Consider the following 113875-nt stretch of genomic DNA (forward strand, 5'->3'; position numbering starts at 1 on the left):
CATCATCGCCTCCCAGCTGGCCTGGCCGGCGCTGAACTTCGATCTGCCCTGGACCAGCTTCGGCCGCCTGCGGCCGCTGCACACCTCTGCGGTGATCTTCGCCTTCGGCGGCAATGTGCTGATCGGCACCTCGTTCTACGTGGTGCAGAAGTCCTGCCGCGTGCGGCTTGCCGGCGATCTCGCGCCCTGGTTCGTCGTGATCGGCTACAACTATTTCATCCTCGTCGCCGGCACCGGCTATCTGCTCGGCGTCACCCAGTCCAAGGAATATGCCGAGCCGGAATGGTATGCCGATCTCTGGCTCACCATCGTCTGGGTCGTGTACCTGCTCGTCTTCCTTGCCACCATCATCAAGCGCAAGGAGCCGCACATCTTCGTCGCGAACTGGTTCTATCTCGCCTTCATCGTGACGATCGCGGTCCTGCATCTCGGCAACAACCCGGCGCTGCCCGTCTCGGTATTCGGCTCGAAGTCCTACATCGCCTGGGGCGGCATCCAGGACGCCATGTTCCAGTGGTGGTACGGCCACAACGCGGTCGGCTTCTTCCTGACCGCCGGCTTCCTCGCCATCATGTACTACTTCATCCCGAAGCGCGCCGAGCGGCCGATCTATTCCTACCGGCTGTCGATCATCCATTTCTGGGCGCTGATCTTCCTCTACATCTGGGCAGGTCCACACCATCTGCACTACACGGCGCTGCCGGACTGGACTCAGACGCTCGGCATGACCTTCTCGATCATGCTGTGGATGCCCTCCTGGGGCGGCATGATCAACGGCCTGATGACGCTGTCGGGCGCCTGGGACAAGCTGCGCACCGATCCCGTGCTGCGCATGCTGGTCGTCTCCGTCGCCTTCTACGGCATGTCGACCTTCGAAGGCCCGATGATGTCGATCAAGGTGGTCAACTCGCTCAGCCACTATACCGACTGGACCATCGGCCACGTGCATTCCGGCGCGCTCGGCTGGGTCGGCTTCGTCTCCTTCGGCGCGCTGTACTGCCTGGTGCCGTGGGTCTGGAATCGAAAGGGGCTGTACAGCCTGAAGCTCGTCAACTGGCACTTCTGGGTCGCGACCCTCGGCATCGTCCTCTACATCTCGGCGATGTGGGTGTCCGGCATTCTCCAGGGCCTGATGTGGCGCGCGTACACCTCGCTCGGCTTCCTCGAATATTCCTTCATCGAGTCCGTCGAGGCGATGCATCCCTTCTACATCATCCGCGCCGCCGGCGGCGGCCTGTTCCTGATCGGCGCGCTGATCATGGCCTACAATCTCTGGATGACCGTCCGCGTCGGCGAGCAGGAAGTCCAGATGCCCGTCGCTCTTCAGCCGGCGGAATGAGGAGCACGAGCAATGTCGTTCTGGACACGCCACCAAATCTTCGAAAAGAACTCGATCGTCCTGATCGTCGGCATCCTGCTGGTGATCGCGATCGGCGGTCTCGTCGAGATCACCCCGCTGTTCTACCTCAAGAGCACGATCGAGAAGGTCGACGGGGTCAGGCCCTACACGCCGCTGGAGCTCGTGGGCCGCAACGTCTACGTCCGCGAGGGCTGCTATCTCTGCCACTCGCAGATGGTCCGCCCCCTGCGCGACGAGGTCGAACGCTACGGCCACTTCTCGCTCGCAGCCGAGAGCATGTACGATCACCCGTTCCAGTGGGGCTCCAAGCGCACCGGTCCCGATCTTGCCCGCGTCGGAGCGAAATATTCCGACGACTGGCACGTCACCCATTTGACCAACCCGCGTGCCATTGTGCCGCAATCGGTGATGCCCGGTTATCCTTTCCTCAGCAAGACCGAGATCGATCCGGATGCGGTCGCCGGCGACATGCGCGCGCTCAAGGCCGTCGGGGTCCCCTATAGCGACGAGCAGATCGCCAATGCCGCCGCCGACCTGAAGGCCCAGGCCGATCCGGACAATGCCGGCAGCGATGCCTTCAGCAAGCGCTACGCCAAGGCGGTGGTGCGCAACTTCGACGGCAAGACCGGTACGCCGACCGAGATGGACGCGCTGGTCGCGTATTTGCAGATGCTCGGCACGCTGGTCGACTTCAAGCTCTACAACGAGAAAGCCAATCTTCGCTGAGAAGGCATGAACGATGAAAGCTATCCTGTCAGTCCACAATCTCGCGTCCGATCTCGTGACGACGATATGGACACCGGTGTTCGTCGCGATCTTTCTCGCGATCGTCGCCTACGCATTTTGGCCCCGTAACAAGGCTGTGTTCGACGAAGCAGCGCACCTGCCGTTGCGGGAGGAGTGAGAGACCATGACCGATCATAGCGACATCGATGCCGTCACCGGCAAATCTACGACCGGACATGAATGGGACGGCATCAAGGAGCTCAACACGCCGCTGCCGCGCTGGTGGGTGATCTCGTTTTACCTCACCATCATCTGGTCGATCGGCTACTGGATCGTCTATCCGGCTTGGCCGCTGATCTCCAGCAATACCACGGGCGTGTTCGGCTATTCCTCGCGTGCCGACGTCGCGGTCGAGCTCGGCAATCTCGAGAAGATCCGCGGCGACAAGATGATGGCGCTGGGCGCAGCCTCGCTCGCCGACATCGAGAAGGATCCGGCGCTGCTCGCGCTCGCCCGTGCCAAGGGCAAGACCGTGTTCGGCGACAATTGCGCGCCGTGTCACGGCTCCGGCGGCGCCGGCGCCAAGGGCTATCCGAACCTGAACGACGACGACTGGCTGTGGGGCGGCTCGCTCGACCAGATCATGCAGACGATCCAGTACGGCGTGCGTTCCGGCCACGCCAAGACGCATGAAGGCCAGATGCTCGCCTTCGGCAAGGACGGCGTGCTGAAGGGCGATGAGATCGTCACGGTCGCCAATTACGTGCGGTCGCTGGCAGGCCTTCCGACCCGCAAGGGCTTCGATGCGGCCAAGGGCGAGAAGATCTTCGCGGAGAATTGCGTCGCCTGCCACGGCGACGGCGGCAAGGGCAACCGGGAGCTGGGCGCGCCTGATCTGACCGACAAGATCTGGCTCTACGGCTCGGACGAGGCGAGCCTGATCGAAACCATCAGCCAGGGCCGCGCCGGCGTCATGCCGGCCTGGGAAGGGCGGCTCGATCCCGCCACCATCAAGGCAATGGCGGTCTATGTCCACTCGCTGGGCGGCGGCAAATAGCCGGCGAGCGACGGCCGATTTCCAAACGGGGGTGAACAAAAGTGCCCCCGTTTGAGCTGGATCAACCGACGCGGCGGTGTCGGGTCTAGGTTTAATCGCACCTTTTCAAGAAACTCCAGGCGATGAACAAGACCGTGAACCCCAAAGACCTCACATCGGACGATGATTACGGGCCGCTCTACGCCGCCCGCAAGAAGGTCTATCCCCAGAGCGTCTCCGGCACGTTCCGCCGCATCAAATGGGGCCTGATGGCGTTCTGCCTCGGCGTCTACTATTTCCTGCCCTTCGTGCGCTGGAACCGCGGTCTCGGCGCTCCCAACCAGGCGGTGCTGATCGATCTCCCCAACAGCCGCTTCTACTTCTTCTTTATCGAGCTGTGGCCGCAGGAGGTCTATTACTTCACCGGCCTGTTGATCGTCGCCGCGGTGGCGCTGTTCCTGATGAACTCCATCGGCGGCCGCATCTGGTGCGGCTACCTCTGTCCGCAGACGGTCTGGACCGACCTGTTCTACGCGGTCGAACGCCTGATCGAGGGCGACCGGCGCGAGCGCATGAAGAAGGACAAATCGTCCGACCCGATGAAGCTCGAGCGCATCTCCGAGATCGTGCTCAAGCATTCGATCTGGCTGCTGATCGCCTGGTGGACCGGTGGCGCCTGGGTGCTCTACTTCAATGACGCCCCGACCCTGGTGAAGGAGCTCGTCACCTTCCAGGCGCCGATGATCGCCTATGTCTGGATCGGCATCCTCACCGCGACGACCTATCTGCTCGCCGGCTACATGCGCGAGCAGGTCTGCACCTATATGTGCCCGTGGCCGCGCATCCAGGCCGCGCTCACCGACGAATGGGCGCTCAACGTCACCTATCGCTACGACCGCGGCGAGAAGCGCACGTCGGTCAAGAAGGCGGCCGAGCTGCGCGCGCTCGGCGAGCAGGTCGGCGATTGCGTCGACTGCTACCAGTGCGTCGCGGTCTGTCCGACCGGCATCGACATCCGCAACGGACCGCAGATGGAATGCATCCAGTGCGGCCTCTGCATCGACGCCTGCGACAACGTGATGACCAAGATCGGCCGGCCGAAGCGGCTGATCGGCTACGACAACGACATCAACATCCAGCGCCGCCAGGAGGGCAAGGCGCCGGTCTACCGGATCGTCCGGGCCCGCACCATCGTCTACAGCGCGATCATCGCGGCCATCGGCGGCTTCATGATCTATACGCTGGCGACCCGCAGCCTGCTCGACGTCAATGTGCTGCACGACCGCAATCCGGTCGCGGTCAAGCTCAGCGACGGCTCGATCCGCAACGCCTACACGGTGCGCTTGCTGAACAAGAGCGGCTACGACCGCGTCATCGCCATCGACGCGCACGGTCCGGCCAACGCGACCGTCCACGTCATCGGCGTCGATTCGGTGACGCCTGATCGGCCGATGATCGTGATCCCGCGCGACTCCACCAGCGAGTTGCGGTTGCTGGTCACCGCGCCGGCGGACAGCAACCAGGAGAAGTCGATCCCGGTCCGCTTCCACGTCACCGATATCGGCCTTGGCGAAGTCGCCACCGCCACCGACAATTTCGTCTCGCCCTGAACAAGGCCCGGAGTTCGCCATGGCATCCGCCTCCAAGCCGCTGACCGGAACAAAAGTCTTCCTGATGCTGGTCGCCTTCTTCGGCCTCGTGATCGGCGTCAACGTCACCATGATGAAGCTCGCGATCGCGACGCTGCCCGGCACCGACGTCGACAGCCCCTATGCCGCAGGTCTCGTCTATGACCGCGAGATCTCGGCGGCGCACGACCAGGCGCTGCGCAAATGGAAGGTCCACGCCCATGTCGAGCGCCGCAGCGACGGTGGCGCCGCGCTTCAGGTCGAAGCACGCGATGCCAGCGGCCAGCCGATCGCCGGGCTGAAGTTCGGCGGCCGCCTGGAGCGGCCTACCGACAAGCGCGCCGATCTCGCCGTCGAGCTCACCGAGACCGGCATCGGAATCTATCGCGGCCATGCCGCCGCCGTCGCGCCCGGCCAGTGGGACCTGGTGATCGAGGGCGAGGCGCGGGGGGCGCGCGTGTTCCTGTCGCGCAACCGCGTGATCCTGAACTGAGGGAATTCGCCATGCAGGTCACGCGGGATTTTTCGCATTACGTCCGGGCCGCGGGCGAAGGTCTCAGGCACATCGATCTCGCGGTCGAAGGCGTGCACTGCGCCGGATGCATGGCCAAGATCGAGCGCGGGCTGTCCGCCATTCCCGATGTCACCCTGGCGCGCGTGAACCTGACCGACCGCCGCGTCGCGCTGGAGTGGAAGGCGGGCACGCTCGACCCTTCCCGTTTCATCGATCGGCTCGAAGAGCTCGGCTACAAGGCCTATCCGTTCGAGACCGAGAGCGCGGAAGTGGCGGAGGTCGCCGAGTCCCGCTTCCTGCTGCGCTGCCTCGGCGTCGCCGCGTTCGCCACCATGAACGTCATGATGCTGTCGATCCCGGTGTGGTCGGGCAACGTCTCGGACATGCTGCCCGAGCAGCGCGATTTCTTCCACTGGCTGTCGGCGCTGATCGCGTTGCCGGCAGCGGCCTATGCCGGCCAGCCATTCTTCCGCTCGGCCTGGCGGGCGCTGTCGAACAGGACCACCAACATGGACGTGCCGATCTCGATCGGCGTGTGCCTTGCGCTGGGCATGTCCGTGGTCGAGACCATCCAGCACGCCGAGCACGCCTATTTCGACGCGGCGATCATGCTGCTGACGTTCCTGCTGGTCGGGCGTTTCCTCGACCAGAACATGCGGCGGCGGACCCGCGCGGTCGCCGGCAATCTGGCTGCCCTCAAGGCCGAGACGGCGGCCAAGTTCGTCGGCCCCGACGAAATCGCGCAGATGCCGGTGGCGGCGATCCATCCCGGCGACATCGTGCTGCTGCGCCCCGGCGAACGCTGCGCGGTCGACGGCACCGTGATCGAGGGGCGTTCCGAGATCGACCAGAGCCTGATCACCGGCGAGACGCTCTATGTCACGGCCGAACAGGGTACGCCGGTCTATGCCGGCTCCATGAACATCTCCGGCGCGCTGCGGGTGCGGGTCTCGGCGGCCTCGGAGGCGACGCTGCTCGCCGAGATCACGCGACTGCTCGACAACGCGCTGCAGGCGCGTTCGCGCTACATGCGGCTCGCCGACCGCGCCTCGAGGCTCTATGCGCCGGTGGTGCATGCGACCGCGCTGATCACCATCTTGGGCTGGGTCATCGCGGGCGTCGGCTGGCACGATGCGATCGTAACAGGCGTCGCCGTCCTGATCATCACCTGTCCCTGCGCGCTTGGGCTGGCGATCCCGACGGTGCAGACGGTCGCCTCGGGCGCGATGTTCAAGGCGGGCGTGCTGCTCAATTCGGGCGATGCCATCGAGCGCCTTGCGGAAGCCGACCACGTCATTTTCGACAAGACAGGCACGCTGACGCTGCCCGACCTCGACGTGATGAATGCGGCCGATATTCCAGCCGAGATCTTCGAACTCGCCGGGCGCCTTGCGCTGTCGAGCCATCACCCCGTTGCCGCCGCGGTGGCACAGGCGGCCGGTGCCAAATCTCCCATCGTCGGTGCGGTCGAGGAGGCCGGGCAGGGCGTGCATGCAACCGTGGACGGGGCCGAGATCCGTCTCGGCCGGCCGTCGTTTTGCGGTGCGGAGGCGTTGGTCACCGACGTGACCCGCCTCGATCCAGAGGCCTCCATCGTGGCTTTCAGCAAGGGCAGCGAACGATTCATCCTGTCGGTGCGGCAGGGCCTGCGCCCGGATGCGCAAGCCGTGATCGCGGCGTTGAAGGCACGCAAGATCGGCATCGAGATCCTCTCCGGCGATCGCGAGCCCGCCGTGAAGGCGGCGGCCCATGCGCTCGGTATTCCTGAATGGCGCGCCGGCGTCACGCCGGCCGACAAGATCGCGCGGATCGAGGCGTTGAAGCGGCGCGGTGCAAAGGTGCTTATGATCGGCGATGGTATGAACGATGCGCCATCGCTGGCGGCCGCCCATGTCTCAATGTCGCCGATCTCGGCCGCGCATCTCAGCCAGGCAACGGCCGATCTGGTTTTCCTGGGACGACCGCTCGCTCCCGTCGTCGCCGCCATCGATGCCGCGCGCCAAGCGTTGCATCTGATGCGGCAGAACCTCTGGCTTGCGATCGGCTACAACGTCCTCGCCGTACCGGTTGCGATCAGCGGCGTCGTGACGCCCCTGATCGCTGCGGCCGCCATGAGCGGATCGTCAATCCTGGTGATGCTCAATTCGCTGCGCGCGCGCAGCGCCTCGCGGGAGATCGCGTGATGGAGATTCTCGTCATCCTGGTCCCGCTGGCGCTGATGCTCGGCGGTGCCGGCCTCGTCGCCTTCCTTTGGTCGCTCAAGAGCGGCCAGTATGACGACCTTGAGGGCGCCGCCTGGCGCGCCATTGCCGACGACGAGCCGCCGCAGGAGGCGCCGGCCAAGCGCTAGCGCTTCAAGTCGATCGTGAGCAGGGCCGCGGCGGCGAGGGCTGAACTCACGCCAGCCACGCATGCCTGCCAGCCGAAGGCGTCGAACAGCCGACCCAGCACTGCCGTGCCGACGAGGCCACCGCAGAAATAGCAGGCGAGATAGGTGCCGCTGGCGATGCCGCGGTTGTCGGTGGCCGCCTGTCCGACGAAGCCGGTGGCGGTCGCTTGCGCGAAGAAGGTGCCGATTCCGACCAGAACCATCCCCGAGAGCACCGCGCCCAGATGCGGCGCCAGCATCAACGGCAAGCCCAATCCGGCGACGGCGAGTGAGCCCCAGATCGTCGGCCGTGGTCCGAGCTGCGCTGCGACCCTGCCCGCCAGCAAAGTCGTGACCACCGAGGGCAGGAAGACGACATAGACGAAGCCCAGCCCCATCATGCCGAGCGATAACGGCGGCCGCACCAGGACGAAATTGACGAACGTGAAGGTGCCGATGAAGGCGAACAGGATGCAGAAGCCGATGCCGTAGGCGGCGCGTAACCGCCGATCGCGCCAATGGGTGAACATCGCGGCGAGCGGCGATGCCGTGCCAGCCGTCACTTGCATCGGCTGGACGTGCTTGATGGTGAAATAGACCAGCGCCGCGCCGGCGAGATTGAGCGCGGCGAAAACGTAGAAATTCCAGGCAAGGCCCAGGCCGTCCGCCACGGCCGCCGAAATCAGCCGCCCAAAGAGATTGCTGGCGACGTTCCCAGTGATGTAGGCGGCGAACGCGCCGCCGGCGTCCATCGCGCTGCATTGTTCGCCGAGATAGGCCAGCGTCAGTGCGAAGGCCGAGGCCATGCAGAGACCCTGCGCCACCCGCAATGTCGTGAAGATCGCAAGATTGGGGGCGGTCGCCAGCAGGCTCGTGGGGATCGCCAGAAGCAGGAGGCTGAACAGGATGCCGGTCCGGCGGTCGATATGGGGGCTCAGAAAGCCGACGACGAGGCCGGCGACGGCCATGCCGAAAGTGCTGGCATTGACGGCGAAGCCCATCGCGGCCGGCGTGACGTCGTAATGGCGTGTCAGCGAGGGCAGGATGGCCTGGGTCGCGAACAGGTCGACGACGGTCAGGAATGCGGTGAGGCCGATCACGAGCGAGCGCAGCGCGCCGCCCGGGGAATGCGCTTCCGTCGTCATCGCGATCGGCTTGATGGGCGCGGAGAGATCGGTCATGGCACGCCTTTTCCGTTGATCTGTCATTCCGGGCTGGCGCGAACGGGACCGCAAAGCGGCCCGGAGCACCAGACCCGGAATCTCGAGATTCCGGGTTCGATGCTGCGCATCGCCCCGGAATGACGGGACTGGAAATGCTCTCGCTACATATTGTGGTCGTTCGGGTCCTTGCGGACGTCGCCGACATAGAGAATGACGGTCTCCTTGCCGAAATTCTTCCACCAATGCGAGGTGCCGAACACTTCGGGGCGGATGTCGCCGGCCTTGTGCACGATCGGATCGATGCAGTTGGAGGCGTATTCGACGATCTCGCCCTGCTGCACGAAGATCAGGGCGGGGCGGTCGTCGTGGCTGTGCCAAGGCACGATGCCGCCGGGCGCGATGGTCAGCTTGCGGAAGCGCAGCTCGCGGCCCTCGATACGCGACGGCTGCTTGCCGAGATCGATCGCGCCGAGTGTGACGTCGGTGACGCCGACCGGCTTGTGGTCGACCATCTGCTGCGCGTTCGGCTTGATCTTGTTCGCAGGGCATTCGCCGGCGGTGACCGGTTGCGCCGAAAGCGCCAGGGCGCCGAGGATCGCAAGGCCCGGCCAGACCGCGCGCGATGATGTGCGATGCTTGGGCATGGAAGTCTCCTGTGTTGGCCGCAACCGCGATGGTCGCCGGCTGTGGCAGGACTGTCTTCGAGACGCCGCCCGTCCTGAAATGCCCTTTCGCTCTCGATGCGATAGCCCGGCTCTATGCCGATAGGCGGCGGCTATCGAACCGATCGTGGATCGGCATTTCCGCTTGCGCGGCTTCCGCCGTTCGATGGCGGAGCGCCCGATTGGCGGGCGTTCACGTCAATCCGGAGGAGCATCTCATGACGAAACTGTCCAAAACCCTGGTCGTCACCGCCGCGTTCGCGGTCATCGCCACCTCGGCCTTCTCGCAGGCGAGCTGGGATTTCAAGGCCGGCATGGCCTATGTCTATGGCGGGCCCGGCAAGATGTCGGCCATGGCGATGGCCCCGGCCGAAAGGAACCACGACGCCATGATGAAGAACGCCAAGAGGGTGCCCGACAACACCGTCTTCTTCTTGGACAAGGGCACGCTGTACTCCACGTCGGGGCGGCTCGATCCCACCGGCAATTTCTACCTGAACTGAACTGGTCCTCGCGCAACGGCCGCCCTTGCGGGCGGCCGGACCACGAAACTAGTATCCGTCCCCTGACCGCCGGAGCAGAAGATGACGTCTCTCTCGCCTGCCGACGCCGAACAGCTCAGGCTTGCCTTCCAGCGCTGCCGCGACATGGATGGTACGCTGAACGAACAGCTCCGCGCCTATGCCGACGCCAGCCGCGAGTTCTTCCCCGCCTATGGCGAGGCGGTCGATCGCCTGGTGGCGAGGCTCAACGGCAACGGCGGTGGTGAGACCGCACCGCTTCCAGACGATCCCATGCCGCCGTTCATGCTGCCGGATGAAAATGGAGCTCTTGTCACGCTGTCCGCGTTGCTGGAGCACGGCCCCGTCGCGGTGATGTTCTTTCGCGGACACTGGTGTCCCTATTGCCGGCTCAATGTCCGCGCCGTGGTCCAGGCGCGGGGTCGTATCGAGGCGATGGGCGCGCGGATCGTCGCGATCATGCCGGAGACGCAAGGATATACTCGTCAGCTCAAGGCTGACTCCGGTGCGCCATTTCCGATCCTGACCGATCTCGACAATGGCTATGCGCTCTCGCTCAATCTCGCGATCTGGCTGGACACCGAGATCCAGCACCTGTTGTCTCATCAGGATATGGCGAAATACCACGGCAATGACGGGTGGATGCTGCCGATACCCGCCGTGTTCGTGGTCGGACGCGACGGCATCGTGAAGGCCCGCTTCGTCGACCCCGATTTCCGCAAGCGTATGGAGATCGACGATCTGCTTGCGGCGTTGGAAAGTGCGGGCAGGGAGAATTGACCGTCCGAGATGCAGGAGGGAAAGGGAAGAGCGCCTGCACTAGCCCGCAATCTCTCGCCAGTCCGCGCCGCGCAGCATGCGCATCACGGCATTGCCCACCGCCGTGCGTTGCCGGCCGGCCACCCCGTAAAGATTGACCGTGCGGCGGGCGTCCAGACCCGTGACCGCGGCGCGTGTCAGCCGCTCCGGCACGTGCGAGGTGTGCGGCACCATGGCGATGCCCATGTCGGCTTCGACCAGCTCGATCAGATCGCGCTCGTTCGAGACCTCGTGGCCATGCTCGATATCGATTCCGTGCTCGCGCAGGCTCGCAGAGATTCGGCCGGAATGCTCGCAGAAAGCCCGGCTGAGAAGCTGCTCCGATCGCAGATCGTCCAGCTCGATCGAGCTGCGGCCGGCGAGCCGATGTCCGTCGCCGACGACGAGCTCGAAGCTCTCGGTGAACAGCGGCCACACGTCGAGCCGCTCCCAGGCCTCGTCGATCTCCGCGGCGATCCCGAGCTCGGCCTCGCCCTTCTTTAGGAATTCGGCGACCTCGCGGCTGGAGCCGCGCAGGAAACGGAATTCAAGCCGGTTGAATTGCCGCTTGATCTGGTCGAGATGTGAGATCAGCAGCGCAAGGTCGATGGAATGCGTCAGTGCGATGCGCAGCGCGCCGATCTCGCCGCTTTTGAACGAGGAGGCGAGCGAGCGCGCGCCGGCGGCCGCATCATAGCATTGCTTCAGGAGCGGATGCATGCGCTGGCCGAGCTCGGTCAGCTGCGCAGCCGGTCGCTCGCGACGAAACAGGTCGCCGCCAAGCTCGGCCTCGAGCTGCTTGATCGCGCGCGTCAGCGAGGGCTGCGTGACGTTGCATTCCTCGGCGGCGCGCGTGAAATTCAAGAGCTGCGCCACCGCGAGGAAATAGCGGACCTGATGCATTTCCATGGATCGGCTCCCCAGCAGGATCGACCGGAAATCTAGCCGATCGGAACCGGGAATGACATACCGGCGGCGATAGCGGGCGCCTATGGATTTGGAAGCCAACCGGCATTCCAAAAGGTCCTGCGATCTCCTAAAATTATGGTGCGTAACAAGACCGCGGCGTCCAACGAATATTCGATCGGTGCGGGCTCACCAGGAGCGAACCATGAATGGTATGCAGGGAAAACTTGCGGATATCCCGGGTCAGGTCGTGCTGGTGCTGCAAGGTGGCGGCGCGCTCGGGTCCTACCAGGCTGGGGTGTACCAGGCGCTGCACGAGGCCGGCATCGAGCCCGACTGGATCATCGGCACGTCGATCGGCGCCATCAATGCAAGCCTGATTGCCGGCAACGCGCCCGAGCACCGGCTGGCGCGCCTGCGGGAATTTTGGAAGCGGATGGAGCAGCAACCGGTCTGGGACTGGCGCTCCGCATTTCCCGGCTTCAACGAGAAGCTGGCCTATTGGTCGACCGTGACCCACGGCATTCCCGGTTTCTTCCGGCCCAACCCGCTGGCGCATGCCGGGGATTCCTATCCGCTCGGCGCCGATCATGCGGGCTTTTATTCGACCGCGCCGCTGGAGAAGACGCTGGGCGAACTCGTCGATTTCGATCTCGCCAATCGCTGCGCGCCGCGCCTGACGGTCGGCGCGGCTCATGTCGGCACCAGCGAAATGCGCTATTTCGACAGCCGGGACGGCGAACTGACGGTGAAGCATGTGATGGCGTCGGGCGCACTGCCGCCGGCCTTTCCGGCGGTGCGCATCGACGGCGAGCTCTATTGGGACGGCGGCATCCTGTCGAACACGCCGACCGAGGCCGTGTTCGACGATAATCCGCGGAGAAATTCGCTGATTTTCTCCGTGCATCTGTGGAATCCCGTGGGGCCTGAGCCGACGACGATGGCGGAGGTGCTGAACCGGCACAAAGATGTGCAATATTCCAGCCGCATCGCCAGCCAGATCGAGCGACAACAGCAGGCCCATCGCCTGCGCCATGTCATCAACGAACTCGCGGCGCGGCTTCCTGAAGACGAGCGCAACGATCCCGCGGTGATGGAGCTGATGAGCTATGGCTGTCCGACCCGCATGCATGTGGTGCGGCTGCTGGCGCCGCAGCTCGAGCGCGAGACCCATACCAAGGATATCGACTTCAGTCCGTCAGGCATCACGCGGCGATGGCACGCCGGCTATGCCCATACGAAGTCGGTGCTGGCGCGCAAGCCCTGGATCGGCGAATTCGATCCGCTCGCCGGCGTCGTGTTGCACGAGCATATGGACGAGATGCCGATGGCGGCGGAGTGAGGCCGCAGGCCACCGTTCGCTTCATCGAATTGCCATAGGCCTTGCGGATCGTTGCTGGTCCGCAGCTGAAAGGCCCTGCAAATGGTGTCCGTGAACGATCTTGAATCCGCTCTCGACCATGTCCGTGCGGATGCGGCGGGACCGGTCCCGGGCGTGTTCGGTCCGGCCTCGATAACCTGGCGGATCGACCGCGAGGCCGTGATCTTCCTGGGCGCCGGCCGTGCGCTGTTGCTGCAACTGGCGCATCCTTGGGTCGCGGCCGCGATCGCAGAGCATTCGCGGACCCTTGCCGATCCGATCGGCCGCTTCCATCGCACCTTCGACATCGTCTTTGCGATGGTGTTCGGCTCGCTCGATCGCGCGCTGCTGTCGTCCCGGCAATTGCATCGGCGCCACGGTATGATCGTCGGCGAGATGCCCGAGACCATCGGGCCGTTTGCGGCAGGCTCGCGCTACTGCGCCAATGACATTCCCTCGCTGTGCTGGGTTCATGCGACGCTGGTCGAGACGGCGCTGATCGCGCATGATCTGGTGCTGCCACCACTCTCTGCCGAGGAGCGCGAGCGCTACTGGACCGAGAGCCGGCTGCACGGTGCTTTGTTCGGCTTGACGGGGGATGACCTGCCCTCGGACTGGTCCGGGTTCGCAGCCTACAATGCGGCGATGGCGCAGTCGGAAACGCTGACCGTCAGCCCGGCGGCGCGCGAGATCGCCGCACAGATTTTCAGCGGCGCGCGCCCCTGGCTGCGGCCGCCGCGATGGTATCGCGCATTGACGGCAAGCCTGTTGCCGGAACGATTGCGCGCCGGTTTTGGATTTGAGCTCGACGAGCGCGACATCAGGGCCGCCGATAGAGCGCTGCGATGGATCCGGCGCGTCTATCCGAGATTGCCCGACCGGCTGCGCTATGCCGGTCCGTACCAGGAAGCCCAGGCGCGATTGCGCGGCGAGCCGCAGCCTGATTGGATGACCCGCTGCCTGAACAGGGCGTGGATCGGGCGGCCGCAGATGGATGTGCGCGGGAAAGGGTGAAGTCCTCGGCCGCCGCCGAACCCACCGTCATTCCGAGCGTAGCGAAGCAATCCAGGATCCCTCCGCAGAAGCCGTCTGGATTGCTTCGTCGCTTCGCTCCTCGCAATGACGAGTGTGAGGAAGCGCCTCGTGCGCTTTCTCACGCCGAGGCCAGCTTCCGGTACAGTGCGTTGTAGGTGCCGGCCGAGATGCTCCAGGAGAACGATCGTCCCATGGCGCTGCGGCGCATGGTGTCGAGCTGGTCCTGTGCCATGAACGCCTCGAAGGCGCGGCGGACGCCGCCGAGGAAGGATTCGCGCGAGGGCCTCGAGAACAGGAAGCCGGTCTCGCCGTCGGTGATGGTTTCGGCGAGCCCGCCGGTCTGGTGTCCGATCGGCAGCGAGCCGAAGCGCTGGGCGTACATCTGGCTGAGGCCGCAAGGCTCGAAGCGCGAAGGCATCAGGGTGAAATCGCTGCCGGCGAAGATGCGTCGCGCCTGGGCTTCGTTGAAGCCGATCACGACTCCGATGGCGTCGGGACGGCGGCGATGCGCGTTGATCAGGGCCTGCTCGAGCGCCGGCTCGCCCGAGCCGGTGACGACGATCTGCCCGCCGGCATCGACGATCTCGTCGGCGGCCGACAGCACGAAGTCGATGCCCTTCTGGTGCACGAGGCGGGCGACGATGCCGAACATCGGCCCGCGCGACACCGCCAGCCCGAACTGCTTGCGGACGTAATCCGCATTGGCCTTCTTGCCGATCCAGTCGCCGGCGCCGAACTGCTGGGCGAGCTGGGCGCAGGAGCGCGGGTCCCAGCTCTCGTCGATGCCGTTGAGGATGCCGGTGAGCTCGGCAGCGTCGGAGCGGACCTGAAGCAGCCCTTCGAGGCCGCAACCGAATTCCTCCGTCGTGATCTCCCGCGCATAGGTGCCGCTGACGGTGGTGAGGTGCGAGGCGTAGACCAGCCCCGCCTTGAGGAAGGAGAGCTGGTCGTAGAACTCGACGCCGTCGATGTGGAAGGAGCTCTCCGGTGCGCCGATCCGCCGCAGCGAGTCCTTCGGGAAGAGGCCCTGATAGGCGAGGTTGTGGATGGTCAGGATCGACGGCAGCTTGGCGCCGCGCCAGGCGAGATAGGCCGGCACGAGCGAGGCCTGCCAGTCATTGGCATGGATCAGGTCGGCTGCCCAATTCTTGTCCAGCTTGCCCATGGCCAGCTCAGCGGCTGCCGAGGCAAAACGCGCGAAGCGGATGTCGTTGTCGGGCCAGTCGCGCCCGGTCTCGTCGCCATAGGGGTTGCCGGGCCGGTCGTAGAGTTGTGAGCACAACAGCACGTAGACCGGCAGGCCGTCCTTGGTTGCGGCCCGTCCGAGCGAGCAGGCCGGCATCTCGGCGAATGCCGGGCAGCGGCCAACGATCTGAATATGCGTGAGTTGCTCGATGATGTCGCGATAGCCGGGCAGCATGATCCGGATATCGGCAAAGGAGCGAAGGGCACGGGGCAGGGCCGCGGAAACGGCTCCAAGTCCGCCCACGCGGACGAAGTCGTCCATCTCGGTCGTGACGAACAAGACCCTCAAGAACAGCTGCCCTCTGTCGATCCCGTTGCTGCTATGCAAGAACGGGTCCAGTTGTCCTGGAATTCTTAAAGCCCACCCACGCGGCGCGTCTGTTCGGTAAACTCTTTCCTACTCAGGCGCCGCCCTCTAGGGTCGCCGCATCAACAACAGAGAACTTCGATAGGTTCCTAAGAGACCCAAGGACGCGAACAGGCATGCAGCTAGCAGATAAGCATGAGGGGACGACGACAAAAGCTTTCGCGGGCCTGCGGGTCCTGGATTTCTCGACCACCATCGCCGGCCCCCATTGCACGCGGATGCTTGCCGACATGGGCGCCGAGGTGATCAAGATCGAGGCTGATGGCGGCGAGACGATGCGGACCCGACCGACGCTGCGCCAGGGGTGCAGCACGGCGTTCGGCCAGCTCAACGTCGGCAAGAAGAGCCTGGTGCTCGACCTCAAATCTGACGACGGCAAGGAGACGGTCCGCCGGCTGGCGGCGACCGCCGACATCCTGGTCGAGAACTTTCGCCCCGGCGTGATGCAGCGGCTGCGGCTCGACTACGACAGCCTGCGACAGGTCAACCCGAAGCTGATCTATTGCTCGATCTCCGGCTATGGCCAGACCGGCCCCTCGGCCGAGCTGCCGGCCTATGCGCCAGTGATCCACGCAGCCTCCGGCTACGACATGGCGCATCTCGCCTATCAGCCCGGCCGTCACCGCCCCGACTATTGCGGCATCTATCACGCCGACGTCGTCACCGGCACCTACGGCTTCGGCGCGATCGCTTCAGCGCTCTTTCAGCGCACCGTGACGGGGCTTGGCCAGCACATCGATGTCTCCATGCTGGAAACGATGCTGTCGCTGACGCTGACCGAGTTGCAGAGCGCGCAATTCACGGTGAAGCTGCCGCCGCGTCCGATGTTCGGACCGACCGAGACGGGAAACGGCTATGTCATGATTACCGTCGCCAGCGAGAAGACGTTTCAGGGGTTGATGGGGGTGATCGACCGTCCCGCATGGATCTCCGATCCGCGCTTCTCGACCTACGCCGCGCGCCGCGAGAACTGGGCCGACATGATGGATGGCGTGGAAGCTTGGTCACGGCGGCTCACGACCGATGCGTGCCTTGCCGCGCTCGGCGCAGCCGGCGTCCCGGCCTCGGCCTATCGCACCGTGTCGGAAGCGATGGCCGATCCGCAGCTCGCGCACCGGCAGGCATTCTCGTCTGTACAGGACGAAGGCGGCTTGTTCCAGGTGCTCAATCTGCCGTTCCGGATGTCGGGGGCAGACACGACGCCCGCCAACAGGATGGCCGTGCTCGGCCAGCATACGGATGCGCTGCGCGACGAGATCGGGCTCGCAAATGATGCACCAGTTTCGCCAGGCAAAACAGCTGCGACATATTGAGTAACATTGCGCCGCACATGCGGCGTTTGAACTCGCGCGCGTTCCTCTTGCCGTCGCGTGTATTTGTCGCCAATCTCGCTTCCGAGTCATTCAACGATCCGAAACATCGGACGAGGATCCCGGGAGGAACCATGACGAACGCCGCTGCCGTTGCATGCAAGCGCGTGCCGATTTTCCTTGTTGCGGCATTTGCACTGGCCGGGCCGGCGCAGGCGCAGAAATCCGGCGGCAGCCTCACCGTCGGCCAGGAGCTGGAGATTGCCGGCTTCGATCCGCTCAAGGTCGGCGTCTACGACACCTCGACCTTCACCGCGGCCGCCGCGATCTTCGACACGCTGACGACGCTCGACGAGAAGGGCGAGGTTGCGCCAAAGCTCGCGGTGTCCTGGACTCATTCCGACGACTACAAGAGCTGGACCTTCAAGCTGCGCCAGGGTGTAAAGTTCCACGACGGCACACCGTTCAACGCTCAAGCCTTCAAGGAGAATTTCGACCGGCAGAAGGATCCCGCCAACAAGTGCCGCTGCGCCTTCTACATCACCAACGTCAAGGAGGTGCTGGCGCCGGACGACTACACCCTTGTCTACAATCTCACCGACCCGTCGGTGAACCTGCCGGCGGTGATCACCATCCAAAGCCAGAACAATGTGGTGCACTCGCCGACGGCGTGGAAGACCAAGGGCGACGATTACAACCGCAATCCCGTCGGCACCGGTCCCTACATCCTGAAATCATGGACCGCCGGCGACCGCATGGTTCTGGAGAAGAATCCCAACTATTGGGACAAGGGCCGTCCCTATCTCGACCGCATCGTGTTGAAGCCGCTGCCCGACGCGCAGTCGCGCTTTGCCTCGCTGCAATCGGGCGAGGCCGACATCATCTGGGACGACGAGAACGACGCCGACAACATCATGAAGGCGCAGAAGGACTCCAAGCTCACAGTCCACACCTACAAGGGCTCGGGCGCGCAGGTCTACGCCTTCAACACCAAGGTGGCGCCGTTCGACGACGTCCGCGTGCGGCAGGCGCTGGTGATGGCGATTGATCGTCCAAAAATGTCGCAGGCGATCAGCAACGGCCTGAGCCGGCCCGCCAGCAATCCCTATGGTGACGGCTCCTGGGTCAAGTGCAAGGACGACGGCGCGCTGCCGTTCGACGTCGAGAAAGCCAAGGCGCTGCTCAAGGACTACGGCAAGCCGGTCGAGTTCAAGATGCTGGTGACCGCGACGCCGCGCGGCCGTATGATCGGCCAGGTGCTCCAGCAGTTCTGGAAGCGTGCTGGCGCCAACATGGAGATCGAGCAGGTCGATCAGGCCACCATTCCCTCGCGTGCCTTCACCCGACAGTTTCAACTGACGCCGTGGCGTATCGTCGATCTCGCCGATCCCGATCCGCAGATGTATGCGAATTTCCGTAGCGGCAGCCCGCTGGCGCTCGCCGGCTTCTCAAATCCCGAGCTAGACAAGCTTCTGGACCACGCGCGCGTCACCGCCGACCTCGGCCAGCGCACCGAAGACTATTGCGCGATCAGCCGCCTGATCAACAAGGAGGCGATCTGGTTCTGGACCTTCCAGAATACCTATTACGCGCTGTCGAGTGCCAGGCTGAAGGGCTTTCCTAAAATCTACAACGGCGTGATCGACGTCTCGAACACCTGGCTGGAATGAACGCGCGATGCTGAACTTCGTCGTTCGGCGGCTCCTTGCCATCCTGCCGGTCTTGCTTGCCGTCTCGTTGCTCACCTTCCTAATCGCTTCGCTGCTGCCAGGCGATCTGGCTCTGTTCATCCTCGGCGATCAGGCGACACCGGAGAATGTCGCGGCGTTGCGCCGTGACATGGGGCTCGATCAGCCGCTGTGGTGGCGCTATTTGAGCTGGCTCGGTCATGTGCTGCAGGGCGATCTCGGCCGCTCCTTCCGAACCGGCCAGACAGTGCTCCAGGCGGTGGCCGAGCGCATTCCGGTCTCGCTTCAGCTGATGGTGATGGCCGAGCTCATCGGGCTCCTGATCGGCGTGCCGGTTGCGATCGCCTGCGCCGCGCGCGCCGGCGGCGCCTTCGACCGCTTCATGACCGGCAGCGCCTTTGCCATGCTGTCGATGCCTTCATTTCTCACCGCGATCCTCCTGATCTATCTGTTCGCGGTCGAGCTGCGCTGGCTGCCGGCGACCGGCTACGTGCCGTTCACTGAGGCGCCGCTGGGGAATTTGCGCTTCTTCGTGCTGCCGGCACTGACCTTGGCGCTGGCGGAATGGCCGGGCATCATGCGGGTGCTGCGCTCCGACATGATCGCGACCTTGCAGGAAGACTACATCGCGCTCGCCAAGGCCAAGGGTCTCACGCCCGCGCGCATCCTGTTTGTGCATGCGCTCAAGCCATCGTCGCTGACGCTGGTGACGGTGACCGGGATCAATATCGGCCGCCTGCTCGGCGGCACGCTGATCGTGGAATCGATCTTCGCGTTGCCCGGCATCGGTCGACTGCTGGTCGGCGCGATCTACACCCGCGACCTCGTCATCCTTCAGGGTGTGGTGCTGCTGGTCGCTTGCGGCTTCGTCATCGTGAACTTCATCGTCGACATGCTCTACGCCGTGCTCGACCCCAGGATCCGCCATGGCCACGCTTGAGCTGTCAATCCAGGACGAGGCGGTGTCCACGCCCGTGCGCGGCAGGCGCAAGCTCGGCGTCCTGTTCTGGCTCGCGAGCGGCTGGCTTGTGATCATCCTCGCGCTCGCGATCCTCGCACCGGTACTGCCGCTGCAAAACCCTGTAGACATGGACATGCTGGAGCGTCGCGCGGCGTTTTCCGGAGAGCACTGGCTCGGCACTGACGGGCTCGGGCGCGACGAACTGGCCCGCCTGATCTTCGGCGCGCGCGTCTCCCTGACGGTCGGACTGATCGCGCCGATGATCAGCCTCGTTTTCGGCGGCGCCCTCGGTCTCTTTGCCGGCTATTTTCGCGGCCGGTTCGAGACGCTGGTGGTCGGCAGTATGGACGTGCTGCTGGCCTTTCCGCCGCTGATTTTCGCACTTGCGGTGACCGCCTATCTCGGCCAATCCGTCCCCAATCTCACTGTCATCCTCGGCGTGCTCGGCATTCCCGCCTTCATGCGCGTCGCGCGTGCCGCGACGCTGACGCTGGCGCGTCGCGAATTCGTGATCGCGGCCGAGGCGCTCGGCGCCAGCCATGCGCGCATCATCCTGCGCGAGCTACTGCCGAACGTGATCCTGCCGCTGCTCGCCTTCTTCCTGCTCGGCGTCGCCGTCACCATCGTGGTCGAGGGCGCGCTGTCCTTCCTCGGTCTCGGCGTGCCGCCGCCGATGGCGAGCTGGGGCAGCATGATCGGCGAGGGACGCGAGAGCCTCGACGTCGCGCCGCGTCTCGCCTTCCTGCCGGCGGCGGCGCTGTTCCTGACCGTGCTCGCGTTCAACCTCGTCGGCGACACCTTGCGGGCGCTGACCGACCCGCGTCAGGGGGCGCTGTGAGTGCTCCGCTTTTGACCATCGAGGACGTCGCGGTGGAGCTGCCGACCCCGCGCGGAACCTTGCGCGCCGTCGATCATGTCGATCTGACGCTGGATGCGGGCCGCACGCTCGGCATCGTCGGCGAATCCGGTTGCGGCAAGACGATGCTGTCGCGCGCGGTGCTTCAGCTGCTGCCGAAGAAGGCCAGGCTCACCGGCCGCGTGATGTTCGACGGCGAGGATCTGGTGCGGCTCGATGCGGAACGCTTGCGGCGCTTGCGCGGGCGCGATCTTGCGGTCGTGTTCCAGGATCCCATGACCTCGCTCAACCCGGTGCTCACCATCGGCACCCAGTTGATGGAGACGATCCAGGAGCATCTCGAGCTGGATGCCCCGGCGGCGAAGAAGCGCAGCATCGAGCTGCTGGCGGCCGTCGGCATTCCGGCGCCGGAGCAGCGGCTCACGCAATATCCGCATCAATGTTCCGGCGGCATGCGCCAGCGCATCGCCATCGCGATCGCTCTGTCCTGCGAGCCGAAGCTGCTGATCGCGGACGAGCCGACCACCGCGCTCGACGTCACGATTCAGGCGCAGATCCTCGATCTGCTCGCGCGTGAGCAGCGCAGCCGTCACATGGCCATGATCATCATCACCCACGATCTCGGCGTCGTCGCCGGTCGCGCCGACGAGGTCGCGGTGATGTATGCGGGCAGGGTGGTGGAGCGGGCGCCGACATCCGCACTCTTCAAGCGCATGCATATGCCCTACACCGAGGCGCTGCTGGCGGCGATCCCGAAGTTGGAGACCGCGCCGCATACGCCGCTGCCGGCCATCTCCGGCCGTCCGCCCGACCCGACGCGGCCGCTGCGTGGCTGCTCCTTTGCGCCGCGCTGCCGCTATGCCGCGGGGCGCTGTCACGAGGCCAAGCCCGAGCTGAAGGGCGCCGAGATGCCTGATCATCTCTATGCCTGCTTCCATCCGATCCGGATGGCTGAGGGGATCGGTGCATGATGCAGCTCGCCGCGCCCCCCGAGCCGCTGCTGAACGTCGACAATCTCGTGGTCGAATACGGTCTGGGCAGCAGGCCGGTGCATGCCGTCTCCGGCGTCAGCCTTCAGGTCGCGCGCGGCGAGACGCTGGGGCTGGTCGGCGAATCCGGCTGCGGCAAGTCGACGCTGGGGCGCGCAGTGCTGCAATTGCGCCGCGCCAAATCCGGCCGCGTGATGTTCGACGGCGAGGATCTGACGGCGATGCAGGGCGAGGCGCTGCGCAAAATGCGCCGGCGCGTGCAGCTGATCTTCCAGGATCCGATCGCCTCGCTCAATCCGCGCCGGCGTATCGGCGACATCGTCGCCGAGCCGCTGATCATCGCCGGGATCAAGGATGCCGCCGAGCGAAAGCGTAGGGTTAACGAGGTGCTCTCCGCGGTCGGGCTCGATCCCGACCTCGTGGCAGGCCGGCTGCCGCATGAATTCTCCGGCGGGCAGTGCCAGCGCATCTGCATCGCGCGCTCGCTGGTGCTCAACCCGGAATTCATCGTCTGCGACGAGCCGGTCTCGGCGCTCGACGTCTCCATCCGCGCGCAGATCCTCAATCTGCTGGAGGAGATGAAGGCGCGCTTCGGTCTGACGCTGCTGTTCATCGCGCATGATCTCGCTGTCGTCAAAGCGGTCAGCGACCGCGTCGCCGTGATGTATCTCGGACGGCTCTGCGAGGTCGGGCCTTCGGAGCAATTGTTCGCAAAACCCGCACATCCCTATACCGGACTGCTGTTGCAGGCGATCCCGGTGCCGGATCCGGATGTGCGTCCCGCCGAGAGTGTGGCGGCCGGCGAGCCGCCATCGCCGATTGCGCCCCCGTCCGGCTGCCGCTTCCGTACCCGCTGTCCGCGCGCCGATCAGCAATGCAGCGCGCAGATACCGGAGTTGCGCGAGGTCGCACCCGGCCAGCTCGCGGCTTGCCACCATCCGCTGGCCTGAACTAAGACCGGTTTGTCTCGGCTAGCCGGCCATGGCATGGTGGGCCGAGAACGACAAGCATGCCGGGAGGACGCCGATGAAAAGTTTCAAGGTTGCCGATTTCAAGGCGCCGTTGCAGGAGTTCGACGAGGCAACGCCGCAGCCGTCGGGCACGCAGGTGCTGATCAAGGTGAAGGCCGCCGGCGTATGCCACAGCGACCTCCATATTTGGGAAGGCGGCTACGATCTCGGCCATGGCCGCAAGCCGCTGTCGTTGAAGGATCGCGGCATCAACCTGCCGCTGACCATGGGGCATGAGACCGTCGGTGAGGTCCTCGCTTTCGGTCCCGACGTGAAGCCGACCGACCAGGGTGACCTCAGGCTTGGCGATGTCGGCCTCGTCTATCCCTGGATCGGCTGCGGCAAATGCGCGACCTGCCTTGGTGGCGACGAGAACATGTGCCTGACGCCGCGCTCTCTCGGCGTCTATTGCGACGGCGGTTACGCCGATCACATGCTGGTGCCGCATCCGCGCTATCTGCTCAACCTCAGAGGGCTCGATCCGGCGACGACCGCGCCCTATGCCTGCTCGGGCGTCACCACCTACAGCGCGCTGAAGAAGGTCGAGCAGCATTTCGACACACCGATTGTGATGTTCGGTGCCGGCGGCCTCGGCCTGATGGCGCTGTCGCTCCTGAAGGCGATGGGCGGCAAGGGCGCGATCATGGTCGATATCGATGCGAAGAAGCGCGAGGCGGCGGAGAAGGCCGGTGCGCTCGCGACCGTCGATCCCAAGGCGCCCGATGCGCTGGAGCAGCTTGCGAAGAAGGCAGGCGGACCGATCCGCGCCGTGATCGACCTCGTCGGCAATGCCGCCACGACGCAGCTCGGCTTCGACTGCCTGACCAAGGGCGGCAAGCTCGTCATCGTCGGTCTGTTCGGCGGCGGCGCGACCTGGGCGCTGCCGCTGATTCCGATCAAGGCCATCACGATCCAGGGCAGCTATGTCGGCAATCTGCGTGAGACGCAGGAATTGCTCGATCTCGTGCGCACGAAGAAGGTGCCGCCGATCCCGGTGACGACGGCGCCGCTCGCCAGGGCCAACGACGCGCTGGTGCAGTTGCAGCAGGGCGCAGTCGTCGGGCGCACGGTGCTGACGCCGTAACGAGCGCTCTCTCCGTCGTCATTGCGAAGAGCGAATCGACGAAGCAATCCAGGCTGCCTCAGCGGAAAAATTCTGGATTGCTTCGCTTCGCTCGCAATGACGACTTGGCCAACTCCTTCCTCGAGGATTTCCATGTCCGCAAACAACGCCTTCCACATTGCCGTGCTCGCCGGTGACGGTATCGGTCCCGAAGTCATGGCGCCGGCGCTCGAGGTTGTGCGCAAGGTCGGCGAAAAGTCGGGCCTGAGCTTCCGCTTCACCGAGGCGCCCGCCGGCGCCAACAATTATCTCGCCACCGGCAAGTCGATGCCTGACTCGACGATCAAGCTGTGCGAGGAGGCGGACGCGATCCTGCTCGGTGCCTGCGGGCTGCCGTCGGTGCGCTACCCCGACAATACCGAGATCGCGCCGCAGATCGAGCTGCGCTTCATCTTCGATCTCTATGCCGGCGTGCGTCCGGCGCGGCTCATTCCGGGCGTGCCGAGCCCGATCGTCGGCGCCGACCAACGCGGCATCGACCTCGTCGTGATCCGCGAGTCCACCGAGGGCCTGTTCGCCTCGATGGGCAAGGGCGTCGTCACCCATGAGGATGCGCGCGAGACCATGGTGATCACGCGCCGGACGTCCGAGCGCCTGTTCGAGTTCTCGTTTCGCCTGGCCGAACGGCGCAAGGCGCGCGGCAAGCCCGGCGCGCTCACCTGCGTCGACAAGGCGAACGTGTTCAAGGCTTTTGCGTTCTTCCGCGGCATCTTCGACGAGATCGAGAAAAAGCATCCGGAGGTGAAGACCGATCGTCTCTATGTCGATGCCTGCTCGGCGATGCTGGTGAAGCGGCCCTGGGATTTCGACGTGATGGTGATGGAGAACATGTTCGGCGACATCGTCTCCGACATCACCGCGAGCCTGATCGGCGGTCTCGGCATGGCGCCGTCGGCCGACATCGGCGACAAATACGCCGTGTTCCAGCCGTGTCACGGCACCGCGCCCGACATCATGGGGCAGGGCAAGGCCAATCCCACCGGCATGATCCTGTCGGCGGCGATGATGCTGGACTGGCTCGCCGACAAGCACGGCGTCGAGAGCGCGGCGGAAGCAGGCGAGACGATCGAGCGTGCGGTGGATCAGGTCTATGCCGGCGGCATCAAGCCGATGGAGTTCGGCGGCAGCAACGGTACCGCCGACATTACGAAGGCGGTACTCGCGGCGCTGTAGTCAAAGCGCGCGTTTGAAAAGGGGCCTTGTGGCCCCTTGGCCGTTACCAGCGACGCCAGTGGCGGTGGCCGTAATAGCCATAGGGCCGTGCGCCGTAGCCGTAGAAGCGGCGCGGGCCGCCGTAATAGCCATAGGCGCCGCCGTAATAGTTCGGACGCCACCAGCAGCGGCCCCAGCGATTGCAGACCATGCGGACCTGATCGACCTCCGCGGCCGGGCCGCTCGCGATTCGATCCGCCTGTGGAATGCCGTTCGGCATTGCCGCGAGCGCCGAGCCGGATGCGAGTGCCGCACCGCCCAAGGCAGCCAGACCGAGAACAGCAAACTTGAGTTTCATCGCAATCTCCCTCGTTGGTTGCGAGAGAACCTGCGAGAGATCAGCTGGTTGCTACCGGTGTGAGGCGGCGGTCGGATTTAATCTTCCTGAATGAAAGTTCAGGTTGGCTCAGAGTTCGCGTGCACTCGCAATGACGGTGGCGAGAGAGGTCTGCTGGCAATAGCGGCGGAACTAGTTCCCTCGGAACTGCGGCTTGCGCTTTTCCATGAACGCCTTCCGGCCCTCGCGGAAATCCGCGCTGTCCATGCAGGCGTTGCCGATCGCCTTAATCGCGTCCATGTCGCGCACGCTTTCGTCCGTCAGCACCTGAGCAATGGTGATCTTGGCGGCCTTGATCGCGAGCGGGGCGTTCTGCGAGATCGTCTCGGCAATCGTCATGGTCTCGCCCCACAGCTCGTCGACCGGGAACACCCGCTCGACGAGGCCAATGCGGAGCGCCTCGGCGGAATCGATCCGCATGCCCGTGTACATCAACAAGCGCGCCCAGGATGGGCCGACCAGCGAGACCAGGTGCCGGAGACCGTCATATCCATAGGCGATGCCGAGCTTTGCAGCGGGAATGCCGAACTGGCTGCCATGCGAGGCAAGGCGGATGTCGGCGAGCATGGCGACCTGCATGCCGCCGCCGAGACAATAGCCGTCGATGCAGGCGATGGTCGGCTTGGGATAGTCGGCGAGCAGCGCGCGCTGAGCGGCGCTGCGCTTGGCATATTCTTCGGACGCGGCCGCGTTGTGGCGCGTCTTCTCAAACTGGCTGATGTCGGCTCCTGACACGAACGCCTTGCCGCCGGCACCGCGCAGGATCACGACGCGCGCGGTCTCGTCGTCGCGCAGGCTCGTCAGCGCCTCGCCAAATCCCTCCCACATCTCCAGCGACATCGCGTTGCGCTTGTCGGGATTGTTGAAGGTGATCACGCCGACGCCATTGGTCACCTGCTTGAGGATCTTGCCGTCGGCGTAGGCTGTTTCGGTCGTACTGGACATATCGGACATCGCGCGCTCGCTGGTCATGGCGGAGTGCAATGTGCGGCGCGGCCGCTGCCATGGTCAACCGGGACAGGATAGGAGAGCTTGCATCCGCCTGTGCTGCGATTGCATGGCGCGCGGGGCGATCGGCGAGCGGCAGCAAGCTGCCAAGAAAAAGGGGCGGCAAGTCCGCCCCAACACCGACCGCGCGCAAGGGCGCCGGCACAGCCTATCTCGTCCGGTCTCGTCCAATCCGGCCGCGCCCCCGCGACGCGGCGGATTGAACGTCGGCCGCAAGGGCCGGACCGTCGATCGAGCTCAGCTTTCGTTCGCGGCGATCGATTCCATCAGCGACACGAGCTGGCGCTGCACCGTCTGGTCCTTGATCTTGCTGTAGGCGCGCAGCAGCCGGAGGCTGAAGGCACTGTCGAGGAAGAGCAGGCTCTCCACTTCGCGCGCCTTGTTGTCGCCGTCATAGAAGAAGGTCACGGGCACATCGAGGGCCGAGGCGATCTGCTGAAGCCGAGCCGCGCCGACGCGATTGACGCCTTTCTCGTATTTCTGGACCTGCTGGAAGCTGACGCCCAGCTTCTCGCCCAGCTCGGCCTGCGAAATCTTCATCTCGACACGCCGCAACCGGATCCGCTTGCCAAGCTCAATGTCCGGCTTGCCGGCACTGCGCTGCTTCATTCTTTTCGCCGCTGCTTTCATCTTCGTTCTCACCGTTGTTCTTCGGTTGAAAATCCCCCGAAGAGCTGGGTCAGGGGTTCGCCCATATAGGAGTTCTTGAATTCATGCGGATGCACGAACTCTTCCTTAAACCACGGGAAGCGAGCCGGATTGAAAGCCTCGATCAGCCAGTCAATCATGTGCCGCACGCGCGGAATCCGTCCGCTACCGGGATGGTAGGACAGCCAGATATCCAGCGGCCGGTTCAGTTCGACCTCCAGTGGAATCAATTTCCCGCCAAGCGCAATGGCGTAGCTCGGGAAGACGCCGATTCCGGCGCCATTCGCGACCGCCCAATAGTTGGCGCTCGAGACGTTGGTCTTCATGACCAGAAGGTCACGCTCCGAAACGCCCGGGAAAAAGCTCTCGAAAGATTCCTTGGCGGCGAGCTGGTCGGCGAATTGCAGCACCAGGCGGTGCTTGATCAATTCCGCCGCCGAGCGCGGCGCGCCGTGTTTTGCGATGTACTTCTCGGCAGCCCAGAACATCAGATGCATGCGGCCGAGTCGCACCAGCTTGACGTCGAGCGCCGAGGGACGCGACAGATGAATGGCGACGTCGGCCTCGTGGCGGGAGACATCGGCCGAGCGCATCGCGCAATGCAGGTCGACGAGGATCTTCGGATAGGCCTGCTGAAACTCGACCAGCCGCGGGGCGAGCCAGAACGTTCCCAAACCCTCGGTGACGGCGACGCGGACTTCGCCGGACAGCGCGTTGGCCGTCGAATCGCTGGTGCGGAGCACGTCGAAGGCGGCCGCTTCCATGCGTTCGACGGCGGAGACCACCATCGCGCCTTCGTCGGTCAGATGCGTGCCGTGCACGTCCCGGGTGAACAGGGTGGTGCCGGTCTGCCGCTCGAAATCATCAATTCGCCGGCGCACCGCGTTGATCGACAGCGACAAACGTTCGGCCGCCGAGCGGAAACTTCCGCATCGGACGACTTCCAGAAAGATGCGGGCCGCGTCCCAATCAGAGAGGCTGCCGAGATTTGATTTTGGGCGTTCCTCCAACGGAACGCCCCTTTCCGCCAAGGAGTGCATACAAGTCCCTTCGAGACGCTAAACTGGCAGAATCTGGCGCAAACCACAACCACTGCGGGTTGGGGAGCGGTGAGTTTTGAACCTCATCGTTACCGACGCAGGAGTGGTATTTGAGTGCTGCCAAGGCTGGGGAATTGGGCAAGTTATTGCCCGCTTGAGGGGTATCGCGTGAGTTCCGTTGCGAGCCTTGAGATGGCTGCGGGATCGTCGGCGCTGTCCGCCATGTGCGTTCCTGCGCGAGAGCCGTTGCCACCGTCCCCGGTGGATCTATCACCGCGCGTGAGAAGTCTTGTCCCGGGCCGCTCGGACGATTGCCGGTGGCGCCTTGGAACGATGTCGGCAGGAACCGCGGTTTCACCGCAGAAACCCGCTGAAATGCTGTTCGGAGGGGTACGGGCCTCGTGCTATCTTCGTACCTCCACGGGGCCCGAGGGGGTCGTCACAATCACGTCTCGCAGGCCGAGCTAACGGAAAGAACGCCGGTGTCGCATTCAGACGAACAATTGCAGTCGGTGCTGGAAACGCTCGAGGGGTGCCGCAGGGTTCTTACTGCGAGCAACAGTCGCGGGTCGGCCGATCTGCTGTCCATTGTCATCCTCGACGTCAGGATGAAGCTCAGAGGAATTGACGATGCCGATCTCAAGGCATTGTGCGACGAAATGCTGCGGAGCGCTGCGAGCGAACCGTCCCCTTCCAAGCAGACGCAGGACCAGCCCCGGCGTCCGCTGCTCCGCGTGGTGAAGTAGCCGCGCCGCCGAGTCTCGCTGTTTGGCGAGATTTGTGCGCGTCCCGATGCCGCATCTGTGATCGCGGACGGCATCGGGAGGAGCCCTGGTTTTACGCGCCTCTGTTGCGCATTGCCCTGCATCGGGTACACCAGAGCCGGTTCGGCTCCGGGCCGCGCATTCCCCGCGCGTCGCGCCGGGCCTGAGATGGCTCCGATTGCATCATGCAAAATGTTTCGATCCCGGCGGCGCTGATTGCCGGCCTCGTCAGCTTCCTCTCGCCTTGCGTCCTGCCTTTGGTCCCGCCCTATCTGGTCTACCTCACGGGTGCGACGATCGAGCATGTCGAGAGCGACGAGCCGGCCGCGGTGTCCAAGCGCGCGATCATGATGTCGGCCCTGCTGTTCGTGCTCGGCTTCTCCACGGTGTTCGTGGCGCTCGGCGCCAGCGCTTCGCTGATCGGCGGCCTGATCCGCGCGTGGTCAGCCGAGCTCTCGATCCTTGCCGGCATCGTCATCATCATCATGGGCCTGCACTTCCTGGGACTGACGCGGATCGGCCTGTTGATGCGCGAGGGGCGGTTGCCGATCCCCCGGCCCGTCGGACTCTGGGGCGCCTACATCATGGGGCTCGCCTTCGCCTTCGGCTGGACGCCCTGCATCGGCCCGATCCTCGCCGCGATCCTCTCGATCGCCGCGGCGGAGGCGACGGTGGTCAAGGGCGCGGGGCTGCTCGCGGTCTATTCCGCAGGGCTCGGTATTCCCTTCCTGCTTGCAGCCCTGATGATCGAAAAGTTCTCCGCGCTGTTCGCGCGGATGAAGGGCCAACTCGTCAATGTCGAGCGCGCCATGGGCGTGTTGATGGTGATCACCGGCATCGGATTCCTCACCGGGGCCGTCTCGAATGTGAGCATCTGGCTGCTGGAGACGTTCCCGGCGTTGCAGACGATCGGATAGGTGGAACCGTGTTTTCACGGGTGGAAAACCGGATGTTGAGGGATCACCGGGCGAGCCAGGACATGCTCTCCTGCAGAACCGGGCGATATCAACCTTTCCGGTCCCGAAGCGTTGCAGCAGGGACAACTGCATGATGGAGAACGTGTGACTAAGACAGTGCTTTTAGAGCCGTTGCCGAGCAACGCAGCCTTGGTTGCCTGGCAGTTCGTTGGGCAGCCGTTGCAGGAGTGGCCGAGCTGGGTTCAAGAGACCTGCTCGCTGCAGAAGGACGTGGATGGGAAGTTCGAGCTTCGGCACGCGCGGCGCAGCGGCACGCAGATTGTTTATCTCGGCGAGTGGCTGGTGAGAGATCTGGACGGTGGCGTCGATTTCTACACGGACGCCGAGATCTGGGCGCGATTCGCGGCGAAGCGCTAGCGATCAACAGCGCGTGTTCGGGTGGGGCAAAACGCCTCGCTGCCGAAGCTCTCTGCAGAATGCAATCTGTGGTAATATTTCATCGTACTGCACCCTGAGGGGCAATTTTCATAAACCTATACTGAAACGAGAATTTTGGAACCATAGACACCTTCGTCGCCCCTCTCCCTTTCAGCATTTCAAGCAGGAGCAAGCGATGGGAACCGACGTAAACGTTCAGCCCGGCCACGGCAAAGCCGGACGTCAACCGACGCGGCAATTTCTGGATACGCTGACCGGACACGATGATCCCGGCATGTTCGGCCGGATGTTTCCGACACTCGAACCGCTGGCGGTCGACGACGGTCCGCTTCGTGAACTTGCCGATGCGATGAAGGATCCCGCTCCTGGCGACGCTGCGGGAAACAACGCCAACATACCCGCCGGCTTCACCTATCTCGGACAATTCGTCGATCATGACATCACGCTGGACCTCACCTCCTTTGGCGACAAGGAGGCCGATCCCATGGCCGTGCAGAATTTTCGCACGCCGGCGCTCGATCTCGACTGCGTGTATGGCCTCGGTCCCGACGGAAGCCGCCACCTGTACGCGCGCAACTCGGCCAGCGACAATGGCAAGACTCCGGGCCCCAAGCTGTTGATCGGCAAGACCGTCAATGTCGATAGCATCACGGGAGATCATCGCAACGATCTTCCGCGCAGCCCCGAAGGGTTTGCCCTGATCGGCGACCATCGCAACGACGAGAATCTGCTCGTCGCGCAGACCCATCTTGCGATGCTCAAATTTCACAACAAGGTCTGCGATCAGCTCGCGGCGTCAGGAAAGCCGCCGGGAGAGGTCTTCGAGGAAGCGCGCCAGATCGTGACCTGGCACTATCAATGGATGGTTCTGCACGATTTCGTGGAGCGGATCACCGAGAAGGGGCTGGTGGCCAAGATTCTCGAGCAGGGACGGCGTTTCTATCGCTTCAAGAAGATCCCCTACATGCCTGTCGAGTTCTCCGCGGCCGTCTATCGACTCGGCCACAGCATGGTTCGCCAAGTCTACAGTCACAACAGGATCTTCACACCCGGGCCGGGCGGTATTCCTGCAACTCTCGACCTGCTGTTCAGGTTTACCGGGCTTTCGGGAGGAATCATCGGAGATCTCGCACCTAAGCCGATTCAACCGCCGCTTCCGCTGCCGGTGCTTTCAAGCAACTGGATCATCGACTGGCGCCGCTTCTATCAAGTCCTGCCGGCCAATCCGCCGGGTGTGGCGCTCAATCCATCCCGCAAGATCGATCCATTCGTCGTGCCGCAACTCCACACCTTGCCTGGTGATGGCGGCAGCCTGCCGTTCCGCAACCTCAAGCGCGGCGTGTTGCTGGGGTTGCCGTCCGGGCAGGACGTCGCCAAGGCGATGAGGATCAAGAATCCACTGACGCCGGAAGAAATCGCGAAGGGGAGCGACGGGGCCGTGGCGAAGAAGCATGGCCTGCACCAGCACACGCCGCTCTGGTACTACATCCTCAAGGAGGCGGAGCAGCGGGGCGGCGGTGAACGGCTCGGGCCGGTTGGCGCGACGCTGCTTGCCGAGGTCTTTGTCGGCCTCGTCCATGGCGATCGACAGTCGTACCTTTGGCTCAAGGGCAAGACCTGGAAGCCGACGCTTCCCTCGCAGGTGCCGGGCGAATTCACGATGGCCGACCTGCTGCGCTTCGTCGGCGACATCAGCCCGATCGACGGTATCTCGACCGTCTAGGCCAGACGCCCGGCGATCGCCGGGCGCATCAATGACGCCGGGCCTGGAGACGCTTCCGGCAGACGATCGGATCGAGACCGGCGCGCATCGCGCGCCGGTCTCGACATTTGCAACGGCTCAAGGCTTGAACACGTAGCCCGGCGAGATTGCCGCCGTCTCCGGGATCGGCGGCAGATCCGCGAATAGTTCGGGCCGATCCTTCATGACCTTGAGAATGTGCTTCGGCTCGATATGCGCATTGACGTCGAAGGTCGATTTGAGGATGCCGAGGCGGGACAGCCGGTCCTCGGCGCTCCACAGCGCGCGGTAATTGTTCGCTGAGAGCCGGCGGTCCGCCTGCTGGATGTTGAACTGCATCGCAGCCTCGGCGACGTCCTGCTTCAGTCCCGGAATCCAGCGAGTGGCGACTTGCGCCGCTTGCTTCGGATTCTTGCGCATCCATTGATCGGCCTCGGAGACGGCGGCGAGGAATTTCTCGATGGTCTCGCCGTTGGCCTGCACCCAGGGGCGAAGCGCGACGTTGAAGCCGAGATAGGAAATCACGTCGCCACCTCTGATGATCTCGACTGCGCCCGGCACGTCCTTGCCCGCGACGATCGGCCAGGGATCCCAACCCGAGAACGCATCGATGCCCTTGGCGAGCAGGGCGACGGTCATGTCCGGCGGCGGCGTGTTGACCAAGGTCACGTCATCGGGTTTCAGCCCGGCCTTCTCCAGCGTTGCCAGGATGTAGAGATGGTTGATCGTTCCGAAGGACGCGGCGATCTTCTTGCCCTTCAGCGTCGACAGGTCGCCCTTGACGATGCCCGAACCTTCGCGGGCGATGATCGCCATGGTCGCATCGGAGCCGGCCTTGGTGGCGTTGCCGCTGTAGTTGCCGAGTGCGACGAGATCCATGCCGCGCAGCACGGCGCCGATCATGGGCACCCCGACCTGCACGATCTCGCTCTCGCCGGCCTGCAATGCGTTGAGCGCGTCGACGCCGGTCGCGTAAGGGCGTGCGATCGTGACATCGAGCCCGTACTTCTCGAAGAAGCCGCGTTCGAGTGCGATCGGCAGGCCGATCTGGTCGATGCCAGTCACCATGCCGGCCTTGACTTTCGTCGGGGTCTGGGCGCTTGCCGGCACCAAGCCGGCGAGAAGCGCCAGTCCAAGCAACACGAGTCGTTTCATAGTCTCAGCCTCCCTCTTTTATCGGCCCCACCGCCGTCACCCAGTAAGGGCGGGCAACGGCCTTGAGGTCCGTTCTTTTGACGCCACGAAGTTCGATCGAATGCTCGTCCGTTCCAGAGACGCGTCCGTATTGCTGGAACGCGAGCACGTGGAAGCGCTCCGGAGTGAAAGGCAGCTCGATCTGCACGTTCACCTTTTCCGATGTGCCCTTGAGCTCCGACGAGATCTTGCCCGGTGCGGCCACGGTCAGCCAGAGTTGAAACAGCGCCCATGCGGCGACGGCGCCGAGCACGACGCGTCCCTTGGACGAGCGCAGGATGTCGGAGGCGATGCTCATGCCGCGCGCACCATCTGGAGCACACGCGCGGAGAGCTGCTTGAAGTGGTCGTCCCTGACGAGATCGTCCCAGACGCGGGGACGTGGAAGGTCAACCGCGATCTGGTCGAGCACGCGTCCCTTCGACAGTACGACAACGCGATTGGCGAGAAACACGGCTTCAGGCACGTCATGCGTGATGAAAATCACCGTCGGCTTGCGCTCCTGCCAGATGCGGGTCAGCTCCTCCTGAAGCGTCATGCGGGTCTGCGCGTCGACGCTTGCGAACGGCTCGTCCATCAGCAGGACGTCGGGATTGTTGGCGAGTGCGCGCACCACGCCGACGCGCTGCTGCATCCCGCCGGACAGTTCGTTGGGGTAGCGGTGCGCCGCGTGCGACAGTCCCGCGAGCGCCAGGTATTCGCGCGCGATGCGGTCGCGCTCGGCTTTCGGCACGCCGCGCATCTTCGGGCCGAAGCCGACATTGTCGAGCACCGTCTTCCAGGGAAACAGCGCGAACGACTGGAATACGACGCCTCGCTCGGGGCCGGGGCCGTGCACCGGCTTGCCGTCGAGCAGGATGTCCCCCTTCGAATAGGGGATGAAGCCGGCGATCATGTTCAGAATCGTCGTCTTGCCGCAGCCGGAGGGACCGACCACCGAGATAAATTCGCCGGGCTCGACATCCAGCGAGACGTCGTGAACCGCGGTGACATGCGCACCTGCGTAAGGATCAAAATAGGTCTTGCCGAGATTGCGCAGCGAGAGCGTCTTCATGATGTCACCAATCCCCACCGCTGGCCGGTCGCACGCTCGAGAGGCGCGAGAATCCAGGCATCGACGATGTACCAGAGCAATCCGAGAATGATCATGCCGAGCAGGATCTCGACGGTCGAGCCGGCGCGGCGGGCGTCGAACATCATGAAGCCGATGCCCGACGTGCCGACGATCATCTCGACCGCGATCAGCGCGCGCCAGCCATAGCCCAGCCCGTTGCGCAGGCCCGTGATGATGTTGGGCAGCGCGCCCGGCAGCGTCACCTCCCAGAGCACGCGCGCGCGCGAGGCACCGAGGCTCAAGGCGGCGCGCGACAGATCGCGCGGTACGGATTCGACGCCGAGCACGGTGTTGAGCACGACGGGGAACAGTACGGTGTAGACGATGACGAAGGTCATCGTGGTCAGTCCGAAGCCAAACCAGATCAGGAGGATCGGCAGCCAGGCAATGTCGCCGATCGCCTGGAAGAACAACAGCACCGGCCAGCAGATGCGGTGCGCCCAGCGATTGGTGCCGATGAGAATCCCTAAGGGAATGCCAAGCGCCATGCCGACGGCGGCGCCGGTGGCGAGGCGGATCAGGCTGTCCTGGAGATAATCGGGCAGGATGCCCTTGTAGGTCAGCGTGAAGAACGCTCGGACGACGTCGGCGGGTCCCGGGAAGAATGCGCGCGGAAACAAGCCGGCCTCGCTGACCGCCGTCCACAGCACGAGCACCGGAATGAAAGGAATGACGGCGGCGATCCCCGGCCAGCGTCGGGTCAGGCGGGCGTAGCCGCCCCAGATTTGCAGCAGGCCGTTCATGCGCGCCTCACCATTCCCCATCGCTCGATGGTCGCGCGCTCCAGCGGAACCAGCAGCAGACGGTCGATCAGAAGCCAGAGCACGCCGATCACGATCATGCCGAACACGATCACTTCGGTGCGGTAGAAGTCGCGTGCGACGAACAGCATGTAGCCAAGCCCGACATTGGTCGCGATCATCTCGGCGGCGATCAGCCCGCGCCAGGCAAAGCCCAGGCCCGTACGGATGCCGGTGACGATATTGGGCAGCGCGCCCGGCAGCAGCACTTCGGTCAGCAGCGCCCAGCGTCCCGCACCGAGCGCGGCGGCGGCATTGCGCAGCGTGTGCGGAATGGTCCTGACGCCGAGCAGGGTGTTGTAGGCGACGACGAAGAACACGGCATTGAAGATCACGAAGACGATCGCGCCGAAGCCGTAGCCGAACCACAAGGTCGCGATCGGGATCCAGGCGATGCCCGCGAGCACCGAGAAGAAGCGGAACAGCGGCGTGAGAAAGGCTGCGACCGTCGGGCTCACGCCCATGGCGATGCCGAGCGGGACGGCCGTGACGATGCCGATCAGCGTGCCGAGGCCCACGCGCACCAGGCTGGCGCCGACATGGGCGAACAACGTGCCGTCACGGATCGACTCCATGGCAGCCCCGCCGATCGAGCCGACCGAGGGGAACACGCGCGGATTGACGTCGAACAGCGGGACGACGATGGCCCAGATCGCGACCAGCGCAAGCAGCGGCGCGACGAACATCGCAGCACCCGCCAGCGAATTGACGCTGCGGATCAGTCGCGACGATCGGCCTTTCAGACTGCCCGTCACCTGCATTTGACCTCCTCGGCGCTCAGCTATGCCTGTTTCGGCGCTTCACGCTGATCATTCCCCAGATCGCGACGATGTCGCGCAGACCTTTCATGTCACGGTCCACGACGTTTTCTCCTGTCTCTGACGCTCGATTTCCTGGCTGTGCGCACGGCCGACCCGTCCGTTTTGCGACTTGCCGCGGCGATGACCGTCTTCCGGTTCGAGAGCTTCAATCGCGTGTAGCCGAGCAGGCGTTCCATCGCCGCGCGCGCCTTTTCCGGCTTGCCGCTCTCGATGGCCCGCGCCGCCGCAACGTGGTTCGGCAGATTATCCCTGAACCAGCCGCCGGGACCTCCGACAGCGACGGTGAAGACGGTGCTGAGGATGGTATCGATTGCGCCGCGGAAGCCCTGGAGGACAGGATTGTGGGTCGCATCCAAGATGGCGAGATGGAAGGCCTTGTCGGCGGCGAGCGCGCTGGCCTGGTCCTTTGCGGTCTGCATTGCGGCCAGGGCCGTGTCGATCCGCCAGAGGTCGTTTTTGGTTGCGCGTTCGGCGGCAAGCGCCGCGGCGGCCGGCTCGATGATCGAGCGCACCTCCTGGATCGCCAGCAGAAGGTCCCGATCCGGCTCGTCCTGGCCGACCAGCCAGCTCAGCACGTCGCGATCGAGCAGACTCCATTCGTTGCGCGGCACCACCTGCGTGCCGTGGCGCGGCCGTACGCTGACGAGGCCCTTGGCGGCGAGCGTCTTGATCGCCTCGCGCACCACGCCGCGCCCGGCACCAAAACGGGCTTCGAGCTCCGGCTCCGGCGGCAAGGTCGTCCCGACGGGAATGAGATCCTGGGCGATCTCGCGGCCGAGCGTCGTCAGCACGGCGCGAATGCGGCCGGGCTTGATCAACTTGTCAGCCGGCTTTGGCCGCGCTCTTGCCACCTGCGCTTCTCTCCCCGTCAGCCTGTTTCGGCCTGTTCTTTTGTCCCGCCGCGTCGGCGACAATCATCCGATGTTTAACATCGGATGATTGGGAGAGGCGAGCGTAATTGTCGCAGGAGGGTCGTGTTGCATTGCGATATCGAGCCGCGACGCCAGGTGGTTTCCTTCAATGTCATTGATCCGCGGCGAACCTTGCCAGCGCCTCGCGATCGACGTCGATCCCGAGTCCCGGCCCGTCGGGCACCCGCACGATGCCTCCCGCGTGCTCGATCGGCTGCTTCAGGATCGCCTGCCGGATCGGATGCTCGGTGCGGTCGAACTCGAGCATCGGCGCGAGCGGCGCCAGCGAGGTCGGCGTATGCGACGGCAGCACGGCCAGGAGCTGGAGCGAGGCGGCGATCGCGATCCCGGTGCCCCAGACATGAGGATTGTAGCGGATGCCGAACGCTTCGCTCATGTCGGCGATCTTCTTGCATTCGGAAAGGCCGCCGGCCGCGCAGGTGTCCGGCTGGGCGATGTCGAGCGCGTGCGCGGCGAACAGATCGCGGAAGCCGAAGCGCGTGAACTCGCACTCGCCGCCCGCAATGGGGATCGTCAGGGCGGACTTCACCGCGCGATAGCCTGCAATGTCCTCCGGTGGCACCGGCTCCTCGAACCATCCGATGTCGTAGCGCTCGATCATGCGGCCGAGCCGAATCGCGGCGACGGCGTCAAAGGCATGGTTCGCATCGACCATCAGCGCGACATCGGGGCCGACCGCCTCGCGGACCGCGCGTGTCGCCGCGGCATCCTCGTCGATGCCGAACCCGACCTTCAGTTTCACGGCGCGGAATCCTTCGGCAGCGTATCCAGCGGCTTCCTCCGCCAGGTATTTGAGCGGATCGCCCGATCTGCGCCGGTAGAGGCCGGTCGCATAGGCGGCAACCTCCGTGCGCGCCGCGCCGCCGAGGAGCTGATGCACCGGCGCGCCGAAATGCTTGCCCTTGATGTCCCACAGCGCGATGTCGATGCCGCTCAGCCCCTGGATCACGACGCCCTTCTGGCCGTGATCGCGCAGGCGTGCGTAGACCATCTGCCACACGACGTCGGTGCGCAATGGATCCTCGCCGATCAGCCATGGCGCGACGCTCTGTACGACGGCCGCCGTCATCCGGGCCGGTCCGTAGCATTCACCCCAGCCGGTCAAGCCTGCGTCGGTCGAGATCTCGACCAGCATCGCGGTGCGCGTGTCGTACCAGGCCCGCGAATAGGCGAAGGGCTGCGAGAGCCTGGCTTCGAGGATGTGCGCGCGTACATGGGTGATCTTCATTGCCGATATCCCTTTCGTCCGTTCACAGCGCCTCGTCCGGCGTGCAGATCACCGTGCAGACGACGCCGCGCGGCAGGAAGTCCACGGTTGCCTCACCGCCGAGCTGGTCGCGCGCGCTGCGCTCGATCAGGCGCGAGCCGAAGCCGCGCTGCACGGGGGCCGTCACCGGCGGTCCGCCCATCTCGGTCCAGATCAGCCGCAGCCGCGGCTTGGGCGCTTCAGTGATGACCTCCCAGTCCAGCGTCACCCGGCCGGTCTCGTTGGACAATGCGCCGTACTTCGCGGCGTTGGTGGCGATCTCATGCAGGATCATCGACAGCACCACGGCGAGCCTCGGCGACAGCGGCGCGGCGGGTCCGGCCATGCGGATGCGGTCGGGATTGCTCAGCACGAACGGCTGGAGCACGCGGGCGATCACGTCGCGGAGCTCGGAGCCCGCCCATTTCTCCTGGCTCAGCAGATTATGTGCCTCGGCCAGCGCGCCGAGCCGTCCCTCGAACTTCGTCCGCTCGTCGCGGCTGGCGCTGCGGAAAGTCTGCACCGCGATCGCCTGCATCAAGGCCAGCGTGTTCTTGACGCGATGGTTGAGCTCATCGATCAGGAGATTGTGCAGCATCTCGCCGCGCGCGATCGTGGTCGCCATCCGCACCGCAAAGGTCAGGCCGGTCAGCAGCAGGATGCCGCCGATCAGGCTGGTGATGGCGATGTTGCGCCAGAGCGGCGCGATCAGCGAGCTCTCGGCGACGCCGGCCACGACCGTCCAGCCGGTCAGTTGCGACCTGGTGAAGGCGGAGGACAGCGCGACCCCGTCGAGCGAAACGCTCGAAAGGGCGGCCTCCGGAGAACGAGACATGGCATCGTAGAGCGTGCCGGAGGCCTGCTTGCCGATCGTCTCGCTCGGATTCGGCACGCGCGCGAACACGACGCCCTTGGTGTCGAGCAGGGACACCGTCCAGAGCTCATCGGGCCGCTGCTTCTCCACCAGCTGCTGAAAGATGCTGATCGGCGGGCTGAAGCAGAGATCGTAGATCACTTCGCCGTCGCGGAATACAGGAACCTCGACGGTAATCACCCGCCGCCCGTTGATCGCGCCGATGAACAGGTCGGAATATTGCGGCGACCTGGTCGCGAACACCTTTTCGACGATCTCGACATGGCCGCGTCGCGGCAGGCTTGCAGTGTCTTCCGTAGCCGAGGAAAACAGGAGCCGGCCCTTGCGGTCGGAGATCAGCACCAGCCCGCCCTTGCCGTACTGCTCGACAAAACCGAGCGCGATGCGGCGGAAGTTCTGGAAGTCGTCGTTGCGCAGCGAGTTCGTCAGCGCGAGGACCTGCAAACCGCCTGTCATGCGCTGGACCTCCGAGTCCAGCACGAGGCGCATGCTACGCACGTTCTCCAGCACGCGGCGGGTCGCGTCACTTCGGTCCTGCCTGTAATTGTAGACGGCGATGCCGACCGCGAACACGATCAGCGGCAACATCGTTCCCGCGACCAGGAGAGCGAGCCGGACCGGCAGGGTGAGCTTGGACAAACGTGGATTTCCCGGCGCCGGCGCGACGGCGCCGGACAGCCGAAGCATAGAGCACTAACGGCATTGCGCCACTGCACAATTGGTCATGAACCGTCTCCGCTCCCGCGCTCCGGAAGCGGGCGGGAAGGTGAAAGTTGCAGTGCAATAGATGATGTGAGCGCGGTCCTGCGTCGAACTGTATCAGCAGGACGGCTCATCATTGTCCACGCCATGCATCGGAATTGGCTTCCGTCCCGCCGCAGTTTTTCATACCCTCCCTGAACGCCGGCCGTAGACCGGCTGCGCTCACGCCCCGGCGACAGGGGTGGAGCATCAAAGGGAGGGGAGACTATGAAGCGAAGGTCATTTCTCGCTGGTGTCGGGGCGACCACTGCGGCGGCTGCGATCGGCATTCCGTCGATCCTCAGGGCACAGGCACCGATCACGCTGAACGGCGCAGTCCAGTTCAACGACGACCATGCCTTCAACCGGGCGTTGCTCCGGTTCGAGGAGCTGGTGAAGAAGTATTACGGCAAGCCCGTCAACTTCACACTGCACAGGAACTCTTCGCTCGGCCTCGAGAAGCAGTATTTCGAGTACATGTCGCAAGGCAAGGCGGTCGATTACGGCATCGTCTCGCCGGCCCACATGTCGACCTTCGCCAAGGCGGCCCCGTTCATCGATGCGCCATTCGTGTTCAAGGGCATCGAGCACATGAACAAGGTCGTCGAGGCCAATATCCTGGCGCCGGTCGCCGATGAGGTCGCTGCGAAGGCCGAGGTGGTTCTGATCGGTTATGCCGGCGGTGGCATCCGCAACATCTTCGCCAACAAGCCGCTCAAGAATCTCGCCGATCTCAAGGGGCTCAAGGTTCGCGTGCAGGGCGCACCGATCTGGTCGAAGACCTTCGCGGCCGTCGGCATGAGCCCGACGGTGATCGCCTATAACGAAATCTACAACGCGATCCAGAACGGCGTGATATCGGCCGGCGAGAACGAGGCGGCCGGCGTCGAGGCGATGAAGTTCTACGAAGTCGCTCCGCATCTCAACCTGACCCAGCATGCCGTGTCGATCCGGCCGATCTGCTTCTCGGTGAAGACGCTGAAGACCTTGCCGAAGGATTTGCAGGACGCCATCATGAAAGCGGGTAAGGAGGCCGGCGATTACGGCCGTCAGCTCGAATCGAGCGAAGAGGTCGTCAAGCTCGACACGCTCGAGAAGTCCGGCAAGCTCAAGCGCGTTCCCTTCGAGGAGCGCGACGCCATGAAGAAGCTCGCCGACCCCGTGATGGCGACCTACGCCAAGGAAATCGGCGCGGAAGGCATTTTCGAGAAGATCAACGTCGTCTGAGGTCGCCCTGTCCGCCGACACCATTCCGGGCAGGCCCCGCTTCCTGCCCGGACCTGGCGGATGAGCGCCGCACGGAGTCCCAATGTCTGACATGCCCGTCCCGTCCACACCGTCGCTGTGGCGCCGCGTCACGGCGGCCTATGCGAAATTGCTGCAATTCCTGCTGGCCGCCTGCGTCGGCATTCTGGTCATCCCGGTCACGCTGCAAATCGTCTCGCGCTACACGCCCTTCATCCCGTCCTATATCTGGACGGAGGAGATGGCGCGGTTCCTGTTCGTCTGGACGATCATGATCGGGGCCATGGTCGGGGTGCGGGAGGCGCAACATTTCGAGGTCGACGTGTGGCCCGACCTGTCGCGGCGGTCGGAGGCTGCGGTGCGGATCCTGGCGCGGCTCGGCGTGCTGGCGCTGGCGCTGGTGTTCGTATCGGCCGGTCTGGAGTTCACACGCTTTGCCTGGAACAGGACGTCGGAGCTGGCCGATCTGCCGCTTTGGCTGATTCACGTCGCCTGGCCCGTAGCCGGCGTGACGTGGATCGTCTTTGCGGGTGAACAGATCGTTGATGAAGTGCGGGTTCTGGTTGGGGCAAAGTGATGGGCGGCAATGTACTCTCGGCCGGACAGGCCGCGTTGGTGCTGTTCGGTGTCTTCGTCGGCCTGCTCATCGTGCGGGTGCCGGTCGCCTTCGCGCTCGGCCTTGCCTGTGTGCCGATCCTTCTGATCGAGCCTCATCTCTCGATGATGATGCTCGCGCAGGAAACCTTCAACGCCTACAATTCATTCATCCTGCTTGCGGTGCCGTTCTTCCTCTTGACGGCGAACCTGATGAGCATCGGCGGCATCACCGACCGTCTGGTGGCGCTGTCGCGCTCGATGGTCGGGCACTGGCCGGGATCTCTGGCGCAGATCAACGTCGTGCTGTCGGTGTTCTTTGCCGGCATCTCGGGCTCCTCCACCGCCGACGCGGCGAGCCAGTCCAAGATCTTCATCGACGCGCAGACCAAGGAGGGCTACGACCTCTCGTTCTCCATCGCCATCACCGCGGTTTCTGCGGTGCTTGCGGTCATCATTCCACCGTCGATCCTCATGATCGTCTGGGGCGGGCTGATCTCGACCTCGATTGCGGCGATGTATCTGGCCGGCATCGTGCCGGGCCTGCTGATCGCGGGCGCACAGATGGCGACCGTGCACGTCTACGCGGTGCGCCGCGGCTACCCGACCTATCCGAAGGCGACCTGGGTCGACATGCGATGCGCCATCTGGCGGTCGATACCGGCGCTGATGACGCCGTTCATTATCGTTGGCGGCATTCTGCTCGGCTGGTTCACCGCGACCGAGTCCGCCTGTGTCGCGGTGCTGTATTCCGTCGCGCTCTCCGCGTTCTTCTACCGCGAGACAGGGATACGCGAATTGTACAAGGCCTTGCTCGATACCGGGCGACTTGCCGGCGTGGCTCTGTTCTGCGTCGGCACCGCCAGCGCGTTCGGCTGGCTGCTGGCCTACTACAAGATTCCGCAGGAGCTGCTGGCCAACGTCTCGACATGGGGCATGGGTACGGTCACGGCCGGCTTCTTCATCGCCTTCTGCTTTCTGGTGGTGGGCTGCTTCCTGGATGCCATCCCGGCCATCGTCATCGTCGGCACCGTGCTGGAGCCGCTGGCCAGGTCCGTCGATCTCCATCCGGTCCAGTTCGCGATCATCTCCATCATCTCGCTGGCCTTCGGACTGGTCACGCCGCCCTATGGTCTATGTCTGATGATCGCCTGTTCGATCGCCGGCGTGCGGCTTCGTTACGCGCTGAAGGACACGGTGATCATGCTGATCCCGATGATGCTCGTACTGGCGGCCGTCATCGTCTGGCCGAGCGTGTCGCTGTTCCTGCCGCGTCTGATCGTGCCGGAGATGCTCAAATGAGCGCGTGATGTGTGATCCCGCGACCGTTGGGCCGCGGGATCGATTCGTTTGGTTACAGATTGCTCTCGGTGATCGCAGCGTAGACTAAGCTGCGCAGCTCGCGGCGAAGCGGGTAGGCGCTCGACGGCAGCACCTGCGTCATGAAGATGGTGATCAACTCCTCGGCCGGGTCGATCCAGAACGAGGTCGTGGCCGCGCCGCCCCAATTGTACTCGCCTGCGCTTCCGGCGATCAGCGTCTCGGCCGGGCGCATGGTTACGGCAAAGCCGAGGCCGAAGCCGATGCCGTTGTAGGTCGCTTCCGAGAACAGCGAGCGCGAGACCTCGGGAAGGGCGCGTCCGCCCGGAATGTGGTTGCTCGTCATCAGCGCCAGCGTCTTCGGTCCGATCAGCCTGACGCCGCCGAGCTCGCCGCCGTTGAGCAGCGCGCGGCAGAAGGTGAGATAATCGGCGACGGTCGAGCAGAGGCCGCCGCCGCCCGAGATGAAGGAGGGCGGCGACAGGAACGAACTGGTGGTCGGATCGTCCTGCAGCGTCAGACCCTCGCGCCGCTGGCCCGCATGGAAAGTCATTCCGCCGCCTGGATCGGCGGAATAGCAGGCGGCAAAGCGATGCGCCTTGGAGGCCGGCACGTGGAAGTCGGTGTCGGTCATCCCGAGCGGATCGAGAATGCGTTGCTTCAGGAATTGCTCGAACGGCATGCCCGAGATCTTGCCGACGAGATAGCCGACCACGTCGGTCGCGACCGAATAGTTCCAGGAATCACCCGGTGAGAACTCCAGCGGAATCTTGGCAAGGGCCTCGATCATGGTCTGAAGCGTGCCTGACTTCTCGACCTCGCCGATCTTTTCGGCGCGATAGGCGGCATCGACATTGGAACGTTGCTGGAAGCCGTAGGTGAGGCCGGCGGTGTGCCGCAGGAGGTCGACGATCAGCATCGGCCGGGACGGCGGCCGGGTCAGGAAGGCCGGGGAGGTGCCGGCGACGAACACGCCAATGTCCTTCCATTCCGGAATGTATTTGGCGACCGGCTCGTCGATCGCGACAAGACCTTCCTCGACCAGCATCATGAAGGCGACGCTGGTGAGCGGCTTGGTCATGGAATAGATGCGGTAGATGGTGTCGTCCTTGACCGCCAGCTTGCGCTCGACGTCGGCAAAGCCCTGCACCGAGCTGTGTGCGACCTTGCCGCGCCGGTAGACCAGCAGATGCGTGCCCGGAAAGCGGCCGGCGCCGATGTACCGGCTCTTCAGATGCGCATCGACGCGGTCGAGGGCGGCCTTGGACATGCCCACGGATTCGGGCGAGGCGGGGGTAGGGGCAAGCATGAGTTCCTCCGGGCAGTTTGTCAGGCGTTGATAGCCGAAATGGCGGCCTCATTCCAACCGGTCGCGCTTAACGCGAGCCGGCCCGCTGGTGTAGGCTGTACCCTGGAACGCCTCCAGAAAGTCCCGGGATTCCCGAGGGGGGGCCAACGAGAAAAACGCGAGGGCAAACGCATTATGACCCAGTTCAACGAGACCGAACTCACCGAAGCCGTCGTCAAGAGCTTCGACAACACGCCCAATCCGCGCGCGAAATTCCTGCTCCAGGAATTGGTGAAGTCGCTGCACGATTTCGTGAGCAAGACGGGGCTCACCTTCGAGGAATGGGAATATGCCATCGATTTCCTCACTCGCACCGGCCAGAAATGCACCGAAACCCGGCAGGAATTCATCCTCTTGTCCGACGTGCTCGGGGTCTCCATGCTGGTCGATGCGGTCAACCACAGGGATCGCGAGGGCGCGACCCAGACCACCGTGCTCGGCCCGTTCTATGTTGGCGAGCACAAGGTGACCGCGCACGGTACCGACATCTCGCCGAACAACCAGACCGGCGAGCGGATGTTCGTGCAAAGCCGCGTCACCGACCTCAAAGGCAAGCCGCTGGCCGGCGTCCCCGTCGACGTCTGGCATGCCGATGATGACGGCTTCTATGATTCCCAGAAGCCGAACTATGACGAGGTCGGCGCGTCCGCGCGGGCGCGCTTCATCACGGATGGCGACGGCCGCTTCTTCTTCCGCACCATTCTGCCGTGCAGCTACCCGATCCCGACCGACGGTCCGGTCGGCGAGATGATCGTGCAGACCAAGCGTCATCCGATGCGCCCGGCTCATGTGCACTTCCTGGTCAATGCGAAGGGCTATGAGCCGCTGATCACCCACGTCTTCATGGACGGCGACAAATATCTGGATTCCGACGTTGTGTTCGGCGTGAAGGACGATCTCATCGCCAAGGTCGAGCCGCGGAACGATCTTGAGATGCCCGACGGCATTAAGGCAAACGGGCCGTGGCATCTGATGAGCTACGAATTCCATCTCAAGCCGGGTGGCGGGATGGCGCCGAAGCCGCTCGGGACGAAAGCGGCGGAGCCGGCATGACGGCCACCGGGTTGGTGCGGCAGCCCAGGCGCGCACGACGTCCGCTGCGTTGGCTGACACCACCCACCGGCCTGTCTACCTAAGTATGGCCACTTCATACCTGCGCGCGATGGCACCGGCCAAGGGCTTGGTGCTATCGATACATCCAGCGTGAAAAGCAACGGAACCGGCCCTGCGAGCCGGCAGTTGCGGGACAAGGCCGGCGGCGTAGCGCCCGCCGGCTTTTTTCGATCGGGCGGCAGTTGGCCGCTCGATGGATGCTAACCGCCACGGTTGTTGCAGAGAGTATGCCATGCAAAACATCGCCCATCTCCTGATGCGGTTCTGGCAGGCAAGCCAACCCGCGTCCAATCCCGAGACTGCGGAAATGGCTGAAACCCGAGATCGATCCAGCATGGCCGATTTTGTCCGGATCCTGCAGGCCTACGATCAAGCCCAGTAGGGCAGAAGTTAGGGCTTCCGCGTCAGTCCGTGATGCCGACTGCGAGCAGACCAAAGCCAAGACCTGAGACGACACGCCGCCAGGTCTTACATCGACCACGTCCATTCAAGGTATTCGGGTCGATCGCTCCAGCATTCCAAGGCTGTGCAACGCAACATGCGTGGCACGATCACCGATCATGGTTGGGAACCCATTCTTCCGCGGTCGCGTCCCAATGATGGGTGTCGTCGAAGTGTTTCCAGAGTGGCTGCTTCTGCTTGCTTCCGTCGTACTGTCGGTTTGGATGTGCGCGGAGCTGGACGACAAGCGTTCCAGCCTTCATCACCCATTCGCGAGCACTATATCGGGAGTTCCATCTGATTGCCGCGAGCATTGGATGCCTCCTTCAAAGCAAGAAGCCATCGTCACATTAGCCCGGGCCAAGAGCCCAGGCATGTAAACTATTTCACAGAAGCTCAGCATCTTCGACATTGCCGGGGCGGTCACTTCGCGGCGACCGCGAGCAAATCATCGGCTTGCCCCTTCCGCCAAAGTGGCATCAGCAGCAATTTTCGGACGATGATATTGTCGCGCGGCGGCCAGAACCTGGGGTTCCGCCCTTTGCGCCCTAACGCGCGTGCAGCAGCGCCAGCAGAACGACGACCGCGCAGGCGAGCACCGCCGAGGTCAGCTTCCAGAACATCAGCGGGCTGCGCTCCAAAAGGGGCGTGATCCGGGTGTCGAGATAGGCTGGATTGGGCGTGCGAAGCTCGAAGACGAATTCCGAGAGATCTTCGTGCCGTTTGTAGGGATCGGGATGGAGCGCACGCTTGAGCGCGCCGTCCACCCAGGCCGGCACGTTGCGGTCGTCGTCGGCCGGGCGATACTGAAGCCTGCGCACGTCCGCCTTGCGTCGGATCCTCGCGACCTGGGTGCCATAGGGCAGCTTTCCCGTCAGCATCTGGTAGCAGATCACGGCCAGCGAAAACATGTCGGAGCGCGGCGAGCCGCCCTGACCGAGAAAATACTCCGGCGCGGTGTACTGCACCGTTCCCAGGATTTCGTCCGCCGCCTCCGGCGGCGCGGCCTCCGCGACGCCGGCCACCCTGACCGATCCGAAGTCGATGATCTTGGCGGTGCCGGTCTTGTCGATCAGGATGTTGTCGGGCCTGAGATCCTGATGCAGCATCTCCATGCGGTGGAAGGCGCGAAGGCCCGCGGCGATCTGCTCGATCAGGCCGCGGACGGTTTCGAGATCGGGGTGCGGATTGTCGGTCATCCACTGCCTCAAGGTCCGGCCCTCGACGAATTCGGTCGCAACGTAGAGGTAGCTGCGCCGCTTCGACTGCGACAGCGGCTTCAATACATGCGGACTGTCGATGCGGCGCGCGATCCACTCCTCCATCAGGAAACGCTTGAGATAGGCGGCATTGTCGCGCAGGTCGATCGACGGAAGCTTGAGCGCAACCGGCTCCTCGGTCTCCACATCCAAGGCGAGATAAATATGGCTGCGGCTGCTGCCGTGAATTTCGCGCACAATGCGGTAGCCGTCCAGGATCGCGCGGGGCTCCGGCAGCGGAGGCAACGGCAATTGTGAGGTCTGATTGAAGATTCCGGCTGGCTCGCGCTGGGGCACCGCGTCGATCCGCAGGATCTGGACCGTGATGTTGTCATCGCTGCCGCGCCGGTAGGCTTCCTCGACGATCGCCTTGGCCGCCCCGTCGAGCTCGGCTGCATGCTCGTTCAGCGCGCTCGTCACGAAGCGCGCGTCGACGAATTCGTAGGCGCCGTCGGTCGCCAGCAGGAAGGTGTCGCCGGCTTCGATCTCGAAGGCCTGGTAGTCGATCTCGAGCTGCGGATTGATGCCGAGCGCGCGGCCGAGATAGGTCTGCTCCGAGGAGACGATGATCCGGTGATCGTCGGTCAGCTGCTCGAGCGCCTTGCCAGCGACGCGGTAGACGCGGCAATCGCCGACATGGAAGATGTGCGCAGTGGTCGCCTTGATGACCATGGCGCTGAGGGTGCAGACATAGCCCTTGTCGCGGTCATAGGCATATTGGCTCTTGCGCGTCTGCGCATGCAGCCAGGAATTGGTGGCGTCGAGCACGCGGCGGGCGGACGTCTTCACGGTCCAGGATTCCGACGTGCAGTAATAGTCCATCAGGAAGCTCTTGACCGCCGACTCGCTGGCGATCTGGCTCACTGCGCTCGAGGAGATGCCGTCGGCGAGGACGGCCGCGATGCCCTTCAGGCTGAGCAGCGGCTCCTCCGGAATGAGGACGCCGTGAAAATCCTGGTTGATGGGCTTGCGGCCCTTGTCGGAATGCTGGCCGACCGAGATCAGGAGACCGGGGGGCATCGTCATCACCGGGAGAGAGGAGCCTCACCCTGGCCGGGCGAGGCTCCCCTGTCGAGACGTGTTTGATCAGGCTGCAACGCGGGGCTTCGCGACCTTGTCGACCTGGCGCTTCGGCTTGGTCATGACATGCGTGGTGTAGAGAGTCATGCCGGTGAAGGCGAGGCCGCCGACGAGGTTGCCGAGCACGGTCGGGATCTCGTTCCAGATCAGGTAGTCCATGATCGAGAACTTCGCGCCGAGCATCAGGCCTGACGGGAACAGGAACATGTTCACCACGGAATGCTCGAACACCATGTAGAAGAACACCAGGATCGGCATCCACATCGCGATGACCTTGCCGGGGACCGAGGTCGAGATCATGGCACCGACGACGCCGGTCGAGACCATCCAGTTGCAGAGCATGCCGCGCAGGAACAGCGTCGCCATGCCGGCCGCGCCGTGGGCGGCATAGCCGAGAGTTCGGCCTTCACCGATATTGCCGATGGCCGCACCGACCTTGTCGGGCGCCTGGGTGAAGCCGAATGTCGTGACGAAGGCCATCATGAAGGCCACGGTGAAGGCGCCGGCGAAATTGCCGACAAAGACGAGGCCCCAATTGCGCAGCACGCCGCCAAGGGTGACACCCGGACGCTTGTCGATCAGCGCGAGCGGCGAGAGCACGAACACGCCGGTCAGGAGGTCGAAGCCCAGGAGGTACAGCATGACGAAGCCGACGGGAAATAGAAGCGCGCCGACCAGCGGCTGGCCCGTGTTCACGTTGATCGTCACGGCGAACCAGGCCGCGAGCGCCAGGATGGCGCCGGCCATGTAGGCGCGGATGATGGTATCCCGGGTGGACATGAAGATCTTGGACTCGCCTGCATCCACCATCTTGGTGACGAATTCCGAAGGCGCGAGATACGACATCAATGGTTCCTTTGCTTCGTAAGTGAGATCGACACACCCTCCAGCGAGAGCGCGGCTGAACGTCTTGGGCCGTGCGGGCCGGCCTGCCGCGCACGAGAGCTATTGGAAAGTCTGGAAGCCTTGAGGATCGAAGCCCTTGGGAATCGCGTCACGACGACCGAGAGAGCCGCGAAGCAGTCGGGCTTCCGGAATGCAGCCGCCAGCGGCTGCAGCAATGCGGCAAAGCCGCAGGTCTTCGTTGACGACAACGAGGAAAGCAAGTTGCGTGCCGTCTCGGGCCGCCTGAAAAAGTTAGTGATATCAACGGGATGAGTATCCGCCCGGATAGTTTCTGATGCGCCCTCCGGCCTGTTGCATGAGCTAATGCACAAGCTTTGTGCGCCGCACAAAGATTGAGCAGGCAGCAAATTCCGCGAGCGGAAAGGGTCTGCGTCAGTCTGGCGCATGCCGCTTAAGAATATGATTTTTCTTCGCTTTTTCCGTCGTCAGCCTTGGCATGAAGCTTGAATAGTTCCATGTCGACGCCATTGAAGCCGTCCCGCGAGACTTCTCATCCGACTTGCCGACGCCACCAGACGGGGGTCCCCCCGTCGTGCGTTCGCATGCGCCAAAGACGGCGCCGCCGGACGGACGGGCTGCTCGTGTGCACTGACGCCAATCAATTCTGCAACGATGCAAAGGACGACACTGCCTATGACCAAGCGCACCCGCCGGCCCTCGGAAACGACTGGCCTGAGCCGCCGTCAATTGTTGAAAGCCGCCGGTTCGACCGCCGCACTTCTCGCCGCAGCAAAACTGAATTTCCCCGCCGGCGCCTTCGCGCAGGATGCTGGCCCCGAGGTCAAGGGCGCCAAGCTCGGCTTCATCGCACTGACCGATGCGACCCCGCTATTCGTCGCGAAGGAGAAGGGCATCTTCGCCAAATACGGCATGCCCGATGTCGAGGTGCAGAAACAGGCCTCGTGGGGCACCACGCGCGACAACCTCGTGCTCGGCTCGGAAGGCAACGGCATCGACGGCGCGCATATTCTTACCCCGATGCCGTATCTGATCTCGGCCGGCAAGGTGACACAGAACAACCAGCCGACGCCGATGTACATCCTGGCCCGGTTGAATCTGAACGGTCAGTGCATCTCGGTTGCCAAGGAATATGCAGACCTCAAGGTCGGAATCGACACCGCGCCCTTCAAGACCGCGCTTGAGAAGAAGAAGGCCGGCGGCAAGGCGGTGAAGGCCGCGATGACCTTCCCGGGCGGCACGCATGATCTTTGGATCCGCTACTGGCTCGCCGCCGGCGGCATCGACCCCGACAAGGACATCGAGACCATCGTGGTGCCGCCGCCGCAGATGGTCGCCAACATGAAGGTTGGCACCATGGATTGCTTCTGCGTCTGCGAGCCCTGGAATCTCCAGCTCATCCACCAGAACATCGGCTACACCGCGATCACCACTGGCGAACTCTGGGACAAGCATCCCGAAAAGTCGTTCGGCATGCGTGCGGCCTGGGTCGACAAATACCCGAAGGCGGCGAAGGCGTTGCTGATGGCGGTGATGGAAGCCCAGCAATGGGCGGAGAAGACAGAGAACCGCGAGGAAGCCGCGGTGATCTGCGCCAAGCGCCAGTGGATCAACTGTCCGGTCGAGGACATCACCGACCGCATGAAGGGCAAGTTCGATTACGGCACCGGCCGCGTCGTCGACAACTCGCCGCAGCAGATGCGCTTCTGGAAGGACAACGCCTCCTATCCCTACCAGAGCCACGACCTCTGGTTCCTTACCGAGGACATTCGCTGGGGCAAGTACGAGCCTGGCTTCGACACCAAGGCGCTGATCGCCAAGGTCAACCGCGAGGACCTCTGGAAGGATGCGGCCAAGACGCTCGGCGTCGCGGCCGCCGAGATTCCGGCCTCGACCTCGCGCGGCAAGGAGACCTTCTTCGACGGCAAGGTGTTCGATCCGGAAAATCCGGCTGCCTATCTGAAGTCGCTCGCGATCAAGCGTGTCGAAGTCTGATGGAGCCAGCGGCCGCCTTCGGGCGGCCGCATCGTCTTTTGCAGCCGGAGAGATATTGCGATGAGCATGACTGCCGCCAAGATTGAGATTGAAGCTGCGACGCCCGCGGCCAGTGCCGCGCCGGTCGTCGCGATGACGCCAAAGCGCCCGCCGCGCAGCGAGACTTACGCACGCATGGCGCGGGAGACCGCCGTGCGCGTGATCCCACCGCTGGTCGTGATCGCGCTGCTCACACTCGTGTGGGAGCTGGTCTGCCGCCGCGCCGGCTCGGCGCTGCCGCCGCCATCCAAGGTGTTCAGTGACACCAAGGAATTGATCTTCGATCCGTTCTTCGACCGTGGCGGCATAGACAAGGGGCTATTCTGGCATCTCTCTGCCAGTCTCCAGCGCGTCGCACTCGGCTATTCGCTCTCGGCGGTCGCCGGCATCGCGCTCGGTGTGCTCGTGGGACAGTCGGTCTGGGCCATGCGCGGGCTCGATCCGCTGTTCCAGGTGCTGCGCACCATTCCGCCGCTGGCCTGGCTGCCGCTGTCGCTCGCGGCGTTCCGCGACGGCCAGCCCTCGGCGATCTTCGTCATCTTCATCACCTCGATCTGGCCGATCATCATCAACACCGCGGTCGGCATCCGGAACATCCCGCAGGACTATCGCAACGTCGCCGCGGTGGTGCAGCTCAATCCGCTCGAGTTCTTCGGCAAGATCATGATTCCGGCGGCGGCGCCCTACATCTTCACGGGCCTTCGCATCGGCATCGGCCTGTCCTGGCTCGCCATCATCGCCGCTGAAATGCTGATCGGCGGGGTCGGCATCGGCTTCTTCATCTGGGACGCCTGGAACTCCTCGCATATCAGCGAGATCATCCTGGCACTGTTCTATGTCGGCATCGTCGGCTTTGTGCTCGACCGCCTGATCGCAAGCCTCGGCAGGTTCGTCACCCGCGGCACCGCGCAGAACTGAAGGGGAGGATCACATGACCGCCTATCTGAAGCTCGACCACATCGACAAGGTCTTCACCCGCGGCGCCGCCACCACGGAGGTGCTCAAGGAGATCAACCTCACGATCGACAAGGGCGAGTACGTCTCGATCATCGGCCATTCCGGTTGCGGCAAGTCGACCCTGCTCAACATCATCGCAGGCCTGACCAACGCCAGCACCGGCGGCGTGCTGCTGGAGAACCGTGAGGTGAATTCGCCGGGGCCGGATCGCGCCGTGGTGTTCCAGAACCACAGCCTGCTGCCGTGGCTGACCGTCTACGAGAACGTCAGGCTCGGCGTCGACAAGGTCTTTGCCAGGACCAAGTCCCGCGCCGAGCGCGACGCCTGGGTGATGCACAATCTCAACCTCGTGCAGATGGCGCATGCCAGGGACAAGCGCCCATCCGAAATCTCCGGCGGCATGAAGCAGCGCGTCGGCATAGCGCGGGCGCTGGCCATGGAGCCGAAGGTGCTGCTGCTGGATGAGCCGTTCGGCGCACTGGACGCGCTGACCCGCGCACACCTACAGGACTCCGTGATGGCGCTGCATCAGAAGCTCGGCAACACCATCCTGATGATCACCCACGACGTCGACGAGGCCGTGCTGCTGTCCGACCGCATCGTGATGATGACGAACGGGCCGAGCGCGCGCATCGGCGAGGTGCTGGAGGTGCCGCTGGCGCGGCCGCGCAAGCGGCTCGAGCTTGCGACCAGCGCCACTTATCTGAAGTGCCGGCAGCGCGTGCTCGAATTCCTCTATGAGCGTCATCGCTTCGTAGAGGCCGCGTAAACCAAAGTTTATTGCGCGATTGCATCGCGCCTAATTTTGAATCATCAAGCTCAATCCTTGTGCGCCGCACAAGGATTGAGCGAATCGCAAAATTTGCATGCGGAAATGGCGTGCGAAAATTTCGGGCAATACGAATAAGTCCCTGAATTTCCTGTATTTCCTGATCGAGTGCAGTTGGCACGGAAATTGAAATACCTTGTCCGACGCCAACGACGACGTCCCTCAACATCATCAATCACCATCGTGAACTCGCCACCGGGGTGAAGCCTCGGAGCGCGCCTCCTTGGCCGGAGGCTGAGCCTGCAACGATGCAGCGGTGAGCCTGGAAGGGATACTCAATGACGAAGAATCCGACTCTGAACTCCACTTGGATTTCAGACTGGCGCCCCGAAGATGAGGCGTTCTGGAATGCGACTGGCAAGACCATCGCGCGACGCAACCTGATCTGGTCGATCGTGGCCGAGCATATCGGCTTCTCGGTCTGGCTGATCTGGAGCATCGTCACCACCAAGCTGCCGCAGGCGGGCTTCCATTACACCACCGACCAGCTGTTCCAGCTCGTCGCGGTGCCGGGCCTGATCGGCGCCTTGATGCGCTTTCCCTACACTTTCGCAGTGACGACGTTCGGCGGCCGCAACTGGACCATCTTCAGCGCGGCAATCCTGTTCATTCCGACCTTGTCGCTTGCCTATTTCGTGAGCCAGCCCGACACGCCGTTCTGGCTGATGCTGCTGGTCGCCTCGACCGCCGGTCTCGGCGGCGGCAATTTCGCCTCCAGCATGACCAACATCTCCTTCTTCTTCCCCGATCGGATGAAGGGATGGGCGCTCGGCCTCAACGCCGCCGGCGGCAATATCGGTGTCTCCAGCGTCCAGCTCTTGACCCCGATCCTGATGACGCTGGCCGTCTTCAACCTGTTCCAGGCAACGCCCGTCGACGGCATCTTCCTCCAGAATGCCGGCCTGATGTGGGTGCTGCCGATCGCGATCGCGGTGTTCGGCGCCGTGTTCTTCATGAACAACCTCACCACGGCGAAATCGTCAGTGAAGAACCAGCTCGCGATCGTGAAGCGCAAGCACACCTGGATCATGGCGTATCTCTATATCGGCACGTTCGGATCCTTCATCGGCTACTCCGCCGCGTTCCCGCTGCTGATCAAGACCCAGTTCCCTACCGTGACCATCTCGATCGCTTTCCTCGGCCCGTTGGTCGGCTCGCTGTCGCGGCCGCTCGGCGGCTGGCTGGCCGACAAGGTCGGTGGCTCGATCATCACTTTCTGGAACTTGATCGCGATGGCGGCGGCGACGGTCGGCGTGCTCTACTTCGTCGGGCACAAGGACTTCACCGGCTTCCTGGCGATGTTCCTGATCCTGTTCGTGACGACGGGCATTGGCAACGGCTCGACCTATCGCATGATCCCCTCGATCTTCCGCGAGGAGAACCTGTTCAAGGTGCGCGGCAAGGGCGATGCGGCTCGCGCGCTGGCGCTCAAGACGGCCAGCATCGAGAGCGGCGCGGCGGTCGGCTTCATCGGTGCCATCGGCGCGGTCGGCGGCTATCTGATCCCGACCGGTTTCGGCAAGTCGATCGCCATGACCGGCGGGCCGCAGCTTGCGCTCGCGGTCTATCTCGCCTTCTACGCCTCCTGCCTCGCTTTGACCTGGTGGTTCTACCTGCGTCGCAGCCCGCAGGGTGAGGGCGCGTCAAGCCTTGCGGAGGCGCGAGTCTGACATTGGTACGAATCTCGCTTCTCCCCGTACGCGGGGAGAAGGCTCTCTGATGACGTTTGACCCATGAACCTTGTCCGCAACGGCGCGGACGAAGGCAGACCGAAACAGACAGGAGAACATCATGACGCCCGAACAGATCGCCCTCATCCAGCAGAGCTTTTCCAAGGTCGCGCCGGTATCGGAGCAAGCCGCGGTTTTGTTCTACGATCGCTTGTTCGAGGTGGCGCCGTCGGTGCGCGCGATGTTTCCCGAAGACATGACCGAGCAGCGCAAGAAGCTGATGGGCATGCTCGCCGCCGTCGTCGGTGGCCTGTCGAACCTGGACTCGATTCTTCCCGCGGCCTCCGCGCTCGCCAAGCGCCACGTCGCCTACGGCGCCACGGCCGAGCACTATCCCGTGGTCGGCGCGACGTTGCTGTGGACCCTGGAGAAGCGTCTTGGCGAGGCCTGGACGCCCGAACTCGCAAAGGCCTGGACCGATGCCTACGGCGTGCTGTCCGGCTTTATGACGTCTGAGGCCTACGGCGCGCAGCCGCAGGCCGCTGAATAGGAGATGCCTCGTGAGTGAACCGCTGGTCATCGTCGGTAACGGTATGGCGGCCGCGCGTCTGGTCGACGAGCTCGCCAAGTCCGCGCTCGGCCGCTACGCGGTCGCCGTCATCGGCGAGGAGCCGCGGCTCGCTTACAATCGCGTGCTGCTCTCCTCGGTGCTGGCCGGCGAGACCGGGTCGCACGAGATCGAGCTGCGGCCGGCCGGTTGGTGGCGCCACCGCGGCGTCACGGTGCGCTACGGCTATCGCGTCACCGAGATCGATGTCGGTCGCCGCGAGCTGAAGATCGAAGGCGAAGAGAGCATGGAATATTCCAAGCTCGTGCTCGCCACGGGATCGACGCCGCTGCGGCTCAACCTGCCGGGCGCCGATCTCGCCGGCGTTCACACGTTTCGCGATACGCGCGACGTCGACCTGCTTCTGACGCTGGCAGCTGCGAAGAAGCGCGTCGTGGTGGTCGGCGGCGGCCTGCTTGGGTTGGAGGCGGCTTACGGCCTCGCCAAGGCCGGTGCGCCGGTGACGCTGCTGCATCTGATGGACCGGCTGATGGAGCGTCAGCTCGATGGGCCGGCTGCCGATCTGCTCAAGACGCTGGTCGAGCGCAAGGGGATCCGCATCCAGCTCAATGCCTCAACCGCCCGCATCCATGGCGATGGTCACGTCGAGGCCGTCGAGCTCGCCGACGGCGGCCGCATCGAGGCCGATGCCGTGATCTTCGCGGCCGGCATCAAGCCGAACGTGGCGCTCGCCAAGGAGGCCGGCATCGCGGTCAACCGCGGCGTCGTCGTCAACGACGTGATGCAGACCTCCTCATCGGACATTTTTGCGCTCGGCGAATGTGCCGAGCATCGCGGCACCTGCTATGGCCTGGTCGAGCCGGCCTATGAGCAGGCGCGGGTGCTGGCGCGGCATCTGGCCGGCCGTCCCGCCGCCTATCAGGGCAGCGTGGTCTCGACCAACCTGAAGGTCTCCGGCGTCAGCGTGTTCTCGGCCGGAGACTTCATGGGCAGCGAGAGCCTCGTGCTGTCCGACCGCAGGCGTGGCACCTACAAGAAGCTCGTCGTCGCCGACGGACGGCTCACCGGCGCCGTGCTGATCGGCGATACCGTCGATGCGCTCTGGTATCTCGAGCTGATCCGCAATCGCGACAAGGTCGCGGCGATCCGCACCGACATGATGTTCGGCCGCGCGCTGGCGCGTCCCTCAAAGGCGGCTTGATACGCCAGCTTGATAAGGCAGCTCGATATGACGGCGATCGACCCTACGCTCCGCGCCACCAAGACGACCTGTCCCTATTGCGGCGTCGGCTGCGGCGTGCTGGCGACACCCGACGGCAAGGGTGGCGCGGCGATCGCCGGCGACCCCGATCATCCCGCCAATTTCGGCCGGCTGTGCTCCAAGGGCTCTGCGCTCGGCGAGACCGTCGGACTGGAAGGCCGTTTGCTGTATCCGATGATCCGCTGCAAGGGCGTGCTGGAGCGCGTCGCCTGGAGCGATGCGCTGGACCACGTCGCCCATCGCATGCAGCACATCGTGGCACGCGACGGCGCCGACGCCGTGGCCTTCTATCTCTCCGGCCAGCTGCTGACCGAGGATTATTACGTCGCCAACAAGCTGATGAAGGGCTTTGTCGGCACCGCCAATGTCGACACCAATTCGCGGCTCTGCATGTCGTCCTCGGTCGCCGGCCACCGCCGCGCCTTCGGCGCCGACACCGTGCCCGGCTGCTACGACGATCTCGACCAGGCCGATCTGCTCGTCTTCGTCGGCTCGAATGCGGCCTGGTGCCACCCCGTATTGTTCCAGCGCATGCTGAAGAACCGTGGGGAGCGCGGCGCACGCATGATCGTGATCGATCCGCGCCGCACCGACACCGCCGATGACGTCGATCTGTTCCTCGGGCTCAAGCCCGGGACCGATACCGCGCTGTTCTCCGGCCTGCTCGTCCATCTCGCCGACAATGGCGCGCTGGACCAGGCCTATATCGCGCAGAACACGTCGGGTTTCGACGACGCGCTGGCACGCGCGCGCAACATCGCCGGCAGCGCCAGCGCGACCGCGCTGGCCACGGGCCTCTCGGAGCAGAATGTCGCCACTTTCTTCAAGATGTTCCGCGATACGTCGCGGGTCGTCACGCTCTATTCGCAGGGAGTCAACCAGTCGGCGCAGGGCACCGACAAGGTCAACGCGATCCTGAACTGCCATCTCGCCACCGGGCGCATCGGCAAGCCCGGCGCCTCGCCGTTCTCGCTCACCGGCCAGCCCAACGCCATGGGCGGCCGCGAGGTCGGCGGCCTCGCCAATATGCTCGCCGCCCATATGGGTTTCACGCCGCCCGACATCGATCGTGTCAGGCGGTTCTGGAAGGCGCCGCGCATCGCCACCCATGAGGGGTTGAAGGCGGTGCAATTGTTCGAGGCCATCAACCGCGGCGAGGTCAAGGCGCTCTGGGTGATGGGCACCAACCCGGCGGTGTCGCTGCCCGATGCCGATTTCGTGCGCGAGGCGCTGAAGAAGCTCGAGCTGTTCGTGGTGTCCGAGAACGTGCTGTCCAACGACACGGTGGAGGCGGGGCCGCATGTGCTGCTGCCGGCGCTGGCCTGGGGCGAGAAGTCGGGCACGGTGACCAATTCCGAACGGCGCATCTCGCGCCAGCGTTCGTTCCTGCCGGCGCCGGGCGAGGCCCGCCCCGACTGGTGGATCCTGAGCGAGACCGCAAAGCGCCTCGGCTTCGGCGACAGCTTCAACTACAAATCCGCGGCGGACATTTTCCGCGAGCATGCATCGCTCTCGGCATTCGAGAACGACGGCAGCCGCGACTTCGACATCGGCGCGATGACCTCGCTGTCTGACGAAGCGTTCGACGCGTTGAAGCCGGTGCAGTGGCCGGTGCGGGAAGGCGCGGCGCCGGGCGCGCGCTTCTTCGCGAATGGCGGCTTCTTCACCAATGACGGCAAGGGCCGCTTCGTCGCGCCGGAGGTGCCGGCGTTGCGCGGCGAGACCGGGGCATCGCGTCCCCTCAGGCTCAACACCGGACGCATCCGCGACCAATGGCACACCATGACGCGCACCGGCCTCAGCCAGCGGCTGGGCGCGCATCTGCCCGAACCGTTCGTCGAGATCCATCCCGATGATGCCAGCAAGTACGGCATCGTTCACGACGGCTACGCCCGCATCACTACCGATTACGGCCAGTGCATCCTGAAGGTCGTCGTGAGCGACCGCCAGCAGCGCGGCGCGCTGTTCGTGCCGATCCACTGGAGCGCGATGAATGCCTCGCATGGCCGCGTCGGTGCGCTGGTGCAGTCGTTCACCGATCCGTTCTCGGGGCAGCCCGAGGCCAAGGCGACGCCGGCCGCGATCGCGCCTTACGAATATGTCTTCCGCGGTTTTGCCCTGTCGCGCAAGCAGCTCGATCTGCCGCCGAACCTGTTGTGGACCCGCGTCACGGTCGCCGGCGGCTTCGGCTATCTCTTTGCCGACAACGGCGATCTGTCGCGTTGGCCGGCTTGGCTCGACGGCGTTGCCGGCGAGGACGTCGCCGAATATCGCGATTTCGGCGGCGGCATCTATCGTGCGGCTTCGTTCGCGGGCGATCGCATCGAGGCCTGCCTGTTCGTTGGCCCAGGGCATGATGCCGGCGATTGGGAAGTGGTCAGAAGCGCCTTCGCGGCCGATCACGTCACCGACGAGCAGCGCCGCATGCTGCTGTCGGGCAAGTCGATCGAGGGTGCAGCCTCGACCGGGCCCATCGTGTGCGCCTGCTTCGGCGTCGGTCGCGGCACCATCTGCGATACCATCGCGGCAGGCGCGCATACCGCGGCCGAGATCGGTGCCAAGCTCAAGGCCGGCACCAATTGCGGCTCCTGCATCCCCGAGCTGAAGCGCCTGATCGCGACGACGGACGTGCCGGTGACGCAGGCCAAGGTCGCGAGCGTGGTGGGGTAAGAACTCTCTTCGCCGGGACGACGACCGCATGTGTGGCGTGGCGAATGCCACCCGACACAGCCATGCCGCCCGTGCCAATCGACGCGCCGACGATTGTGGCCTATGGTGCCGCGCTCTCCCCCCAAACAACCATAACAATGATGTACCTGGAAACGCCTCCGCGCCTGATCGAAACCAAGGTCTTCTCCACCATGCCCGACAAGTTCCGCCGCAAGGGCGTGCGGACGGATTGGGCCGACGCCAACCGGCCGGGCATTGCCACCGACAGCTTCATCGAGGGGCCGTCCTTCGACAAGGACGGCAATCTCTACATCGTCGACATTCCTTTCGGCCGCATCTTCCGCATTGCGCCTGCTGGCGAGTGGTCGCAGGTCATCGAATATGAGGGTTGGCCGAACGGGCTGAAGATCGCCCCCGACGGCCGCATCCTGGTCGCCGATTACATGCACGGCATCATGGAGCTCGACGCCGAAGCCGGCCGCATCAAGCCGATCCTGACTGCGCGCAATTCGGAATCGTTTCGCGGCTGCAACGATCTGCATCTCGCTTCCAGCGGCGACATCTATTTCACCGATCAGGGCCAGACCGGCCTGCATGATCCGAGTGGCCGGGTCTATCGCTTGGCATCGAACGGCCGCCTCGATTGCCTGATCGATACCGGCATCAGCCCGAACGGCCTGGTGCTCGACCCGACCGAGACCGTGCTGTTCGTCGCCATGACGCGCGACAATGCGGTGTGGCGGCTGCCTTTCATGAAGGACGGCAGCGTGTCGAAGGTCGGACGCTTCTGCTCGTTGTTCGGCACCAGCGGCCCCGACGGCATGACCATGGATGCCAAAGGCCGCCTCTTCGTCGGCCACGCCTCGCTCGGCCATGTCTTCGTGTTCGCGCCGAACGGCGAACTGATCGCGCGGATCAAGTCGTGCGCGGGACCGAATTGCACCAATGTCGCGATCGGTGGCGAAAACAAGGATCGCCTCTATATCACGGATTCGTCGACCGGCAGCGTGCTGGTGGCCGACATCAGCGGACTGAACTCTTGAGCTTGATGACGGTTGCCTGAACAAAATAGACGTAGCGGAGCAGAGATGAACAAAAATCCGTTCGGCAGGTCCGGCGCCAACGTTTCCGTCATCGGGCAGGGCACCTGGTATCTCGATCACGGCGATCGCAAGCGCGCGATCGCCGCGCTTCAGCGCGGGCTCGACCTCGGCATGACTCACATCGACACCGCCGAGATGTACGGCGATGCCGAGCTCGTCATTGCCGATGCCATCGCGGACCGGCGCGACGAGGTATTCCTCGTTTCAAAAGTGTTGCCGAGCAACGCCTCGCGCCGCGGCACGATCACGGCTTGCGAGCGTTCGCTGAAGCGGCTGAAGACCGATCGCCTCGACTGCTACCTTCTGCACTGGCGCGGCTCCTGTCCGCTGGAAGACACCGTCGCCGCGTTCGAGGACCTGGTGAAATCCGGCAAGATCAAGTCCTGGGGTGTCTCCAATTTCGATGCCGACGATCTCGACGATATTATCGGCGTCGCGGGCGATGGTCGCATCGCCTGCAATCAGGTGCTCTATCATCTCAAGGAGCGCGCAATCGAGCATGCAGTGATCCCCTGGTGCGAGCGTCATGGTGTCGCCGTGGTCGCCTATTCGCCGTTCGGCCATGACGATTTCCCGGATGCGCGTAGCCAGGGCGGCGCCGTCCTCGGGCGCATCGCGGAGGCCCGTCGCGTGACGCCGCGCCAGGTCGCGCTGAGCTTCCTTACCCGTGCAACTACGGTGTTCGCGATCCCGAAGGCATCGTCGGCGGAACACGCCGCCGAGAATGCGGCGGCGGGCGATGTCGTGCTGACAAAAGACGAGATTTCGGCGCTCAATGCGGCGTTTCCGCGCGGGCCCAAGCCGCGCAGCCTACCCATGCTCTAGAGCGCAAACGCCTATTATTAATGGAGTATTGACGCGCGCGGCGGCTCGCGCATATCGGCATCCTGTTTTCGGAAGTTGTGAAAGCGGCGCAATTGTCGTTTTTTACGATCGTTCTCGATTCGCATTTTCCCGGGTTCCAGCCGTGACACCGCCGCCCGCCGCAGCCGCAAGGCTCGACAGTATTCCCATGCCCGCCGTGCCGGAGAAGAAGCAGGAGGCTCGCCGCGCGCCTGCGCGCGTCGATCATCCCTTCAAGGGCATCGCGCTTGTGTTGCTGTCGACGATCTTCCTCGGTTGCTCCGACGTCACTTCGAAATATCTGTCGTCGAGCCTGCCGTCGATCGAGATCACCTGGATCCGCATGGCCACCTTCGCGCTGATGTTCACGCCGGTGATGCTGCCCGGCTCGCCGCTGCATGCGATGCGGACCGAACGTCTCGGCCTTCAGTTGATGCGCGGCACGGCGCTGCTCGGCTCTTCGCTGTTCTTCATCACGGGCTTGAGCTTTCTCCCCATTGCGGAAGCCTCCGCAACCGGCTTCGTCTCGCCGCTGTTTGTCACGGCGCTCTCGATCATCTTTCTGAGCGAGAAGGTCGGCATGCGCCGCTGGATCGCGACCGCAATCGGCCTGATCGGTGTGATCATCATCATTCGTCCCGGCTCGAGCGCGTTTCACGTTGCCGCGTTCTTTCCGATCGTCTCTGCGTTCTGCTGGGCTGCGGCGTTGATCATGACGCGCATGATGAGCGGTCGTGAAGCCGTGGTTACCACGATGGCTTACTCCGCGCTCACGGGCTTCGCGATTATGAGCCTGATGGTGCCGTTCGTCTGGGTGACGCCGAGCTGGAGCTCGATCGGGTTCGGCATCCTGATCGGTGTTGCCTCGACCGTCGGGCAGTGGATCGTCGTGCTCGCCTATCGCTACGGCGATGCCTCGGTGCTGGCGCCGTTCTCCTACACGCAGTTGCTGTGGGTCAGCATTCTCGGTTTCTTCATCTTCGGCGAGCTGCCGGATATCTGGACCATCACGGGCGCCGCCTTCATCGTCGCCAGCGGTCTCTACATCGCCCACCGCGAGCGGGTGCGCCGCGCCCAGCTGCTGGTGCTGGAAGAGCGTTCCCCGAACCCCTGACGCAAGTTCGCGCGTCCCGCCTCGTGCTATCAATGGCTCCGACACCAAGGGGAGGGCCGGATGCGCGCTGCGATTTTCAGGAACGGTGAGATCATCGTCGACCGGATGGCGGAGCCGACGCCGGGCCCCGGTCAGGTGCTGGTCAAGACGCTCGCCTGCGGCATCTGCGGCTCCGATCTGCACGCGCGCCAGCATGCCCACCGCATGGTGGAGATGGCGCGCAAGAGCGGGCGCACGCCGATGGATCTGTCGCGCGACGTCGTGTTCGGCCATGAGTTCTGCTGCGAGGTCGTCGACTATGGTCCCGGCACCGAACGCAGGCTCAAGCCCGGGACGCATGTCTGCTCGCTGCCCGCGTTGCTGACGCCGGAGGGTATCAAGGGCATCGGCTATTCCAATGATTTCGTCGGCGGCTATGCCGAGCAGATGATCTTGAGCGAGCCGCTGCTGCTCGAAGTGCCGAATGGTCTTGCGCCGGAACACGCCGCCCTGACCGAGCCGCTCGCCGTCGGCGTTCACGCGGTCGCCAAGGCAAACATCAGTGGCGGCGAGGTGCCGCTCGTGATCGGCTGCGGCCCGGTCGGGCTCGCGGTGATCGCGGCGCTGAAGCTCAAGGGGCTGCATCCGATCGTCGCCGCCGACTATTCGCCGGCACGGCGCGCGCTCGCGGCCAGGCTCGGCGCCGACATTGTCGTCGATCCCAGGGTGTCGCAGCCCTATGCGACCTGGGCCGAGCACGCGCAGATGTCGGACGCCGAGAAGGCGGCGCGGCCGCCGTTCCAGGCCATGCTCCCGGCGCTGAAGCCCGCGATCATCTTCGAATGTGTCGGCGTGCCCGGCCTGCTGCAGCAGGTGTTCGAAGGCGCACCGCGTGACGCGCGCATCGTGGTGGTCGGCGTCTGCATGGAGACCGACAAAAGCGAGCCGATGCTCGGCATCATGAAGGAGCTCAACGTCCAATACGTGCTGGGCTACACGCCGGACGAATTCGCAGGCTCACTGCGCCTGATCGCGGAAGGGCAGGTGGATGCGGCTGCGATGGTGACGGCCGAAGTGGGCATCGACGGTGTCGCAAAGGCGTTCGCCGATCTTGCCAATCCTGAAACCCACACCAAGATCATCGTGCAGCCGTGGCGGTGATTTTCGCTTCGTACCTTCGTAGGGTGGGCAAAGGCGCGTAGCGCCGTGCCCACCATGCGTCCGCGTTCGCGGTGAGAATGGTGGGCACGCTACGCTTTGCCCACCCTACGAGACCTCGCTCAATACTTCGCCGGCACGTACATCTCCGGCGGAACCGGGCCGCGCTGATAGTCGGGGTTGCGGACGCGCGGCGGCAGCATCACCGGCGCGCGAACGACCTCTTCGTACGGGATCTGGGTCAGCAGATGCGCGATGCAGTTGAGTCGGGCGCGCTTCTTGTCGACGGCATCGACGATCCACCACGGTGAGTCCGGCAGGTGGGTGTGCTCAAGCATCGTCTCCTTGGCCTTTGTGTACGCCTCCCAGCGGCTGCGCGCCTCGACGTCCATCGGGCTCAGCTTCCACTGCTTGAGCGGATCCTTGATGCGCATGGTGAAGCGGAACTGCTGCTCGTCGTCGGTGATCGAGAACCAGTATTTGACCAGGATGATGCCGGAGCGGATCAGCATCCGCTCGAACTCGGGCACCGTCTTGAAGAACTCCTGGTACTCCTCCTCCGAGCAGAAGCCCATCACGCGCTCGACGCCGGCGCGGTTGTACCAGCTGCGGTCGAACAGCACGATCTCGCCGCCGGCCGGCAGGTGCGCGACGTAACGCTGGAAGTACCATTGCGTGCGCTCGCGCTCGCTCGGGGCCGGCAGCGCGGCGACGCGGCAGATGCGGGGATTGAGGCGCTGGGTGATGCGCTTGATGACGCCGCCCTTGCCGGCGGAATCGCGGCCCTCGAACAACACCACCACCTTCCTGCGCTCGCTCTGCACCCAGTCCTGGAGCTTGACCAGCTCGCCCTGAAGCCGGAGCAGCTCGCGGAAATAGAGCCTGCGATCGACCGTCGGGCCCGGCGTGTCGGTCTCGTCCAGGAGCTCGTCGAGCCTGGTGTCATCGAGCTCCATCTCCAGCTCCTCGTCGAGGTCGTCGGCCATTTCCTGGATCATGCGCTCGCGCTTGGCGGTTTGGGAGGTGCGGTCGGGTGCGGTCATGGGCTTCTTCTCTCGGCTGGGGTGCCAGTGTTACCAACGACCATCGGCGGGCTTTGTTGCGTCCATGTGACAGCCCGCGACCCCGCCGAAGCAGGTCACACCGGCAGCGCGATCGAGTACTTCACCTGGCTCAGCGCAAAGCTGGATTCGATCGAGGCGATGCCGTCGAGCCGCGTCAGCTTGGTCTTGAGGAAAGTTTCGTAGGAGGCGAGGTCGGCCGCGACGACGCGGAGCAGGTAGTCGCGGTTACCGGTCATCAGATAGCACTCCAGCACCTCGTCCCATTTCGAGATCGCGCGCGCGAAGCGGTTGAGGTCCTCCTCCTTCTGCCGCGCCAGCTTGATCGAGATGAACACGCTGACATGCAGCCCCAGTGCCTTCTGGTCGACGGTGGCGATGTAGCGCGAGATGACGCCGCGCTCCTCCAGAAGCTTGACCCGGCGATGGCAGGGTGAGACCGACAGTCCGACCTTGTCGGCGAGCTCCTGCATGGTCATGCGGCTGTCGGTCTGGAGGTGGCTGAGGATCTTCCGGTCGATGGCGTCGAGGCTGGGCATTGGGATGGAACCTGCATTATTGCGAGCATGTTGGTAAACTATCCCAATCATCACGGGGATGTTGCAAGAAATTGAGATATCTGGCGCCTTCCGCAGGCGTATGATCGACGGATCAGATTCCGGAGCAGCCCCATGCCCGTCGATTCCGTCCGTCTGGACACATTGACCGCCCTCAGCCGCAAGGCGTTGTGGCTGTCGTCCTGGACCATCCACCATGCCAACCACGTCCGCCCGAGCGCGGACGGCCTCAAGGTCGGCGGCCATCAGGCATCGTCCGCTTCGCTCGCCACCATCATGTCGGCGCTGTATTTCCACGTGCTGAGACCGGAGGATCGCGTCGCGGTGAAGCCGCATGCGAGCCCGGTGTTTCACGCCATCCAGTATCTGTTCGGCCGACAGAGCCGCGAGAAGCTGGAGAATTTTCGCGGCTTCAAGGGCGCGCAATCCTATCCTTCGCGCACCAAGGACGTCGACGACGTCGATTTCTCCACCGGCTCGGTCGGCCTCGGCGTCGCGCAGACGCTGTTCGCCTCGGTGGTGCAGGACTACGTCAAGGCGCATGGCTGGATGAAGGATCGCCGCGAAGGGCGGATGATCGCCCTGGTCGGCGATGCCGAAATGGACGAGGGCAACATCTTCGAAGCCCTCGCGGAAGGCTGGAAGCACGGCCTGCGCAACACCTGGTGGGTAGTCGACTACAACCGCCAGTCGCTCGACGCCGTCGTGCGCGAAGGGCTCTGGGAAAAGTTCGAGACCATGTTCCGCAATTTCGGCTGGGACGTCGTCATCGTGAAATACGGCCGCCTGATGCGCGAGGCATTTGCGGAAGCGGGCGGCGAGGCGCTCAAGACCTGGATCGACAATTGCCCGAACGCGCTCTACGCCGCGCTGTGCTTCCAGGGCGGCGCGGCCTTTCGCAAACATCTTCACGACGAGATCGGCGATCAGGGCCCGATCACCAAGCTGATCGACAAGCGCAGCGACGACGAGCTCCTCGCGCTGATGTCGAATCTCGGCGGCCACGACATGGCGAGCATGCTGGAGGCCTTCGAATCCATCGATCACGATCGCCCGGTCTGCTTCATCGCCTACACCATCAAGGGCGTCGGCTTGCCGTTCCAGGGCCACAAGGACAACCACGCTGGCCTGATGACGGTCGCGCAAATGGAGAAGTATCGCGACAGCCAGAACATCCGCCCCGGCCACGAATGGGACAAGTTCGAAGGGCTGACCCAGGATCCCTCCGAGCTGGACGCCTTTCTCGCGCGTGTGCCGTTCAACCGGGACGGCCGCCGCCTGAGCGCGCCGGTCGTCGAGGTGCCGCTGCAGCTTGCGTTCAAGCCGTCGCCGCAGATGTCGACCCAGCAGGGCTTTGGCCTCGTGCTGAATGAGATCGCGCGCAGCGACAGCGAGCTGGCAAAGCGCATCGTCACGACCTCGCCCGACGTCACCGTCTCCACCAATCTCGGTCCCTGGGTGAACCGTCGCGGCCTGTTTGCACATGCAGCGAAGGCAGATTTATTCCGCAGCGAGAAAATTCCATCCACCTACAATTGGGATGCCTCGCCAAAAGGGCAGCATCTCGAGCTCGGCATTGCCGAGATGAACCTGTTCATCATGCTCTCGGCGCTCGGCCTGTCGCACCAGATCAACGGCGAGCGGCTGTTGCCCGTCGGCACGCTCTACGATCCCTTCATCGAGCGCGGCCTCGATGCGCTGAACTATGCCTGCTACCAGGATGCGCGCTTCATGGTGGCGGCAACGCCGTCGGGCATCACGCTCGCGCCGGAGGGCGGCGCGCACCAGTCGATCGCGACGCCGTTGATCGGCATGGCGCAGGATGGGCTTGCCTCGTTCGAGCCGGCCTTCGTCGACGAGCTCGCCGTGATCATGGCTTTCGGCTTCGAGCACATGCAGCGCGACCCCGGGGAGGGCGGCTCGGTCTATTTGCGCCTCTCCACGCGCAGCATCGAACAGGCGCAGCGGATCATGACCCCGGAGCTGAGGCAGGGCATCACCGACGGCGCCTATTGGCTGCGCAAGCCGGGCCCGAATGCCGAGGTCGTGATCGCTTATACCGGTGCCGTCGCACCGGAAGCGATCGAAGCGACCGGCTTCATCGGCGAGAGCCGCCGCGACATCGGCTTGCTCGCGATCACCTCGGCCGACCGCCTGCATGCGGGGTGGACCGCCGCGCGGAAATTGCGGCGCGATCGCCGCGGCGTGCAGCATCTCAGCCACATCGAGAAACTGCTGGCGCCGTTGCCGCGCGACTGCGGCATCGTGACCGTGATCGACGGCCATCCCTCCGCGCTCGGCTGGCTCGGCAGCGTCCGCGGCCACCGCGTCGAGGCGCTCGGGGTCGAGCAGTTCGGCCAGACCGGCACGATCGCTGACCTGTACCGGCACTACGGCATCGACGCCAACGCCATCATCGATGCGGCCGAAAGCCTCACCACCGGCGCGCCGGTGCTGCATCGGAAGATGGCGGTGTAGTCGCGGTAACCGCCGCGTGCGCCCCGGCTCTGCGGCACACCGCTGAAAATGCGCTGCGCTGCGTTCCGGGGCACGTGAGCGCGTTTGGACTCGTTATAATCTTGTGCCCCGGACGCGGCGCGGCATGAAATGGCGCGACGCTGAGCCGGGGCCCATGGCCGCTTGCCTCGCCTCAAATCGCGTCCCATATTCCGCGCGTCCGCCGCAACGCTGGCCCCGCATATGGCGGGTTCAACTGCCGGCGCTTTCGTGCAAGGATGCCTGCCGAAACGCCCCCCTCCAAGCCCCCAAGAAGAGGTTACCGATGGTCAATCGCATGCAATTCTACATCGACGGCGCCTGGGTCGATCCCGCCGTCAAGAAGTCCACCGCCGTGGTCAATCCGGCGACGGAAGAGGCGATGTACGAGGTTGCGCTGGGCTCCAAGGCCGACGTGGACAAGGCGGTTGCCGCCGCCAAACGTGCCTTTACGACCTTCTCGCAGACCAGCCGCGACGAGCGCGTCGCGCTGCTCACGAAAGTCATCGAGGTCTACAAGGGCCGCCTCAAGGAGATCGGCGCTGCCGTCTCCGACGAGATGGGCGCGCCGCTGCCGATGGCCGAAAAGCTCCAGGCCGGCGCCGGTCTTGGCCATCTCATGACCACGCTCGACGTGCTCAAGAACTATCATTTCGAGGAGCCGGTCGGCACCGCCATGGTGCTGCGCGAGCCGATCGGCGTGGTCGGCATGATCACGCCCTGGAACTGGCCACTGAACCAGATCGCCTGCAAGGTCGCGCCCGCGCTCGCCGCCGGCTGCACCATGATCCTGAAGCCGTCGGAGTTTACCCCGACCTCGGCGCTGATCTTCGCGGAAATCCTCCACGAAGCCGGCGTGCCGAAGGGCGTGTTCAACCTCGTCAACGGTCTCGGCCCCGAGGTCGGCGCCGCCATGAGCGAGCATCCCGACATCGACATGATTTCCTTCACCGGCTCCACCCGCGCCGGCATCGACGTTGCCAAGCGCGCCGCGCCGACCGTGAAGCGCGTCAGCCAGGAGCTCGGCGGCAAGTCGCCGAACGTCATCCTCGAAGGCGCCGACCTCACGAAGGCGGTGACAGGCGGCGTGATGCACATGTTCAACAACTCCGGCCAGTCCTGCAACGCGCCCTCGCGCATGATCGTGCCGGCCACGAAGATGAAGGAAGTCGCTGCCATCGCGAAGGCGGTCGCCGACAAGACCAAGGCCGGTGATCCCCGCGGCGAAGGCACCACGATCGGTCCCGTGGTCAACCGCGGCCAGTGGGACAAGATCCAGGCACTGATCAAGAAGGGCATCGATGAGGGCGCAACGCTCGTCGCCGGCGGCCCGGGCCTTCCCGAAGGCGTCAACAAGGGCTTCTATGTCCGTCCGACCATCTTCGCCGACGTCACCCCCGAGATGACGATCGCCCGTGAAGAGATCTTCGGGCCGGTGCTCACCATCATCGGCGCCAAGGACGAAACCGATGCCGTGCAGATCGCCAACGACACGCCCTATGGTCTTGCGGGCTACGTCACGGGCGCTTCGGTCGAGGACGCCAAGCGCGTCGGCCGGCAGATACGCGCTGGCAACGTCAACCTCCAGGGCGTGCCCAACGACCGCACCGCGCCGTTCGGCGGCTACAAGCAGTCCGGCAACGGCCGCGAGTGGGGCAAGTACGGCCTCGAGGATTTCCTCGAAGTGAAGGCGGTTGCCGGCTTCAACGCGGCGTAAGCTTTAGCGATTGAACGAACATCACGCCGGAGCGGGCAACCGCTCCGGCGCTTTTTGTTTTGCTCGTCATTGCGAGCGAAGCGGAGCAATCCAGAGTCCCTCCACGGCGACAGTCTGGATTGCTTCGTCGCTTCGCTCCTCGCAATGACGGAGGGGGATTTCGTAGGGTGGGCGAAGGAGCGAAGCGACGTGCCCACCATTGCGCGACGAACAAGAAGTGGTGGGCATTGTTCGCTTTGCCCACCCTACGGGACCGTCGCTTGCGGAGGGACTATCCTCCCAGCGCCCCCTGCGTGTTCACATACAGCGCGTAGATCGATTGGCTCGCAGCCATGAACAGGCGGTTGCGCTTGACGCCGCCGAAGCAGAGATTGGCGCAGCGCTCGGGCAGGGCGATGCGGCCGATCATGACGCCGTCGGGCGCGAACACGACGACGCCGTCGAGCTCGGGATCGCCCATGCCCCAGCCGCACCACAGATTGCCGTCGATGTCGCAGCGCATGCCGTCTGGCGTGCCCGGGCCTGCGTCGATGTGGACGCGCTTGTTGGAGATCGCGGTACCGTCCGCCGAGACGTCATAGGCGAGGATCTTGCGGTTCGGCACCCCGCGCGATTCCACGACATAGAGGATCTTTTCGTCAGGCGAGAAGCAAAGCCCGTTCGGCCCCAGCACGCCTTCGGCGACGATGGTCGCCTTGCCGGTCGCGGGATCGAGCCGGTAGACGTTGGGCTCGATCTCGGGCTCTGCGGTGTAGCCCTCGTAATTGCCGAGCAGGCCGAAGGTCGGATCGGTGAACCAGATCGAGCCGTCCGATTTAACAACGACATCGTTCGGTGAGTTCAATCGCTTGCCGTTGAATTGATCCATCAGCACGGTGATGCTGCCGTCATATTCGGTGCGTACCACGCGGCGGCCGCCATGCTCGCAGGTGACGAGCCGGCCCTGGCGATCCCTGGTGTTGCCGTTGGCGAAATTGGAAGGCTTGCGGAACACGCTGACCGCCCCGGTTTCCTCCTCCCACTTGACGATGCGCTGGTTCGGGATGTCGCTGCACAGGAGATAGCGTCCGTCACCGAACCACACCGGGCCTTCCGCCCAGCGCAGGCCGGTCGCCAGCCGCTCCACCGCCGAAAGCTTCAGCCAGTATTTTTCGAAGCGGGGATCGAGTGCCTTTATCGCGGGATCGGGGTAATAGGTCGCCGGCCGCCAGCCTTGGTTACGGGACGATGCATCGTTCATGTGCGCTTCTCGTTGTTGCGTTCCCTCTGTCCAAGTCTGCTAGCATCAGATATCTAGCACCGCAAATCGGTCACCACAGGCGAGGGACGACATGCCGCGTATTTTGATGACGGGAGCTTCGGGCGGAATCGGCACGAGCCTGCGAAAACTGCTGCCGCCGATCTACCCCGATCTCCTGCTCTCCGACATCAAGCCGCCGGCCGATCTCGGCGCGAACGAAAAATTCAAGGCGGCGGACCTCGCCGATCTCGCGCAATGCGAGGCGATCTGCGAGGGCGTCGACGGTATCATCCATTTCGGCGGCTATTCGGTCGAAGGCACCTGGGATCAGATCCTCCAGGCCAACATCATCGGCGGCTACAATCTGTTCGAGGCCGCGTACCGCAAGGGCGTCAAGCGCGTGGTGTTCGCCTCTTCGAACCACGCCGTCGGCTTCTATCCGCGCCACCACAAGATCGGCACCGACGTCACCCCGCGTCCCGACGGTCGCTACGGCGTCAGCAAGGTGTTCGGCGAGGCCGTCGGCGCGCTTTACGCCGACAAGCATGGGCTGAAGGTGACGTGCCTGCGCATCGGCAATTTCGGCGACATGCCCCTCGACCAGCGCCGGCTCTCGATCTGGCTCAAGCCCGACGACCTCGTGCAGCTCTGCCGCATCGGGCTCGAACATCCCGACATCCATTTCGAGGTCTTCTACGGCGCCTCGCACAACGAGCGCGCCTGGTGGGACAACCACCGCGCCTACGAGTTCGGCTATCGCCCCTCGGGGCGCGCCGAGGATTTCCGCGAGCACGCGATGGCCGAGCAGGCCAAGCTGAAGCCGGATCCGGTCGGCGACTATTATCAGGGCGGCACGTTCTGCAGCATGGAGTTCGACGCCGACCCGGGCCGCATCATCGATTGGAAGAAGCGATAGGGCGTGACGGCCCCTCGCTCCGGTTGCGGCTGAGGGAAGCCCATCGCGGCCCTAGTCCAATCCCTCGTCGGGAATGTTCAATATCGTCCCGCAGGCCTTGCAATGCACCGCGTCGACGTCATGGCGCTGAAGGGCGCAGACCGGGCAGGGAAAGCGCACCTTGGAAGGTGCGAGCAGCGCCTTGGCGAGGTTCAGGAACAGGGTTACGCCGAAGATCATGATGACGACGGTGATCAGGCGTCCGGCTGTCCCGGGCAAGGTGATGTCGCCGAACCCGGTCGTGGTCAGCGCGGTGACCGTGAAGTAGAGCGCATCCGCGTAGTTGGCGATCTGTTGATTGTGGGACCTCTGGGTCTCGTAGACGACACCTGTCATCACGAAGATGAATACGCCGAGGTTCGCGACGGCAAAGACGACTTCCTCGTTTCGCTGAAAGAAGGCGCTGTCGACTCTTAGCCGCGCCACCATCTGGTAGTCGCTCAACAGCCGCAACGTGCGAAACGCGCGCAGGAACCCGCCGGCCTCTCCGGCGAGGGGCGCAAGGAACGAAATGATGACGACGATGTCGGTCCAGGTCGACAGCCGCATGAGCTCACGCAGCGGCTGACGGCTGATGATCATCCGTGCGGAGAAGTCCGCAAGGATGAGAATGCCGAACACGACGTCGAGCGCCTCGATGGCCCTGGTCCGCGGCAGGAACGAGGTTGCGATGATAAAGAGAACCGTGACGACATCGAGCGCGAGCAGGGCGTATCGAAATCTGATGCAGCCGAACGTGTCGCCTTCGTAAAGCTGCCTGATCCTGCCCTTCAGAATCTCGAACGGGACGGCAGCGGCGTCGAGCGGCCCATAACCCCTTGTGTTGTTGCGATGAGACACCATGGTCAGCGACCGCCAGGCCTGCGCCCTATGCCTCCGAAGGATCGAGCATTTCGCCGATCTTGTTGACGGAGACGTTGATTGACATGCCCTGGTAATCGCCGGGATCGCCGAACCACGAGCCGGCCAGCGGCACGGCTTGGCCCGGATGCCGTGCAATGGCCACCGGGATGAGGTCGAAGCCGGCGCTCAGGCTGTTGGTGGGATCGTAATCCAGCCAGCCGGCGCCGGGCAGAAACACCTGCACCCAGGCGTGGGTCGCACCGGAGCCGGTCATGCCCACGGCGCCGCCGTCGAGCGCCGCATCGTAGAGATAGCCGCTGACGAAGCGGGCGGCAAAGCCGAGGCGGCGCAACGTCTCGATCATCAGCCAGGCGAAGTCCCGGCAGGTGCCTGACTTCGTGCGCAGCGTTTCACCCGGAGACTGGGTGCCTTCCGCATCCCTCCCGCGATAGCTGAACTCGCTGCGAAACATGTCGAGCATCCGGCGCAGGACGTCCCCGGTCCGATCCTGATCGCCGGCAACGAAGCTCTTGGTCCACGCCGCATGGCTGCCGTCTGCATCGTCGGTATGCGGACGCAGGTAACCGGCAAGGTCGGTCCACTCATCCGGCGTATACTGCACTGGGACTTCCTCGGCCCGATGCTCCAGCGGAAACGCCTCGAGACCCTTGATGCCGAAATAGATGCCACGGACCTTGAACGTGAATGTCAGCTCGCTGCCGGGTTCGCTGAACTCCATCACCGTCACGGCGTTGGAGCGGGAGTCGGTAACCCAATGCACCGTTGATGGCAGGCTGGTCGATGCGGACCAGCGAAGCAGCCGGATCGAGGCGCCCCGCCGCGGCAAGAACATGGCGCGGTGCGTGCCGAACGTCACCGCCTTCGCATAGCGGTAGGTCGTCGTGTGGGTGATCTCGCCGATGATCGCCATGCACTGATCCGCTTCGCGTTGCGGAGCCCCTTGAGCGCCTTTCCGCACAGGAACAGCAGACTTCAGCTTTCGGTCTGACCGCTTCTTCCCATTGATCTAGATCAACGTTGCCTCGGGGATTGACTGGCTCTTCAAACGATCACGCATGCATTCTTTGAGATGTTGATGGCGAATTGACCGAATGGAGCGATGGAAATGGGCATCCTTTGGACGATTATCATCGGATTTATCGTTGGAGTGGTCGCGAAGTTCATCATGCCTGGCGACAAATCCGAGCCCCAGGGGTTCATTCTAACGACGATTCTGGGAATCGTCGGTGCGTTCGTTGCGAGCTGGCTCGGTCAAGCCGTGGGATGGTATCGGTTCGGGGAGGGCGCCGGCTTCATTGGAAGCGTGGTCGGCGCGATCATCCTGCTATTTCTGTACGGGCTTGTCATGGGGCGTCAGGGCCGCGCCTGATCGATCCGCATGGTCTGGTCGCCCAAGTTGATCAAGCTGCCAGCCGTCGCGATGCTCGCGGTGAGCATGTCAGGGCCGACGCGTGCCGCAACGCTCAGCGATGCCGAAGCGACATTTCTCGACCAGCTCGTCACCGCATCCGTCGTGCTGGAGCAGCGATGCGACGGTTACGAGGTCGATGGTAGCGGCGGCGTTCAACTCGGCGCCCGGCTTCTCGGCAGCCCCGAGGCCGCGATGGCCATGATCGACGCCTATGCTGCGGCCATCAAGGCCCGTGACGGCGAGAGCTACGATCCCGGCAAATTCCGCCCCGAGGTGTCCGACGCGGCCAGCAAGACGTTCAGGCGCGTCCGGGCGGACTTGATCAAGAACCCGACAAAGGCCTGCGCTGGCTACGGCGATGCCGGCGTGGATCGCGGTCTGCTGCGACGGTATTGAACGGTCTTTGTGCGCCCGGCGCCGCGCGAAACGCGTCGGCCGACATCAGCCGCTGGCAATGTCCCGACTTATCTTTTGCAGTCGCGCAAACGCAGCCCACGCTTTTGGATAGTCGGCGTCCTTCGAATCGATCGTGAGCAATGCGCGGCATGCCTCGTTGATCTCTTCCGGCGAAGGACGCAGCGAGCTGTCGGCCGATGACACCGCCTTCTTCCAGCGGTCCTCGACGTCCTTCGCCAGGGCCAGTGCTTCGGACGGGGGTCGTTTCCTGGTTGATCGCGCCAACGTGTGATCCGGAGGGAATGTGGGCCACGCGGCCGGCGGCCGATCGGCTTGCCACTCGGTCTCCTTGGCAGCCCCTCGGTTCGCGGGTGGATTTGGCTGTCCATTTGCAGCGTCAGGGGGAACGGTCTTGGCGGCGAGCTCGCGGACCTGCTGCTCTATCGTGCCGCCGGACGACGATCCGCCCGCCGAAGCTGCAGGCTTCGTCAGGGCGGGGGCAACCGACGTCTGCACGTCGGGGGCGGCCTTTTGAACGGTTTTGACGACCGCCGCCACGCCGGGCGACACACCCGGCCGCTGCTGCGCGACCTTGTCCTCCTCGGTGGGACAGGGTCTATAGCCCGAACGCTGATGCGTGATCCGTCCGTCGTCGTCGATGCGGGCAAAATCAATGGCCACGGCGTAGACGAATGCGACATCGATGAACTGGCCGGACTTGTCCCTCGCTTTGACGCCGCCGCAAACATACCTCGCCGCGCCGGCCTCGACTGAATGCAATGTACTGAATTTGGCCGAGTCCGGATCGATCAGCGCATGCTTGACGGCTGCGCGCGCCTTCAGATGTTCCGAGGAGAACATGCTGATCAGGGCGTCCGGGTTGATGAAATCGGGCTGGTAGTACCACGCATACTCCGCCGCGAAGAATGCTGCGCCGAAGGCCATTGCGATCAGGAAACCAGGTACATTCATGGGACCGTTCCGGGAAGTGGAACCCGGCATGGTTGTTATGTGTTTCAGAGACCATTTGAAATAGAGTTATCTAACAACCCGTTAATCGGTTGCGTTATTGGTCTTCATCTACCAGAGGATTATATTGGATGAGTTTCGCCGGGTTCCGTCCCCACGCGTGGCTCATTCTTCTCCGCATCGGCCGTTGCAGGGCCGGCGGGCCAACCGGTGCATGCGCCAGCATTAGCTGTCGCCAGCAATCCTTGCCAGATAATCCGACTTGCTGACCTGCATGTGATCCACGCACAGCTGCGCCAGCGCCCAGCTGTCGCGGCCTCTCAGCAGCTCGATCATCATCTCGTGCTGGCGCCGCGACTGCGCGAGGCCGTCACGGTCGGCGAGGTTTTTCGCACGCATTGGCAGCGTCAGGTTCATGTAGTCCTGGAGCGAGCGGACCAGATAGGGATTGCCGCAGGCCGAGAACAGCGCGAGGTGGAAGGCGTCGTTGGCTTCGTGGATGCCGCCCAGATCCTGCGCGTCGGCCCTCGCGCAATATTGCCGTTGCAGCGCAGCGAGTTGGTCGATCAGGTCTTGTGGCGCGGGCAGGGAAATCATCAAGGCTGCCTGCCGGGTCAGCATCTCCCTGACCTCGTAGATCTGCCGGACCTCGTCCGCGGAGTAGAGCCGTACGGTGGCGCCAACGTTCTTCTCGCGGCGGACGATGCCGCGCCGCTCCGCATCCACCAGCGCCTGGCGCACGAAGTGGCGCGAGGTGCCGTAGCGCGACATCAGCGCGTCTTCGGTCAGGCGCGCGCCCGGCGCGAGACGGCCGAAGATGATATCCTCCTCCAGGCGAGCGACCACCTCGTCCGGATCCTCGCGCCGGACCGGCATGCTGTCTGCGATGTGAATGTCGGACATGCCCTCGGCCCTCCGGCGCCCGGCCGGTTCGCTCTGTGGAGCAGGGCCGGTGCAAATTGTCAATAATCTGCCGCGAATGCTCTCCTCGCTGCCCGCGTATCGGAGCTGTGCGGCCAATCTTATTGACAATCCGACCCCACGCGGTACCACAAGGCAACTTCGAAGGAGTGGCATGATGACGAGTGGATTGCGCAAGGGTCTGACGAGCTATGGCGATGCCGGCTTCTCGCTGTTCCTGCGCAAGGCGTTCATCAAGGCCATGGGCTACTCCGATGACGCGCTGGAGCGCCCGATCGTCGGCATCACCAACACCTATAGCGACTACAACCCCTGCCACGGCAACGTCCCGCAGATCATCGAGGCCGCCAAGCGCGGCGTGATGCTGTCCGGCGCGATGCCGTTCGTGTTCCCGACCATCTCGATTGCCGAGAGCTTTGCGCATCCGACCTCGATGTATCTGCGCAATTTGATGGCGATGGACACCGAGGAGATGATCCGCGCCCAGCCGATGGATGCGGTGATCGTGATCGGCGGCTGCGACAAGACTCTTCCCGCGCAGGTGATGGCCGCGATCAGCGCCGATCTGCCCACGGTCGTCATTCCGGTCGGCCCCATGGTGGTCGGCCATCACAAGGGCGAGGTGCTGGGCGCCTGCACCGACTGCCGCCGTCTCTGGGCGAAATATCGCGCCGGCGATATGGACGATGCCGAGATCGAAGCGGTGAACGGCCGTCTCGCGCCGTCGGTCGGCACCTGCATGGTGATGGGCACGGCCTCGACCATGGCCTGCATGATCGAGGCCATGGGCCTGTCGCTGCCGATGAGCGCGACGATCCCCGCGCCCCACGCCGAGCGTTTCCGCCTCGCCGAGGCGAGCGGCAAGGTGGCCGCCGAGATGGCCAAGACGAAGGGGCCGAAGCCGAGCGACGTGTTGACGCCGGCCTCCTTCAAGAATGCGCAGGTCGTGCTCCAGGCGATCGGCGGCTCGACCAACGGCCTGATCCATCTCACGGCAATGGCGCATCGCTCGCCGCATCGGCTCGATCTCGAAGTGTTCGACCAGATCGGCCGCGAGGTGCCGGTGCTGGTCGATCTCAAGCCGTCCGGCGAGCACTACATGGAGCATTTCCACCACGCCGGCGGCGTGCCGAAATTGCTGGCGCAGCTTGGCGATCTCGTCGATCTGGACGCCAGGACGATCACGGGCCAGACGCTGCGCGAGATCGCAGCGAATGCGGAGGACGTGCCCGGTCAGGATGCGATCCGACCGCGCACCAATCCGATCAAGAAGGAGGGCGGCCTCGCCGTCCTGCACGGCAATCTCGCCCCGCGCGGCGCGGTCATCAAGCAGTCCGCCGCGAGCCCAAAGTTATTGCAGCACACCGGGCGCGCCGTCGTGTTTGAATCCGTCGAGGACATGACCTTGCGGGTCGACGACCCCGATCTCGACGTGAACTCCGACGACGTGCTGGTGCTGCGCAATGCCGGCCCGAAGGGGGCGCCGGGGATGCCCGAGGCGGGTTATCTTCCGATCCCGAAGAAGCTCGCGCGCGGCGGCACCAAGGACATGGTGCGCATTTCGGACGCACGCATGAGCGGCACCGCCTTCGGCACCATCGTCCTGCACATCACGCCGGAATCCGCGGTCGGCGGGCCGCTGGCGCTGGTGAAGAACGGCGACATGATCCGCTTGGACGTGGCCAAGCGCAGCATCGAGCTGCTGGTCGATGCGGCCGAGCTGGAACGCCGACGCGCCGCGCTGAAGCCGGCCGCTGCACCCGAGGAGGCGCGGCGCGGTTATGCCTGGCTGTTCAACGAGACCATCATGCAGGCCGACGAGGGCTGCGATTTCGATTTCATGCAGAGGACTGGCAAGACGACTGAGAAAGGTTGATCGACCATTCGATCGAGCGCGCAGATCGGCTGCTTCAAGTTGCCGGCGGGCACAGACTGTATCTGTCCCAAGTGGTCTTAAGTGACGAGTTGCTCGACGTGCCACTGCGCGTCTTTGCAGACGTAGCGGAACGGCGTGCCATGGCTGTTCTTGAAATAGCTGCCGCACAGCGCGTTCGCCATGGCCTGCATCACCGCGTCGTGGCAGACGAACAGGATGTCGTCGTCAGGATGACGGTCGAGCCACGTGGAGACGGAAGCCAGCGCCCGCTCGGTCATGGCGTCCCAGTTCTCGCCGTCGGTCGGCAGGATCGACACGAGGCCCGTCGCTGATTTGACGTCGTGCCTGATCATGAGGTCGCGGACGGGGAGGCCTTCAAAACTGCCGAAATCGAACTCGATGATGCCGGCATCGATCGTCAGCGGCACTGAGATTGCCTCCGCGATGATCTCGGCCGTCTTCAGCGCGCGCACCAATGGGCTTGCGACGATGCGGCTGATGCCGACGCCGCGCAGCGTGCTTGCGGCATCGTGCGCCTGCCGCAGGCCGTCCTCGTTCAGCGGGTTGTCCGTGCGGCCCTGGAACAGCCCCTGGCGATTCCAGTCGGTTGCGCCGTGACGAAGGCCGTAGAACGTGCGCGTGGGCCTCGTCACTTCGACTTGCTCGTGAATTTCTTAACGGCGGCGCGGAACGCCTCCGTGTTCATCGCCATGATGATCTTGTGCTCCTCGGCATCGAGCTGCTGCTTCACCGGCGTGGTGGCGGCCTGGTAGACCAGCGACTTGGTGCCGGCGATCGCCGCCGGGGGATTTTGCGCGAGGCGCTCCGCGAGTTGTCGCGTCGCTGCCTTCAGCTCAGCGGCGGGAACGGTCCTGGCGACCAGGCCCCATTCGTAGGCCTGCTGCGCGGTAAAATTGTCCTCGGCGAGAAAGATCTGCAGCGCCCGGCGCGAGCCGACCGTGCCGACGATGCCGACCGTGGAGCCGCCGTCAGGCGACACCCCGATCTTGGCATAGGCCGGCGTGAACTTGGCATCGTCGGCGGCAATGCAGAGGTCGGTGACGAAGGCGAGCCCCATGCCGGCGCCGGCGGCGGAGCCATGCACGCTCGACAGCGAGATCTTCGGCATGTGGCGGATGATCTCGATGAAGGCGTGATAGTGCTTCAGCAGTTCGCCGACCACGGGCGTCACCGTGCCCGCCTCGGCAGCGGCCCCGATCGTCTGAAGATCGCCGCCGGCCGAGAAGGCGCGGCCTTCGCCTTCGAGCACCACGACCTTGATGTCGTCCGCACCTTCGAGATAGGCCGCGAGCTGTTCGAGCTTCTGCGCGATCGCGAGGTTGATCGAGTTGAACGCGGCAGGGCGGTTGAGCGTGATGGTTGCAATCGGGCCGTCGATCCGCAGCAGGGCGGGATCGTCGGGCTGGGATACGGGAGCTGGCATTTCGAAAATCCCCGGCAAGAGGTTTGCTGCTGCAACTAAATCGCAGAAGGCGAGGGGTGACAATCCCCGGCCGCCCTTGCGCTGGGCCGAACGATAGGCTCAAATGGGTCCGCCTTCGCCAAGGAACGGACACGAGCGCCGGCTCCTCCAAAGGCCAGCAAACCAAAATCAGCGAGAGAGGAGACGACATGGGTCACGCTCGTGTCTCCGAAAGTGGGCTGCTCCAATGACTGGCGGTCCGGTGATCATTGTCGGTGCCGGCCATGGCGGCTACCAGGTTGCGGCATCCCTGCGCCAGGCGGGTTTTTCCGAGCGCATCTGTCTGATCAATGACGAGGCGCATCTGCCCTATCAACGGCCGCCGCTGTCGAAGGCCTACATCAAGGGTTCGGCCGGGCCGGAGAGCCTGATGTTCCGCCCCGAGAAGTTCTACCACGACCAGACCATTGAGCTGATCGCCGGCCGCGCCGTCTCGATCGACCGCGCGGGACGCAAAGTCCTGCTCGCATCCGGCGAGACGCTGCCTTACGGCCACCTCGTGCTGGCGACGGGCGCGCGCAACCGCCTGCTCGATCTGCCCAACGCCAACCTGCCCGACGTGAAATATTTGCGCATCCTCGACGACAGCGAGGCGCTGCGACGGATCATGCCCGGGAAAAAACGTGCGGTGATCATCGGCGCCGGCTTCATCGGCCTCGAATTCGCCTCGACCGCGCGGATCAAGGGCCTCGAGGTCGACGTGCTCGAGCTCGCCCCGCGCGTGATGGCGCGTGCGGTGACTGCTGAGGTCTCGGAGTATTTTCAAGAACGCCATCGCGAGGCCGGCATCCGCATCCATCTCGGGGTGCAGGCCACCTCGATCGAGGCCGAGGGCGGCAAGGTCACGGGTGTCAGTCTCAGCGACGGACGGCATCTGCCCGCCGACCTCGTCGTGGTCGGCGTCGGCGTGCTGCCGAACAGCGAGCTTGCCGCGGACGCCGGCCTGCCGGTCGCCGCCGGCATCATCGTCGACGAATTTCTGTCCACCACCGATCCCGACATCTCCGCGATCGGGGATTGCGCGCTGTTCGCAAGCCCGCGCTTCGGCGGCTCGCAGCGGCTGGAATCGGTGCAGAACGCCACCGATCACGCCCGCTGCCTCGCGGCGCGGCTGACCGGCGACAGGAAGCCCTACGACAGCCATCCCTGGTTCTGGAGCGACCAGGGCGAGGACAAGCTGCAGATCGCAGGCCTCACCACGGGCTATGACCGCGTCGTGATGCGCGGCGATCCCGCCAAGAGGGCATTCTCGGTGTTCTGCTACAAGGGCGACAAACTGCTCGGCATCGAGTCGATCAACCGCGCCGGCGACCACATGTTCGGCCGCCGCCTGCAGGCGATGGACCGTTCGATCACGGCCGAGCAGGCCGCTGACGAAAGCTTCGACCTGAAGAGTGCGCTGGCGTGATCAGCCGCTCTTGAGGACGGCCGTCACTTCCGCAGCCGTCGGCATCGACGGCCCCGCGCCCATGCGCTGCACGCTGATGGAGGCGGCGGCGTTGGCGAAGGTGAGGGCGGCGCGCAAGGCCGCGCCCCCGGCCAATTGGGCTGCGAGCGCGCCGACGAAGCAATCGCCGGCGCCGGTGGTGTCGACCGCCTTCACCGCACGCCCCTGCACCGCAATCTCCTCGCGCCCAGCCAGCGCCAGCACGCCGCGCTTGCCGAGCGTGACGCAGATGGTCTGGTCCTGACGCGCCTGGAGCTTTCGCGCGACGTCGATGATCCGCGCGCCTTCGTCGCGGTCGGAGACCTCGGTGCCGGCGAGAAAGCCGAGCTCGGTCTCGTTCAGCACGAGGATGTCGACCAGCGCGAGCAATTCGCCGGACATGTTCTGCGCCGGCGCGGGGTTGAGCAGCGTCGTCGCTCCGGCCGCACGCGCGCGCTGAAAGAAGGCGGCAATGGTCGGCAGCGGAATCTCGAACTGGCTGACGGCGACGTCGCCCCTTACGAGCGGCACGCCGCCGGCATCATCCGCGGTGACCCGCGCGTTGGCACCGGGAATGACGACGATGGTGTTGTCGGCCTCGGCGACCGTGATGATGGCAGTGCCGGTGTGCGCCTCCGCCGTCTCCTCGACATAGCCGAGATCGATGCCCTGATCGCCCAGGAACGTCCTCAGCTCGGCCCGAACGAATCCCTGCCCAGCCGCCCGATCAGCGTGGTCGCAGCACCGAGCCGCGCCGCGGCGACGGCCTGGTTGGCGCCCTTGCCGCCCGGGAAATACAGCACCTGCGTGCCCGCCACGGTCTCGCCGACGCGCGGATGGCGATCGGCCGTCGCCACCACATCCATGTTGATGCTGCCGGCAACGAAGACGCGCCCCATGACAGACCCTGCCGAACGCTAGACCCTGACCTCGAACTCGTGCCTGACCTTGGCAATGTCGACGAGCGTCGGCAGGCCGGCCTCGTTGCCGAGGCGCTGGATCTTGAAGGTCGAGGCGGCGCGGGCAAAATCGAAATGCTCACGCCAGCTTTTGCCGGGATGGGCGAGGTAGGAATAGACATAGGCGCCGTGGAAGACGTCGCCGGCGCCATTGGTGTCGATCACGCGCTCGCGCGGGATCGGCATCGCCGGCATCACCTGCACCGTCCCGGTTTCGTCGTACCAGAGCAGGCCCTTCTCGCCCATGGTGACGCCGCCGATCTTGCAGCCGCGGCCCTTGAGATAGTCGAGCATCTTCTCCGGCGTCAGATCCATCTGCTCGCACAGCCGCTCGGCGACGATCGCAACGTCGATGAATTCCAGGAGCTCATGCGTGTTGGTGCGCAGGCCGCCGCCGTCGAGCGAGGTCAGGATGCCGGCCTCGCGGCACACCTTGGCGTAGTGGATCGCGGCATCCGGCTGGTGGCCGTCGACATGCAGCGCGCGGCAGCCGCCGAGATTGAGCATCGGGAAGGGGTGGATGTGCTCGTCGTCGCGGCAGCGGACGATGGCGCGCTTGCCGTCCTTGGGCATGATGAAGGAGAGCGAGGACTGGTTCACCTTCCGCCCGTGCAGCGAGATCGCGTATTTCGCGCACATGTCCTGGAACATGCGCCCCAGCCAGTCATTGGCTGCCGTCGCGATCAGGTCGGGCACGATGCCGAGCTTGGCGCAGCAGAACGCCGCCGTCACCGCGTTGCCGCCGAAGGACACGGCGTAGTCCGAGGCCACGTGCTTCTCGTCGCCGGTCGGCATGTGGTCGGTGATGAAGACGACGTCGATATAGGTCTGTCCGATGAAGAGAGCCTGCATTGCTTGTCCGTGATGCGCTTGTGGTCCCGGCGGGCGGGATTACTCTAACACCGGTTCCGCTCCGGAGGGACGCTGAAATTATTCGCAAAAACCGCCCCGAAGCGCTTGAGGTCAGCATATTGCCGGAATACGACCATGACAGGCCAATGCCAAGCCCGGACAAACGCCGTCTTTCGGCCCAAGGGTTCCCAAGTCAATCGTTCCCAAGTCAATCAATGGCCGATCAAAGGGGGGAAGATGATCACCGGCCTCGATCACGTCGTCGCGCTGGTTCGGGATATCGGTGCGGCCAAGGCGGCCTATCAGACGCTTCTGGGGCGTGCGCCGGCCTGGCAGAACTCCGGCGAGGGCGCCGACCGGGTGCTGTTCACGCTCGACAACATGACGATCGAATTGATGGCGCCGAGCGGCTTCAGCGTCACGGCCGCCCGCATGCGCGCGCTGCTGGACGACCATGACGGCGTTCTCGCCAGCCTGTGCTTTCGTGTCGCAGACGTCAGCAAGATGCATCGCCGGCTGGAGCGGGTGGCCTTGAGGCCGGACCCGATCGCCGAGGTCGAAAGCAGCGATGCCGTTACCGACGCCGTGCTGCACTGGAAGCGCACGCGCGCCGCGACGGAGCTCACGCGCGGCGTGCGCATGTTCTTCCTCGAACTCGCCGACGCGCGTCCCAAATCGGTCGCGACCGTCATCGCGCCGGTCGACGCGCTCGACCACGTCGTGGTCACGACCGAGGATTCCGAGCGCGCCGCCGCGCTCTACGGCGCGCGGCTCGGGCTCGATCTGGCGCTCGATCGCTCCCACCAGGATTGGGGCCAGCTGATGTTCTTCCGCTGCGGCGATCTCATCGTCGAGGTGGTGCGCCGCCCCGTGGCGGGCGGCGATGTCGCGCATGATCGCCTCTGGGGCCTGAGCTGGCGCGTCGCCGACATCGACGCCGCCCGTGCCCGCCTGATCGCCGGCGGGGTCGACGTCTCCGAGGTCCGCAACGGCCGCAAGCCGGGCACGCGCATCATGACGGTGCGCAGCGGCACCTGCGGCATCCAGACCGTGCTGCTGGAGCCTTCGCCGAAGCCGGCGGATTGAGGCGCCGTCCAACGTATTCTCGTGTCCCGGACGCGGTGCGGCACGCAGTGACGCTCCGCAGAGCCGGGATCCAGAAGGCGGTAAACTTCCGTTTGGAGACATGGGCCCCGGCTCTGCAGCGCACCGCTGAAGTAGCGCTGCGCTGCGTCCGGGGCACGAGACATTCTCAAACGCTCGCCCGCATGTTACACGCTGACCCGAGAGCATCCAGCGAGCACCCGGTTTGGCGACAGCGACAGCAAAGCGAACTCTGAAATGGCAGCGCGACCCCGAGGGGATGCGGCTGCGCATTCTCGAAGCCGCCAAGCAGGAGTTTTCCGCCCATGGCCTGGCGGGCGCGCGGGTCGACCGGATCGCGGCGAAGGCCGGCGCCAACAAGCGCATGCTCTACTATCACGTCGGCAACAAGGACGAGCTTTATCTCGCGGTGCTCGAAGGCGCCTATGACAAGATCCGCAGCGAGGAGCGGGGGCTCGATCTCGAACATCTCGATCCGCCCGAGGCGATCAGGCGCCTGATCGAGTTCACCTGGAACTACTTCCTGCGCAATCCCGAATTCCTGTCGCTGCTCCAGACCGAAAACCTCGCGCGCGCAAAGCACCTGAAGAAGTCGACCAAGGTCAAGTCGATGCACTCGCCCTTCGTCGAGATGATCCGCACGGTGGTGCGCCGCGGCGTCGACAGCGGCGACTTCCAGGTCGCGGTCGATCCGGTGCAGCTCTACATCTCGATCGCGGCGCTGAGCTTCTTCTACCTCTCGAACTCGGCGACGCTCAGCGTGATCTTCGGCCGCGATCTGCTGGACAAGAAGGCCAAGGACGAGCGGCTCGCGCACATGATCGGCCTCGTGCTGGCCGCGCTGACCGGGCAGTCCGTGGCGCTGTTCGAGATCGCGAACGCGCCGAAGTCGCGCGCGGGTGTCGTGCAGACGGTGTAAGACGCGGCTGCGTCGCCTCGCTTGAGGCGATATCTCTCCGCATCGTCGTCCTGGCGAAGCCAGGACCCATACCGCGTGATTTATCGATCGGACGTGGTCCCCAATCCCGAACGACCAGCCTTCACCAAATTCCTCCTTGGGGTGACGGGTCCTGGCTTCGCCAGGACGACACCGGTTGGGAACCGCCGCCGCAAAACGTCACAGGGAAAGGTCTGGACAGTATTTATCCAACGGGTTAATTTCTCCTCCGAACGAAGAAGAATGCCGGGAGTGAGACGTGGCTGAGTTGAAGCCGCAGAGTGCGGTGTCCAAGATGCTGAATGCGGCCTGGATTCGGCCGTTCTTGTTTCTCGTCTTCATCGTCGTGGCCTGGGATCTCGCGATCCGGCTGTTCAATATCCCCGCCTATCAGATCCCGGCGCCGCTCGACGTCGTCGCCGTGCTGCGCACCGAATGGCCGGAACTGCTGCGCCAGTCCTGGCCGACGACCTACGCGACCGTTTGTGGCTTCCTGCTGTCGGCGCTGTTCGGCATTCCCGTGGCGATGCTGATCGCGGGCTCGAAGACGGTGGAAAGCTACGTCTATCCGCTGCTGGTGTTCTCCCAATCCGTGCCCAAGATCGCGATCGCGCCGTTGTTCGTGGTCTGGTTCGGCTTCGGCATCATTCCCAAGGTGATCTCGGCCTTCCTGCTCGGCTTCTTCCCCGTGGTGGTCTCCGCCGTGCAGGGCTTCAAATCGGTCGACCCCGACATGGTCGATCTCGCCCGCGCCATGCAGGGCAGCCGCTTCCAGGTGTTTCGCGCGGTGAACCTGCCGCATGCGCTGCCGGCGATCTTCTCGGGCCTGAAAGTCTCGGTGACGCTCGCCGTGGTCGGCGCCGTCGTCGGCGAGTTCGTCGGCTCCAATTCCGGCATCGGCTACGTGATGCAGCGCTCGATCGGCACCTTCGACCTGCCGACGATGTTCGCGGCGCTGGTGATCCTCGCGCTGCTCGGCGTGGTGCTGTTCTGGGTCGTCGACCGGATCGAGAAGCTGGTCATTCCCTGGCATGTCAGCCAGCGCGAGGACGTGATTTTCGCCTCTTGAGTTTCGATTTTGAAGTGAAGCAACGAGCGGCCGCCAACGGCCCAAGCAACAACACAAGAGCAACAACGGCAAAGGGAGAGTGACGATGAAGCGGTGGATAGGGGCTGTCTCGGCGGTGCTGATGACCTTCGCGGCCATGCCGGCGCAGGCGGCTGACAAGGTCGTGCTGATGCTGAACTGGTACGTCTATGGCGAGCACGCGCCGTTCTACTACGGCAAGGCCAAGGGCATCTACGCGTCCGAGGGCATCGACCTCGAGATCCAGGAAGGCCGCGGCTCGGCCGCGACCACGCAGGCCGTCGCCGCCAAGACCGCGGACTTCGGCTATGTCGACGTCCCCACCATGATGCGTGCCGCGATCAAGGGTGCGCCCGTGGTCGCCACCGGCGTGCTGCTCCAGACCTCACCGATGTCCGCCATGGGCTTCGCCGACAAGAACATCAAGAAGCCCGAGGACATCAAGGGCAAGACGGTGGCGATCACGCCGGCCGACTCCATGACCCAGATCTGGCCGCTGTTCCTGAAGAAGACCGGCCTCAAGGAAAGCGACTTCAAGACCGTTGCCGGCGACGGCCAGACCAAGCTCAACGCCGTCATCAACGGCCAGGCCGATCTCCTGCTCGGCTACGTCATGGACCAGTCGATGAAGATCAAGGACGCCACCGGCAAGGACGTCTACCCGATCAAGTTCGCCGACTACGGCATCAACATGGTGTCCTCGGGCGTCATCGCCAACGCCGACTATGTGAAGGCCAATGCCGATCTCGTCCGTCGTTTCATGTCGGCGACGACCAAGGCGGTCGAAGCTGCCGAGAAGGAGCCGAAGGCCGCGGCGCAGGCGATCCTCGACGCCAATCCCAAGGGCGGCAAGATCGACACGCTGACGCAGGGCTTCGAGCTGACCATTCCGCTCTACCGGACCGCGGAGACCAAGAGCAAGCGGCCGTTCCAGGTCACCGATCAGAACATGACGGATTCGGTCAATCTGATGGTCGAATATGGCGGTCTCGATGCCAAGGCCAAGGAGAACCCGAAGGCCTTCTACACCAACGACTATCTGCCGAAGAGTGGCTCGTGAAACCTGCGACGATCATGAGCGAAACCGCGCAGCCGGCCGCACATCTGAGACTGGTGAGCGACCGGGCTGCCGGCGATGCGTCGGGCATCAAGCTGTCGGGCGTGTCCAAGACCTACCGGACGCGGGACGGCGACGTGCCGTCGCTGCGTCCGCTCGACTTCCACATCAATGACGGCGAGTTCTTCGTCGTGGTCGGCCCGAGCGGCTGCGGCAAGTCCACCTTGCTCAAGCTGATCTCGGGCCTGCTGCCGCCGACCACGGGCGAGATCCTGGTCGAGGGCGAGAAGGTGACGACGCCGCACGGCAATGTCGGCATCGTGTTCCAGAACGCTCTTCTGCTGCCCTGGCGCAACATCCTCAACAACGTGATGTTGCCGATCGACATGAAGCGGCTGCCGCGGGACAAATATCTCGCCCGCGCCAAGGAGCTCTTGAAGCTGGTCGGGCTCGAAGGCTTCGAGAAAAAGCTGCCGTGGCAGCTCTCCGGCGGCATGCAGCAGCGCGCCTCGATATGCCGCGCGCTGGTGCACGATCCCAAGATCATGCTGATGGACGAGCCGTTCGGCGCGCTCGATGCGCTGACGCGGGAGCGCATGAATGTCGAGCTGATGCGGATCCAGCGCGAGACCCGGAAGACGGTGCTCTTGATCACGCATTCGATTCCGGAGGCGGTGTTCCTGGCCGACCGCGTTCTGGTCATGACCGAGCGCCCCGGTGCGATCGCGGCGATCTACGACGTGCCGCTGCCGCGCCCGCGTTCGCTCGACGTGATGGCCGATCCGGTCTTCACCGAGCTGGTGCAGCGCATCCGAAAGCATTTCTTCTCGCAAGGTTCTCTGGACTAAAGCCATGGCGCCGCGCCTGAAGCTGCGAGACATCGCCTTCTTCGAACGTCCCGTGCAGTTCGCGCGGCCGTTCCGCTTTGGCGCGATCACGATCGACGCGACGCCGCAGCTGTTCGTGCGCGCCGAGATCGACGTCGAGGGCAGGGGAAGCGCGATCGGCGCCGCTGCCGAGCTGCTGGTGCCGAAATGGTTCGACAAGCGGCCGGAGCTGTCGCCGGCGCAGACGGTGGATGGCTTGCGGCGGTCGCTCGAGATTGCGCGCGGGCTCTATCTGGCACGCACCGGATATCAGACTGCGTTCGATCTGCATGCCTCGTGCATCGGAGCCCAGGTCGCGACCTGCGCGAAGAAGAACATTCCGCCGCTCGCAGCGGCTTACGGCCCGGCCGAGATCGACAAGGCGATCCTCGATGCTCTGTTGCGCGCCGCCGGGACCAGCTTCTTCGACGGGATGGCCGCAAACATCGCCGGCATCGATGCGCGGCTCTCACCTGACCTGAGCGAGAGGGACATCAGGACGTTTCTTTCCGGCCGGGTGCCGCTCGAGCGTGTTGCCATCAGGCACACCGTCGGCCTTGATGATGTCGTCGAAGGCGAGGGCGGCGTTGCCGATCCGCGCGAAAACGCTGGTGCGCGCTACTTCAAGCTCAAGCTGTCGGGCGATCCCGCAGCCGATGGGGCGCGACTCGCCCGCATCGGCAAGGAGCTCGCTACGCTCGGACACGACCACAAGGTGACGCTCGACGCCAATGAGCAATATGCCGACCTCGCCGCGCTGCAGTCACTGATGGACCGGCTCGATCGTGACGCCGCGCTGCGCCCGATCGCGACGCGCCTGCTCTATGTCGAGCAGCCGATGCCGCGCGACATCACGCGGCAATCGCCGCTCGGCGCACTGGCCGCGCACGGCTTCATCATCGACGAGGCCGACGATTCCTATGATGCGTTCCCGGCAGCGCGGGCGCTGGGCTATTGCGGCATTTCCTCGAAATCCTGCAAGGGTCTCTACAAGTCCATCGTCAATGCGACGCGGGCGGCGAAATGGAGCGCGGGCGGCGAGAGGTTTGTCGTGACCGGCGAAGACCTCACTTGCCAGGCCGGCCTCGCCGTGCAGCAGGACCTCGCGCTCGGCGCCTTCATCGGCGTCACCCATGCCGAGCGCAACGGCCATCACTATGTCGACGGTTTTGGCGGGACGCCGGCGGCCGAAGCGCAGGCCTTCGCGGCCGCGCATCCCGATCTCTACGCCGATGCCGGGCAGGGCATCCGGCTTTCCATTCACAACGGCGATCTCCTGACGGGATCGCTTCACGCTGCGGGCTTTGCGACGTCGGTCCATCCGGACTGGTCGGCACTCCGCCCGCTCGAACAGCCAACATCACTTCAGGAGCAATCAGCATGACCACGCAGCGCCTCGGCCTCATCATGAACGGCGTCACCGGCCGCATGGGGCTCAACCAGCACCTGATACGCTCGATCGTCGCAATCCGCGACCAGGGCGGCGTCCGCCTGAAGAACGGCGATCGCGTGATGCCGGACCCGATCCTGGTCGGCCGCAGCGCCGACAAGGTCGAGGCGCTCGCCAAGCGCTACAACATCACGCGCTGGACCACCGACCTCGACGCCGCGCTCGCCGACAAGAACGATACCATGTTCTTCGATGCCGCGACCACGCAGGCGCGCCCCGGTCTGCTCACGCAGGCCATCAACGCCGGCAAGCATGTCTATTGCGAGAAGCCGATTGCGACGAACTTCGAGGAGGCCGTCGAGGTCGTGAAGCTTGCGAATGCCAAGGGCGTCAAGCACGGCACGGTGCAGGACAAGCTGTTCCTGCCCGGCCTGAAGAAGATCGCGTTCCTGCGCGATTCCGGTTTCTTCGGCCGCATTCTCTCGGTGCGGGGCGAGTTCGGCTATTGGGTGTTCGAAGGCGGCTGGCAGGAGGCGCAGCGGCCGTCCTGGAACTACCGCGACGAGGACGGCGGCGGCATCATCCTCGACATGGTCTGCCACTGGCGCTACGTGCTCGACAACCTCTTCGGCAACGTCCAGAGCGTGGTCTGCATCGGCAACACCGACATTCCCGAGCGCTTCGACGAGCAGGGCAAGAAGTACAAGGCGACCGCGGATGATTCCGCCTATGCGACCTTCCAGCTCGAGGGCGGCGTCATCGCGCACATCAACATGTCCTGGGTGACGCGCGTCTATCGCGACGACCTCGTGACCTTCCAGGTCGACGGCACCCACGGCTCGGCGGTCGCGGGCCTCACCGACTGCATGATCCAGGCGCGGCAGGCTACCCCGAGGCCGGTCTGGAATCCCGACGAGAAGCGGCTGCACGATTTCTACGGCGACTGGCAGAAGCTGCCCGACAACGTCACCTACGACAACGGCTTCAAGGAGCAGTGGGAGATGTTCATCCGCCACGTCTACGAGGATGCGCCCTACAAGTTCACGCTGCTCGAAGGCGCCAAGGGCGTGCAGCTCGCCGAATGCGCGCTGAAGAGCTGGAAGGAGCGCCGCTGGATCGACGTCGCCCCGATCAAGGCGTGAGGTCTATTGGATATTCTCAATGTTGAACCGTCATTGCGAGGAGCGAAGCGACGAAGCAATCCAGACCGTTGCCGCGAAGGCACTCTGGATTGCTTCGCTTCGCTCGCAATGACGGGGAAAGGTCTGAAATCATGAACAAGCCCGTCCAACCCATGTCGTCGTTGTCGCTCAAACTGCCGAAGGCCGACCGCTCGATCGAGACCTACCGGCTGGCGGCCTCGCGCACGTTTCCCGCAAAGCTCGAGGGACCGCTGAACCGCATCGCCTTCTCGGCCGTGCACACGGTCGCCGATCCCTTTGCCGACAACGATCCCTGGCTTTCGGTCGCGGTCGACTGGGACAAGACCATCGCCTTCCGTGAGCATGTCTGGGATCTCGGCCTCGGCGTTGCCGAAGCCATGGACACCGCGCAGCGTGGCATGGGGCTGGACTGGCCGACCTCGCTGGAGCTGATCACGCGTTCGGTCGGCGCCGCCAAGCGCCGCAACGCGCTGGTGTTCTCCGGCGCGGGTACTGACCATCTCGCGGTCGAGGATGCCAGAAACCTCGACGACGTGATCCGCGCCTACGAGGAGCAAATCTCGGCGGTCGAAAAGGTCGGCGGCCGCATCATCCTGATGGCATCGCGCGCGCTGGCCAAGCTCGGCCGCAATGCGGACGATTACGCCAAGGTCTATAACCGTGTGCTGTCGCAGGTCCGTGAGCCCGTAATCATTCACTGGCTCGGCGACATGTTCGATCCCGCGCTGACGGGATATTGGGGCACCGGGGATCTCGACAAGGCGATGGACACGGCCGTCGCCATCATCAACGGCAACGCCGGCAAGGTCGACGGCGTCAAGGTCTCGCTGCTGGACAAGCAGCGCGAGATCGACATGCGCCGGCGCCTCGACAAGCGCATCAAGATGTATACCGGCGACGACTTCAATTATGCGGAGCTGATCGCCGGCGACGAGCAGGGCTTTTCGCATGCGCTGCTGGGCATCTTCGATGCCATCGCGCCGGCGGCGTCCTACGCGCTGTCGCGGCTGGCAGCCGGGGATGAAGCCGGCTTCCACGACGTGCTGGGGCCGACCGTGCCGCTGTCGCGTCACATCTTCAAGGCGCCGACCCGCTTCTACAAGACCGGCGTCGTGTTCATGGCCTATCTCAACGGTCACCAGGATCATTTCACCATGGTCGGGGGACAAGAGAGCGCGCGCTCGATGCTGCATCTGGCCGAGCTGTTCCGGCTGGCCGATCAGGCCGGCCTGCTTGCCAATCCGGAGCTGGCGACGCAACGGATGAAGACCGTGCTGGCCTCGCATGGACTTGAATCCTGATGCGTGATTTCTCCTCCGACCACCGCTGGCTGTCGCTGAACACGGCGACCGTCCGCAAGCAGGGTGACCTCGTCGCGATCATCGATGCCTGCGCGAAGCACGGCATTCGCGCCATCGATCCCTGGCGCGATCAGGTCGCGTCCGTCGGTCTCGAGCGCGCCGCGCGTGCGGTACGCGATGCCGGCCTCGATCTGTCGGGCTATTGCCGCGGCGGCATGTTCACCACGGACGCTTCGCGCCGGGGCGAGGTGCGCGACGACAACAGGCGCTGCGTCGATGAAGCCAAGGCGCTGGGCGCGCCCTGCATCGTCCTCGTCGTCGGCGGCCTGCCGCAATATTCGCGGCCGGGCAGCGAGGTCTCAAAGGACATCGCGGCGGCGCGTGGGCAGGTCGAGGACGCTCTCGCCGACATGCTCGACTATGCCAGACAGGCAAACCTGCCGCTGGCGATCGAGCCCCTGCATCCGGCCTATGCGGCGGACCGCGCCTGCGTGAACACCACGAAGCAGGCGCTCGACATCTGCGACCGGCTCGACCCTGATCGCACCGGCATGCTCGGCGTCGCCCTCGACGTCTATCACATCTGGTGGGACCCCGAGCTGACGGGCCAGATCGCGCGCGCCGGCAAGGATCGCCTGCTCGCGTTCCATGTCTGCGACTGGCTGGTGCCGACCAAAGACATCCTCAACGACCGCGGCATGATGGGCGACGGCGTCATCGACATCAAATCGGTGCGTCAGGCGGTCGAAGCGCAGGGCTTTGCCGGCTACTCCGAGATCGAGATCTTCTCCAACGATTGGTGGGGCAAGTCGATGGACGAGGTGCTCCGCACCTGCATCGCACGGCATAAGACGGTGGTGTAGAGAGCCCTGGCGCTTGTCCAAGTTCGCCATTGAACCGAAGCCGATGTGGGATAGATTAGCTGTCCATGAAAGAGATGCTGGCCCATCTGGAATTGCTCCGCGTGCAAATGGCTGAGTGCGAGCGCCTTCAACAGGCAGCAAGCAGCCAGCTCAAGCGCGACGTCTATGCGCGGGCGCTTACGCGCTACAATGCAATCGCAAGAGAGCTGGAACGAGCGATAGCATGCCTGCCCGACTTCAGGCCCCTGCGTCGGCCACAATGGTAACGCGCGGAAGAGGGAGACGACCGCCTCAGTTGAAGGCGGATGCGTTGCATCGGACCCCCGTGTTGACGACTGGCGCTTCTGGCCCATCGCGCCGTCTCGCCGCGGTGCGACTGATCGCTACCATGTGACATTTTTCCACTTGCCGAGGGACGCAACAGCCTAGACTGAGGCCAATGCGTGAGCGTGGCCAACGAGCCCGGCCGGGTCTGGAAGCGACCGCCAATGAAGCATTGGATCCACTGGCTGCCGGCAATCGAAACGGTCCGTCGATATGAGGCGGCGTGGCTTCCGCGCGATATCTTCGCTGGACTCGTCCTGGCGACGATGCTGGTCCCGGTTGGAATTGCGTACGCGGTAGCATCGGGCTTGCCTGGCATCCACGGTCTGTACGCAACGATCGTGCCGCTGCTGGTCTATGCGTTGTTCGGCCCCAGCCGCATCCTCGTTCTGGGGCCGGACTCGGCACTGGCAGCTGTCATTCTCGGCGTTGTGCTTCCGTTGTCCGGTTGCGATCCTCTTCGCGCCGTAACGCTCGCTGCCATGATGGCGATCGTTTCAGGGACGGTGTGTATTCTAGCCGGCATCGCGCGCTTGGGTTTTGTGACCGAGCTTCTCTCCAAGCCGATACGGTACGGCTATATGAACGGAATTGCATTGACCGTACTGATCAGCCAACTGCCAAAGCTCTTCGGCTTCTCGATCGAGGGCGAAGGACCTTTGCGGAGCCTTTGGGCGATCGCCGGTGCAATCCTTGACGGAAGGATAAACTGGGTCGCATTCGGGATTGGGCTCGGCACGCTGATGGTCATCCTGCTGCTCCAGAACAACAAGCGGCTGCCAGGTATTCTGATTGCGGTCGTTGGGGCGACCGGCATCGTCGGCCTGCTTGAACTTGGGACCCGTTACGGCGTGGCGGTTCTGGGTTCTCTTCCGCAGGGCCTGCCGGGGTTCGCGATCCCCTGGATCACCTACGGCGATATCGTCCCGGTACTGGTCGGCGGCTGCGCAATCGCGCTGGTATCATTCGCTGACACCAGCGTGCTTTCGCGTGCCTATGCCGCGCGATTGGGAACGCATGCCGATCCCAACCAGGAAATGGTGGGGCTTGGCGCCGCCAATCTGGCAACCGGCTTTTTTCAAGGGTTCCCGATCAGCAGCAGCTCATCGCGTACTCCCGTTGCGGAAGCCGCCGGCGCCCGCACGCAACTAACCAGCGTCGTCGGCGCGCTTGCTATCGCCATCCTTCTGTTGGCGGCCCCAAACCTCCTTCAGCATTTGCCCACTGCCGCGTTGGCGGCCGTCGTCATCGCCTCTGCGATCGGCTTGTTTGAGGTCACCGACCTCAAGCGAATCTATCGGATTCAGCAGTGGGAGTTCTGGCTGTCGATGGTCTGCTTTGTCGGCGTGGCGGTGCTCGGAGTGATCCCAGGAATTGGTCTGGCAATCGTAATCGCTATCGCCGAGTTCTTGTGGGACGGTTGGCGCCCACACTCCGCCGTGTTGGGTCGCGCCCACGGCGTGAAAGGTTATCACGACATCACAAGATATCCGGATGCACGCCAAATCCCCGGGCTGGTCCTGTTTCGGTGGGATGCGCCTCTGTTCTTCGCCAACGCCGAGTTTTTCAAAGAGCGCGTACTGGATGCCGTGGCGAAATCGCCGACCCCCGTACGATGGCTGGTCGTCGCGGCGGAGCCTGTCACCAGCGTGGACGTCTCCGCCGGCGATGCAGTCGCCGAATTGGACGAGGCGTTGCACGCGCAGGGTATCGAGTTCTGCTTTGCCGAGCTGAAAGATCCAGTAAAGGACAAGCTGAAGAGATTTGGGCTTTTATCGCAGCTTGGCGAGCAATATTTTTTTCCAACCATTGGCGCAGCCGTTTCCACTTACTTGGAAATCAATGACGTCGAGTGGGAGGACTGGGAGGACCAGGCCGAACGTTAGGAAGTGACACGCCGGGCTTGAATACACACGTCGATTGACTTCAGATCCTGGCCCTTGGCAGGGATTGTTGCGCTCAGAGCTGATGTCGGCGGCTTCAAGGAGCGCCGCGATGGACGACGGCGGCCGCATCCCAGGCATTCCAGATTGTCAATTCTTGGGGAGACTGCTCGGTGGGGCCGGGGGCGGCGGGTTCACCACGCCGTAATGGTCGGCCATAACATTGCCGGGATGGAAGTAAGTCGCCGGCCGCGACCGTTCCTCCAGCATGGTGCCGTTCCACGTCTCCCAATCCCTCTTCAGCCGATCGAATACGTCTTTCTCCCGGTCCTTGAGATTGGCGCGCTCGCGCGGGTCTTGAACAACGTCGAAGAGAAATTCGTTCCCGGCGATCCGCAGGTATTTCCAGTTGCCGTCGCGCATAGCGCGCTGCGCTCCGGCCTTGTAGCGCCAATAAAGCGTGCGCGGATGCGGCGCCGCGCGGCCGGTCATGATCGACCCCAGGTCCTCACCATCGGACGGATAAGTCGCCTCCGGCGAGGTGCCGGCGGCAGCCAGCAAGGTCGGCATCCAGTCCATCGTCATCATGACCTGCTCAGACACAGTTCCAGGCGCGATCCGTCCGGGCCAGCGCACAATCGCGGGAATGCGAATGCCCCCTTCGAGCAGCTCCTGCTTCATGCCGGAGAACGGCCAGTTGTTCGAGAATCGTTCGCCGCCATTGTCGCTGGTGAAGACGACGATGGTGTTGCTGGCGAGACCGCTGGTGTCGAGCGCTTGCAGTACTCGGCCGATATTGACATCCAGGCTCTGCACCATGGCGGCGTAGGTCTTCTGCGTGCCCCCGTCCCGGTGGATGATGCTTCGGATCCGCTGCGATTCGGCTTCGTCGCCTGGGCCTTCCCATGGCCAATGCGGTGCTGTGAAATGCAGGCTCAGTAGAAACGGCTCCTTCGACTTGGCGTAGCCTTCAACAGTCTGCACTGCCCGATCGCCGAGCAGGCTCGTCATATAGCCCTGGCGCTCGACCGGTACCTCTTGCTCGTGCAGTTGGCTCGCGAGTCCAGGTATCGGAAGCTGGTAAGCCCGCGCGTCCGCACCATGATTGAAATAGTCGGCGCAGCAGCCGATGACTCCGAAGAAGTGGTCGTAGCCGCTCTTCAATGGACTGAAATCGGGCAGGTAGCCGAGATGCCATTTGCCGACCAGGGTGGTGCCATAGCCGGCCTTCTTCAGCAGTGACGGCACGGTGGGGTGGCTCGGCGGCAAGCCGACGTCCTTGGGACTTAACGGACTAATTGGTTCTTCGAGCCCGACTGGTAGACGAGCCTGGTAGCGTCCAGTGATCAGCGCGGTGCGCGTCGCTGAGCAGTCGGGGGAATTGGAGTAACCCTGCGTGAATCTCAAGCCCTCGATTGCCAGCCGGTCTATGTTTGGCGTCGTATAATCGCGCTGACCGTAGCAACTCACATCAGCGTAGCCGAGGTCATCCGCCATGATGAAGACGATGTTCGGCTTTGTCGATTGAGCGCGGGTCGGGCGACCAAGCCCCATCCCCGCCAGCGAACTCGCGGCAGTCGCTTGGACAAATCGACGACGAGAAATTGCGCGCAGATGCGCCATCGGTCACCCTCGCACTAAGCTCACGGTGATTGGAGGGAACCCTAACATTCTGCTCGCTTTCGCGGAAGCTAAAAGGTGACACAGCGAAAGCTGAACCGGAGGCACCGCACCAACTAGGATGTCGGGTTCTGGGCCCCGAGCAGAAGTTCTGGAGGCACTCTCGACCAGGTCAGCTTCTGGACCCAAAGCGGACATTCTCGCGCGGGCTCACGGTAGGCATATTCTCGGCTTCTTCCTTGGAAGCTCCAAATCCGACAAAGGTGTGTACAGGCCCGGCCTGCGTGTCACCCGGCGATACGAGAGCTATTTCGGAAATGTAATAGGACGAGCAGGACGCAGCGATCACTTCGCCGGCTGTAGCAAGCAATCAACACCAGAGTACGAGTAGTCCGGTCACCTTCATGTTGGATCTCTGGCTTTGCTTTCTCAAGGCCGACGCACAATCAGCCCCATCGAGAAAGCGACTGCTCTCTGGGATAGTCTCTGAGCGTCAACCCTGTGAAACGGTCCGCTATTGACCTAGATCAACGGGCGCGCGTTGCGGTTATGCGGCGCTACATAGGCGCCATCCTGCATTCCCGCGTTTACTGGGGTGCCGGCCCACAACGCGCCACACAGCGCGAGCGGACCCAGCGCCTCACCGACGGGGACAACAACTCATCCCAAGACTGGCCCGCGCGGTCCTGTCGGTGGGCTGCGGAATTATGAGAGGAGACGTCCGACATGATTCGACGGCGCGCGTTCATCACGGCTCTCGGCATTGCGGCCATGTGGCCACTTGCTGCTCGCGCGCAAGACCCAGCGCTCGCTCGGCTGGGTGCAATTAAGTTGACCGAACCAAGGGGGAAACCGGTCTACATCAACATCGCGCTGCTTACTTTCGTCAAACCCGACGCGCACATTGCGGGCGCCAGCGTTGAACTTGGTCTGACGAGCGGGAGAGTTCAGGCCGTGCAAGAAAATATCGAGGAAATCATACGATTGGTAAGGGCGTCACACCGTGGTGAGCTGACCTGGATCAAATTGACTGAACCTAATGGCAAATCCATCTACATCAACGTATCACAAGTGACTGCTGTCAGGTCGGACAGCCAGATTCCCGGCGCAAATGCCGAACTCGGTTTTGCGAGCGGGAAGCTCCAGGGCGTGAGAGAGACCTCCGATGAGGTGATGCAGTTGGTAGCAACTCTTGCAGGGCAAACTGGAAGGCTCCCGTGAAGCCTGTATGGCTCATGACAGCAGTCACCTTTTAAGTGGCGCGCGTAGTCAAGGCGCGACGGCAAGCGCGAGCCAGAGTTTCAATCTGTCCGGTCGCCCATTGGATCTCCCCACCTCAAGTCCCGATTGCGCAACTTCCGCTTCTGGCCCAGAGCCGAACAACGAACGCGCCGTCGCCACGTCGGCTCTTTGAGGGAGACCGGACCTGGCGCGATGGGACGTGCTGAGCCGCTTTTGACCCAGAGCGGAACCAGAGTTGATAAAAAGCTCGAGTACGCAACCTTTGTTTGTTAACAGATATCTCGTGCATTAGCTGACAGCGTTCCGGTCACGCGGTATTAGCGTGCGCTCGATGAAGAGACCCACACCGAGACTTGGCTGGAAGCCCTCATCCAAACCGCCCTTTAGGTTCGCGGAGTTGGCTGCAATTGTGGCGGTCCTCGCATTCGTCGCCGCGTTATTGGCGTTTTACGTCCTACATCCACCGCCTTTCAAACTGGAGAACTCATCATCGTTTGGTCCCGATTGGGATTGCTCGCCAAACCCCTATGCAAACGTTTGTCTAAAGCGAGTTATCCCGGCCCGATAAGCAGGACATCTCGGAACTCATCATGAAATCCCTCGAACTGAAATTCCGCGTGCGGGACGTTCACAAAATCAGAAACTTTGCTGAAGACCTGAGTCTGCACTTGAATGACCTCGGCAGTCTGCCGATGGACGAGGCTGACCAGGCCACCAATACCTTGGTAGTGCACGATATTCACGCTCAACAGCTCCGCCGCTGCCGAGTGCACGTAGAAAGATTTCTGGAAAAGCACTTCCTTGCGGACGTCTGTGACATCGTTGAGCTTCATTGAAGGGTACATCGAGGTCGGCTTGTGGCCCAAAGCGGAAGTTAGACCACTTGGTCCTGTGCAAAATGTTGCATACGCTTTCCCTCGGCTCACGCAGGGCCGCGCCGTCGAAACCGTCATCTGGGGCATGGCGGCGGTCATACCAACGTGCGCTCAACATGTGGATAGCCGCGCGATCACAAGCATAGAAGGATTGGAGAACGGCGATGATGAAGAAGGCTCTTGCTGCGCTTGCATTGATCTGCATGGCAGCGTCTGCCTATGCGCAAAGTGCTGTCCCGGTTACCGTGGACAATTTCACGCGTGCGGAATCCGATCTTTATCTGGGCAACGCCGTCGAGGAGGCCAGCGGTGTCGGTAAGCTGCACCACCATCGCGAGGCGATGCCGATCGACAGGCAGTCTGTCATTCGCGCCAACAGGGACACGCTCTATTCGCCGGCGGTGATCGACCTTGATGCAGGACCGGTGACGATCAGGCTGCCGGATGCCGGCAAGCGGTTCCGCTCGATGCAGGTGATCAACGAAGATCACTATGTGGTCGGCAATGTCGAGTACCGGCCGGGCAACTACACCTATGACAGGAAAAAAGCTGGCACACGCTATATCCTGATCGCGCTGCGCACGCTGGTCGACCCCAACGATGCCAAGGACGTTGCGGCGGTTCATGCCCTTCAGGATGCCACCAGGCTGAGCCAGAAGAATGCCGGCAAGTGGGAAGTGCCGAAATGGGATGACGCGAGCCAGAAGAAGGTGCGCGACGCCCTGCTGGTCCTCGGCTCGACCATGCCTGACTTCAAGGGGGCGTTCGGCGCCATGGGGCAGGTCGATCCGATTCGCCACTTGATCGGTACGGCGCTCGGCTGGGGCGGCAATCCCGACAAGGAGGCGACCTACCTCAACGTCACGCCGGCGAGCAATGACGGCAAGGCAATCTACAAGCTCGATGTGAAGGACGTCCCGGTTGACGGCTTCTGGTCGATCAGCCTCTACAACGGCGAGGGCTATTTCCAGAAGAACGACACCAACGCCTACTCCATCAACAATCTCACCGCCAGGAAGAATGCGGACGGATCGATCACGGTGCAGTTCGGCGGCTGCGACGGCAAAGTACCGAATTGCCTGCCGATCATGGCGGGGTGGAATTACACGGTTCGCCTCTATCGCCCGCGCGTGGAGATCTTGAACGGAAAATGGAAATTCCCGGAGGCGAAACCAGTCATCTAACGAAGCAATTGCACCGTGACGGACCTTGTGCAAAAGCAGCGGGCTTAGGTCCGCTCATGGCCCGTAATGGACCTCCCGGCATGGCAGCTTTTAGGCCGCTACCGAGGCACAAGCGGACATTAGGCGCTGGCCCACTTGTTGATTTATGATGGGGTGGACGCCCCGCCCGACGGCATCGATGTGCCAAAGTGGAGGTGTTGAGCACCACTTAAGGGAGGCGTCCGTGTCAGAGGTTATCATAATCGGTCTGGATATCGCCAAGCATGTTTTCCACGCTCATGGAGCAGACGGGAAAGGGCGAGCAATATTCAGCAAACGGATCAGCCGAGGAAAGCTGCTGGATTTCTTCGCAGCTCAGCCGAGTTGCACGGTAGCTCTGGAGGCATGTGGCGGAGCGCATCACTGGGCCCGTCAACTGACCCAGCTTGGCCATGAAGTTCGGCTGATCCCTCCCGCCTACGTAAAGCCGTTTGTGAAGCGGCAAAAGAATGACGCGATCGATGCCGAGGCGATCTGCGAAGCAGCGCAGCGGCCGAGCATGCGGTTCGTGGCCGTGAAGAGCGAACAGCAACAGGCGGCGGGTCTGGTGTTTCGGACCCGTGACCTGTTAGTGCGGCAGCGAACGCAGCTCATCAACGCGATCCGGGGACACCTCACTGAATATGGATGGGTCGCACCTAAGGGGCCGTCGCACGTGACGATGCTTACCGACCTGATCGAGGAAGAAGAGATGGCCAGCTCGCTCCCCAAAGCGGCCCACGCCATGTTCCGATTGATGTTGGACCTGCTGACCGACCTCAATGGCAAGGTCGCGGACCTCGACCAGGAAATCGCGCGACGTGCTCGCGAGGACGAAGTATCGCGCAGGCTGATGACCGTTCCTGGCATCGGCCCGATCTCCGCCACAGCGATCGCCGCCCTAGCGCCGCCGATCGAGACCTTCGCCAAGGGCCGCGACTTTGCCGCCTGGCTGGGGCTTACGCCTCTTCAACGATCGACGGGTGGCAAACAGAAGCTTGGCGCGACGTCCAAAATGGGCGAACGCACGCTCAGGCGCCTCCTCATCATCGGCAGCAGCGCCGTCGTGCAGCAGGCGAGCAAACGGGGCGCGCCAAGAGGTTCGTGGCTCGAGCAGATGCTGGCACGCAAACCGCGCATGCTGGTAACCGTGGCGCTCGCGAACAAGATGGCGCGGATCGTCTGGGCGCTGCTTGTAAAGCAGGAAAACTACAGAGCTCCGGTCGCGGCCATGGCGTGAGCCTGGCGGGCCTGAGGTCGTCGCAGGTGCAGTCGGTCGAAGGAGAGTATGGCGCAACAGTCGGCGAGACGGGGCCGGAAGAACCAGATGTACTCATCGTGCCCAGAGCACGCATTTATGATTTGGTTCCGGTCCGCGAACTCCCATACGGGCCCGCAGCTCCATCGCTGCATCAGAGGCCGGACAGATGGCAGCATCCGACTACGTGCCAATCTTCTTCAAAAACCGCTTGCATCTGGCGGGGCGTCCACAGATGAGTACACGCCAAGGCGACGGTCAGTGGTTCGCACTATTCGGGGAGGCGCGGGATGCGTTTGTCTATCCTTGCAGTTCTCGATAAGAGTCAGTGGGCTGAACCGGTGGCCGGCTTAGCCGCCTTAATTGGTGTAGTTGCGATGTACCGAACATCGCGCGTCGGGCGGATCAGGCTGAATGTCGAAGAGAACGCCCGTAATGCTTGAAGAAGTGATCAAGCTTCACTGGTTCGCCGGTATCTCGCCAGAACAGTTTTTTGCCGAGGCTGGCCGCCACGGCGAGGCGGTGGTGGCCGCCGATTAGAGTATGATCATCCGATGCTATGGCGATGACTTCGCCGTCTTCGTCCACGATTTTCATGCTGCCTCCAATCCAGCGTCAGCGCCGCCGCGATCGTGCGCAATCTATCTAACCTCTTGTGCGCTGTGCGCGTTCCAATCCATCAAGATCAGCGGCGGCCGTCAGCGGCTTTTGACCCGCAAAGACACCTTCCCCCTCCTGCTTCAAATTGGTCGCACGCAGTGTCCTGAGGTATTGTTGAACCTGCTTGGTCTCAGGTTGTTCAAGCAGATCACCGGCTGAGACGCTGCCCTGGGCGTCGGAAACTGAGTGAGACGGCCGGACACGCAGAACCGGTGCTGCCTTTAGCCGAGGGGAGGCCATCCGCGCAGCTGAACAAGCAATCGGCCAATCCCTCAGAGATCAGCAACGGCAACAACAGGCAACTTCAGTCTGCGCTTCTTCAATATTGAATGTCGCCTCTTGGCCCGGATCCCTCTGTGAGGGCAGCGCAGAGCACGTCTGCTCTGCCCCCGAAGTCAGACGTCGACTTGTTCTGCTATCGCGAGGGCGTCGTCGACCTCGATGCCGAGATATCGAACGGTGCTCTCGATCTTAGTATGTCCCAGAAGGAGCTGTACGGCTCGCAGGTTGCCGGCTCGGCGATAGATTAAGGTCGCCTTGGTCCGGCGAAGGGAATGCGTCCCGAATAGATGCGGGTCCAATCCGATGCCGGCGAGCCAGCGAGACAGGAGGCGGGCATACTGGCGGGTCGTCATATGTCTACTCACCCGCCGACCGGTGAACAGGTATTCTCCTGACGTCTTGCCTGTAACCCGAAGGTAATCGTCGATCGCCTGCCGGGTCGATTCCGTCAGTTCAAATTTGACTGGCCGGCCGGTCTTCTTCTGTCGGACGGTCGCGCGGTCGGCCGAATATCCACCCGGCGCAAGGTCATCAACTTTCAAGGCTACGACGTCGCAACCGCGCAGCTTGCTATCGATGGCGACGTTGAACAGTGCCAGGTCGCGCATTCGGCCTTCGACCTGCAGCTTGGTTCGAATTGACCAGACGTGCTTCGGACGGAGCGGCGGCTTTGCGCCGACGATCTTCCCCTTGTTCCAAGGAACGTGCTTCGAGACGGCGGGGACGGTGCTTGGAGTAACGGTCATCTTGACCTCCTCAGCTAGTGAGGCTGGTCATTTTCAGCCGGAAGCCCTTCCAATCCGGCGTCCACTTCGAGACGAGTGGCGACGTACTTGCGTCCAATTCGGGCGATGGCAGGGCCGAATTTGACCCAGAGCGGTCATTGACGGAGGTCAGCTGCCGTTCGCGCCATGTCTGCTTTTGGAAAATCCTTCTCCCGACCGCAGTTAGCGGGACGCTTGCTATATCAAATTTCGGAATTGAAGCGGTGGTCTCCCTGCGCAGTCGTCAACGACGGCTTATGACCCTTTGCGGACATGGCGCCACTCGTGGCTGATTGATCTATGTCAAGGGAACGATACGGCGCTCCCGTTTCAATCAAAGGACGGTTGTACAGCCGCGCTATGGCAATTCGTCGGCGTAAGCGGAGGCATTCAGGTCCCAATAGCTTAAAGGAGAGGCATCGATGAATCGTCGTGAGCTTTTTCTTTCTTCCGCGAAGGGAGCACTTGCTTCTGCACTTGGTTGGTCTTGGCTTCGCGGGTCAGCGCAGGCTCAAGAAGTACTTCCGCTTCCGCAGCCGCCATTCAAGGGAAAAATCGGCACCACGTATAAGGATTCGATGCCGGACAAGATACCGATCATTAATGCTCCAAGCGGCGCGCCGAACGTCCTGCTTGTTCTGATCGACGATTGCGGCTTCGGACAATGGGGGACATTCGGCGGGCAGATCCCAACGCCGAACCTGGACCGGCTCGCAAAGGCCGGATTGCGCTACACACGCTTCCATACCACGGCGCTTTGTTCACCGACGCGAGCCGCGCTGCTCACTGGCCGCAATCATCATTCTGCCGGAACGGGCAACATTACCGAACTGGGCGACGGCTATCCCGGCTATAGCGGACAGATCCCGAACAGCGCCGCCATGGTAGCTGAACCGCTGCGCCAGCATGGCTACAGCACGGCCTGGTTCGGAAAGAATCACAACATTCCGGATTGGGAGACCAGCGTGTCTGGCCCCTATGACCGCTGGCCAACCCGGCAGGGATTTGATCACTTCTACGGTTTCTTAGGGGGCGAAGCGAACCAGTGGGCGCCGGCGCTCTATCGCGACAACACGCCGATTGAGATGGAGATCCCGAACGGAAGGACAGCGGACTATACCCTCAATGAAGCGCTTTCGGATGAGGTGATCAGTTACATCAACAAACAAAAGTCGGTCACTCCGGATAGGCCGTTCTTCATCTATTACGCGCCGGGAGCCACGCACGCTCCTCATCACGTGCCGAAGGAATGGATCGACAAGTTTAAAGGGCAGTTCGATCAGGGGTGGGATAGATATCGCGACGAGACATTCCAACGGCAACTTCGCCTTGGTGTCATCCCTCCAGACACCAAGTTGACCCCGCGGCCGGCGGAGATTCCCGCCTGGGATTCCCTTTCCGCAGATCAGAAGCGTATTGCTTCGCGGCTGATGGAGACGTTCGCCGCCTACACGGCACAAACCGATTTCCTTGTCGGGCGCGTTCTGGATGCTCTGGAGGCAGTCGGCCAAACGGACAACACGCTTGTCTTCTGGGAGATTGGCGACAACGGGTCCTCCATGGAAGGCACCCTCAATGGCGCATTTAACGAGATGGTCGGTATCAACGGGCAGCAGGAAGACCCGAACTTTATCCTAGCGCGCCTCGACGAAATCGGCGGTCCGAAGTCCTATAACCACGTTCCGGTTGGATGGGCGTGGGCCATGGACACGCCGTTCCAGTGGGGCAAGCAGGTCGCCTCGCATTTCGGTGGCACGCGAAATCCGCTCGTCATCTCGTGGCCTGACAGGATCAAGGACAAAGGCGCCATTCGCAATCAATTCCACCACGCCATCGACATCGTTCCAACGATCCTGGAAGCGGCTCAGGTTGAGCAGCCTTCGTCGGTCAACGGCGTCGCTCAAAAGCCGATAGAAGGCGTCAGCATGGTTTACACTTTCGACGACCCAAAGGCTGAGGAGCGGCGTCGCGTTCAATATTTCGAAATGTTCGGCAGCCGCGCGATCTACAGCGACGGATGGGTCGCATGCGTCCGCCATGGACGGCTGCCCTGGGAAAATATCGGCTCGTATGATTTCGCCAACGACAAGTGGGAGCTTTACCGGATTGAGAGCGACTTCAGCGAGGCCAACGACTTGGCGGCCCAGGAGCCTAAGCGTTTGCGCGACATGCAAGACTTGTTCTGGGTCGAGGCGGCAAAGTACGATGTGCTGCCGCTGGATGACCGGTTCATCGAGCGCGCTGACCCCAGCTTGCGTCCCAGCCTGATTGCGGGACGCACCAATTTCACCTACTACCCGGGTGCCACGCGGATTCCCGAAAGCTCATCGCCCAATGTAAAGAACCGCTCGCACAGCATTACGGCCTATGTCGAGGTCCCACAAACAGGTGGTGACGGCGTGCTGGTCGCTGCCGGTGGCCGCGTTGCTGGCTACACTCTTTACGTTGAGGACGGCAGACCGACCTACGAATACAACTGGTTCTCGATGCAGCGCTTCACGGTGACGGGTTCGGACAAGCTCGCACCCGGCCCCGCAACCGTTCGCGTGGACTTCAAGTACGACGGCGGTGGGGTTGCAAAGGGTGGCACGGTGACGCTTTTCGTCAACGACAAGAAAGTAGGCGAAGGTCGGGTCGAGAAGACCGTCTTGGGCCGGTTCTCAGCCGATGAAACTTTCGACATCGGGGTCGATACGGGGTCACCGGTCAGTGACAATTACGCATCGCCAAATCCCTATGTAGGCAAGCTCCGTAAGGTGGAGATTCGCCTCGCCCCGGTGAACCACACCGAAAACGACATTAAAGCGATCCGCAAAGCGGAATTGGCGGCGCGATCAGCCATTGAATAGAGATCGATGAGATCGAAGTCAGGAGACGAGCGAGTGTCGGCTTGTGGCCCATCGCGTCGTTTCGCCGTGGTGCGGAGTTTGATCGCTACCCGTGCATAGCCGACATCGGGCAAGCCTGCACCAATCAAGCTCGATTTATGATGGGGTGGACGCCCCGCCCGACGGCATCGATGTGCCAAAGTGGAGGTGTTGAGCACCACTTAAGGGAGGCGTCCGTGTCAGAGGTTATCATAATCGGTCTGGATATCGCCAAGCATGTTTTCCACGCTCATGGAGCAGACGGGAAAGGGCGAGCAATATTCAGCAAACGGATCAGCCGAGGAAAGCTGCTGGATTTCTTCGCAGCTCAGCCGAGTTGCACGGTAGCTCTGGAGGCATGTGGCGGAGCGCATCACTGGGCCCGTCAACTGACCCAGCTTGGCCATGAAGTTCGGCTGATCCCTCCCGCCTACGTAAAGCCGTTTGTGAAGCGGCAAAAGAATGACGCGATCGATGCCGAGGCGATCTGCGAAGCAGCGCAGCGGCCGAGCATGCGGTTCGTGGCCGTGAAGAGCGAACAGCAACAGGCGGCGGGTCTGGTGTTTCGGACCCGTGACCTGTTAGTGCGGCAGCGAACGCAGCTCATCAACGCGATCCGGGGACACCTCACTGAATATGGATGGGTCGCACCTAAGGGGCCGTCGCACGTGACGATGCTTACCGACCTGATCGAGGAAGAAGAGATGGCCAGCTCGCTCCCCAAAGCGGCCCACGCCATGTTCCGATTGATGTTGGACCTGCTGACCGACCTCAATGGCAAGGTCGCGGACCTCGACCAGGAAATCGCGCGACGTGCTCGCGAGGACGAAGTATCGCGCAGGCTGATGACCGTTCCTGGCATCGGCCCGATCTCCGCCACAGCGATCGCCGCCCTAGCGCCGCCGATCGAGACCTTCGCCAAGGGCCGCGACTTTGCCGCCTGGCTGGGGCTTACGCCTCTTCAACGATCGACGGGTGGCAAACAGAAGCTTGGCGCGACGTCCAAAATGGGCGAACGCACGCTCAGGCGCCTCCTCATCATCGGCAGCAGCGCCGTCGTGCAGCAGGCGAGCAAACGGGGCGCGCCAAGAGGTTCGTGGCTCGAGCAGATGCTGGCACGCAAACCGCGCATGCTGGTAACCGTGGCGCTCGCGAACAAGATGGCGCGGATCGTCTGGGCGCTGCTTGTAAAGCAGGAAAACTACAGAGCTCCGGTCGCGGCCATGGCGTGAGCCTGGCGGGCCTGAGGTCGTCGCAGGTGCAGTCGGTCGAAGGAGAGTATGGCGCAACAGTCGGCGAGACGGGGCCGGAAGAACCAGATGTACTCATCGTGCCCAGAGCACGCATTTATGATTTGGTTCCGGTCCGCGAACTCCCATACGGGCCCGCAGCTCCATCGCTGCATCAGAGGCCGGACAGATGGCAGCATCCGACTACGTGCCAATCTTCTTCAAAAACCGCTTGCATCTGGCGGGGCGTCCACAGATGAGTACGTGCCCCATAGGAACCGTCCACAACCTGCGATGACGCTTCAACCCCACTCTCATCGCACCTTGGCTTCCCAGGCGCGCTGCCCTCACGGGCTAGCGACCTGTTGCAGCGTGTTGAAGCGCGCCTTCTGCTCGCTGCTCAGCGTGGCATAGAACTCGTCGAGGGCGGGTTCGACCAGCTTGGCGGCCGTCAGCATGGCCTCGAGCCGGTGCTGCATCGTCTCCATCCGTCCAACCGGTGTCAGCGGCGCATCGTTCGGACAGGCCGCCTGCAGGCCCTCGACGCCCTTGGCCGTCGCTTCGCTGAGGCGGTCGAGCGCCTCCTTCTGCTTGCCTGCGGGGTGGAGCACGGTCTCGATCCTCTGGATCGGCAACTGCGTCAGCCCGGACTTCGGATCGGCACAGCCTTCGGCACTGGCCTCCTGCTGTTGCGGCGACCGTTCGCCCACATTGGGGCCAAGTGCGTTGAAGCGGGCCTGCTGTTCGTCACTGAGCGAGTTGTAGAAATTCTCCAGTGCCGGTCGAACGATCTTGACGGCTTCCAGCGTCGCGCTGATGCGGTTCATCATTGCCCGCAGGCGGCCAGGGGGAGTCAGGGCATAAGTCTCCGCGCAGGAGTCCTTGAACACACCGGCAGCGCTCGCCGCCGCCGTCTTCAGCTCGTCGAGCAGCGTGCGTTGCTCCGGCGTCGGCCGCACCGCCCGCGCGATGTCGGCAAGTGGCCAGGCGGTCACGCCCTTGTCCGGTGTGCCGCATAATTGCTGAAGCGTCTGCGGGCTCACGCTGGCACGTTGGCGCGTGCGGGAGCCGCCGCCGGCTTGCGGATAGTCATAGGGATTGGTGCTGGCATAGGCGGAGTAGGGGCCGTCACCACCCCAGAACACGGTGTCGACGAAGTCGTCATAGGCGTACGCCCAGTATCCAGGCTCGTAGCCATAGGACCAGAACGTGTAGTTGAAGATGTCGGAATAGGCGTAGGGCCAGAACACGGGCCCGAGCCAAGCCACGAACACCGCGGGATGACGGTGACGCCAGGCCTGCCGGGGAGCCCAGCCACTTTGGCGCGTGAGGAGAGCCTCTTGGGTCCGCGACGTGGCCTGCTCGCGGAAGCGCGTGGCAAACCGTCCGCGCTCGGCGGCCTGCGTGGCGGCCGCAAGCGCCGAAGCGCGCGCGGCCGGAGCCTGCAATCCAAGCCGCTGCTGGCGCGCCAGGTCAATTTGCTGCGCGCGCTGCTCACGGCCGAGCAAGCGGTTCTGCGCATGGAGCATCCGTTGCTGCGCGCGTTCCGCCCGCGCGCCTTCCGGCTTTTGCGATTGCAATTGCTGCACGCGCTGCTGCAGGCGATCAATGCGGGTCTGGCGCTCCGTGGTCTGGCGCGACAGCATCTCGCGCTGGCGCTGCTCGACCTGCTGCGAGCGCTGTTGGACACGTTGCTCGCGCTCAAGAAGGCGGTTCTGCGACTGCAGCAACCGCTGCTGCTGGTGTTGCGCCCTTGCGCCTTCCGGCTTCTGCGATTGCAATTGCTGCACGCGCTGCTGCAAGCGGTCGATGCGGTCTTGGCGTTGCGCGGATTGGCGCGAAAGCGTCTCGCGCGGCGGTCCCGGTCGCTCGGTCACGGCTGCAGGTGCGCTTGGGCGCGATGGGGCGGCGATATGAGGCGTCGGCCGCGGCGCCATGGCCGGACGTTGCTCCGCTGCCGGCGCCCGACGGACTTCGGGTCGCGGCGAGCCTACGTGCGGGGCAGGTCGCGACGGCGGCGCAGCAAAACGTGGGGCCGGACGCGGCGGCGGTGAGGCGATGTGCGGCGCCGGTCGTGGCGCCATCGCCGGCCGCTGCGGCATGGCTGGCGGCGCGGCCGGACGAGCCATCGCTGGTGGTGCGGCGGGACGGGCCATGGCCGGCGGTGCGGCCGGACGGGCCATCGCCGGCGGTGCTGCGGGCCGCGCTGCCGGCGCTGCGGCGGGCCCTGGTGGTCCACCCCGTCCGTGTCCAAGGGGTCCCTGGGCCGACGCGCTCGTCGCCAGCATCGAGGCACCAACCAGAACAGCCGTCAGGCAAACGCCACGCGGAAGCATGACCTTGGCTCCCAGCTCATAATCGCCCACGATTTTCAACGCAAAGACGGCGGAATCGTTCGTTCTTGGCCACGGCCGGCATGCGATCTTCCGACGCAGGCGCCTCAAGAGAAATCCTGCGTCAGGATCGCGGCAAACCGCTCCAGCGCCCAGTCGACCTGGTCGCTGGTGATCACCAGCGGCGGCGCGATGCGGATGCTATGCTCATGGGTATCCTTGGCGAGGATGCCCTTGCCCTGGAGCGCCTCGCAGTAGCGGCGCGCCCGTCCGGCCTCGGGATGAAGCTCGACCGCCAGCATCAAGCCGCGCCCGCGCACCTCGCGGATCGTGTTGGCACGGATGTCCTTCAAGCCCTCCAGAAAGCGCGCGCCCTGCGTGGCCGCGTTCTCGATCATGCCTTCCTCGACCAGCACCCGCATCGCCGCGCGCGCCACCGCGCAGGCAAGCGGGTTACCGCCGAAGGTCGAACCGTGCTGCCCGGGCCGCAATGTGCCCAGCACTGCGTTGTTCGAGAGCACGGCCGATACCGGATAGAAGCCGCCGGACAGCGCCTTGCCGAGCAGCGTCACGTCCGCCTCGATTCCCTCGTGCTGCTCGGCGAGCAGCTTGCCGGTGCGGCCGAGCCCGGTCTGGATCTCGTCGAGCACCAGCATCACGTTGTTGGCGGTGCAGAGCTGCCGCACCTCGGTGAAATAGCCGGCTGGCGGAATGACGACACCGGCTTCGCCCTGGATCGGCTCGACCAGAAAGGCGACGGTGTTTGGCGTGATGGCGGCTTTAAGCGCCGCGGCGTCGCCGAACGGAATGAGCTTGAAGCCCGGCGCGAACGGCCCGAAATGAGCGCGCGTCTCGGGGTCGGTTGAAAAGCCGACGATGCCGAGCGTGCGTCCGTGGAAATTGTTGGCGCAGACGATGATCTCGGCCTGGCCGTCCGGCACGCCCTTCACCTCGTAGCCCCATTTGCGCACCGACTTGATCGCGCTCTCGACCGCCTCGGCGCCGCTGTTCATCGGCAGCACCTTGTGGGAGCCGGTCAGCGCCGCGATCTCTTCGTAGAAGGGGGCGAGCTGGTCGTTGTGGAAGGCGCGCGAGGTGAGCGTCAGCCTGTGCGCCTGTTCCACCATCGCCGCCAGGATCTTGGGGTGGCAGTGGCCCTGGCTGACCGCCGAATAGGCGGAGAGGCAATCGAGATAGCGGTTTCCGTCGGTATCCCAGACCCAGACACCTTCGCCGCGCGACAGGACGACGCCGATCGGCTCGTAATTGTGGGCGCCAAAGCGTGCTTCCGTCGCAACGAAATCAATGACCGACGCGCTCATCTGCCGTCACTCCATTGCTGCGCGCCGGCGTCAAGCGGCTGCACCGGCCGCGGTCAAACTAATGTGGGTATCGGTTTGCCCGCTTGGAAGCCTTGATGCGCCCGATGGCGCGGACCGGCCAGATTTGCTCGAAGCGTCAGATGGTTCTGCCGAACCACAGCGCGTCGTCCGCCGGCCCACGCTCTACTGTGCATGGGGTTGTTTTCGCCATTTTTGTTGTTGGCCGTCAGCCAAGCGCGCAGGGCACGCTCAGAAAGCCGCGGAACCGGACCCGCCCGCCCCGCACCGGCGCCCCGCTCACGGCATAATTCGGAAAGCGCGCCAGGAAACGTGAGATCGCAATCGCGCCTTCCAGTCGCGCCAGCGCCATGCCGGCGCATTGATGCGCGCCCGTGGCGAAGGCGAGGTGGCGGTTCGGCGTACGGGCGATGTCGAAGCGCTCGGGGTCCGGAAACTGCGCGGGGTCGCGGTTGGCCGCGCCGATGCACAGCGTCACCGAGGTGCCGGCTTCGAGCATGACGCCGCCGAGCTCGACCTTCTCGGTGGTCATGCGGTTGCCGAGCTGGTTGGAGCTTTCGTAGCGCAGCATCTCCTCCACGGCGGTCTTGATCAGGTCGGGGTGGTCGATCAGGCGCTGCTTCTGGTCGGGATTGCGGTCCAGCGCGACGAGGCCATTGCCGATCAGATTGGTCGTGGTCTCGTGGCCGGCATTGAGCAGGAAGATGCAATTGTGCAGCAGTTCCTTCTCGGTCAGCCGCTCGCCGTTCTCCTCTCCCTGGATTAGGCGCGTCAGCACGTCGCGCTCGGCATTGCCGGGCTTCTGACGCCGGCGCGCGACCAGCGTTTCGAGATAGGCGAGGAAGTCCTGCACCGCCTTGTTGCCGCGCGCAGCTGCGTCAGGCGACACCACCGGTTCGAGTGCGCCGAGGATCGCCAGCGACCAGTCGCGCAGCGGGGCGCGCTCGTCATGGGGAACGTCGAGCAGGTTGCCGATCACTTCGATCGGAATGGACGCGGCAAAATCCTCGATCAGCTCGCAAGTCCCCTTGGCGGCGATGGCATCGAGCAGGCTCTCGACCAGTTTGATGAGATCGCCCTCCATCCCCGCGATCGCGCGCGGCGACAGTGCGCCCATGATCAGGCGGCGCACGCGGGTATGCGCGGGCGGATCGTTGAAGACGAGGCTGGTGGTGTGGTGCTCGTAAAGCGGCGTGTCGCCGTATTTGGGCGCGAACTCGCGCTTCTTGTCCGAGCTGAAGGACTTGGTGTTCTTGTAAGTGGTGACGAGGTCGTCATAGCGGGTCAGGAACACGGTGCCGTTGCGCAGGCGCTTGACCGGCTCGTTCTCCCGCAGTGCACGATAGGTCGGATAGGGGTTGTCGTAGAACTCCGGCGCCAGCTTCTCGAGGTCGAAGCCTGCCGCCAGCGCCTTCGCATCTGCGTTCATCCCGTTATACTCGCCGGTTAAAGCCGATATGCCGTTTTTGTTGTTCTAGTCGACGTGTGCATGCGTCTACAGTCTTCGAAACATTGCTAGCCGACCGGACAGGAAAATGCACGCCCGCGCTGACGCTCCCGACACGGCCCCGACTTGGCCCGACGATATTTTCGCGACATTGCAGCGCTTCGACGTCCGGCAGGTGCCGTACGTGCCCGACGCTGGCCATTCGAAGCTGATCCAGCGTGTGCTGGCGTCGTCCACGATGCGCGGCATTGCGTTGACGACGGAGGAGGAGGGCGTCGCGCTGCTCGCGGGGGCCTGGACCGGCGGGCAACGCGGCGTGCTGCTGATGCAGTCGAGCGGCGTCGGCAATTGCATCAACATGCTGTCGCTGATCCCGATCCTGCGCTTTCCGTTCCTCACGCTCGTGACCATGCGCGGCGAGTGGGGCGAGTTCAATCCGTGGCAGGTGCCGATGGGGTCGACCACGCAAGGCGTGTTCGAACTGTCGGGTGTCCAGGTGCTGCGTGCTTCGAACCCAGCCGAGGTTCCGGCCGTGCTCGAGGCGGCCGCCGCGCAGGCCTACAATGCGCTCACCCCCACCGCCGTCCTTCTGTCGCAGCGCCTGATCGGCGCCAAGGTTTTCACCAAATGAGCAAGGCCAATCTCCTCGACCGCCGCCAAGTGGTGTCCACGCTGCTGGCCGACCGCAAGGACGTTGTTGCGATCGGTGGCTTGGGTGCCTCCACCAACGACATGTGCGCGGCCGGCGACCACGCCCGCAATTTCTATCTCTGGGGCGGCATGGGCGGCGCGGCGATGATCGGGCTCGGGCTTGCGCTGGCGCAGCCGAAGCTGCCGGTGCTGGTCATCACCGGCGACGGCGAGATGCTGATGGGCATGGGCAGCCTCGCCACCATCGGGCTGCAGAAACCGTCCAACCTCTCCATCGTCGTGCTCGACAACGAGGCCTATGGCGAGACCGGAGGTCAGACCAGCCACACCTCCGCGGCCGCCGACCTCGTCGGCGTCGCCAAGGCGTGCGGCATTGCGGACAGCCAGTCGATCTCGACCATGGCGGAGGTGGAGGCCTTCGCCAAGGCCGTCCACGACGTCTCGGCCGGGCCCCGCTTCGTCAATGTGAAGATCGACAGCGCCAGCGTCGAGCGGATCTTACCGACCCGGGACGGGACCTACATCGTCAACCGGATTCGCGGCGACCTCGGTTTCCAGCCGATCTAGCGCCGGCTTGCCGGCATTGACGTCCTGCACGGAGGCCGTGCGGGCGTGGCCAATTTCCCCTGAATCTACAACGCATTTAGGTTGCGATGCAGCATAGTGCTTGACTTTTGCGTGGGTGAGTGCTTACTCACTAGCATGAGCTCATTGCGTATGACGAGCGACCTGAGGCGTCAGTTGATCCTCGGTGCCGCGAAACGCTGCTTTGCCCGACACGGCTATAACGGCACCACGACCAAGAGCGTGGCGGCCGCCGCTGCCATTTCCGAGGCGCTGCTGTTCAAGCATTTCCCGTCCAAGGCGGCGCTCTATGCCGAGATCCTGAGCGACGAATGCGAGGCGGATCCGGCGCTGATGGAGCTGCTCGAACGGGAACCGTCGACGGCTGCCCTGGTCGAGCTGATCCGCGGCATGGTCCAGCATTTCCTCGCGATCGCGGACGGGCCCGACCAAGAAGAGGCGCAGCGCCTGCGACTGATGGCCACGAGCCATTTGGACGATGGCGAATTCGCCCGTTTGCTGTATGCCAAGATCGAGACGCTGATCGGGGCCGTCTTCGTCGCTTCGCTCGAGCGCGCGGTGGCTGCCGGGGACGCGCGGCCCTGCACGGGCGATCCGCTCAACCTGTTCTGGTTCGCGCATCATGCGGTGATGACCGCGGCGCTGACTAGGCTGCCGGCCGCGCCCTGTCTCGCTTACGGCAAGGCCAACGAGCTGGAGCGGCAGCTCTGTGAGTTTCTCCTGAGGGGTATCGGACTTAACGACGCCGCAATTGCTTCGCATCTGGGCCACGATCAGGCCACGGATGCGGGCAGGACGGCGATTGCAGAAAGTGCATGACATGAACATCGTAGCCGAACACAAGATTTCGGGCCAACCGATCGACAACAAGGCTCCCAAGCGTCCGGCCCGGCCGGTGCTGTGGTTCATCATCGTCGGCACGCTTCTCTGCGTGCTGGTCGGTGGTCTCGTCTGGTTCAATTATTTCCGCGGCCAGATGATCAAGCAGTTCTTCGCCAACAACAAGCCGCCGCCGACCGCCGTCAGCGCGGCCGAAGCGAAGTCCGAGGTGGTGCCGAACCTGCTCACCGCGGTCGGCAGCCTCGTCGCCGTGCACCAGGTTGACGTCTCCGCCGACGTCAACGGCCGCGTCACCGAGATCAAGTTCGAGCCGGGTACGCGTATCGAGGCCGGTACGCCGCTGGTGCAGCTGTTCGACGCACCGGAGCAGGGCGATCTCGCCAATTACAAGGCGCAGGCAACCGTGGCTCAGCTGTCGCTCGACCGCGCCAAGCAGCTCGCCGCGCGCCAGTTCGGCCCGCAGGCGACCGTCGATACCGCGCAGGCCGCCTACGACCAGGCGCAGGCCGGCATCGCCAAGACCGAAGCGCTGATTTCGCAGAAGCTGGTGCGCGCGCCGTTCGCCGGCGATCTCGGTGTGCGTAAGGTCGAGGTCGGCCAGTATCTCACTGCCGGCACCG

Annotated in this window: 103 protein-coding genes and 1 pseudogene (2 of these 104 only partly in view); 67 read left to right on the forward strand and 37 right to left on the reverse strand. The window is 63.9% G+C overall.

The genetic code is table 11. The features are described 5' to 3' along the window. From ccoN to ccoS, 8 genes are all read left to right on the forward strand, one after another. Positions 1–1339: the 3' portion of a cytochrome-c oxidase, cbb3-type subunit I gene (ccoN, locus tag HAP40_RS11660; protein WP_166817666.1), read on the forward strand. The gene continues 311 nt to the left of window position 1, outside the view; the window shows 1339 of its 1650 coding nt (coding positions 312–1650); the start codon falls outside the window, past its left edge; its stop codon occupies positions 1337–1339. Positions 1340–1351: 12 nt separating this feature from the next. Then, on the forward strand, positions 1352–2086 hold the full coding sequence (gene ccoO / locus HAP40_RS11665; RefSeq protein ID WP_166817665.1) for a cytochrome-c oxidase, cbb3-type subunit II: 735 nt from the start codon (positions 1352–1354) through the stop codon (positions 2084–2086). Between the two features lie 13 nt (positions 2087–2099). Beyond that, entirely contained in the window at positions 2100–2264 is a 165-nt protein-coding gene (locus HAP40_RS11670) for a cbb3-type cytochrome oxidase subunit 3 (RefSeq protein ID WP_166817664.1), read from the forward strand. 6 nt (positions 2265–2270) lie between these two features. After that, on the forward strand, positions 2271–3143 hold the full coding sequence (ccoP, locus tag HAP40_RS11675) for a cytochrome-c oxidase, cbb3-type subunit III (RefSeq protein ID WP_166817663.1): 873 nt from the start codon (positions 2271–2273) through the stop codon (positions 3141–3143). A gap of 122 nt (positions 3144–3265) precedes the next feature. Further along, on the forward strand, positions 3266–4732 hold the full coding sequence (gene ccoG, locus HAP40_RS11680; protein ID WP_166817662.1) for a cytochrome c oxidase accessory protein CcoG: 1467 nt from the start codon (positions 3266–3268) through the stop codon (positions 4730–4732). Between the two features lie 19 nt (positions 4733–4751). Next, entirely contained in the window at positions 4752–5243 is a 492-nt protein-coding gene (locus HAP40_RS11685; protein WP_166817661.1) for a FixH family protein, read from the forward strand. A gap of 11 nt (positions 5244–5254) precedes the next feature. Continuing rightward, the gene (locus HAP40_RS11690; RefSeq protein WP_166817660.1) at positions 5255–7447 is read left to right on the forward strand and encodes a cation-translocating P-type ATPase; all 2193 of its coding nucleotides are present in this window, start codon (positions 5255–5257) and stop codon (positions 7445–7447) included. Further along, positions 7447–7614: a cbb3-type cytochrome oxidase assembly protein CcoS gene (gene ccoS, locus HAP40_RS11695; protein WP_166817659.1), complete on the forward strand. Its 168-nt coding sequence runs from the start codon at positions 7447–7449 to the stop codon at positions 7612–7614. Before HAP40_RS11690 ends, ccoS begins: the two co-directional genes overlap by 1 nt. Here ccoS and HAP40_RS11700 read toward each other — a convergent pair. Together HAP40_RS11700 and HAP40_RS11705 are read right to left on the reverse strand one after the other, a co-directional pair. After that, a complete protein-coding gene (locus HAP40_RS11700; RefSeq protein ID WP_166817658.1) occupies positions 7611–8813 on the reverse strand; it encodes an MFS transporter in 1203 nt (400 codons plus the stop codon). The two genes, ccoS and HAP40_RS11700, sit on opposite strands and share 4 nt — an antisense overlap. 143 nt (positions 8814–8956) lie before the next feature. Next, the gene (locus tag HAP40_RS11705) at positions 8957–9439 is read right to left on the reverse strand and encodes a cupin domain-containing protein (RefSeq protein WP_166817657.1); all 483 of its coding nucleotides are present in this window, start codon (positions 9437–9439) and stop codon (positions 8957–8959) included. A 236-nt stretch (positions 9440–9675) separates the two neighbouring features. Between HAP40_RS11705 and HAP40_RS11710 the strand changes: the two genes are divergently transcribed. Both HAP40_RS11710 and HAP40_RS11715 read left to right on the forward strand, forming a co-directional pair. Next, positions 9676–9960, forward strand: a complete 285-nt coding sequence (locus tag HAP40_RS11710) for a hypothetical protein (protein WP_166817656.1) — start codon at positions 9676–9678, stop codon at positions 9958–9960. 81 nt (positions 9961–10041) lie between these two features. After that, on the forward strand, positions 10042–10758 hold the full coding sequence (locus HAP40_RS11715; protein ID WP_166817655.1) for a peroxiredoxin-like family protein: 717 nt from the start codon (positions 10042–10044) through the stop codon (positions 10756–10758). Positions 10759–10797: 39 nt separating this feature from the next. On the opposite strand, the gene HAP40_RS11720 is transcribed toward HAP40_RS11715, so the two are convergent. Next, positions 10798–11685, reverse strand: coding sequence for a LysR family transcriptional regulator (locus tag HAP40_RS11720; protein WP_166817654.1), 888 nt, complete (start codon positions 11683–11685; stop codon positions 10798–10800). A 202-nt stretch (positions 11686–11887) separates the two neighbouring features. On the opposite strand from HAP40_RS11720, the gene HAP40_RS11725 reads away from it, so the two are divergent. Then, on the forward strand, positions 11888–13024 hold the full coding sequence (locus tag HAP40_RS11725; protein ID WP_166817653.1) for a DUF3734 domain-containing protein: 1137 nt from the start codon (positions 11888–11890) through the stop codon (positions 13022–13024). A gap of 81 nt (positions 13025–13105) precedes the next feature. Continuing rightward, entirely contained in the window at positions 13106–14056 is a 951-nt protein-coding gene (locus tag HAP40_RS11730; protein ID WP_166817652.1) for an oxygenase MpaB family protein, read from the forward strand. 139 nt (positions 14057–14195) lie between these two features. On the opposite strand, the gene glgA is transcribed toward HAP40_RS11730, so the two are convergent. Then, positions 14196–15611 (reverse strand): glycogen synthase GlgA, encoded by a 1416-nt coding sequence (gene glgA / locus HAP40_RS11735; protein WP_166817651.1) that lies wholly within the window; start codon positions 15609–15611, stop codon positions 14196–14198. 194 nt (positions 15612–15805) lie between these two features. Here glgA and HAP40_RS11740 point away from each other — a divergent pair, with 194 nt between their 5' ends. The 8 genes from HAP40_RS11740 to HAP40_RS11775 all read left to right on the forward strand — a co-directional run bounded on the left by HAP40_RS11740 (position 15806) and on the right by HAP40_RS11775 (position 24799). Next, positions 15806–17002, forward strand: coding sequence for a CaiB/BaiF CoA transferase family protein (locus HAP40_RS11740; protein WP_166817650.1), 1197 nt, complete (start codon positions 15806–15808; stop codon positions 17000–17002). 131 nt (positions 17003–17133) lie between these two features. Next, positions 17134–18669, forward strand: a complete 1536-nt coding sequence (locus tag HAP40_RS11745; protein ID WP_166817649.1) for an ABC transporter substrate-binding protein — start codon at positions 17134–17136, stop codon at positions 18667–18669. 7 nt (positions 18670–18676) lie between these two features. After that, positions 18677–19627, forward strand: coding sequence for an ABC transporter permease (locus tag HAP40_RS11750; protein WP_166817648.1), 951 nt, complete (start codon positions 18677–18679; stop codon positions 19625–19627). Continuing rightward, positions 19614–20486: an ABC transporter permease gene (locus HAP40_RS11755; protein WP_166817647.1), complete on the forward strand. Its 873-nt coding sequence runs from the start codon at positions 19614–19616 to the stop codon at positions 20484–20486. The genes HAP40_RS11750 and HAP40_RS11755 overlap by 14 nt, the downstream gene beginning before the upstream one ends. Then, positions 20483–21475, forward strand: a complete 993-nt coding sequence (locus HAP40_RS11760; protein WP_166817646.1) for an ABC transporter ATP-binding protein — start codon at positions 20483–20485, stop codon at positions 21473–21475. Before HAP40_RS11755 ends, HAP40_RS11760 begins: the two co-directional genes overlap by 4 nt. Continuing rightward, a complete protein-coding gene (locus HAP40_RS11765; RefSeq protein ID WP_166817645.1) occupies positions 21472–22443 on the forward strand; it encodes an ABC transporter ATP-binding protein in 972 nt (323 codons plus the stop codon). The genes HAP40_RS11760 and HAP40_RS11765 overlap by 4 nt, the downstream gene beginning before the upstream one ends. Positions 22444–22519: 76 nt before the next feature. Continuing rightward, positions 22520–23587: an alcohol dehydrogenase gene (locus HAP40_RS11770; protein WP_166817644.1), complete on the forward strand. Its 1068-nt coding sequence runs from the start codon at positions 22520–22522 to the stop codon at positions 23585–23587. A 132-nt stretch (positions 23588–23719) separates the two neighbouring features. Next, complete coding sequence (locus HAP40_RS11775; protein ID WP_166817643.1) at positions 23720–24799, forward strand: isocitrate/isopropylmalate dehydrogenase family protein; 1080 nt, start codon at positions 23720–23722, stop codon at positions 24797–24799. A gap of 43 nt (positions 24800–24842) precedes the next feature. On the opposite strand, the gene HAP40_RS11780 is transcribed toward HAP40_RS11775, so the two are convergent. The 4 genes from HAP40_RS11780 to HAP40_RS11795 form a co-directional block, all read right to left on the reverse strand. After that, positions 24843–25136 carry a hypothetical protein gene (locus HAP40_RS11780; protein WP_166817642.1) on the reverse strand — a complete coding sequence of 98 codons (294 nt, stop codon included), beginning with the start codon at positions 25134–25136 and terminating at the stop codon, positions 24843–24845. Between the two features lie 171 nt (positions 25137–25307). After that, entirely contained in the window at positions 25308–26129 is an 822-nt protein-coding gene (locus HAP40_RS11785; RefSeq protein ID WP_166817641.1) for an enoyl-CoA hydratase, read from the reverse strand. A gap of 291 nt (positions 26130–26420) precedes the next feature. Next, on the reverse strand, positions 26421–26792 hold the full coding sequence (locus HAP40_RS11790) for a helix-turn-helix domain-containing protein (RefSeq protein WP_020608151.1): 372 nt from the start codon (positions 26790–26792) through the stop codon (positions 26421–26423). A 29-nt stretch (positions 26793–26821) separates the two neighbouring features. After that, positions 26822–27871 (reverse strand): LysR family transcriptional regulator, encoded by a 1050-nt coding sequence (locus HAP40_RS11795; RefSeq protein WP_166817640.1) that lies wholly within the window; start codon positions 27869–27871, stop codon positions 26822–26824. A 482-nt stretch (positions 27872–28353) separates the two neighbouring features. Here HAP40_RS11795 and HAP40_RS11800 point away from each other — a divergent pair, with 482 nt between their 5' ends. The 4 genes from HAP40_RS11800 (at position 28354) to HAP40_RS11815 (ending at position 31713) form a co-directional block, all read left to right on the forward strand. Next, complete coding sequence (locus HAP40_RS11800; RefSeq protein WP_166817639.1) at positions 28354–28617, forward strand: hypothetical protein; 264 nt, start codon at positions 28354–28356, stop codon at positions 28615–28617. Positions 28618–28820: 203 nt separating this feature from the next. Continuing rightward, positions 28821–29552 carry a cytochrome c biogenesis CcdA family protein gene (locus HAP40_RS11805; protein WP_208024786.1) on the forward strand — a complete coding sequence of 244 codons (732 nt, stop codon included), beginning with the start codon at positions 28821–28823 and terminating at the stop codon, positions 29550–29552. A gap of 144 nt (positions 29553–29696) precedes the next feature. Next, a complete protein-coding gene (locus HAP40_RS11810; protein WP_166817638.1) occupies positions 29697–29969 on the forward strand; it encodes a hypothetical protein in 273 nt (90 codons plus the stop codon). Between the two features lie 13 nt (positions 29970–29982). Then, positions 29983–31713: a heme peroxidase family protein gene (locus HAP40_RS11815; protein ID WP_334270975.1), complete on the forward strand. Its 1731-nt coding sequence runs from the start codon at positions 29983–29985 to the stop codon at positions 31711–31713. A gap of 117 nt (positions 31714–31830) precedes the next feature. Here the strand turns inward: HAP40_RS11815 and HAP40_RS11820 are convergent, their stop codons facing one another. The 8 genes from HAP40_RS11820 to HAP40_RS11855 all read right to left on the reverse strand — a co-directional run bounded on the left by HAP40_RS11820 (position 31831) and on the right by HAP40_RS11855 (position 39299). Continuing rightward, a complete protein-coding gene (locus HAP40_RS11820) occupies positions 31831–32886 on the reverse strand; it encodes an ABC transporter substrate-binding protein (protein ID WP_166817637.1) in 1056 nt (351 codons plus the stop codon). A 4-nt stretch (positions 32887–32890) separates the two neighbouring features. Beyond that, on the reverse strand, positions 32891–33223 hold the full coding sequence (locus HAP40_RS11825; RefSeq protein WP_166817636.1) for a hypothetical protein: 333 nt from the start codon (positions 33221–33223) through the stop codon (positions 32891–32893). Then, on the reverse strand, positions 33220–33978 hold the full coding sequence (locus HAP40_RS11830) for an ABC transporter ATP-binding protein (protein WP_166817635.1): 759 nt from the start codon (positions 33976–33978) through the stop codon (positions 33220–33222). The genes HAP40_RS11825 and HAP40_RS11830 overlap by 4 nt, the downstream gene beginning before the upstream one ends. Beyond that, positions 33975–34781 carry an ABC transporter permease gene (locus HAP40_RS11835; protein ID WP_166817634.1) on the reverse strand — a complete coding sequence of 269 codons (807 nt, stop codon included), beginning with the start codon at positions 34779–34781 and terminating at the stop codon, positions 33975–33977. The genes HAP40_RS11830 and HAP40_RS11835 overlap by 4 nt, the downstream gene beginning before the upstream one ends. Beyond that, entirely contained in the window at positions 34778–35599 is an 822-nt protein-coding gene (locus HAP40_RS11840; protein WP_166817633.1) for an ABC transporter permease, read from the reverse strand. The genes HAP40_RS11835 and HAP40_RS11840 overlap by 4 nt, the downstream gene beginning before the upstream one ends. A gap of 89 nt (positions 35600–35688) precedes the next feature. After that, a complete protein-coding gene (locus HAP40_RS11845; RefSeq protein WP_166817632.1) occupies positions 35689–36510 on the reverse strand; it encodes a FadR/GntR family transcriptional regulator in 822 nt (273 codons plus the stop codon). A gap of 172 nt (positions 36511–36682) precedes the next feature. Continuing rightward, on the reverse strand, positions 36683–37819 hold the full coding sequence (locus HAP40_RS11850; RefSeq protein WP_166817631.1) for a mandelate racemase/muconate lactonizing enzyme family protein: 1137 nt from the start codon (positions 37817–37819) through the stop codon (positions 36683–36685). Between the two features lie 22 nt (positions 37820–37841). Beyond that, complete coding sequence (locus HAP40_RS11855; protein ID WP_166819540.1) at positions 37842–39299, reverse strand: sensor histidine kinase; 1458 nt, start codon at positions 39297–39299, stop codon at positions 37842–37844. A gap of 381 nt (positions 39300–39680) precedes the next feature. Between HAP40_RS11855 and HAP40_RS11860 the strand changes: the two genes are divergently transcribed. The 3 genes from HAP40_RS11860 (at position 39681) to HAP40_RS11870 (ending at position 42593) form a co-directional block, all read left to right on the forward strand. Further along, positions 39681–40679, forward strand: coding sequence for a TRAP transporter substrate-binding protein (locus HAP40_RS11860; RefSeq protein WP_166817630.1), 999 nt, complete (start codon positions 39681–39683; stop codon positions 40677–40679). A gap of 82 nt (positions 40680–40761) precedes the next feature. Continuing rightward, positions 40762–41274 (forward strand): TRAP transporter small permease, encoded by a 513-nt coding sequence (locus HAP40_RS11865; RefSeq protein WP_166817629.1) that lies wholly within the window; start codon positions 40762–40764, stop codon positions 41272–41274. Next, positions 41274–42593, forward strand: a complete 1320-nt coding sequence (locus HAP40_RS11870) for a TRAP transporter large permease (RefSeq protein WP_166817628.1) — start codon at positions 41274–41276, stop codon at positions 42591–42593. The genes HAP40_RS11865 and HAP40_RS11870 overlap by 1 nt, the downstream gene beginning before the upstream one ends. A 52-nt stretch (positions 42594–42645) precedes the next feature. On the opposite strand, the gene HAP40_RS11875 is transcribed toward HAP40_RS11870, so the two are convergent. Further along, complete coding sequence (locus HAP40_RS11875) at positions 42646–43920, reverse strand: serine hydrolase domain-containing protein (RefSeq protein WP_166817627.1); 1275 nt, start codon at positions 43918–43920, stop codon at positions 42646–42648. 174 nt (positions 43921–44094) lie between these two features. Between HAP40_RS11875 and HAP40_RS11880 the strand changes: the two genes are divergently transcribed. After that, positions 44095–45012: an intradiol ring-cleavage dioxygenase gene (locus HAP40_RS11880; RefSeq protein ID WP_166817626.1), complete on the forward strand. Its 918-nt coding sequence runs from the start codon at positions 44095–44097 to the stop codon at positions 45010–45012. Between the two features lie 292 nt (positions 45013–45304). Further along, a complete protein-coding gene (locus tag HAP40_RS11885) occupies positions 45305–45454 on the forward strand; it encodes a hypothetical protein (RefSeq protein ID WP_166817625.1) in 150 nt (49 codons plus the stop codon). A 607-nt stretch (positions 45455–46061) separates the two neighbouring features. Here the strand turns inward: HAP40_RS11885 and HAP40_RS11890 are convergent. Together HAP40_RS11890 and HAP40_RS11895 are read right to left on the reverse strand one after the other, a co-directional pair. Next, complete coding sequence (locus tag HAP40_RS11890; protein WP_166817624.1) at positions 46062–47798, reverse strand: bifunctional protein-serine/threonine kinase/phosphatase; 1737 nt, start codon at positions 47796–47798, stop codon at positions 46062–46064. Between the two features lie 60 nt (positions 47799–47858). Next, the gene (locus tag HAP40_RS11895; RefSeq protein WP_166817623.1) at positions 47859–48698 is read right to left on the reverse strand and encodes a formate/nitrite transporter family protein; all 840 of its coding nucleotides are present in this window, start codon (positions 48696–48698) and stop codon (positions 47859–47861) included. Positions 48699–48800: 102 nt separating this feature from the next. Here HAP40_RS11895 and HAP40_RS11900 point away from each other — a divergent pair, with 102 nt between their 5' ends. From HAP40_RS11900 to HAP40_RS11955, 12 genes are all read left to right on the forward strand, one after another. After that, the gene (locus tag HAP40_RS11900) at positions 48801–49010 is read left to right on the forward strand and encodes a hypothetical protein (protein ID WP_166817622.1); all 210 of its coding nucleotides are present in this window, start codon (positions 48801–48803) and stop codon (positions 49008–49010) included. Between the two features lie 381 nt (positions 49011–49391). Next, positions 49392–50711 (forward strand): CmpA/NrtA family ABC transporter substrate-binding protein, encoded by a 1320-nt coding sequence (locus HAP40_RS11905; RefSeq protein ID WP_166817621.1) that lies wholly within the window; start codon positions 49392–49394, stop codon positions 50709–50711. 60 nt (positions 50712–50771) lie between these two features. Next, a complete protein-coding gene (ntrB, locus tag HAP40_RS11910; RefSeq protein ID WP_166817620.1) occupies positions 50772–51668 on the forward strand; it encodes a nitrate ABC transporter permease in 897 nt (298 codons plus the stop codon). A 13-nt stretch (positions 51669–51681) separates the two neighbouring features. Beyond that, on the forward strand, positions 51682–52476 hold the full coding sequence (locus tag HAP40_RS11915) for an ABC transporter ATP-binding protein (RefSeq protein WP_166817619.1): 795 nt from the start codon (positions 51682–51684) through the stop codon (positions 52474–52476). A gap of 338 nt (positions 52477–52814) precedes the next feature. Then, positions 52815–54206, forward strand: a complete 1392-nt coding sequence (locus HAP40_RS11920; protein WP_166817618.1) for an MFS transporter — start codon at positions 52815–52817, stop codon at positions 54204–54206. 121 nt (positions 54207–54327) lie between these two features. After that, complete coding sequence (locus HAP40_RS11925) at positions 54328–54756, forward strand: globin family protein (RefSeq protein ID WP_166817617.1); 429 nt, start codon at positions 54328–54330, stop codon at positions 54754–54756. Between the two features lie 10 nt (positions 54757–54766). Further along, positions 54767–55975 (forward strand): NAD(P)/FAD-dependent oxidoreductase, encoded by a 1209-nt coding sequence (locus tag HAP40_RS11930; RefSeq protein ID WP_166817616.1) that lies wholly within the window; start codon positions 54767–54769, stop codon positions 55973–55975. A 27-nt stretch (positions 55976–56002) separates the two neighbouring features. Continuing rightward, positions 56003–58705, forward strand: a complete 2703-nt coding sequence (locus HAP40_RS11935; protein ID WP_166817615.1) for a nitrate reductase — start codon at positions 56003–56005, stop codon at positions 58703–58705. Between the two features lie 140 nt (positions 58706–58845). Then, positions 58846–59748 (forward strand): SMP-30/gluconolactonase/LRE family protein, encoded by a 903-nt coding sequence (locus HAP40_RS11940; protein WP_166819539.1) that lies wholly within the window; start codon positions 58846–58848, stop codon positions 59746–59748. Between the two features lie 45 nt (positions 59749–59793). After that, complete coding sequence (locus HAP40_RS11945; RefSeq protein ID WP_166817614.1) at positions 59794–60633, forward strand: aldo/keto reductase; 840 nt, start codon at positions 59794–59796, stop codon at positions 60631–60633. Positions 60634–60820: 187 nt separating this feature from the next. Next, a complete protein-coding gene (locus HAP40_RS11950) occupies positions 60821–61765 on the forward strand; it encodes a DMT family transporter (RefSeq protein WP_166819538.1) in 945 nt (314 codons plus the stop codon). 60 nt (positions 61766–61825) lie between these two features. Then, positions 61826–62905, forward strand: coding sequence for a zinc-binding dehydrogenase (locus HAP40_RS11955; protein WP_166817613.1), 1080 nt, complete (start codon positions 61826–61828; stop codon positions 62903–62905). A gap of 119 nt (positions 62906–63024) precedes the next feature. Here HAP40_RS11955 and ppk2 read toward each other — a convergent pair whose 3' ends face one another. Beyond that, a complete protein-coding gene (gene ppk2, locus HAP40_RS11960; protein ID WP_166817612.1) occupies positions 63025–63945 on the reverse strand; it encodes a polyphosphate kinase 2 in 921 nt (306 codons plus the stop codon). 95 nt (positions 63946–64040) lie between these two features. Further along, complete coding sequence (locus tag HAP40_RS11965; protein WP_166817611.1) at positions 64041–64502, reverse strand: Lrp/AsnC family transcriptional regulator; 462 nt, start codon at positions 64500–64502, stop codon at positions 64041–64043. 132 nt (positions 64503–64634) lie between these two features. On the opposite strand from HAP40_RS11965, the gene HAP40_RS11970 reads away from it, so the two are divergent. Next, on the forward strand, positions 64635–66998 hold the full coding sequence (locus HAP40_RS11970) for a transketolase (RefSeq protein ID WP_166817610.1): 2364 nt from the start codon (positions 64635–64637) through the stop codon (positions 66996–66998). A 304-nt stretch (positions 66999–67302) separates the two neighbouring features. Next, on the forward strand, positions 67303–68733 hold the full coding sequence (locus HAP40_RS11975; RefSeq protein ID WP_166817609.1) for an aldehyde dehydrogenase family protein: 1431 nt from the start codon (positions 67303–67305) through the stop codon (positions 68731–68733). Positions 68734–69004: 271 nt separating this feature from the next. On the opposite strand, the gene HAP40_RS11980 is transcribed toward HAP40_RS11975, so the two are convergent. Then, positions 69005–69973: an SMP-30/gluconolactonase/LRE family protein gene (locus tag HAP40_RS11980; RefSeq protein WP_166817608.1), complete on the reverse strand. Its 969-nt coding sequence runs from the start codon at positions 69971–69973 to the stop codon at positions 69005–69007. A 91-nt stretch (positions 69974–70064) separates the two neighbouring features. On the opposite strand from HAP40_RS11980, the gene HAP40_RS11985 reads away from it, so the two are divergent. Then, positions 70065–70889 (forward strand): NAD-dependent epimerase/dehydratase family protein, encoded by an 825-nt coding sequence (locus HAP40_RS11985; protein ID WP_166817607.1) that lies wholly within the window; start codon positions 70065–70067, stop codon positions 70887–70889. A gap of 51 nt (positions 70890–70940) precedes the next feature. Here the strand turns inward: HAP40_RS11985 and HAP40_RS11990 are convergent, their stop codons facing one another. Together HAP40_RS11990 and HAP40_RS11995 are read right to left on the reverse strand one after the other, a co-directional pair. Further along, a complete protein-coding gene (locus HAP40_RS11990; RefSeq protein WP_208024785.1) occupies positions 70941–71771 on the reverse strand; it encodes a potassium channel family protein in 831 nt (276 codons plus the stop codon). 25 nt (positions 71772–71796) lie between these two features. After that, positions 71797–72702, reverse strand: a complete 906-nt coding sequence (locus HAP40_RS11995; RefSeq protein WP_166817606.1) for a transglutaminase family protein — start codon at positions 72700–72702, stop codon at positions 71797–71799. 195 nt (positions 72703–72897) lie between these two features. Here HAP40_RS11995 and HAP40_RS12000 point away from each other — a divergent pair, with 195 nt between their 5' ends. Further along, positions 72898–73161 carry a GlsB/YeaQ/YmgE family stress response membrane protein gene (locus tag HAP40_RS12000; protein ID WP_166819536.1) on the forward strand — a complete coding sequence of 88 codons (264 nt, stop codon included), beginning with the start codon at positions 72898–72900 and terminating at the stop codon, positions 73159–73161. 9 nt (positions 73162–73170) lie between these two features. After that, on the forward strand, positions 73171–73599 hold the full coding sequence (locus HAP40_RS12005; RefSeq protein ID WP_166817605.1) for a hypothetical protein: 429 nt from the start codon (positions 73171–73173) through the stop codon (positions 73597–73599). 45 nt (positions 73600–73644) lie between these two features. Here the strand turns inward: HAP40_RS12005 and HAP40_RS12010 are convergent, their stop codons facing one another. Together HAP40_RS12010 and HAP40_RS12015 are read right to left on the reverse strand one after the other, a co-directional pair. Next, positions 73645–74571 (reverse strand): hypothetical protein, encoded by a 927-nt coding sequence (locus HAP40_RS12010; RefSeq protein WP_166817604.1) that lies wholly within the window; start codon positions 74569–74571, stop codon positions 73645–73647. Between the two features lie 222 nt (positions 74572–74793). Then, positions 74794–75471, reverse strand: a complete 678-nt coding sequence (locus HAP40_RS12015) for a GntR family transcriptional regulator (protein ID WP_166817603.1) — start codon at positions 75469–75471, stop codon at positions 74794–74796. Positions 75472–75646: 175 nt separating this feature from the next. On the opposite strand from HAP40_RS12015, the gene HAP40_RS12020 reads away from it, so the two are divergent. Further along, positions 75647–77365, forward strand: coding sequence for an IlvD/Edd family dehydratase (locus HAP40_RS12020; RefSeq protein WP_166817602.1), 1719 nt, complete (start codon positions 75647–75649; stop codon positions 77363–77365). A 77-nt stretch (positions 77366–77442) separates the two neighbouring features. On the opposite strand, the gene HAP40_RS12025 is transcribed toward HAP40_RS12020, so the two are convergent. Further along, positions 77443–78018: a histidine phosphatase family protein gene (locus HAP40_RS12025; RefSeq protein ID WP_166817601.1), complete on the reverse strand. Its 576-nt coding sequence runs from the start codon at positions 78016–78018 to the stop codon at positions 77443–77445. Continuing rightward, positions 78015–78809 carry an enoyl-CoA hydratase/isomerase family protein gene (locus HAP40_RS12030; protein WP_166817600.1) on the reverse strand — a complete coding sequence of 265 codons (795 nt, stop codon included), beginning with the start codon at positions 78807–78809 and terminating at the stop codon, positions 78015–78017. The genes HAP40_RS12025 and HAP40_RS12030 overlap by 4 nt, the downstream gene beginning before the upstream one ends. Positions 78810–79035: 226 nt before the next feature. Between HAP40_RS12030 and HAP40_RS12035 the strand changes: the two genes are divergently transcribed. Beyond that, positions 79036–80256: an NAD(P)/FAD-dependent oxidoreductase gene (locus tag HAP40_RS12035; RefSeq protein WP_166817599.1), complete on the forward strand. Its 1221-nt coding sequence runs from the start codon at positions 79036–79038 to the stop codon at positions 80254–80256. Here the strand turns inward: HAP40_RS12035 and rbsK are convergent. After that, positions 80257–81173: pseudogene (gene rbsK / locus HAP40_RS12040) on the reverse strand (ribokinase). It abuts the gene before it with no gap. Positions 81174–81191: 18 nt separating this feature from the next. After that, positions 81192–82085, reverse strand: a complete 894-nt coding sequence (locus tag HAP40_RS12045; RefSeq protein ID WP_157329743.1) for a sugar kinase — start codon at positions 82083–82085, stop codon at positions 81192–81194. Between the two features lie 237 nt (positions 82086–82322). On the opposite strand from HAP40_RS12045, the gene HAP40_RS12050 reads away from it, so the two are divergent. The 10 genes from HAP40_RS12050 (at position 82323) to HAP40_RS12095 (ending at position 94063) form a co-directional block, all read left to right on the forward strand. After that, on the forward strand, positions 82323–83171 hold the full coding sequence (locus HAP40_RS12050) for a VOC family protein (RefSeq protein ID WP_166817598.1): 849 nt from the start codon (positions 82323–82325) through the stop codon (positions 83169–83171). Between the two features lie 277 nt (positions 83172–83448). Further along, positions 83449–84108: a TetR/AcrR family transcriptional regulator gene (locus HAP40_RS12055; RefSeq protein ID WP_166819535.1), complete on the forward strand. Its 660-nt coding sequence runs from the start codon at positions 83449–83451 to the stop codon at positions 84106–84108. A 277-nt stretch (positions 84109–84385) separates the two neighbouring features. Next, complete coding sequence (locus HAP40_RS12060; RefSeq protein WP_166817597.1) at positions 84386–85195, forward strand: ABC transporter permease; 810 nt, start codon at positions 84386–84388, stop codon at positions 85193–85195. 85 nt (positions 85196–85280) lie between these two features. After that, positions 85281–86273 carry an ABC transporter substrate-binding protein gene (locus HAP40_RS12065; RefSeq protein WP_166817596.1) on the forward strand — a complete coding sequence of 331 codons (993 nt, stop codon included), beginning with the start codon at positions 85281–85283 and terminating at the stop codon, positions 86271–86273. Positions 86274–86287: 14 nt separating this feature from the next. Further along, a complete protein-coding gene (locus tag HAP40_RS12070) occupies positions 86288–87118 on the forward strand; it encodes an ABC transporter ATP-binding protein (protein ID WP_166819534.1) in 831 nt (276 codons plus the stop codon). 4 nt (positions 87119–87122) lie between these two features. After that, a complete protein-coding gene (locus HAP40_RS12075) occupies positions 87123–88520 on the forward strand; it encodes a hypothetical protein (RefSeq protein ID WP_166817595.1) in 1398 nt (465 codons plus the stop codon). Then, a complete protein-coding gene (locus HAP40_RS12080) occupies positions 88517–89668 on the forward strand; it encodes a Gfo/Idh/MocA family protein (RefSeq protein ID WP_166817594.1) in 1152 nt (383 codons plus the stop codon). The genes HAP40_RS12075 and HAP40_RS12080 overlap by 4 nt, the downstream gene beginning before the upstream one ends. 131 nt (positions 89669–89799) lie before the next feature. Further along, entirely contained in the window at positions 89800–90990 is a 1191-nt protein-coding gene (locus tag HAP40_RS12085; RefSeq protein ID WP_166817593.1) for a dihydrodipicolinate synthase family protein, read from the forward strand. Next, the gene (locus HAP40_RS12090; protein WP_166817592.1) at positions 90990–91853 is read left to right on the forward strand and encodes a sugar phosphate isomerase/epimerase family protein; all 864 of its coding nucleotides are present in this window, start codon (positions 90990–90992) and stop codon (positions 91851–91853) included. The genes HAP40_RS12085 and HAP40_RS12090 overlap by 1 nt, the downstream gene beginning before the upstream one ends. A gap of 488 nt (positions 91854–92341) precedes the next feature. Beyond that, positions 92342–94063, forward strand: a complete 1722-nt coding sequence (locus HAP40_RS12095) for a SulP family inorganic anion transporter (RefSeq protein ID WP_166817591.1) — start codon at positions 92342–92344, stop codon at positions 94061–94063. A 147-nt stretch (positions 94064–94210) separates the two neighbouring features. Here HAP40_RS12095 and HAP40_RS12100 read toward each other — a convergent pair whose 3' ends face one another. Then, complete coding sequence (locus tag HAP40_RS12100) at positions 94211–95683, reverse strand: sulfatase family protein (RefSeq protein ID WP_166817590.1); 1473 nt, start codon at positions 95681–95683, stop codon at positions 94211–94213. A 723-nt stretch (positions 95684–96406) separates the two neighbouring features. Here HAP40_RS12100 and HAP40_RS12105 point away from each other — a divergent pair. Next, positions 96407–96901 carry a flagellar FlbD family protein gene (locus tag HAP40_RS12105; protein WP_166817589.1) on the forward strand — a complete coding sequence of 165 codons (495 nt, stop codon included), beginning with the start codon at positions 96407–96409 and terminating at the stop codon, positions 96899–96901. A gap of 572 nt (positions 96902–97473) precedes the next feature. Here HAP40_RS12105 and HAP40_RS12110 read toward each other — a convergent pair. After that, positions 97474–97755, reverse strand: a complete 282-nt coding sequence (locus HAP40_RS12110; protein ID WP_166817588.1) for a hypothetical protein — start codon at positions 97753–97755, stop codon at positions 97474–97476. 209 nt (positions 97756–97964) lie between these two features. Here HAP40_RS12110 and HAP40_RS12115 point away from each other — a divergent pair, with 209 nt between their 5' ends. Further along, positions 97965–98981, forward strand: coding sequence for a DUF1254 domain-containing protein (locus HAP40_RS12115; RefSeq protein ID WP_166819533.1), 1017 nt, complete (start codon positions 97965–97967; stop codon positions 98979–98981). Between the two features lie 223 nt (positions 98982–99204). Further along, complete coding sequence (locus HAP40_RS12120; RefSeq protein WP_166812039.1) at positions 99205–100239, forward strand: IS110 family transposase; 1035 nt, start codon at positions 99205–99207, stop codon at positions 100237–100239. A gap of 423 nt (positions 100240–100662) precedes the next feature. Here the strand turns inward: HAP40_RS12120 and HAP40_RS12125 are convergent, their stop codons facing one another. Both HAP40_RS12125 and HAP40_RS12130 read right to left on the reverse strand, forming a co-directional pair. Continuing rightward, positions 100663–100854 carry a hypothetical protein gene (locus HAP40_RS12125; RefSeq protein WP_166817587.1) on the reverse strand — a complete coding sequence of 64 codons (192 nt, stop codon included), beginning with the start codon at positions 100852–100854 and terminating at the stop codon, positions 100663–100665. Between the two features lie 458 nt (positions 100855–101312). Then, positions 101313–101945 (reverse strand): tyrosine-type recombinase/integrase, encoded by a 633-nt coding sequence (locus HAP40_RS12130; protein WP_166817586.1) that lies wholly within the window; start codon positions 101943–101945, stop codon positions 101313–101315. Positions 101946–102385: 440 nt separating this feature from the next. Between HAP40_RS12130 and HAP40_RS12135 the strand changes: the two genes are divergently transcribed. Together HAP40_RS12135 and HAP40_RS12140 are read left to right on the forward strand one after the other, a co-directional pair. After that, positions 102386–104812 carry an arylsulfatase gene (locus HAP40_RS12135; protein WP_166817585.1) on the forward strand — a complete coding sequence of 809 codons (2427 nt, stop codon included), beginning with the start codon at positions 102386–102388 and terminating at the stop codon, positions 104810–104812. A gap of 215 nt (positions 104813–105027) precedes the next feature. Beyond that, positions 105028–106062, forward strand: coding sequence for an IS110 family transposase (locus HAP40_RS12140; protein WP_166812039.1), 1035 nt, complete (start codon positions 105028–105030; stop codon positions 106060–106062). Positions 106063–106406: 344 nt separating this feature from the next. Here HAP40_RS12140 and HAP40_RS12145 read toward each other — a convergent pair whose 3' ends face one another. The 3 genes from HAP40_RS12145 to HAP40_RS12155 form a co-directional block, all read right to left on the reverse strand. Next, the gene (locus tag HAP40_RS12145; RefSeq protein ID WP_334270976.1) at positions 106407–107936 is read right to left on the reverse strand and encodes a Spy/CpxP family protein refolding chaperone; all 1530 of its coding nucleotides are present in this window, start codon (positions 107934–107936) and stop codon (positions 106407–106409) included. 563 nt (positions 107937–108499) lie between these two features. Next, positions 108500–109714, reverse strand: a complete 1215-nt coding sequence (gene rocD, locus HAP40_RS12150; protein ID WP_166817584.1) for an ornithine--oxo-acid transaminase — start codon at positions 109712–109714, stop codon at positions 108500–108502. Positions 109715–109940: 226 nt separating this feature from the next. Next, positions 109941–111161 carry a cytochrome P450 gene (locus HAP40_RS12155; protein ID WP_166817583.1) on the reverse strand — a complete coding sequence of 407 codons (1221 nt, stop codon included), beginning with the start codon at positions 111159–111161 and terminating at the stop codon, positions 109941–109943. 106 nt (positions 111162–111267) lie between these two features. Between HAP40_RS12155 and HAP40_RS12160 the strand changes: the two genes are divergently transcribed. The 4 genes from HAP40_RS12160 to HAP40_RS12175 all read left to right on the forward strand — a co-directional run. Next, on the forward strand, positions 111268–111810 hold the full coding sequence (locus tag HAP40_RS12160) for a phosphonopyruvate decarboxylase (protein WP_166817582.1): 543 nt from the start codon (positions 111268–111270) through the stop codon (positions 111808–111810). Continuing rightward, positions 111807–112397, forward strand: a complete 591-nt coding sequence (locus HAP40_RS12165) for a thiamine pyrophosphate-dependent enzyme (protein WP_166817581.1) — start codon at positions 111807–111809, stop codon at positions 112395–112397. The genes HAP40_RS12160 and HAP40_RS12165 overlap by 4 nt, the downstream gene beginning before the upstream one ends. A gap of 150 nt (positions 112398–112547) precedes the next feature. Then, a complete protein-coding gene (locus tag HAP40_RS12170; protein WP_208024947.1) occupies positions 112548–113234 on the forward strand; it encodes a TetR/AcrR family transcriptional regulator in 687 nt (228 codons plus the stop codon). Position 113235: 1 nt separating this feature from the next. Beyond that, positions 113236–113875, forward strand: the 5' portion of a protein-coding gene (locus HAP40_RS12175) for an efflux RND transporter periplasmic adaptor subunit (protein WP_166817580.1). 554 nt of this gene lie beyond the right edge of the window; the window shows 640 of its 1194 coding nt (coding positions 1–640); it begins with the start codon at positions 113236–113238; the stop codon falls past the right edge of the window.

Origin of the sequence: Bradyrhizobium sp. 1(2017) (assembly GCF_011602485.2) — a bacterium.
GTDB lineage: Bacteria > Pseudomonadota > Alphaproteobacteria > Rhizobiales > Xanthobacteraceae > Bradyrhizobium.

Excerpts from the sequence above, each read along its gene's own strand:
- ccoO (WP_166817665.1), top strand. The coding sequence starts at position 1,352 with ATGTCGTTCTGGACACGCCACCAAATCTTCGAAAAGAACTCGATCGTC.
- HAP40_RS11670 (WP_166817664.1), top strand. The coding sequence starts at position 2,100 with ATGAAAGCTATCCTGTCAGTCCACAATCTCGCGTCCGATCTCGTGACG.
- ccoP (WP_166817663.1), top strand. The coding sequence starts at position 2,271 with ATGACCGATCATAGCGACATCGATGCCGTCACCGGCAAATCTACGACC.
- ccoG (WP_166817662.1), top strand. The coding sequence starts at position 3,266 with ATGAACAAGACCGTGAACCCCAAAGACCTCACATCGGACGATGATTAC.
- HAP40_RS11685 (WP_166817661.1), top strand. The coding sequence starts at position 4,752 with ATGGCATCCGCCTCCAAGCCGCTGACCGGAACAAAAGTCTTCCTGATG.
- HAP40_RS11690 (WP_166817660.1), top strand. The coding sequence starts at position 5,255 with ATGCAGGTCACGCGGGATTTTTCGCATTACGTCCGGGCCGCGGGCGAA.
- ccoS (WP_166817659.1), top strand. The coding sequence starts at position 7,447 with ATGGAGATTCTCGTCATCCTGGTCCCGCTGGCGCTGATGCTCGGCGGT.
- HAP40_RS11700 (WP_166817658.1), bottom strand. The coding sequence starts at position 8,813 with ATGACCGATCTCTCCGCGCCCATCAAGCCGATCGCGATGACGACGGAA.
- HAP40_RS11705 (WP_166817657.1), bottom strand. The coding sequence starts at position 9,439 with ATGCCCAAGCATCGCACATCATCGCGCGCGGTCTGGCCGGGCCTTGCG.
- HAP40_RS11710 (WP_166817656.1), top strand. The coding sequence starts at position 9,676 with ATGACGAAACTGTCCAAAACCCTGGTCGTCACCGCCGCGTTCGCGGTC.
- HAP40_RS11715 (WP_166817655.1), top strand. The coding sequence starts at position 10,042 with ATGACGTCTCTCTCGCCTGCCGACGCCGAACAGCTCAGGCTTGCCTTC.
- HAP40_RS11720 (WP_166817654.1), bottom strand. The coding sequence starts at position 11,685 with ATGGAAATGCATCAGGTCCGCTATTTCCTCGCGGTGGCGCAGCTCTTG.
- HAP40_RS11725 (WP_166817653.1), top strand. The coding sequence starts at position 11,888 with ATGAATGGTATGCAGGGAAAACTTGCGGATATCCCGGGTCAGGTCGTG.
- HAP40_RS11730 (WP_166817652.1), top strand. The coding sequence starts at position 13,106 with ATGGTGTCCGTGAACGATCTTGAATCCGCTCTCGACCATGTCCGTGCG.
- HAP40_RS11740 (WP_166817650.1), top strand. The coding sequence starts at position 15,806 with ATGCAGCTAGCAGATAAGCATGAGGGGACGACGACAAAAGCTTTCGCG.
- HAP40_RS11745 (WP_166817649.1), top strand. The coding sequence starts at position 17,134 with ATGACGAACGCCGCTGCCGTTGCATGCAAGCGCGTGCCGATTTTCCTT.
- HAP40_RS11750 (WP_166817648.1), top strand. The coding sequence starts at position 18,677 with ATGCTGAACTTCGTCGTTCGGCGGCTCCTTGCCATCCTGCCGGTCTTG.
- HAP40_RS11755 (WP_166817647.1), top strand. The coding sequence starts at position 19,614 with ATGGCCACGCTTGAGCTGTCAATCCAGGACGAGGCGGTGTCCACGCCC.
- HAP40_RS11765 (WP_166817645.1), top strand. The coding sequence starts at position 21,472 with ATGATGCAGCTCGCCGCGCCCCCCGAGCCGCTGCTGAACGTCGACAAT.
- HAP40_RS11770 (WP_166817644.1), top strand. The coding sequence starts at position 22,520 with ATGAAAAGTTTCAAGGTTGCCGATTTCAAGGCGCCGTTGCAGGAGTTC.
- HAP40_RS11775 (WP_166817643.1), top strand. The coding sequence starts at position 23,720 with ATGTCCGCAAACAACGCCTTCCACATTGCCGTGCTCGCCGGTGACGGT.
- HAP40_RS11780 (WP_166817642.1), bottom strand. The coding sequence starts at position 25,136 with ATGAAACTCAAGTTTGCTGTTCTCGGTCTGGCTGCCTTGGGCGGTGCG.
- HAP40_RS11785 (WP_166817641.1), bottom strand. The coding sequence starts at position 26,129 with ATGTCCGATATGTCCAGTACGACCGAAACAGCCTACGCCGACGGCAAG.
- HAP40_RS11790 (WP_020608151.1), bottom strand. The coding sequence starts at position 26,792 with ATGAAGCAGCGCAGTGCCGGCAAGCCGGACATTGAGCTTGGCAAGCGG.
- HAP40_RS11795 (WP_166817640.1), bottom strand. The coding sequence starts at position 27,871 with ATGCACTCCTTGGCGGAAAGGGGCGTTCCGTTGGAGGAACGCCCAAAA.
- HAP40_RS11805 (WP_208024786.1), top strand. The coding sequence starts at position 28,821 with ATGCAAAATGTTTCGATCCCGGCGGCGCTGATTGCCGGCCTCGTCAGC.
- HAP40_RS11820 (WP_166817637.1), bottom strand. The coding sequence starts at position 32,886 with ATGAAACGACTCGTGTTGCTTGGACTGGCGCTTCTCGCCGGCTTGGTG.
- HAP40_RS11825 (WP_166817636.1), bottom strand. The coding sequence starts at position 33,223 with ATGAGCATCGCCTCCGACATCCTGCGCTCGTCCAAGGGACGCGTCGTG.
- HAP40_RS11830 (WP_166817635.1), bottom strand. The coding sequence starts at position 33,978 with ATGAAGACGCTCTCGCTGCGCAATCTCGGCAAGACCTATTTTGATCCT.
- HAP40_RS11835 (WP_166817634.1), bottom strand. The coding sequence starts at position 34,781 with ATGAACGGCCTGCTGCAAATCTGGGGCGGCTACGCCCGCCTGACCCGA.
- HAP40_RS11840 (WP_166817633.1), bottom strand. The coding sequence starts at position 35,599 with ATGCAGGTGACGGGCAGTCTGAAAGGCCGATCGTCGCGACTGATCCGC.
- HAP40_RS11850 (WP_166817631.1), bottom strand. The coding sequence starts at position 37,819 with ATGAAGATCACCCATGTACGCGCGCACATCCTCGAAGCCAGGCTCTCG.
- HAP40_RS11855 (WP_166819540.1), bottom strand. The coding sequence starts at position 39,299 with ATGTTGCCGCTGATCGTGTTCGCGGTCGGCATCGCCGTCTACAATTAC.
- HAP40_RS11860 (WP_166817630.1), top strand. The coding sequence starts at position 39,681 with ATGAAGCGAAGGTCATTTCTCGCTGGTGTCGGGGCGACCACTGCGGCG.
- HAP40_RS11865 (WP_166817629.1), top strand. The coding sequence starts at position 40,762 with ATGTCTGACATGCCCGTCCCGTCCACACCGTCGCTGTGGCGCCGCGTC.
- HAP40_RS11870 (WP_166817628.1), top strand. The coding sequence starts at position 41,274 with ATGGGCGGCAATGTACTCTCGGCCGGACAGGCCGCGTTGGTGCTGTTC.
- HAP40_RS11875 (WP_166817627.1), bottom strand. The coding sequence starts at position 43,920 with ATGCTTGCCCCTACCCCCGCCTCGCCCGAATCCGTGGGCATGTCCAAG.
- HAP40_RS11880 (WP_166817626.1), top strand. The coding sequence starts at position 44,095 with ATGACCCAGTTCAACGAGACCGAACTCACCGAAGCCGTCGTCAAGAGC.
- HAP40_RS11885 (WP_166817625.1), top strand. The coding sequence starts at position 45,305 with ATGCAAAACATCGCCCATCTCCTGATGCGGTTCTGGCAGGCAAGCCAA.
- HAP40_RS11890 (WP_166817624.1), bottom strand. The coding sequence starts at position 47,798 with ATGACGATGCCCCCCGGTCTCCTGATCTCGGTCGGCCAGCATTCCGAC.
- HAP40_RS11895 (WP_166817623.1), bottom strand. The coding sequence starts at position 48,698 with ATGTCGTATCTCGCGCCTTCGGAATTCGTCACCAAGATGGTGGATGCA.
- HAP40_RS11905 (WP_166817621.1), top strand. The coding sequence starts at position 49,392 with ATGACCAAGCGCACCCGCCGGCCCTCGGAAACGACTGGCCTGAGCCGC.
- ntrB (WP_166817620.1), top strand. The coding sequence starts at position 50,772 with ATGAGCATGACTGCCGCCAAGATTGAGATTGAAGCTGCGACGCCCGCG.
- HAP40_RS11915 (WP_166817619.1), top strand. The coding sequence starts at position 51,682 with ATGACCGCCTATCTGAAGCTCGACCACATCGACAAGGTCTTCACCCGC.
- HAP40_RS11920 (WP_166817618.1), top strand. The coding sequence starts at position 52,815 with ATGACGAAGAATCCGACTCTGAACTCCACTTGGATTTCAGACTGGCGC.
- HAP40_RS11925 (WP_166817617.1), top strand. The coding sequence starts at position 54,328 with ATGACGCCCGAACAGATCGCCCTCATCCAGCAGAGCTTTTCCAAGGTC.
- HAP40_RS11935 (WP_166817615.1), top strand. The coding sequence starts at position 56,003 with ATGACGGCGATCGACCCTACGCTCCGCGCCACCAAGACGACCTGTCCC.
- HAP40_RS11940 (WP_166819539.1), top strand. The coding sequence starts at position 58,846 with ATGTACCTGGAAACGCCTCCGCGCCTGATCGAAACCAAGGTCTTCTCC.
- HAP40_RS11945 (WP_166817614.1), top strand. The coding sequence starts at position 59,794 with ATGAACAAAAATCCGTTCGGCAGGTCCGGCGCCAACGTTTCCGTCATC.
- HAP40_RS11950 (WP_166819538.1), top strand. The coding sequence starts at position 60,821 with ATGCCCGCCGTGCCGGAGAAGAAGCAGGAGGCTCGCCGCGCGCCTGCG.
- HAP40_RS11955 (WP_166817613.1), top strand. The coding sequence starts at position 61,826 with ATGCGCGCTGCGATTTTCAGGAACGGTGAGATCATCGTCGACCGGATG.
- ppk2 (WP_166817612.1), bottom strand. The coding sequence starts at position 63,945 with ATGACCGCACCCGACCGCACCTCCCAAACCGCCAAGCGCGAGCGCATG.
- HAP40_RS11965 (WP_166817611.1), bottom strand. The coding sequence starts at position 64,502 with ATGCCCAGCCTCGACGCCATCGACCGGAAGATCCTCAGCCACCTCCAG.
- HAP40_RS11970 (WP_166817610.1), top strand. The coding sequence starts at position 64,635 with ATGCCCGTCGATTCCGTCCGTCTGGACACATTGACCGCCCTCAGCCGC.
- HAP40_RS11975 (WP_166817609.1), top strand. The coding sequence starts at position 67,303 with ATGGTCAATCGCATGCAATTCTACATCGACGGCGCCTGGGTCGATCCC.
- HAP40_RS11980 (WP_166817608.1), bottom strand. The coding sequence starts at position 69,973 with ATGAACGATGCATCGTCCCGTAACCAAGGCTGGCGGCCGGCGACCTAT.
- HAP40_RS11985 (WP_166817607.1), top strand. The coding sequence starts at position 70,065 with ATGCCGCGTATTTTGATGACGGGAGCTTCGGGCGGAATCGGCACGAGC.
- HAP40_RS11990 (WP_208024785.1), bottom strand. The coding sequence starts at position 71,771 with ATGGTGTCTCATCGCAACAACACAAGGGGTTATGGGCCGCTCGACGCC.
- HAP40_RS11995 (WP_166817606.1), bottom strand. The coding sequence starts at position 72,702 with ATGGCGATCATCGGCGAGATCACCCACACGACGACCTACCGCTATGCG.
- HAP40_RS12000 (WP_166819536.1), top strand. The coding sequence starts at position 72,898 with ATGGGCATCCTTTGGACGATTATCATCGGATTTATCGTTGGAGTGGTC.
- HAP40_RS12005 (WP_166817605.1), top strand. The coding sequence starts at position 73,171 with ATGGTCTGGTCGCCCAAGTTGATCAAGCTGCCAGCCGTCGCGATGCTC.
- HAP40_RS12010 (WP_166817604.1), bottom strand. The coding sequence starts at position 74,571 with ATGAATGTACCTGGTTTCCTGATCGCAATGGCCTTCGGCGCAGCATTC.
- HAP40_RS12015 (WP_166817603.1), bottom strand. The coding sequence starts at position 75,471 with ATGTCCGACATTCACATCGCAGACAGCATGCCGGTCCGGCGCGAGGAT.
- HAP40_RS12020 (WP_166817602.1), top strand. The coding sequence starts at position 75,647 with ATGACGAGTGGATTGCGCAAGGGTCTGACGAGCTATGGCGATGCCGGC.
- HAP40_RS12030 (WP_166817600.1), bottom strand. The coding sequence starts at position 78,809 with ATGCCAGCTCCCGTATCCCAGCCCGACGATCCCGCCCTGCTGCGGATC.
- HAP40_RS12035 (WP_166817599.1), top strand. The coding sequence starts at position 79,036 with ATGACTGGCGGTCCGGTGATCATTGTCGGTGCCGGCCATGGCGGCTAC.
- HAP40_RS12045 (WP_157329743.1), bottom strand. The coding sequence starts at position 82,085 with ATGCAGGCTCTCTTCATCGGACAGACCTATATCGACGTCGTCTTCATC.
- HAP40_RS12050 (WP_166817598.1), top strand. The coding sequence starts at position 82,323 with ATGATCACCGGCCTCGATCACGTCGTCGCGCTGGTTCGGGATATCGGT.
- HAP40_RS12055 (WP_166819535.1), top strand. The coding sequence starts at position 83,449 with ATGCGGCTGCGCATTCTCGAAGCCGCCAAGCAGGAGTTTTCCGCCCAT.
- HAP40_RS12065 (WP_166817596.1), top strand. The coding sequence starts at position 85,281 with ATGAAGCGGTGGATAGGGGCTGTCTCGGCGGTGCTGATGACCTTCGCG.
- HAP40_RS12070 (WP_166819534.1), top strand. The coding sequence starts at position 86,288 with ATGAGCGAAACCGCGCAGCCGGCCGCACATCTGAGACTGGTGAGCGAC.
- HAP40_RS12075 (WP_166817595.1), top strand. The coding sequence starts at position 87,123 with ATGGCGCCGCGCCTGAAGCTGCGAGACATCGCCTTCTTCGAACGTCCC.
- HAP40_RS12080 (WP_166817594.1), top strand. The coding sequence starts at position 88,517 with ATGACCACGCAGCGCCTCGGCCTCATCATGAACGGCGTCACCGGCCGC.
- HAP40_RS12085 (WP_166817593.1), top strand. The coding sequence starts at position 89,800 with ATGAACAAGCCCGTCCAACCCATGTCGTCGTTGTCGCTCAAACTGCCG.
- HAP40_RS12090 (WP_166817592.1), top strand. The coding sequence starts at position 90,990 with ATGCGTGATTTCTCCTCCGACCACCGCTGGCTGTCGCTGAACACGGCG.
- HAP40_RS12095 (WP_166817591.1), top strand. The coding sequence starts at position 92,342 with ATGAAGCATTGGATCCACTGGCTGCCGGCAATCGAAACGGTCCGTCGA.
- HAP40_RS12100 (WP_166817590.1), bottom strand. The coding sequence starts at position 95,683 with ATGGCGCATCTGCGCGCAATTTCTCGTCGTCGATTTGTCCAAGCGACT.
- HAP40_RS12105 (WP_166817589.1), top strand. The coding sequence starts at position 96,407 with ATGATTCGACGGCGCGCGTTCATCACGGCTCTCGGCATTGCGGCCATG.
- HAP40_RS12110 (WP_166817588.1), bottom strand. The coding sequence starts at position 97,755 with ATGAAGCTCAACGATGTCACAGACGTCCGCAAGGAAGTGCTTTTCCAG.
- HAP40_RS12115 (WP_166819533.1), top strand. The coding sequence starts at position 97,965 with ATGAAGAAGGCTCTTGCTGCGCTTGCATTGATCTGCATGGCAGCGTCT.
- HAP40_RS12125 (WP_166817587.1), bottom strand. The coding sequence starts at position 100,854 with ATGAAAATCGTGGACGAAGACGGCGAAGTCATCGCCATAGCATCGGAT.
- HAP40_RS12130 (WP_166817586.1), bottom strand. The coding sequence starts at position 101,945 with ATGACCGTTACTCCAAGCACCGTCCCCGCCGTCTCGAAGCACGTTCCT.
- HAP40_RS12135 (WP_166817585.1), top strand. The coding sequence starts at position 102,386 with ATGAATCGTCGTGAGCTTTTTCTTTCTTCCGCGAAGGGAGCACTTGCT.
- rocD (WP_166817584.1), bottom strand. The coding sequence starts at position 109,714 with ATGAGCGCGTCGGTCATTGATTTCGTTGCGACGGAAGCACGCTTTGGC.
- HAP40_RS12155 (WP_166817583.1), bottom strand. The coding sequence starts at position 111,161 with ATGAACGCAGATGCGAAGGCGCTGGCGGCAGGCTTCGACCTCGAGAAG.
- HAP40_RS12160 (WP_166817582.1), top strand. The coding sequence starts at position 111,268 with ATGCACGCCCGCGCTGACGCTCCCGACACGGCCCCGACTTGGCCCGAC.
- HAP40_RS12165 (WP_166817581.1), top strand. The coding sequence starts at position 111,807 with ATGAGCAAGGCCAATCTCCTCGACCGCCGCCAAGTGGTGTCCACGCTG.
- HAP40_RS12170 (WP_208024947.1), top strand. The coding sequence starts at position 112,548 with ATGACGAGCGACCTGAGGCGTCAGTTGATCCTCGGTGCCGCGAAACGC.